Annotated in this window: 121 protein-coding genes, 2 pseudogenes and 2 riboswitches (1 of these 125 running past the window's edge); of the genes and pseudogenes, 110 read left to right on the plus strand and 13 right to left on the minus strand. The window is 36.2% G+C overall.

The genetic code is table 11. The features are described 5' to 3' along the window. The 16 genes from ACSBRB_RS01160 to holA form a co-directional block, all read left to right on the plus strand. On the plus strand, window positions 1-1,182 hold the 3' portion of the coding sequence (locus ACSBRB_RS01160) for an acetyl-CoA carboxylase biotin carboxylase subunit (RefSeq protein WP_435031241.1). It extends 177 nt beyond the left edge of the window; only the last 1,182 of its 1,359 coding nucleotides appear in the window; the start codon falls outside the window, past its left edge; its stop codon occupies window positions 1,180-1,182. Then, entirely contained in the window at window positions 1,182-1,940 is a 759-nt protein-coding gene (gene pxpA / locus ACSBRB_RS01165; RefSeq protein ID WP_435031242.1) for a 5-oxoprolinase subunit PxpA, read from the plus strand. Before ACSBRB_RS01160 ends, pxpA begins: the two co-directional genes overlap by 1 nt. Before the next feature lie 3 nt (window positions 1,941-1,943). Beyond that, the gene (locus ACSBRB_RS01170) at window positions 1,944-3,170 is read left to right on the plus strand and encodes an NRAMP family divalent metal transporter (RefSeq protein ID WP_435031243.1); all 1,227 of its coding nucleotides are present in this window, start codon (window positions 1,944-1,946) and stop codon (window positions 3,168-3,170) included. Window positions 3,171-3,404: 234 nt separating this feature from the next. Continuing rightward, on the plus strand, window positions 3,405-4,097 hold the full coding sequence (locus ACSBRB_RS01175; RefSeq protein ID WP_435031244.1) for a 5'-methylthioadenosine/adenosylhomocysteine nucleosidase: 693 nt from the start codon (window positions 3,405-3,407) through the stop codon (window positions 4,095-4,097). An 11-nt stretch (window positions 4,098-4,108) separates the two neighbouring features. After that, window positions 4,109-4,624 carry a YqeG family HAD IIIA-type phosphatase gene (locus ACSBRB_RS01180; protein WP_435031245.1) on the plus strand — a complete coding sequence of 172 codons (516 nt, stop codon included), beginning with the start codon at window positions 4,109-4,111 and terminating at the stop codon, window positions 4,622-4,624. 12 nt (window positions 4,625-4,636) lie between these two features. After that, complete coding sequence (gene yqeH / locus ACSBRB_RS01185; protein WP_435031246.1) at window positions 4,637-5,743, plus strand: ribosome biogenesis GTPase YqeH; 1,107 nt, start codon at window positions 4,637-4,639, stop codon at window positions 5,741-5,743. 12 nt (window positions 5,744-5,755) lie between these two features. Next, window positions 5,756-6,553 carry a shikimate dehydrogenase gene (gene aroE, locus ACSBRB_RS01190; protein ID WP_435031247.1) on the plus strand — a complete coding sequence of 266 codons (798 nt, stop codon included), beginning with the start codon at window positions 5,756-5,758 and terminating at the stop codon, window positions 6,551-6,553. A gap of 18 nt (window positions 6,554-6,571) precedes the next feature. Next, on the plus strand, window positions 6,572-6,862 hold the full coding sequence (gene yhbY / locus ACSBRB_RS01195; RefSeq protein ID WP_435031248.1) for a ribosome assembly RNA-binding protein YhbY: 291 nt from the start codon (window positions 6,572-6,574) through the stop codon (window positions 6,860-6,862). Next, on the plus strand, window positions 6,862-7,431 hold the full coding sequence (nadD, locus tag ACSBRB_RS01200; RefSeq protein ID WP_435031249.1) for a nicotinate (nicotinamide) nucleotide adenylyltransferase: 570 nt from the start codon (window positions 6,862-6,864) through the stop codon (window positions 7,429-7,431). Before yhbY ends, nadD begins: the two co-directional genes overlap by 1 nt. Then, window positions 7,424-8,008 (plus strand): bis(5'-nucleosyl)-tetraphosphatase (symmetrical) YqeK, encoded by a 585-nt coding sequence (gene yqeK, locus ACSBRB_RS01205; RefSeq protein WP_435031250.1) that lies wholly within the window; start codon window positions 7,424-7,426, stop codon window positions 8,006-8,008. The genes nadD and yqeK overlap by 8 nt, the downstream gene beginning before the upstream one ends. Next, on the plus strand, window positions 8,009-8,362 hold the full coding sequence (rsfS, locus tag ACSBRB_RS01210) for a ribosome silencing factor (RefSeq protein ID WP_435031251.1): 354 nt from the start codon (window positions 8,009-8,011) through the stop codon (window positions 8,360-8,362). 1 nt (window position 8,363) lies between these two features. Further along, window positions 8,364-9,080, plus strand: coding sequence for a class I SAM-dependent DNA methyltransferase (locus ACSBRB_RS01215; RefSeq protein WP_435031252.1), 717 nt, complete (start codon window positions 8,364-8,366; stop codon window positions 9,078-9,080). A 53-nt stretch (window positions 9,081-9,133) separates the two neighbouring features. After that, window positions 9,134-9,832, plus strand: coding sequence for a helix-hairpin-helix domain-containing protein (locus ACSBRB_RS01220; RefSeq protein ID WP_435031253.1), 699 nt, complete (start codon window positions 9,134-9,136; stop codon window positions 9,830-9,832). Between the two features lie 131 nt (window positions 9,833-9,963). Further along, window positions 9,964-10,425, plus strand: a complete 462-nt coding sequence (locus ACSBRB_RS01225; RefSeq protein WP_059107253.1) for a ComE operon protein 2 — start codon at window positions 9,964-9,966, stop codon at window positions 10,423-10,425. Between the two features lie 155 nt (window positions 10,426-10,580). Continuing rightward, window positions 10,581-12,644, plus strand: coding sequence for a DNA internalization-related competence protein ComEC/Rec2 (locus ACSBRB_RS01230; RefSeq protein ID WP_435031254.1), 2,064 nt, complete (start codon window positions 10,581-10,583; stop codon window positions 12,642-12,644). Between the two features lie 75 nt (window positions 12,645-12,719). Continuing rightward, complete coding sequence (holA, locus tag ACSBRB_RS01235) at window positions 12,720-13,694, plus strand: DNA polymerase III subunit delta (protein WP_435031255.1); 975 nt, start codon at window positions 12,720-12,722, stop codon at window positions 13,692-13,694. A 69-nt stretch (window positions 13,695-13,763) separates the two neighbouring features. Here the strand turns inward: holA and rpsT are convergent, their stop codons facing one another. Next, a complete protein-coding gene (gene rpsT / locus ACSBRB_RS01240) occupies window positions 13,764-14,015 on the minus strand; it encodes a 30S ribosomal protein S20 (RefSeq protein WP_059107257.1) in 252 nt (83 codons plus the stop codon). 487 nt (window positions 14,016-14,502) lie between these two features. On the opposite strand from rpsT, the gene lepA reads away from it, so the two are divergent. The 18 genes from lepA (at window position 14,503) to recO (ending at window position 31,678) form a co-directional block, all read left to right on the plus strand. Further along, the gene (gene lepA, locus ACSBRB_RS01245) at window positions 14,503-16,329 is read left to right on the plus strand and encodes a translation elongation factor 4 (protein WP_435031256.1); all 1,827 of its coding nucleotides are present in this window, start codon (window positions 14,503-14,505) and stop codon (window positions 16,327-16,329) included. Between the two features lie 181 nt (window positions 16,330-16,510). Continuing rightward, window positions 16,511-17,635: a radical SAM family heme chaperone HemW gene (hemW, locus tag ACSBRB_RS01250; protein WP_435031257.1), complete on the plus strand. Its 1,125-nt coding sequence runs from the start codon at window positions 16,511-16,513 to the stop codon at window positions 17,633-17,635. 100 nt (window positions 17,636-17,735) lie between these two features. Further along, a complete protein-coding gene (gene hrcA, locus ACSBRB_RS01255) occupies window positions 17,736-18,716 on the plus strand; it encodes a heat-inducible transcriptional repressor HrcA (RefSeq protein ID WP_435031258.1) in 981 nt (326 codons plus the stop codon). 26 nt (window positions 18,717-18,742) lie between these two features. Next, window positions 18,743-19,414, plus strand: coding sequence for a nucleotide exchange factor GrpE (grpE, locus tag ACSBRB_RS01260; protein WP_435031259.1), 672 nt, complete (start codon window positions 18,743-18,745; stop codon window positions 19,412-19,414). A 58-nt stretch (window positions 19,415-19,472) separates the two neighbouring features. After that, window positions 19,473-21,329, plus strand: coding sequence for a molecular chaperone DnaK (dnaK, locus tag ACSBRB_RS01265; protein ID WP_435031260.1), 1,857 nt, complete (start codon window positions 19,473-19,475; stop codon window positions 21,327-21,329). 271 nt (window positions 21,330-21,600) lie between these two features. After that, the gene (gene dnaJ / locus ACSBRB_RS01270) at window positions 21,601-22,734 is read left to right on the plus strand and encodes a molecular chaperone DnaJ (protein ID WP_107392635.1); all 1,134 of its coding nucleotides are present in this window, start codon (window positions 21,601-21,603) and stop codon (window positions 22,732-22,734) included. A 5-nt stretch (window positions 22,735-22,739) separates the two neighbouring features. Next, entirely contained in the window at window positions 22,740-23,678 is a 939-nt protein-coding gene (gene prmA / locus ACSBRB_RS01275) for a 50S ribosomal protein L11 methyltransferase (RefSeq protein ID WP_435031261.1), read from the plus strand. Window positions 23,679-23,680: 2 nt separating this feature from the next. After that, complete coding sequence (locus ACSBRB_RS01280) at window positions 23,681-24,433, plus strand: 16S rRNA (uracil(1498)-N(3))-methyltransferase (protein WP_435031262.1); 753 nt, start codon at window positions 23,681-23,683, stop codon at window positions 24,431-24,433. Between the two features lie 167 nt (window positions 24,434-24,600). Beyond that, entirely contained in the window at window positions 24,601-24,777 is a 177-nt protein-coding gene (gene rpsU, locus ACSBRB_RS01285) for a 30S ribosomal protein S21 (RefSeq protein WP_002449867.1), read from the plus strand. Between the two features lie 374 nt (window positions 24,778-25,151). Continuing rightward, window positions 25,152-25,832 carry an NfeD family protein gene (locus ACSBRB_RS01290; protein ID WP_435031780.1) on the plus strand — a complete coding sequence of 227 codons (681 nt, stop codon included), beginning with the start codon at window positions 25,152-25,154 and terminating at the stop codon, window positions 25,830-25,832. A gap of 15 nt (window positions 25,833-25,847) precedes the next feature. Further along, window positions 25,848-26,840, plus strand: a complete 993-nt coding sequence (floA, locus tag ACSBRB_RS01295) for a flotillin-like protein FloA (protein WP_435031263.1) — start codon at window positions 25,848-25,850, stop codon at window positions 26,838-26,840. Between the two features lie 14 nt (window positions 26,841-26,854). Next, window positions 26,855-27,520, plus strand: coding sequence for a hypothetical protein (locus ACSBRB_RS01300; RefSeq protein ID WP_435031264.1), 666 nt, complete (start codon window positions 26,855-26,857; stop codon window positions 27,518-27,520). A gap of 264 nt (window positions 27,521-27,784) precedes the next feature. After that, the gene (locus ACSBRB_RS01305; RefSeq protein WP_107392631.1) at window positions 27,785-28,732 is read left to right on the plus strand and encodes a PhoH family protein; all 948 of its coding nucleotides are present in this window, start codon (window positions 27,785-27,787) and stop codon (window positions 28,730-28,732) included. Further along, window positions 28,733-29,194 carry an rRNA maturation RNase YbeY gene (ybeY, locus tag ACSBRB_RS01310; protein WP_435031265.1) on the plus strand — a complete coding sequence of 154 codons (462 nt, stop codon included), beginning with the start codon at window positions 28,733-28,735 and terminating at the stop codon, window positions 29,192-29,194. It abuts the gene before it with no gap. A gap of 4 nt (window positions 29,195-29,198) precedes the next feature. Next, on the plus strand, window positions 29,199-29,534 hold the full coding sequence (locus tag ACSBRB_RS01315; RefSeq protein WP_435031266.1) for a diacylglycerol kinase family protein: 336 nt from the start codon (window positions 29,199-29,201) through the stop codon (window positions 29,532-29,534). Window positions 29,535-29,583: 49 nt separating this feature from the next. After that, entirely contained in the window at window positions 29,584-29,991 is a 408-nt protein-coding gene (gene cdd / locus ACSBRB_RS01320) for a cytidine deaminase (RefSeq protein WP_435031267.1), read from the plus strand. Continuing rightward, the gene (era, locus tag ACSBRB_RS01325; protein WP_435031268.1) at window positions 29,988-30,887 is read left to right on the plus strand and encodes a GTPase Era; all 900 of its coding nucleotides are present in this window, start codon (window positions 29,988-29,990) and stop codon (window positions 30,885-30,887) included. Before cdd ends, era begins: the two co-directional genes overlap by 4 nt. A gap of 20 nt (window positions 30,888-30,907) precedes the next feature. Further along, complete coding sequence (gene recO / locus ACSBRB_RS01330; RefSeq protein WP_435031269.1) at window positions 30,908-31,678, plus strand: DNA repair protein RecO; 771 nt, start codon at window positions 30,908-30,910, stop codon at window positions 31,676-31,678. A 76-nt stretch (window positions 31,679-31,754) separates the two neighbouring features. Here recO and ACSBRB_RS01335 read toward each other — a convergent pair whose 3' ends face one another. Next, a complete protein-coding gene (locus tag ACSBRB_RS01335; RefSeq protein ID WP_435031270.1) occupies window positions 31,755-33,146 on the minus strand; it encodes a glycine--tRNA ligase in 1,392 nt (463 codons plus the stop codon). 329 nt (window positions 33,147-33,475) lie between these two features. Here ACSBRB_RS01335 and ccpN point away from each other — a divergent pair, with 329 nt between their 5' ends. The 29 genes from ccpN (at window position 33,476) to gcvPB (ending at window position 60,367) form a co-directional block, all read left to right on the plus strand. Then, a complete protein-coding gene (gene ccpN / locus ACSBRB_RS01340; RefSeq protein WP_435031781.1) occupies window positions 33,476-34,099 on the plus strand; it encodes a transcriptional regulator CcpN in 624 nt (207 codons plus the stop codon). Between the two features lie 15 nt (window positions 34,100-34,114). Next, entirely contained in the window at window positions 34,115-34,942 is an 828-nt protein-coding gene (locus ACSBRB_RS01345; protein ID WP_435031271.1) for a pyruvate, water dikinase regulatory protein, read from the plus strand. A gap of 44 nt (window positions 34,943-34,986) precedes the next feature. Then, a complete protein-coding gene (gene dnaG, locus ACSBRB_RS01350) occupies window positions 34,987-36,768 on the plus strand; it encodes a DNA primase (RefSeq protein ID WP_435031272.1) in 1,782 nt (593 codons plus the stop codon). Between the two features lie 141 nt (window positions 36,769-36,909). After that, window positions 36,910-38,016 carry an RNA polymerase sigma factor RpoD gene (gene rpoD / locus ACSBRB_RS01355; protein ID WP_435031273.1) on the plus strand — a complete coding sequence of 369 codons (1,107 nt, stop codon included), beginning with the start codon at window positions 36,910-36,912 and terminating at the stop codon, window positions 38,014-38,016. 202 nt (window positions 38,017-38,218) lie between these two features. Then, window positions 38,219-38,911: a tRNA (adenine(22)-N(1))-methyltransferase gene (locus tag ACSBRB_RS01360; protein ID WP_435031274.1), complete on the plus strand. Its 693-nt coding sequence runs from the start codon at window positions 38,219-38,221 to the stop codon at window positions 38,909-38,911. After that, window positions 38,898-40,001 carry a Nif3-like dinuclear metal center hexameric protein gene (locus ACSBRB_RS01365; protein WP_435031275.1) on the plus strand — a complete coding sequence of 368 codons (1,104 nt, stop codon included), beginning with the start codon at window positions 38,898-38,900 and terminating at the stop codon, window positions 39,999-40,001. Before ACSBRB_RS01360 ends, ACSBRB_RS01365 begins: the two co-directional genes overlap by 14 nt. A gap of 61 nt (window positions 40,002-40,062) precedes the next feature. After that, on the plus strand, window positions 40,063-41,397 hold the full coding sequence (locus tag ACSBRB_RS01370) for a DEAD/DEAH box helicase (RefSeq protein ID WP_435031276.1): 1,335 nt from the start codon (window positions 40,063-40,065) through the stop codon (window positions 41,395-41,397). 9 nt (window positions 41,398-41,406) lie between these two features. Next, a complete protein-coding gene (locus ACSBRB_RS01375) occupies window positions 41,407-42,297 on the plus strand; it encodes a deoxyribonuclease IV (protein ID WP_435031277.1) in 891 nt (296 codons plus the stop codon). Between the two features lie 206 nt (window positions 42,298-42,503). Beyond that, window positions 42,504-43,277 carry a metal ABC transporter ATP-binding protein gene (locus ACSBRB_RS01380; protein ID WP_435031278.1) on the plus strand — a complete coding sequence of 258 codons (774 nt, stop codon included), beginning with the start codon at window positions 42,504-42,506 and terminating at the stop codon, window positions 43,275-43,277. Then, a complete protein-coding gene (locus ACSBRB_RS01385; protein WP_435031279.1) occupies window positions 43,274-44,137 on the plus strand; it encodes a metal ABC transporter permease in 864 nt (287 codons plus the stop codon). Before ACSBRB_RS01380 ends, ACSBRB_RS01385 begins: the two co-directional genes overlap by 4 nt. Further along, complete coding sequence (locus tag ACSBRB_RS01390) at window positions 44,124-44,549, plus strand: Fur family transcriptional regulator (protein ID WP_059107284.1); 426 nt, start codon at window positions 44,124-44,126, stop codon at window positions 44,547-44,549. The genes ACSBRB_RS01385 and ACSBRB_RS01390 overlap by 14 nt, the downstream gene beginning before the upstream one ends. A gap of 274 nt (window positions 44,550-44,823) precedes the next feature. After that, on the plus strand, window positions 44,824-45,426 hold the full coding sequence (locus ACSBRB_RS01395) for a superoxide dismutase (protein ID WP_059107285.1): 603 nt from the start codon (window positions 44,824-44,826) through the stop codon (window positions 45,424-45,426). 121 nt (window positions 45,427-45,547) lie between these two features. Then, a complete protein-coding gene (locus tag ACSBRB_RS01400; RefSeq protein WP_435031280.1) occupies window positions 45,548-47,596 on the plus strand; it encodes a peptidoglycan D,D-transpeptidase FtsI family protein in 2,049 nt (682 codons plus the stop codon). 224 nt (window positions 47,597-47,820) lie between these two features. Further along, a complete protein-coding gene (locus ACSBRB_RS01405) occupies window positions 47,821-48,357 on the plus strand; it encodes a 5-formyltetrahydrofolate cyclo-ligase (RefSeq protein ID WP_435031281.1) in 537 nt (178 codons plus the stop codon). Between the two features lie 12 nt (window positions 48,358-48,369). Beyond that, complete coding sequence (locus tag ACSBRB_RS01410) at window positions 48,370-49,815, plus strand: rhomboid family intramembrane serine protease (protein WP_435031282.1); 1,446 nt, start codon at window positions 48,370-48,372, stop codon at window positions 49,813-49,815. After that, on the plus strand, window positions 49,812-50,012 hold the full coding sequence (locus tag ACSBRB_RS01415; protein ID WP_059107288.1) for a YqgQ family protein: 201 nt from the start codon (window positions 49,812-49,814) through the stop codon (window positions 50,010-50,012). The genes ACSBRB_RS01410 and ACSBRB_RS01415 overlap by 4 nt, the downstream gene beginning before the upstream one ends. Further along, on the plus strand, window positions 50,013-50,999 hold the full coding sequence (locus ACSBRB_RS01420) for an ROK family glucokinase (RefSeq protein WP_435031283.1): 987 nt from the start codon (window positions 50,013-50,015) through the stop codon (window positions 50,997-50,999). After that, entirely contained in the window at window positions 50,999-51,310 is a 312-nt protein-coding gene (locus ACSBRB_RS01425; RefSeq protein WP_059107290.1) for an MTH1187 family thiamine-binding protein, read from the plus strand. Before ACSBRB_RS01420 ends, ACSBRB_RS01425 begins: the two co-directional genes overlap by 1 nt. A 15-nt stretch (window positions 51,311-51,325) precedes the next feature. Continuing rightward, window positions 51,326-51,946, plus strand: a complete 621-nt coding sequence (locus ACSBRB_RS01430) for an MBL fold metallo-hydrolase (RefSeq protein ID WP_435031284.1) — start codon at window positions 51,326-51,328, stop codon at window positions 51,944-51,946. Between the two features lie 101 nt (window positions 51,947-52,047). Then, a complete protein-coding gene (comGA, locus tag ACSBRB_RS01435) occupies window positions 52,048-53,022 on the plus strand; it encodes a competence type IV pilus ATPase ComGA (RefSeq protein ID WP_435031285.1) in 975 nt (324 codons plus the stop codon). Beyond that, window positions 52,994-53,941, plus strand: coding sequence for a competence type IV pilus assembly protein ComGB (gene comGB, locus ACSBRB_RS01440; RefSeq protein WP_435031286.1), 948 nt, complete (start codon window positions 52,994-52,996; stop codon window positions 53,939-53,941). Before comGA ends, comGB begins: the two co-directional genes overlap by 29 nt. Before the next feature lie 203 nt (window positions 53,942-54,144). Continuing rightward, window positions 54,145-54,456: a competence type IV pilus major pilin ComGC gene (comGC, locus tag ACSBRB_RS01445; protein WP_435031287.1), complete on the plus strand. Its 312-nt coding sequence runs from the start codon at window positions 54,145-54,147 to the stop codon at window positions 54,454-54,456. After that, the gene (gene comGD, locus ACSBRB_RS01450) at window positions 54,446-54,883 is read left to right on the plus strand and encodes a competence type IV pilus minor pilin ComGD (protein ID WP_435031288.1); all 438 of its coding nucleotides are present in this window, start codon (window positions 54,446-54,448) and stop codon (window positions 54,881-54,883) included. Before comGC ends, comGD begins: the two co-directional genes overlap by 11 nt. Beyond that, complete coding sequence (locus ACSBRB_RS01455) at window positions 54,870-55,163, plus strand: hypothetical protein (RefSeq protein ID WP_435031289.1); 294 nt, start codon at window positions 54,870-54,872, stop codon at window positions 55,161-55,163. The genes comGD and ACSBRB_RS01455 overlap by 14 nt, the downstream gene beginning before the upstream one ends. 108 nt (window positions 55,164-55,271) lie before the next feature. After that, entirely contained in the window at window positions 55,272-55,580 is a 309-nt protein-coding gene (locus ACSBRB_RS01460; RefSeq protein WP_435031290.1) for a competence type IV pilus minor pilin ComGF, read from the plus strand. Window positions 55,581-55,786: 206 nt separating this feature from the next. After that, a complete protein-coding gene (locus tag ACSBRB_RS01465; RefSeq protein ID WP_435031291.1) occupies window positions 55,787-56,260 on the plus strand; it encodes a shikimate kinase in 474 nt (157 codons plus the stop codon). Then, window positions 56,257-56,366: riboswitch (glycine riboswitch) on the plus strand. It overlaps the preceding gene by 4 nt. A 75-nt stretch (window positions 56,367-56,441) precedes the next feature. Beyond that, the gene (gcvT, locus tag ACSBRB_RS01470) at window positions 56,442-57,533 is read left to right on the plus strand and encodes a glycine cleavage system aminomethyltransferase GcvT (RefSeq protein ID WP_435031292.1); all 1,092 of its coding nucleotides are present in this window, start codon (window positions 56,442-56,444) and stop codon (window positions 57,531-57,533) included. Window positions 57,534-57,552: 19 nt separating this feature from the next. Beyond that, complete coding sequence (gene gcvPA, locus ACSBRB_RS01475; RefSeq protein WP_435031293.1) at window positions 57,553-58,905, plus strand: aminomethyl-transferring glycine dehydrogenase subunit GcvPA; 1,353 nt, start codon at window positions 57,553-57,555, stop codon at window positions 58,903-58,905. Next, window positions 58,892-60,367: an aminomethyl-transferring glycine dehydrogenase subunit GcvPB gene (gcvPB, locus tag ACSBRB_RS01480; RefSeq protein ID WP_435031294.1), complete on the plus strand. Its 1,476-nt coding sequence runs from the start codon at window positions 58,892-58,894 to the stop codon at window positions 60,365-60,367. Before gcvPA ends, gcvPB begins: the two co-directional genes overlap by 14 nt. 208 nt (window positions 60,368-60,575) lie before the next feature. Here gcvPB and ACSBRB_RS01485 read toward each other — a convergent pair whose 3' ends face one another. Next, window positions 60,576-60,959 carry a rhodanese-like domain-containing protein gene (locus ACSBRB_RS01485; protein ID WP_059107300.1) on the minus strand — a complete coding sequence of 128 codons (384 nt, stop codon included), beginning with the start codon at window positions 60,957-60,959 and terminating at the stop codon, window positions 60,576-60,578. A 161-nt stretch (window positions 60,960-61,120) separates the two neighbouring features. Here ACSBRB_RS01485 and ACSBRB_RS01490 point away from each other — a divergent pair, with 161 nt between their 5' ends. Continuing rightward, window positions 61,121-61,951: a lipoate--protein ligase family protein gene (locus tag ACSBRB_RS01490; protein ID WP_435031295.1), complete on the plus strand. Its 831-nt coding sequence runs from the start codon at window positions 61,121-61,123 to the stop codon at window positions 61,949-61,951. A gap of 58 nt (window positions 61,952-62,009) precedes the next feature. Here ACSBRB_RS01490 and ACSBRB_RS01495 read toward each other — a convergent pair whose 3' ends face one another. Together ACSBRB_RS01495 and ACSBRB_RS01500 are read right to left on the minus strand one after the other, a co-directional pair. Further along, window positions 62,010-62,231 carry an SA1362 family protein gene (locus tag ACSBRB_RS01495; protein ID WP_435031296.1) on the minus strand — a complete coding sequence of 74 codons (222 nt, stop codon included), beginning with the start codon at window positions 62,229-62,231 and terminating at the stop codon, window positions 62,010-62,012. 30 nt (window positions 62,232-62,261) lie between these two features. After that, complete coding sequence (locus ACSBRB_RS01500) at window positions 62,262-62,843, minus strand: hypothetical protein (RefSeq protein ID WP_435031297.1); 582 nt, start codon at window positions 62,841-62,843, stop codon at window positions 62,262-62,264. A gap of 105 nt (window positions 62,844-62,948) precedes the next feature. Here ACSBRB_RS01500 and ACSBRB_RS01505 point away from each other — a divergent pair, with 105 nt between their 5' ends. The 18 genes and pseudogenes from ACSBRB_RS01505 to ACSBRB_RS01590 form a co-directional block, all read left to right on the plus strand. Next, entirely contained in the window at window positions 62,949-64,007 is a 1,059-nt protein-coding gene (locus ACSBRB_RS01505; protein ID WP_435031298.1) for a M24 family metallopeptidase, read from the plus strand. 29 nt (window positions 64,008-64,036) lie between these two features. Then, window positions 64,037-64,594 carry an elongation factor P gene (efp, locus tag ACSBRB_RS01510; protein WP_435031299.1) on the plus strand — a complete coding sequence of 186 codons (558 nt, stop codon included), beginning with the start codon at window positions 64,037-64,039 and terminating at the stop codon, window positions 64,592-64,594. 442 nt (window positions 64,595-65,036) lie between these two features. Further along, window positions 65,037-65,510 (plus strand): acetyl-CoA carboxylase biotin carboxyl carrier protein, encoded by a 474-nt coding sequence (accB, locus tag ACSBRB_RS01515; RefSeq protein ID WP_435031300.1) that lies wholly within the window; start codon window positions 65,037-65,039, stop codon window positions 65,508-65,510. After that, a complete protein-coding gene (accC, locus tag ACSBRB_RS01520; RefSeq protein WP_435031301.1) occupies window positions 65,510-66,868 on the plus strand; it encodes an acetyl-CoA carboxylase biotin carboxylase subunit in 1,359 nt (452 codons plus the stop codon). Before accB ends, accC begins: the two co-directional genes overlap by 1 nt. Window positions 66,869-66,879: 11 nt before the next feature. Further along, window positions 66,880-67,233, plus strand: coding sequence for an Asp23/Gls24 family envelope stress response protein (locus ACSBRB_RS01525; RefSeq protein WP_435031302.1), 354 nt, complete (start codon window positions 66,880-66,882; stop codon window positions 67,231-67,233). A 43-nt stretch (window positions 67,234-67,276) separates the two neighbouring features. Further along, a complete protein-coding gene (nusB, locus tag ACSBRB_RS01530) occupies window positions 67,277-67,663 on the plus strand; it encodes a transcription antitermination factor NusB (RefSeq protein ID WP_059107309.1) in 387 nt (128 codons plus the stop codon). 14 nt (window positions 67,664-67,677) lie between these two features. Beyond that, window positions 67,678-69,018 (plus strand): exodeoxyribonuclease VII large subunit, encoded by a 1,341-nt coding sequence (xseA, locus tag ACSBRB_RS01535; RefSeq protein WP_435031303.1) that lies wholly within the window; start codon window positions 67,678-67,680, stop codon window positions 69,016-69,018. After that, window positions 69,008-69,250, plus strand: a complete 243-nt coding sequence (locus tag ACSBRB_RS01540) for an exodeoxyribonuclease VII small subunit (RefSeq protein ID WP_435031304.1) — start codon at window positions 69,008-69,010, stop codon at window positions 69,248-69,250. The genes xseA and ACSBRB_RS01540 overlap by 11 nt, the downstream gene beginning before the upstream one ends. Continuing rightward, complete coding sequence (locus tag ACSBRB_RS01545; RefSeq protein ID WP_435031305.1) at window positions 69,228-70,109, plus strand: polyprenyl synthetase family protein; 882 nt, start codon at window positions 69,228-69,230, stop codon at window positions 70,107-70,109. Before ACSBRB_RS01540 ends, ACSBRB_RS01545 begins: the two co-directional genes overlap by 23 nt. Before the next feature lie 260 nt (window positions 70,110-70,369). Then, on the plus strand, window positions 70,370-70,822 hold the full coding sequence (gene ahrC, locus ACSBRB_RS01550; RefSeq protein ID WP_059107313.1) for a transcriptional regulator AhrC/ArgR: 453 nt from the start codon (window positions 70,370-70,372) through the stop codon (window positions 70,820-70,822). A gap of 19 nt (window positions 70,823-70,841) precedes the next feature. Further along, on the plus strand, window positions 70,842-72,515 hold the full coding sequence (recN, locus tag ACSBRB_RS01555; RefSeq protein ID WP_435031306.1) for a DNA repair protein RecN: 1,674 nt from the start codon (window positions 70,842-70,844) through the stop codon (window positions 72,513-72,515). A 206-nt stretch (window positions 72,516-72,721) separates the two neighbouring features. Further along, the gene (gene lpdA / locus ACSBRB_RS01560; RefSeq protein WP_435031307.1) at window positions 72,722-74,143 is read left to right on the plus strand and encodes a dihydrolipoyl dehydrogenase; all 1,422 of its coding nucleotides are present in this window, start codon (window positions 72,722-72,724) and stop codon (window positions 74,141-74,143) included. Window positions 74,144-74,155: 12 nt separating this feature from the next. Next, window positions 74,156-75,148 (plus strand): thiamine pyrophosphate-dependent dehydrogenase E1 component subunit alpha, encoded by a 993-nt coding sequence (locus ACSBRB_RS01565; protein ID WP_435031308.1) that lies wholly within the window; start codon window positions 74,156-74,158, stop codon window positions 75,146-75,148. Further along, the gene (locus ACSBRB_RS01570) at window positions 75,148-76,131 is read left to right on the plus strand and encodes an alpha-ketoacid dehydrogenase subunit beta (RefSeq protein ID WP_435031309.1); all 984 of its coding nucleotides are present in this window, start codon (window positions 75,148-75,150) and stop codon (window positions 76,129-76,131) included. The genes ACSBRB_RS01565 and ACSBRB_RS01570 overlap by 1 nt, the downstream gene beginning before the upstream one ends. Window positions 76,132-76,142: 11 nt before the next feature. Further along, on the plus strand, window positions 76,143-77,426 hold the full coding sequence (locus ACSBRB_RS01575) for a dihydrolipoamide acetyltransferase family protein (RefSeq protein WP_435031310.1): 1,284 nt from the start codon (window positions 76,143-76,145) through the stop codon (window positions 77,424-77,426). A 199-nt stretch (window positions 77,427-77,625) separates the two neighbouring features. Beyond that, window positions 77,626-78,063 carry a bacilliredoxin BrxB gene (brxB, locus tag ACSBRB_RS01580; protein ID WP_059107319.1) on the plus strand — a complete coding sequence of 146 codons (438 nt, stop codon included), beginning with the start codon at window positions 77,626-77,628 and terminating at the stop codon, window positions 78,061-78,063. Between the two features lie 11 nt (window positions 78,064-78,074). Beyond that, window positions 78,075-78,582 (plus strand): annotated as a pseudogene (locus ACSBRB_RS01585) (aromatic acid exporter family protein); the annotation flags it as partial. A gap of 8 nt (window positions 78,583-78,590) precedes the next feature. Then, window positions 78,591-79,067 (plus strand): annotated as a pseudogene (locus ACSBRB_RS01590) (aromatic acid exporter family protein); the annotation flags it as partial. 86 nt (window positions 79,068-79,153) lie between these two features. Here the strand turns inward: ACSBRB_RS01590 and prli42 are convergent. Further along, a complete protein-coding gene (prli42, locus tag ACSBRB_RS01595) occupies window positions 79,154-79,252 on the minus strand; it encodes a stressosome-associated protein Prli42 (RefSeq protein ID WP_150887477.1) in 99 nt (32 codons plus the stop codon). Between the two features lie 184 nt (window positions 79,253-79,436). On the opposite strand from prli42, the gene ACSBRB_RS01600 reads away from it, so the two are divergent. From ACSBRB_RS01600 to ACSBRB_RS01610, 3 genes are all read left to right on the plus strand, one after another. After that, a complete protein-coding gene (locus ACSBRB_RS01600) occupies window positions 79,437-80,573 on the plus strand; it encodes a M20/M25/M40 family metallo-hydrolase (protein ID WP_435031311.1) in 1,137 nt (378 codons plus the stop codon). A gap of 63 nt (window positions 80,574-80,636) precedes the next feature. Beyond that, window positions 80,637-82,046 (plus strand): NADP-dependent phosphogluconate dehydrogenase, encoded by a 1,410-nt coding sequence (gene gndA, locus ACSBRB_RS01605; RefSeq protein WP_435031312.1) that lies wholly within the window; start codon window positions 80,637-80,639, stop codon window positions 82,044-82,046. A gap of 191 nt (window positions 82,047-82,237) precedes the next feature. Continuing rightward, window positions 82,238-83,890 carry a glycoside hydrolase family 13 protein gene (locus ACSBRB_RS01610; RefSeq protein WP_435031313.1) on the plus strand — a complete coding sequence of 551 codons (1,653 nt, stop codon included), beginning with the start codon at window positions 82,238-82,240 and terminating at the stop codon, window positions 83,888-83,890. Between the two features lie 92 nt (window positions 83,891-83,982). On the opposite strand, the gene ACSBRB_RS01615 is transcribed toward ACSBRB_RS01610, so the two are convergent. Both ACSBRB_RS01615 and zwf read right to left on the minus strand, forming a co-directional pair. Continuing rightward, window positions 83,983-84,846 carry an effector binding domain-containing protein gene (locus tag ACSBRB_RS01615; protein ID WP_435031314.1) on the minus strand — a complete coding sequence of 288 codons (864 nt, stop codon included), beginning with the start codon at window positions 84,844-84,846 and terminating at the stop codon, window positions 83,983-83,985. A 256-nt stretch (window positions 84,847-85,102) separates the two neighbouring features. Continuing rightward, window positions 85,103-86,587, minus strand: a complete 1,485-nt coding sequence (gene zwf / locus ACSBRB_RS01620; protein WP_435031315.1) for a glucose-6-phosphate dehydrogenase — start codon at window positions 86,585-86,587, stop codon at window positions 85,103-85,105. 145 nt (window positions 86,588-86,732) lie between these two features. Between zwf and rnz the strand changes: the two genes are divergently transcribed. After that, window positions 86,733-87,653, plus strand: coding sequence for a ribonuclease Z (rnz, locus tag ACSBRB_RS01625; RefSeq protein WP_435031782.1), 921 nt, complete (start codon window positions 86,733-86,735; stop codon window positions 87,651-87,653). A 71-nt stretch (window positions 87,654-87,724) separates the two neighbouring features. Here rnz and proC read toward each other — a convergent pair whose 3' ends face one another. Further along, window positions 87,725-88,555, minus strand: a complete 831-nt coding sequence (proC, locus tag ACSBRB_RS01630; RefSeq protein ID WP_435031316.1) for a pyrroline-5-carboxylate reductase — start codon at window positions 88,553-88,555, stop codon at window positions 87,725-87,727. Between the two features lie 165 nt (window positions 88,556-88,720). Here proC and ACSBRB_RS01635 point away from each other — a divergent pair, with 165 nt between their 5' ends. Further along, entirely contained in the window at window positions 88,721-89,479 is a 759-nt protein-coding gene (locus ACSBRB_RS01635) for an SDR family NAD(P)-dependent oxidoreductase (RefSeq protein WP_435031317.1), read from the plus strand. A gap of 107 nt (window positions 89,480-89,586) precedes the next feature. Here the strand turns inward: ACSBRB_RS01635 and ACSBRB_RS01640 are convergent, their stop codons facing one another. After that, complete coding sequence (locus tag ACSBRB_RS01640) at window positions 89,587-90,501, minus strand: aldo/keto reductase (RefSeq protein ID WP_435031318.1); 915 nt, start codon at window positions 90,499-90,501, stop codon at window positions 89,587-89,589. Between the two features lie 185 nt (window positions 90,502-90,686). Here ACSBRB_RS01640 and ACSBRB_RS01645 point away from each other — a divergent pair, with 185 nt between their 5' ends. The 3 genes from ACSBRB_RS01645 to xerD all read left to right on the plus strand — a co-directional run bounded on the left by ACSBRB_RS01645 (window position 90,687) and on the right by xerD (window position 92,701). Next, window positions 90,687-91,229: an NUDIX hydrolase gene (locus tag ACSBRB_RS01645; RefSeq protein ID WP_435031319.1), complete on the plus strand. Its 543-nt coding sequence runs from the start codon at window positions 90,687-90,689 to the stop codon at window positions 91,227-91,229. Window positions 91,230-91,333: 104 nt separating this feature from the next. After that, the gene (gene fur, locus ACSBRB_RS01650; RefSeq protein WP_435031320.1) at window positions 91,334-91,783 is read left to right on the plus strand and encodes a ferric iron uptake transcriptional regulator; all 450 of its coding nucleotides are present in this window, start codon (window positions 91,334-91,336) and stop codon (window positions 91,781-91,783) included. 30 nt (window positions 91,784-91,813) lie between these two features. Continuing rightward, complete coding sequence (gene xerD, locus ACSBRB_RS01655; protein WP_435031321.1) at window positions 91,814-92,701, plus strand: site-specific tyrosine recombinase XerD; 888 nt, start codon at window positions 91,814-91,816, stop codon at window positions 92,699-92,701. Window positions 92,702-92,726: 25 nt separating this feature from the next. Here the strand turns inward: xerD and ACSBRB_RS01660 are convergent, their stop codons facing one another. Beyond that, the gene (locus ACSBRB_RS01660; RefSeq protein WP_435031322.1) at window positions 92,727-93,230 is read right to left on the minus strand and encodes a DUF309 domain-containing protein; all 504 of its coding nucleotides are present in this window, start codon (window positions 93,228-93,230) and stop codon (window positions 92,727-92,729) included. A 91-nt stretch (window positions 93,231-93,321) separates the two neighbouring features. Between ACSBRB_RS01660 and ACSBRB_RS01665 the strand changes: the two genes are divergently transcribed. The 6 genes from ACSBRB_RS01665 to ACSBRB_RS01690 all read left to right on the plus strand — a co-directional run bounded on the left by ACSBRB_RS01665 (window position 93,322) and on the right by ACSBRB_RS01690 (window position 98,759). After that, a complete protein-coding gene (locus ACSBRB_RS01665) occupies window positions 93,322-94,059 on the plus strand; it encodes a segregation and condensation protein A (protein ID WP_435031323.1) in 738 nt (245 codons plus the stop codon). Continuing rightward, on the plus strand, window positions 94,040-94,591 hold the full coding sequence (gene scpB / locus ACSBRB_RS01670; RefSeq protein WP_435031324.1) for an SMC-Scp complex subunit ScpB: 552 nt from the start codon (window positions 94,040-94,042) through the stop codon (window positions 94,589-94,591). Before ACSBRB_RS01665 ends, scpB begins: the two co-directional genes overlap by 20 nt. Further along, on the plus strand, window positions 94,584-95,321 hold the full coding sequence (locus ACSBRB_RS01675; RefSeq protein WP_203071117.1) for a pseudouridine synthase: 738 nt from the start codon (window positions 94,584-94,586) through the stop codon (window positions 95,319-95,321). Before scpB ends, ACSBRB_RS01675 begins: the two co-directional genes overlap by 8 nt. A gap of 128 nt (window positions 95,322-95,449) precedes the next feature. Beyond that, window positions 95,450-96,163, plus strand: coding sequence for a response regulator (locus ACSBRB_RS01680; protein WP_435031325.1), 714 nt, complete (start codon window positions 95,450-95,452; stop codon window positions 96,161-96,163). After that, a complete protein-coding gene (locus ACSBRB_RS01685; RefSeq protein ID WP_435031326.1) occupies window positions 96,156-97,913 on the plus strand; it encodes an ATP-binding protein in 1,758 nt (585 codons plus the stop codon). Before ACSBRB_RS01680 ends, ACSBRB_RS01685 begins: the two co-directional genes overlap by 8 nt. A gap of 86 nt (window positions 97,914-97,999) precedes the next feature. After that, window positions 98,000-98,135, plus strand: a riboswitch (FMN riboswitch). Between the two features lie 72 nt (window positions 98,136-98,207). Then, a complete protein-coding gene (locus ACSBRB_RS01690; protein ID WP_435031327.1) occupies window positions 98,208-98,759 on the plus strand; it encodes an ECF transporter S component in 552 nt (183 codons plus the stop codon). Window positions 98,760-98,940: 181 nt separating this feature from the next. Here ACSBRB_RS01690 and ACSBRB_RS01695 read toward each other — a convergent pair whose 3' ends face one another. Beyond that, window positions 98,941-99,189, minus strand: a complete 249-nt coding sequence (locus ACSBRB_RS01695) for a ferredoxin (RefSeq protein ID WP_059106740.1) — start codon at window positions 99,187-99,189, stop codon at window positions 98,941-98,943. Window positions 99,190-99,295: 106 nt separating this feature from the next. On the opposite strand from ACSBRB_RS01695, the gene ACSBRB_RS01700 reads away from it, so the two are divergent. The 4 genes from ACSBRB_RS01700 (at window position 99,296) to ypdA (ending at window position 104,379) form a co-directional block, all read left to right on the plus strand. Beyond that, the gene (locus tag ACSBRB_RS01700; RefSeq protein ID WP_435031328.1) at window positions 99,296-100,273 is read left to right on the plus strand and encodes a YpbB family protein; all 978 of its coding nucleotides are present in this window, start codon (window positions 99,296-99,298) and stop codon (window positions 100,271-100,273) included. Further along, window positions 100,251-101,636: a RecQ family ATP-dependent DNA helicase gene (locus tag ACSBRB_RS01705; RefSeq protein WP_435031329.1), complete on the plus strand. Its 1,386-nt coding sequence runs from the start codon at window positions 100,251-100,253 to the stop codon at window positions 101,634-101,636. The genes ACSBRB_RS01700 and ACSBRB_RS01705 overlap by 23 nt, the downstream gene beginning before the upstream one ends. A gap of 151 nt (window positions 101,637-101,787) precedes the next feature. Further along, window positions 101,788-103,200, plus strand: coding sequence for a LysM peptidoglycan-binding domain-containing protein (locus ACSBRB_RS01710; RefSeq protein WP_435031330.1), 1,413 nt, complete (start codon window positions 101,788-101,790; stop codon window positions 103,198-103,200). A gap of 192 nt (window positions 103,201-103,392) precedes the next feature. After that, window positions 103,393-104,379: a bacillithiol disulfide reductase YpdA gene (ypdA, locus tag ACSBRB_RS01715; RefSeq protein ID WP_435031331.1), complete on the plus strand. Its 987-nt coding sequence runs from the start codon at window positions 103,393-103,395 to the stop codon at window positions 104,377-104,379. Between the two features lie 94 nt (window positions 104,380-104,473). Here ypdA and ACSBRB_RS01720 read toward each other — a convergent pair whose 3' ends face one another. Continuing rightward, complete coding sequence (locus ACSBRB_RS01720; protein ID WP_435031332.1) at window positions 104,474-105,448, minus strand: asparaginase; 975 nt, start codon at window positions 105,446-105,448, stop codon at window positions 104,474-104,476. Window positions 105,449-105,527: 79 nt separating this feature from the next. Between ACSBRB_RS01720 and cmk the strand changes: the two genes are divergently transcribed. The 10 genes from cmk to ACSBRB_RS01770 all read left to right on the plus strand — a co-directional run bounded on the left by cmk (window position 105,528) and on the right by ACSBRB_RS01770 (window position 115,272). Then, entirely contained in the window at window positions 105,528-106,187 is a 660-nt protein-coding gene (cmk, locus tag ACSBRB_RS01725; protein WP_435031333.1) for a (d)CMP kinase, read from the plus strand. Between the two features lie 403 nt (window positions 106,188-106,590). After that, window positions 106,591-107,769, plus strand: a complete 1,179-nt coding sequence (gene rpsA, locus ACSBRB_RS01730; RefSeq protein ID WP_203071104.1) for a 30S ribosomal protein S1 — start codon at window positions 106,591-106,593, stop codon at window positions 107,767-107,769. Between the two features lie 355 nt (window positions 107,770-108,124). After that, the gene (gene der, locus ACSBRB_RS01735; RefSeq protein WP_435031334.1) at window positions 108,125-109,435 is read left to right on the plus strand and encodes a ribosome biogenesis GTPase Der; all 1,311 of its coding nucleotides are present in this window, start codon (window positions 108,125-108,127) and stop codon (window positions 109,433-109,435) included. A gap of 21 nt (window positions 109,436-109,456) precedes the next feature. Next, on the plus strand, window positions 109,457-110,455 hold the full coding sequence (locus ACSBRB_RS01740; RefSeq protein WP_435031335.1) for an NAD(P)H-dependent glycerol-3-phosphate dehydrogenase: 999 nt from the start codon (window positions 109,457-109,459) through the stop codon (window positions 110,453-110,455). Between the two features lie 169 nt (window positions 110,456-110,624). Continuing rightward, window positions 110,625-110,897 (plus strand): HU family DNA-binding protein, encoded by a 273-nt coding sequence (locus ACSBRB_RS01745; RefSeq protein ID WP_059106752.1) that lies wholly within the window; start codon window positions 110,625-110,627, stop codon window positions 110,895-110,897. Window positions 110,898-111,134: 237 nt separating this feature from the next. Next, window positions 111,135-111,680 (plus strand): heptaprenyl pyrophosphate synthase subunit A, encoded by a 546-nt coding sequence (locus ACSBRB_RS01750; protein WP_435031336.1) that lies wholly within the window; start codon window positions 111,135-111,137, stop codon window positions 111,678-111,680. Window positions 111,681-111,704: 24 nt separating this feature from the next. Then, the gene (locus ACSBRB_RS01755) at window positions 111,705-112,406 is read left to right on the plus strand and encodes a demethylmenaquinone methyltransferase (RefSeq protein WP_435031337.1); all 702 of its coding nucleotides are present in this window, start codon (window positions 111,705-111,707) and stop codon (window positions 112,404-112,406) included. A gap of 29 nt (window positions 112,407-112,435) precedes the next feature. Then, window positions 112,436-113,389, plus strand: a complete 954-nt coding sequence (locus ACSBRB_RS01760; RefSeq protein ID WP_435031338.1) for a polyprenyl synthetase family protein — start codon at window positions 112,436-112,438, stop codon at window positions 113,387-113,389. A 141-nt stretch (window positions 113,390-113,530) separates the two neighbouring features. Then, on the plus strand, window positions 113,531-113,980 hold the full coding sequence (gene ndk, locus ACSBRB_RS01765; protein WP_435031339.1) for a nucleoside-diphosphate kinase: 450 nt from the start codon (window positions 113,531-113,533) through the stop codon (window positions 113,978-113,980). A gap of 353 nt (window positions 113,981-114,333) precedes the next feature. Next, window positions 114,334-115,272: a hypothetical protein gene (locus tag ACSBRB_RS01770; RefSeq protein WP_435031340.1), complete on the plus strand. Its 939-nt coding sequence runs from the start codon at window positions 114,334-114,336 to the stop codon at window positions 115,270-115,272. Window positions 115,273-115,343: the final 71 nt, after the last annotated feature.

Raw genomic sequence — 115,343 nt, forward strand, 5'->3', positions numbered from 1 at the left:
TTGAATGAAGATCGCATCATTTCAGCAGCCATGATCACTGGTGCAAACGCGATTCACCCAGGCTATGGCTTTTTATCTGAGAGCCCGTCATTTGCTAAAAAAGTAGAAGAGAATGATATCTATTTTATTGGACCTACGCAACAAACGATGAAAATGATGGGAGATAAAATTACTGCTAGACAAACGGTAGATGCAGCAGGTGTACCGATTATACCTGGTTCAACTGACGCAGTGAGCACCGTTGAAGAGGTGGAAGAAATCGCTAAAGACATCGATTTCCCAGTCGTGCTCAAAGCAGCTAGCGGAGGCGGCGGTAAAGGTATCCGTATCGTAAAAACTGCAGAAGAGTTACCGAAGGCTTTGAAAGAAGCTAAAAGTGAAGGTAAAAAGTACTTTAATGATGACCGTGTTTATGTTGAAGCGTTCATCCCGGTAGCCAAACACGTAGAGGTTCAAGTGTTAGGTGATGGCATATCTGAATACATACATTTAGGAGAACGTGATTGTTCTGTCCAACGTAAAAATCAGAAACTCATCGAAGAATCACCTTGTGCTGCACTTTCAGATGAAAAGCGACAAAACATGTGCGAAGACGCAGTGAAAGTTGCGAAAGCTTCAGACTATCGTAGCGCAGGGACCATCGAATTTCTCGTGACAGAAGATGCATATTATTTCATTGAAATGAACGCACGGATTCAAGTTGAACATACCGTGACTGAAATGAGAGCAAACAGAGATTTATTACAAGCGCAATTATATTTAATGGTACATGGCTCTTTGCCATTTTCACAAGAAGATATTCAATTTGATGGACATGTGATTGAAGCACGAATTAATGCAGAAAATCCACAGAAAAATTTCCAACCGACACCGGGGCGTGTCGATGCATTGCATCTGCCACAAGGATTTAACGTACGTGTGGATTCACTCTTATACCAAGGTTATCGTGTTTCACCATACTATGACTCTCTAGTGGCGAAGGTTATTGTTAAATCGACGACACGTGCTGGGGCGATTCACAAATTGAAAAAGACACTAGATGAAATGGTGATTGATGGTTTCACAACGACAGCTGATTTCTTATATGCTGTACTTACACATCCAGTTTATGTGGAAAACGATGCGAAAGATGTCGATATCAAGTTCTTAGATCGTTATCAAATCGCGAAGGAGGAATCATGATGAAAGTGGATTTGAATTGTGACTTAGGTGAAGCGTTTGGTAATTATGGGTTCGGAGGAGATCAACAGATTATTCCGCTGATCACATCAGCAAATGTCGCTTGCGGTTTCCATGCGGGGGATTGGAACGTGCTAAACGAAACAGTTAAACTCGCAAAACAACACGACGTTGGCATTGGAGCGCACCCTGGTTTACCAGATCTCCAAGGCTTTGGACGTCATAATATGGATATACCAGCAACAGAAATCTATAACATCGTTGCATATCAATTAGGTGCCTTACAAGGTTTTTGCAGTATTCATGATGTTAAAATGAATCACGTTAAACCTCATGGTGCATTGTATCAAATGGGCGCGCGTAACAAAGACATTGCGCATGCGATTGCCCAAGCCGTGTATGATTTTGATCCATCACTTATTTTTGTGGGGTTATCCAATACTTTATTAATTTCTGAAGCGGAAGCAGTGGGCTTAACGACAGCTTCAGAAGTCTTCGCTGACCGTCGCTATGAAGAAGATGGACAGCTTGTGAGCCGTAAAGAAAGTGATGCGGTAATTGGAGATAGTGATGAAGCCATCCATCAAGTATTAAAAATGGTGACTGAAAACAAAGTCATCAGTCGAACTGGTAAAGAAATTGATTTACAAGCAGATACGATCTGTGTACACGGTGATGGCGCACATGCTTTAGAATTCGTCACACAAATAAGAAAAGCGTTATCGAAAGAAGGTATTTCGATTACACAATTAGGGGGTTAAACTATGAGAGAAAAGAAACCTCAAACAGAGGCGTTTAAAATCACAAAAAATCACAGGAGGCTATTGCTAGGATCAGTCTTTCTGATGGCAACGTCAGCCATTGGTCCTGCGTTCTTAACGCAAACTGCGGTTTTTACAGCTCAATTTGCAGCAAGCTTTGCATTTGCGATATTATTATCAATCCTGATTGATATTGGTGCACAGATCAATATTTGGCGTGTGCTTGTTGTCACAGGTGAACGCGGTCAAGAGATTGCAAATGATGTATTTAAGGGATTAGGGACCTTCATTTCTATTTTAATCGGTATTGGTGGTCTTGCTTTCAATATTGGTAATATAGCAGGTGCAGGGCTCGGTTTAAATGCGATCTTTGGCTTAGATGTGAAGTGGGGTGCTGCGATTACAGCAGTTCTAGCAATCCTTATCTTCGTGAGTAAGAGCGGCCAAAAAATTATGGACGTTGTCACAATGTTTTTAGGTGTGCTCATGATCGTTATCGTAGCGTTTGTTATGTTTAAAGCAAGTCCACCTTATGGTGAGGCACTGACGCATATGGTATTACCTGAACAACCGTTTGCGCTTGTATTACCTATTATCACATTAGTTGGTGGGACTGTTGGTGGATACATCACTTTTGCTGGTGCCCACAGAATTTTAGATTCAGGTATTAAAGGTCAAGATTTCCTTCCTTTTGTAAATAAAGCAGCGATTACCGGTATTTTAACGACGGGTGTTTTACGTGCATTGCTATTCTTAGCTGTACTAGGTGTGGTTGTTACAGGTGTCACACTCAGTTCTGAGAATCCACCTGCATCTGTTTTTGAACATGTTCTTGGTCCTATAGGAAAAAATATATTTGGCGTTGTATTATTCGCAGCAGCCATGTCTTCAGTGATTGGTTCTGCTTATACGAGTGCAACATTTATTAAGACGATGCATAAATCATTATTTAATAAAAATAACTTAATCGTTATTACTTTCATCGTTATTTCAACCATTATTTTCTTATCTGTAGGTAGACCGGTGACATTATTAATTATTGCAGGGGCTTTAAATGGTTTAATCTTACCAATTACATTAGGTACGATTTTAATTGCAAGTAAACGTCGCTCAATCGTAGGTGATTATCGTCATCCAACTTGGATGCTCGTTTTCGGTATTGTAGCCGTCGTCATCACAATTTTTGCCGGTGTTTTCTCATTACAAGGATTATTTGATCTTTTTAAATAAAGTAATGAAACTTGTAGCATTATATCAGAACTTAAAGTGGAACGTCACGTTTCATTTTGAGTTCTTTTTTCGTGCGCTTATGGCACTAAAAATGATTGAACGGCGTTACGTGTTTCAATGTTTGTTCATTTTCCTAAACAGGTAAAATAAGATAGAACAACGATCTTATATCGAGCTCACATCATAAATATGATAAAATAGCTAAAGTAAATATATATAGTAGAGGTGACAGTCATGATAGGTATTATTGGTGCGATGGAAGAGGAAGTCGCGATATTAAAAGGTGAATTACAATCACTTGAAGAGATTAACATCGCTCACGTTAAATTTTATAAAGGAACGTTAAAAGGAAAATCTGTAGTCTTGACGCAAAGTGGTATTGGGAAAGTCAACGTAGCTATCTCAACTGCACTACTCATCAATGAATTTAAACCTTCAATCATCATCAATACGGGGTCAGCAGGTGCTTTAGATGAAAAATTGAATATTGGTGACGTCGTTGTGAGTGAAATAGTGGGTTATCATGATGCGGATGCCCGCGCGTTTGGTTATGTTTTAGGACAGTTACCAGATATGCCTGCTGTCTATAATGCAGATCAACAATTACTCGCTAAAGCTATTGATGCGATCGAAGCACAACAACTTGTAGCGCACACAGGTTTAATTGTATCAGGTGATAGCTTTATCGGTTCAAATGAACAACGCTTAACAATCAAACGTCATTTTAATCAAGCACTTGCAGTAGAAATGGAAGCTGGTGCGATCGCGCAAACTTGTTATCAATTTGATGTACCATTTATCATTACAAGAGCGATATCTGATAAATCGAATGGTGAAGCCAATGTGACATTTGATGAATTTTTAGGTGAAGCGGCTAAATCATCAAGTGACATGGTGAGATACTTAATTGAAAGTTTAGATGAATAAGGTGACAAGAAATGGGATTATTGAAAAGTAATTTTATGCCCAACCAGTATGTACAATCTGTGTTTGAAATTGATATTCAACAATTGGCGGAAACTGGCGTCAAAGGCATTATAACAGATTTAGATAATACCTTAGTTGGCTGGGATGTTGCAGAACCAACCGAAGAGATTAAACGCTGGTTTCAAACTCTACAAGAAGCTGGCATCACGGTAACGATTGTTTCAAACAATCACGAATCACGTGTAGCAAGTTTTGCACGTTCACTTAATGTGGATTATATTTTCAAAGCACGTAAGCCAATGGGTAAATCATTTAAAAAAGCAGTCCATCAAATGGGATTAAAACCGGAAGAAGTCGTTGTCATCGGAGACCAAATGTTAACGGATGTATTTGGTGGTAATCGTAATCACCTGTATACCATCATGGTTGTGCCTATTAAATCTACAGATGGTATGATGACGAAATGTAATCGTATCATTGAAAGACGATTGTTACATCACTTTAAAAATCGAGGATATATTAAGTAGGAGGAATAGTATTTGTCTGATACAGAAGTATTAAAATGTATAGGCTGTGGTGCACCGCTACAATCAGAAGATCCAAGTGCACCAGGTTATGTCCCTGAACATAACTTATTCAAAGAAGATGTTGTTTGTCAGCGTTGTTTTCGTTTGGAAAATTATAACGAGATTCAAGATGTCGGTTTAGATAGCGATGACTTTCTAGACTTATTAAACAGTTTAGCAGATCAAAAAGGGATCGTCGTTAATGTCGTCGATGTCTTTGATTTCGAAGGGTCATTTATCAATGCACTGAAACGTATTGTGGGTAATAAAAAAATTATCTTGGCTGCAAACAAAATTGATTTATTACCTAAACAAATCAATAAACGTCGGCTAAAAGAATGGTTGAAGAAAACATCTCGTAAATATGGTCTGATTGCAGAGGATGTGGTCTTACTTTCTTCTAAAAAAGGGAAAGGCATTGAAGACTTACTCGATGCAATTAATCGTATTCGCAAAGATGAAGATATCTATATTGTTGGTACGACTAATGTAGGAAAATCGACTCTCATCAACAAATTAATTGAACGTACGATGGGTGAAAAAGACGTGATTACTACGTCTCGTTTTCCTGGTACAACACTCGATATGATTGATATTCCACTCGATGAAACACACTTTATGTTTGATACGCCAGGCATCATCCAAGCTCACCAAATGACACACTATGTCACTGATAAAGAGCTCAAAACGATCATGCCTAAATCAGAAATCAAACAACGTGTGTATCAACTGAATGAAGGACAGACTTTATTCTTTGGTGGCTTAGCTAGAATTGATTACGTTAGCGGTGGTAAACGTCCTTTAATATGTTACTTCTCTAACGAGTTAAATATTCACCGAACTAAGACAGAAAAAGCGAATGATTTGTGGAGAAATCAACTGGGTTCGGTACTCGCACCACCGAGTGACCCCGATCAGTTTGATCTCGAACAAGTGAAAGCCGTTCGTCTTGAGACAGGTAAAGAGAAAAAAGATGTCATGATTGCTGGATTAGGCTTTATTACGATTGAAGCAGGTGCAAAAGTGATTGTACGTGTACCAAAAGTAGTCGATGTTATCTTGAGAAAATCAATTATGTAAGGGGGGGTCAGCGTGAAATTCGCAGTCATTGGTCATCCGATTCAACATTCCTTATCACCAGTGATGCACAATGCTAATTTTAGTGCATTAGGAGAAGATCACACTTATGAAGCTTTAGACATTCCAGAACAACATTTTCGCCACATCAAAGATATTATTGCTGAAAAGGATTTAAACGGCTTTAACGTCACTATTCCTCATAAGGAACACATCATTCCATATTTAGATGATATTGATCCGAAAGCGCGTGACATTGGCGCTGTAAATACAGTTCATATTAAAGACGGTCGTTGGATTGGTTATAATACTGATGGTATAGGTTATGTGAAAGGTCTTCACGCAGTGTACCCGAACTTGAATGAGGCACGTATTTTAATTTTAGGTGCTGGCGGTGCGAGTAAGGGTATCGCACATGCATTAGATGACGTTGTCTCAAAACCCATTTCAGTTGCGAATAGAACGATGCGCCGTTTTGAAAATTGGAATCTTGAGGTACAACAGTTATCTCTCGATGAAGCGGAAAACACACTCGAACAGTTTGACATCATCATTAACACGACACCAGCCGGAATGAATGGCGATACAGGACAAGTGATTTCGCTCGAAAATATAGCGCCAAAAACACTCGTGAGTGACATTGTTTACATTCCAGCGAAGACCCCGATATTGTTAGATGCCGAACAAAAAGGGAATCCTATATATAACGGTTTAGATATGTTTGTATATCAAGGCGCAGAAAGCTATCAAATATGGACGGGTCATCAGGCAAATATTGATATTATGAAAGACATTGTCTTACAACATTTATAAAGAAAAGGAGATAAATAGATGTTATCTGGGAAACAAAAAAGATTTTTAAGAAGTAAAGCACATCATATCGAACCCACTTTCCAAGTCGGTAAAAGTGGAGTGAATGAAAATATGGTCGCGCAACTCAACGATATTTTAGAAAAACGTGAATTGATTAAAATTCATGTACTACAAAATAATTTTGATGATAAAGATGATTTAGCTCAAACCATCAGTGAAGCAACAGAGAGTGAAATTGTCCAAGTGATTGGATCTATGATCGTGCTTTATAAAGAATCTACTGAAAATAAAAAGATTGAATTGCCATAATGACACATTCAATTGTTATTTACGGTGGACAATTTAATCCGATCCACACTGCGCATATGGTCGTCGCTAGCGAAGTTTATCATCAAATTCAACCAGACGAGTTTATATTTTTGCCTAGTTACATGTCACCGTTAAAAACTCACGATGCGTTCTTAGATTCAAAATACCGAGTACATATGATTGAATCAGTTATTGATATTTTACAATTTGGGGAAATTAATCATACGGAATTAGAGCGTGGTGGACAAAGCTATACATTTGATACGATTAAAGAAATCATAGATAATTATGGTGACGTCAACGTTTACGTCGTGATTGGTACTGACCAATATGATCAGTTAGACCAATGGTATCGAATCGAAGAATTGAAGGAAATGGTGACATTTGTTGTCGTTAACCGAAATCAATCTTCCCAAGACGTTGAAGCGGGGATGTTAGCTGTGAATATACCTCGAATCGACATCAGTTCAAGTATGATTAGAAAACGAATAAAAAACGGACAAAATATTCAAGTGCTTGTTCCTCCAACCGTTGAACAATATATTAGAGAGGAAGGTTTATATGAATAGTGAAGAAGCTAAAGCAGCTGTCAAAGATAAATTACCGAAAAAAAGATATGAACACTCTTTAAGAGTTGCGGATACTGCCGTTAAACTCGCCGAAATATATGAAGGGGACGCCGATAAAGCTGAACTTGCAGGTATTGTACATGATTATTGCAAATATGATGATTTAAGCTCCATGTATCAAATCGTAAGACAATACGATTTAGATCAAAACTTATTAAGCTATGGGGCAGAAATTTTACATGGACCTGTAGCATCTGTGATCATGAGAGAACAATTCGGTATTACAGATGAAGAAATATTGTTAGCGATCCATTATCATACAACCGGACGCGCACAAATGACAAAAACAGAAAAACTAGTATTTATTGCGGATTATATTGAACCAGGTAGAAAAACCCCAGGCGTTGAAGAAATCCGCAATATGGCATACAATCAAGGTAGCTTAGATAAAACAATTTATGAAATTTCTAAGCGTACTGTGTTACACTTGATTAGTAAAGACATTAACGTTTATGACGATACCCTTGCATGTTTGAATTATTATAATTATAGTGATGAAAGAGTAAAGGATGATTAAATGAATTCAGAACAATTATTAGATATTGCTGTGAAAGCAACAGAAAATAAAAAAGCAGAAGATGTAATTTCTTTGGATATGAAAGGCATCAGTGATATGACAGATTACTTCGTAGTCAGTCATGGTAATAACGAACGTCAAGTTCAATCCATCGCGAGAGCAGTGAAAGATGCGGCTCACGAAGCAGGCATTGAAGTGAAATGCATGGAAGGTTATAACGAAGCACGTTGGATTTTGATTGACCTTGCTGATGTTGTCGTTCATATTTTCCACAAAGATGAACGTAGTTATTATAATCTAGAGAAATTATATCAAGATGCTCCATTAGGTTCTTACGGACAGGCTGTTTATTAAAATGGTCCAGTACGAAGAAATGAGTTCATTTTATGATCAGTTAACGATGGATCAGCCCTATGAAACGTGGTTGGACATCGTTAAACGATTTAGTAATCAAACACATTCAATCCTAGATATAGGGTGTGGGACAGGTTCATTTACCACGTTACTCGATCAATTTGATCATGTCACTGGTATGGATTTAAGTGTAGATATGTTAGCAGTTGCCAGAGAGAAATCCAATACAGTTCAGTGGTTCGAAGGCGACATGACTGATTTTGACTTGCAACAACAGTTTGATGTAATCACAATATTTTGTGATTCGTTAAACTATTTGGGTGATACAGAAGATGTGCAACAAACGTTTGAGCGCGTTTATCATCATTTAAACGATGATGGTGTATTTATGTTTGATGTTCATACACTGTATAAAATGTCGACACTGTTTAACGACCAATGCTATATCGACGAAACAGATCAAGTCTTTTTAGCTTGGGAAGCGGTTAAAGGAGAAGAACCTGATAGTGTATGGCACGATATGTCATTTTTTGTAGCACAAGCAGACGGTACGTATCATCGTTTTGACGAATCACATTATCAACGTACATTTGCAGAAGATGACTATAAACAAATGTTGTTACAAGCTGGGTTTAAACATATTGAAACGTTTGTAGATTTTGATGTTCAAAATCATAGTGACAAAGGAAATCGTTTATTCTTCATCGTAACTAAATAAAAGTAAAATCACTTCTTTCTACGTGTATAAAGAGAAAGGAGTGATTTTTTATAATGACAAACTGGGAAACAATCCAACAGTGGTTGAACAAGTGGAAGTTGTTTATTCTAATAGGACTTGGCTTCGTAATATTATTTCTTGGATTGACTTGGACGCATCAGGAAGATGAAGACCCACCGTTTGAATCGACGTCGCTGTTACAAGCTGAAAGTGGCGCAAAACAAAAGGCTTCACCAACACAAATGCAGATAAAGAGTGAAGGATATGCCAAACAAACAAATAAGATAGAAGATATTTATGTGGACATCAAAGGTGCAGTTGAACATCCAAACATTTATCAAATGAAGAGCAGTGATCGTGTGAAACAGTTACTTGATAAAGCAAAAGTTGCTAAAGATGCTGATTTATCTTCTATTAATCTATCCGAAAAATTAGTAGATCAGAAATTGATTTATATTCCTAAAAAGGGCGAAGTAGCGCAAGCAACAAATACTGCTACGGCACCTGCATCAGTAGGTGGAACTGCTCCAAGTACAACACAGACTGGCACCAGCGACAAGCCACAAGTTAACCTTAATCAAGCGACTGAAACAGATTTACAGACCATTCCTGGTATCGGACCATCAAAAGCAAAAGCAATTATTGAATTTCGAGAAACACAAGGATCATTTACTTCTATTGATCAGCTTAAAGAAGTTAAAGGCATTGGGGATAAGACGTTTGAGAACCTCGCACCTTATCTCACCGTTTAAATTTTGTTGCATAAGCGTCATTGAACGATTAATCTAAAAGATAGGATAAATAGACAATAGAAAGGAGTAACTATATTCATTATCGATTGCACAAGCGATTTTGATAATGAGATATAGTGTGTATGTCAGTTATGGAACGCATCAAATGGGAAGAATATTTTATGGCACAAAGTCATTTACTATCATTACGGTCTACATGTCAACGTTTATCTGTGGGTGCAACGATTGTTAAAGATCATCGCATCATTGCAGGTGGCTATAATGGATCTGTTGCTGGAGAAGTGCATTGTATCGATGAAGGGTGTCTCATTGAAGATGGGCATTGTATCAGAACAATACATGCTGAAATGAACGCAATTTTACAATGTGCAAAGCAAGGTGTATCTACAGAAGGGGCAGCCATTTATGTGACACATTTTCCATGTTTAAACTGCACGAAATCCATTATTCAAGCAGGCATTAAAGAAATTTATTATGCACAAGATTATCACAACCACGAATATGCTATAAAATTACTAGAACAATCTGGAGTAAAATATAAAAGAATTCCGTTTGATAAAGCACATGTAGCACAATATTTATTGGATCAATAAAACTTATTGTTTTATTTAGCATTAAGTTTTTTATTGGTATTTTAGGGTTACATGTCAAACCACTAGCACTTTGCTTAGGTGCTGTATTAATTTTTATAGCGATTCAAAAACGTTTTACTACAATTTATGTCTTATTATGTATGGGTGCTGTATTGTTGAGTCATTTTTATTTTCGACATCATGAAAAAGTGCAAACCGAGCACTTTAACGAAATGCAGCAACTGAGTGAATATCACGGCATAGCGACATTTACGCAACAACCGCTTAAAAAAGGGACGCAGTTAAAGGGTATTGTAACGGTACGAGATGAAAGTTATAAGTATAGCTATTATCCAAAAAAAGAGCACGATAGTCTGGGTCAAAAAAATACGATATTTCCATTAACATGTAAAATTCACGGGAAGTTTAAGCCAATCAACGATCACATTCATAGTCCATTTCACTTATTTATCAAGTCTGTGGATGTTGACAGTTGTGCTGTGACGACTGAACCCCAACATGACTATATCAAGCAGCATCAACAATTTATTAATGAACAGTTACAAGCGACAGCAATACAATTTCCTGGACGTATCGTGGCGTTAATTTCAGGCGATGTATCTCAATTAGATGAAAAAGAGCTTACAGATGTAAAAGCCATAGGTATCTATCATCTGCTAGCTGTCAGCGGTTCTCATGTCACCGCTCTAAGTGCCATTATTTTTACGATTTTAATAGGATTACGCGTACCTACCGTGATTAATAAAATCATATTATGTATCGTTTTGATTGTTTTTGGACTATATACCGATTTGGCACCAAGTGCTGTAAGATCTATTATTACAGTACTATTCATCCTCTTCTTGCCTCGCAAATGGTTCAATCAAGGTGTCGATACATTGGGTTTATGCTTTGTATTTATCTCACTTGTTTTTCCTCATTTTATTTATGACATTGGCTTCCAATTTTCTTTTTTAATCACTTTATTTATCTTATTATCGAAACCGCTATTTGAGCATAATCAAAAAGGTTGGCTCAATTTACTCTATCTTACTTTTATAGCGCAATTAGGTTCTTTTATGATCAGTGCTTACCACTTTAATGAGATTCAGTGGATGGGGCTGATTTCAAACTTACTATTTGTTCCTTTCTATACCTTTTTATTATTTCCACTCGCTTTACTCCGCTTTGTTTTACTTCATGTACCGCTTCCTTTTTATTTGTTAGATCATCTACTTAACTTTTTATTTTTTATACATGATCGGTGTGTTGAAATTTGTTTATATTTTGTGAGATTTAAATGGTTTATTCCGCAACTCAGTCACGTGTGGCTTTGTTTCGTACTCTTCGTCTTGCTTTTAGTACTTTATTATTTTGTAAAACGACAGTTTGTGATCGCCGTCATTATATTCACGTTATTTGCTGTTATTATTACAAAGATGCCGCTTCAACATACAAACCAACTCACAATGTTAGATGTAGGTCAGGGCGACGCATTTTTGTTTCAAAATCACACAGGGGAAACGGTCATGATAGATACAGGAGGCAAAGCAAAGCGTGAGAACGAACTCAATAATCACTCAATAAGTAAATACCAAATTTTACCCACGTTTAAAAAGCGCGGAATCACAAAAATCGACTATTTAATCATCACTCATCCTCATGCTGACCATATTGGAGAGCTAGATTATATCATGACCCAAATCCACGTTAAGCAACTCATTATCAATAAGGACAGTTTTAATCCTGAACAATTCACTTATCTTAAACATTATGCAGACAAACTGGATACGCGCGTCAATGATTTTAGAGATATATCCAATATCGTTTTAACTTCTGGAACTTTTTACCTATTGGATGCGACCGTCCCTACGAGTGATGATGCTAATTTACATTCGATTATTACACTTTTAGAAGTGGGTCATTACCATGTGCTATTTATGGGAGATGCGACAAAGGAAAATGAAGCGATTCTACTCAAAAAATATGACTTGCCTAAAATAGATATTTTAAAAGTTGGACACCATGGGAGTAAAACAAGTTCAAGTGAAGCATTTATACGTATGACCCAACCTGATATTAGTCTTATCTCTTCTGGCAATCAAAATCGTTATAAGTTCCCAAATAAAGAGGTAGAGGCTTTATTACTCGAACATCAATCTACTATAATCAATACTGCTGAGGTTGGGGAAGTGACGATTACTCTAGAACAACCGATGCGCATTCAAACAGCGCGGTAAGCAAATGCTTTACACTGTATTTTTGGTTAACGATGATATAGTATTTTACTGTGAATAGTAGAAAGGGTGCTGACGTTGAGTGGTAATATTGTAACGGTTTATGGTGAAGTGCCTGAACTGGTCGAAAAGGAATCTAATCAATTAATTGAAAAATACTTAGGTGAAGAAAAAGATGATTTCAACTTTGTAAAATATAATTTATATGATCATGATATCAATCAAATTATCGAGGAAAGTTTAACTCTCCCTTTTTTCTCAGATAAAAAAGCGATTTTAGTGAAGAATGCCTTTGTTTTTACTGGGGAAAAGGTTGCCAAAGATCAACAACCTAATACTTCAGCTTTGATGGAATTTCTTGAAAAGTACGATGGTCAAAATTTGATCGTGTTTGAAGTGTATCAGGCGAAGCTGGATGAAAGAAAAAAAGTGGTTAAAACATTAAAAAAACATACGCGTCTCAGTAAAATAGAACAAATGTCTGAACAAGAGATGAAACAGTGGATTAAGCAATATCTGAATCATGAGTATAAAGATATTAAAGAAGATGCGCTGAACTTGTTTATTGAATTAACGGGTATTAATTATAATATCGTTAAACAAGAATTAGAGAAGTTAATTTTGTTCTTAGGGGATCATAATACGGTTAATAAAGATGACGTCAAACAAATTGTCAATCGAAGCTTAGAACAGAATGTTTTCTTACTAACGGATTATATACAACAGAATAAAAAAGCAAAAGCGGTAGGGTTAGTGAAAGATTTAATAGCGATGAAAGAAGAACCGATCAAATTGCTTGCGCTCATTACTAGTAATTATCGATTGTATTATCAGTCCAAGATTTTACAACAAAAGGGTTATAGTAATCAACAAATCTCTAAGACCGTGAATGCACATCCTTATCGTGTGAAATTAGCAGGTAATCAAGCTCGACGCTATTCGTTACCGTCACTACTTAATATTATCGATAGCTGTGCAGAAACCGACTATAAATTGAAATCTTCTTACATGGATAAAAACTTAATCTTAGAACTCTTTATTTTATCCTTATAAAAAAATGACAAACTGCTAAGTCTTTAAGACCGCGCAGTTTGTCATTTCTTTTATTTAACTCAATCATTCTTATTTGTTAGCTGTCATTAATGAAGATTTAATACGATCAGCTTTATTTGAATGGATTAAGTTGTTTTTCGCAGCTTTATCTACTTTTTTAGTAGCAAAGTTTACTAATTCAGTTTTATTGTCTGCGTTAGTTTCGATAGCTGATTTCGCTCTTTTTACTGCTGTACGCATTTGATTTTTTTGAGAGTTATTGCGTTGTTCAGCTGTTTCAGTACGTCTAACGCGTTTGACTGCAGATTTAATATTTGGCATATCTGTCACCTCCTAAAAGTGCACTATGGCATCAAATTCAAATTTGATTACAACAAGAAATATTTTACCAAAACAGTGGTGTTTCTGCAATCATTTTTGAGTATATCATCTGTGCGTTTCCGATATGAACCACGTGCTTCATAAGGTAAAATAAGAAGTACCATGAAATATACATCGTGCAACGTATCCAGTTGGAAACATTACATATTAGCTATATAATTGACGTTGTAGGTTAAATTATTATGAGTAGATAAAGTATAGAATTTTTGGAGTCACATGCAATACCATTCATAAATGATAGACACGATAACCTTTAAGTTATCATAGCACATTTTACGATGGATTAAGGTTGAATGGCTCAAGCATAGGCTCTGTTTAATGATAGAATTAAAAAAGTGAGTTGCATTCAAGTAGTAAAAACGTTAACATTACTACGATATTGAAGATTTTTAATCGGTTAGAATAACGAAAGTGAGAATGATTGAATATGGATAAACAAGAACGTTTAAAGCGACGTGAAAATATAAGAAACTTTTCTATAATTGCTCACATCGATCATGGTAAATCAACCTTAGCTGATCGTATTCTCGAAAATACTAAATCTGTAGAAGAACGAGATATGCAAGATCAATTGTTAGACTCAATGGATTTAGAACGAGAACGTGGGATAACAATCAAATTAAATGCGGTGCGTTTAAAATATGAAGCGAAAGATGGAGAGACCTATACATTTCATCTTATCGACACACCAGGACATGTCGACTTTACATACGAGGTTTCACGTTCATTAGCTGCATGTGAAGGGGCAATCCTAGTGGTAGATGCTGCACAAGGGATTGAAGCACAAACATTAGCGAACGTTTATTTAGCTTTAGATAACGATTTAGAATTACTTCCTGTAGTTAATAAAATTGATTTACCTGCAGCTGAACCTGAAAGAGTAAAACAAGAAATAGAAGACGTTATCGGATTAGATCAAGACGATGTGGTTCTCGCAAGTGCAAAATCTAATATTGGTATCGAAGAAATCTTAGAAAAATTAGTTGACGTTGTACCACCACCTGAGGGCGATCCTGAAGCGCCATTAAAAGCACTTATTTTTGACTCAGAATACGATTCTTACCGCGGTGTTATTTCTTCTATTCGTGTCGTAGAAGGTGTGGTAAAAGCAGGAGATCGTATTAAAATGATGGCGACGGGCAAAGAATTCGAAGTTACTGAAGTAGGAATTAATACACCTAAACAATTACCGATTGAAGAACTTACAGTTGGTGATGTGGGTTATATCATCGCAAGTATCAAGAATGTAGATGATTCCCGCGTTGGGGATACCATCACACATGCTGAACGTCCAGCTGATAAACCATTATCAGGATATAAAAAAATGAATCCGATGGTCTATTGCGGACTTTTCCCAATTGATAATAAAGATTATAACGATTTACGTGAAGCGTTAGAAAAATTACAATTAAACGATTCCTCACTCGAATTCGAACCAGAATCCTCACAAGCGCTTGGTTTTGGTTTCAGAACTGGTTTCTTAGGTATGTTGCATATGGAAATCATTCAAGAACGTATTGAACGTGAGTTTGGCATTGAATTGATTGCGACGGCACCTTCTGTTATTTACCAATGTTTCTTAAAAACTGGAGAAGAAGTAACGGTAGATAATCCTGCACAAATGCCTGAACGTGACAGAATCGAAACGATTTATGAACCTTATGTTAGAGCGACAATGATGGTGCCGAATGACTATGTGGGTGCTGTTATGGAACTATGTCAACGACGTCGCGGCCAATTTATCAATATGGATTATCTCGATGATATCCGCGTCAATATCATCTATGAAATGCCATTATCAGAAGTCGTGTTTGATTTCTTTGATCAGTTGAAATCTAATACCAAAGGATATGCATCATTTGATTATGAGTTCATTGAAAATAAAGAAAGTGATCTCGTGAAAATGGATATCTTATTAAATGGAGATAAAGTAGACGCTTTAAGTTTCATTGTCCATAAAACATTTGCTTATGAACGTGGAAAAGCACTTGTTGAAAAACTGAAAACACTTATTCCAAGACAGCAATTCGAAGTGCCTGTCCAAGCTGCAGTAGGTCAAAAAATTGTAGCTCGTACAAATATTAAATCTATGGGTAAAAATGTACTATCTAAATGTTACGGCGGTGACATTACTCGTAAACGTAAATTATTAGAAAAACAAAAAGCCGGTAAAGCGAAAATGAAAGCAGTCGGTAATGTTGAAATACCACAAGATGCTTTCTTAGCCGTACTTAAAATGGATGACGATTCGTAATTTTAAGTTCTTTTAATTTGCAAGTTCTAATTTAGTTAATCTATATGAAAATACATCGAATACCGTATAATTTTAGCTAGGAACAGTTCTCATGGGGCGGAAGTTAGAAATCTTATAGCGATTTCCATTCCGCTCCTTATTTTTGTGAGCGAGTACAATCAATTTGAAGAGAGGTGAGTCTATGCAAGTGAGAAGTGCTTATATACATATTCCATTCTGCGTGCGTATCTGTACGTATTGTGATTTTAATAAGTATTTCATTCATAATCAGCCTGTAGATGAATACTTAGACTGTTTAATCAAAGAAATGGAACAAAGTGAGGTTAGAACGTTAGAAACACTGTTTGTAGGCGGAGGAACACCGACTGCTTTAAGTTATGAGCAGTTAGAAAAGTTACTCAAAGCGATTACTCGCATCTTTACGATTGAAGGTGAATTCAGCTTCGAAGCAAACCCTGATGAACTTACTTTAGAAAAAGTACAACTCCTTCATCAATATGGTGTGAACCGATTATCGATGGGTGTGCAAACCTTTAAACAAGAACTATTAGATATTTTGGGTCGTACCCATCAAACTTCTGATATTTATCAAGCTGTTGATAATGCTCGTCAAGTGGGTATCCCTTCTATTAGTTTGGACTTGATGTATGATCTTCCCAAACAATCTTTGGATGATTTTAAAGAGAGTTTAGAGCTTGCGTTATCTATGGATATTGATCACATCTCTAGTTATGGCCTCATTCTTGAACCGAAAACACAATTCTATAACTTGTATCGTAAAGGTAAACTTAAACTGCCTTCAGAGGATTTAGGGGAAGCAATGTACACATACTTAATGCACCGTATGGAACAAAGTGAGATGCATCAATATGAAATCTCTAACTTTGCGAAAGCAGGTCATGAATCAGAACATAATAAAGTGTACTGGAAAAATGAAGGCTATTATGGCTTTGGTGCAGGTGCGAGTGGCTATGTCGATGGAGAACGGTATACAAATGTAAATCCTGTTAATCATTACATTAAAAAAATAGAACAGAATGAACGTCCACTTTTACATTCCACATTTCCGACAAGAGAAGAACAAATGGAAGAAGAAATGTTTTTAGGTTTGAGAATGAACCGCGGCGTTAGCATTCAACGATTCAATGAAAAATTTAATGAGCCGATTGAAAATATTTATGGTGAAACGATTCAAGATCTCATCAATCGAGGATTGTTAGTGAAGCACGGTGATTTTCTCTCTATGACAGAACGTGGAAAAGTAATAGGGAACGAAGTGTTTGAAGCGTTTTTACTCAGTGTATAAAAACTTAAAAAAAACAGAGGCTTTAACATTGACTTACTTTGACCAACTTGTTATATTATAATTAGCACTTGAAACAAGAGAGTGCTAATGAGGTGAAAACATGATTACCGATAGACAATTACGCATATTAAATGCGATTGTTGAAGATTATGTGGATTTAGACCAACCAGTAGGATCAAAGACTTTGATACAACGTCATCATCTTGGAGTAAGTACAGCGACGATTCGAAATGAAATGAAAGTGTTAGAAGATCAACAACTCATTTCAAAAGCGCATACTTCTTCAGGACGCATGCCCTCGGAACTAGGGTTCAGATACTATGTAGATAACCTATTGGAAGAAACATCTCATCATCAACAAAGCAAAACACAACGCTTAAAATCATTGTTAGTTGAAAATAACTTCAACATTGCATCAGCGTTAAGTGAGTTTGCACGAGAATTATCCGTCGCATCTCAATATACAACATTGGTTATGCGTCCAGATCATAGTGAAGATATCATTGATAATATCCACTTGGTCCGTGCAAGTGCTTACTTAGTGATTATGATTGCCGTATTTAAATCTGGTCATGTTGAACATTTGCATTTAACTTCGAAAATGGAGTTAACCTCTGAGCAGTTGACTAAAATAGCTAATTTTGTCACTGCAAAATGTAGCGAATGGAATCATAGTCAGTTTGAATTTGACTTGAATTCTTTTGCAGATTCACTCACTGAAAAAGAGTTCATTAAAGAAATGATCAACACTATTCAAATTCATATCGATGATCAAAGTAATGGCATTTATATGGGCGGAAAGGTTAAGCTGATCAACGTGTTAAATGAGTCTAACGTTTCTTCGATACAACCGATTTTACAGTATATCGAATCTAATCGTGTGACTCAGTTGTTAGATACAGCAAATTCATCACCTATTAACGTAAAAATAGGTCATGAAATCGACCCGATTATGAGTGATATTGCAATTGTGACGAGTGAATATCACATCAATAGCCAACTCAAAGGTAAGATTGCAGTTATCGGACCAACAGCAATGCACTATCAGAATGTAATTCAATTACTAAACGCAATTTGGTGATTGAAATGAGTATTGGAGGGCAGAACATGGCAGAAACAAACGAATCAGTAAACAATCAAACTGATGAACAACAAACAGAAGCTGAATCAGTTGAAGAAACTGAGCAGACTGCTAATGCAGAGGAAGCAACTGCTTCTGAGCAGACTGAAGAAACACAAGACACTGAAGATACAGCTTCTGAAACAAATGATGATAATCAAAATGACGATTTACAAGATGAAAGTGAACAGCAAGATGTAGATCCGAAAGATGAAGAAATTCAACAATTAAAAGACGAAGTTAAAGAAAATGAAGAAAAATATTTAAGACTCTATGCAGAGTTTGATAATTATAAACGAAGAATTCAAAAAGAAAACCAAACAATGAAAACGTATCAAGCACAAAGTGTGCTAACAGATATTTTACCAACTATCGACAACATTGAACGCGCATTACAAATCGAAGGTGACACTGAAAAATTTAATTCACTTCAAAAAGGCGTTCAAATGGTTTACGATAGTCTATTGAAAGCGTTGAAAGATAATGGCTTAGAAGTCATTGAAACAGAAGGTCAACAATTTGATCCAAACTTCCATCAAGCAGTGATGCAAGATGACAATTCAGATTATGAAAGTGGTCAAATCACTCAAGAATTACAAAAAGGATACAAATTGAAAGAACGCGTGTTGAGACCTTCCATGGTTAAGGTAAACCAATAGATTTTCATAACAACATTAAATATTAATCAACAACATTTTATTTAGGAGGAAATTAGTTATGAGTAAAGTAATAGGTATTGACTTAGGTACAACAAATTCTTGTGTTGCAGTATTAGAAGGTGACGATCCAAAAGTCATTCAAAACCCTGAAGGCGCAAGAACAACACCATCTGTTGTTGCTTTCAAAAATGATGAAACACAAGTAGGTGAGGTTGCAAAACGTCAAGCAATCACAAACCCTAACACTGTACAATCAATCAAACGTCATATGGGTACAGATTATAAAGTTGATATCGAAGGTAAAAAATATGCACCTCAAGAAATCTCAGCAATGATTTTACAAAATCTTAAAAAAACTGCTGAAGATTATTTAGGTGAAAAAGTAGAAAAAGCAGTTATCACTGTTCCAGCTTACTTCAACGATGGTGAACGTCAAGCAACTAAAGATGCTGGTAAAATCGCTGGATTAGAAGTTGAACGTATTATCAACGAACCAACAGCTGCAGCATTAGCTTATGGTTTAGATAAAACTGAACAAGACCAAAAAGTACTTGTATTTGACTTAGGTGGCGGTACTTTCGACGTATCAATCCTTGAATTAGGTGACGGTGTATTCGAAGTACTTTCAACAGCAGGTGACAATAAACTTGGTGGTGACGACTTTGACCAAGTTATCATCGACTACCTTGTTTCAGAATTCCAAAAAGAAAATGGCGTAGATTTATCACAAGATAAAATGGCATTACAACGTCTTAAAGATGCTGCTGAAAAAGCTAAAAAAGACTTATCAGGTGTATCTCAAACTCAAGTTTCATTACCATTCATCTCAGCTGGAGAAAATGGTCCATTACACTTAGAAGTAAACTTAACTCGTTCTAAATTCGAAGAGTTATCAGATTCATTAATCCAAAAAACAATGGAACCAACTCGCCAAGCGCTTAAAGATGCTGGTCTTTCAAGCTCAGACATTGACGAAGTGATCTTAGTTGGTGGTTCTACAAGAATTCCAGCAGTACAAGATGCAGTTAAAAAAGAAACTGGTAAAGACCCTCATAAAGGTGTAAATCCAGACGAAGTTGTTGCAATGGGTGCAGCAATCCAAGGTGGGGTTATCACAGGTGACGTTAAAGACGTTGTATTACTTGACGTAACACCACTTTCATTAGGTATCGAAATCATGGGTGGTCGTATGAATACGTTAATCGAACGTAATACAACAATCCCAACATCTAAATCACAAGTTTACTCAACAGCAGCAGATAACCAACCAGCCGTAGATATTCACGTATTACAAGGTGAACGTCCAATGGCTAACGACAACAAAACACTTGGTAGATTCCAATTAACTGATATTCCACCAGCTCCACGTGGTGTACCACAAATTGAAGTCACTTTCGACATCGATAAAAACGGTATCGTAAACGTTACTGCTAAAGATTTAGGTACAAATAAAGAACAAAACATCACTATCCAATCAAGTTCTTCATTATCAGATGATGAAATTGATCGTATGGTTAAAGACGCAGAAGAAAATGCGGAAGCCGATGAAAAACGTCGTCAAGAAAGTGACTTACGTAACGAAGCTGATAGCTTAGTATTCCAAGTTGAAAAAACGATCAACGATTTAGGCGACAACATCAGTGATGATGATAAATCTAACGCTGAAGAGAAAAAAGATGCGCTTAAATCAGCACTTGAAGGTCAAGACTTAGACGACATCAAAGCTAAAAAAGAAGATCTTGAAAAAGTAGTTCAAGACTTATCTGCTAAAGTTTACCAACAAGCACAACAAGCGCAACAACAAGCACAACAAGCGCAACAATCACAAGGTGACGACAGCAGCCAAAGCAACGACAGCAACGTTGAAGATGCTGACTTCACTGAAGTGAACGATGACGACAAAGATAACAAATAATTTTAGATGAGAGATAAACTCGTCATATCAATTGAAACATTTGCTTAGCCATATAGAGTGTGAGCGTAAGACCACTGTTTATGAATGAACAGTAATGCGCTCACGCTAGGCATAATGATGTGGAATGCAATACATGTATATGTAATGATTCCAGTATTCAACTGTCCGAATAAGGCTGAAAGATTTTAAGGGGCTAGGACTATCACATGTCCCAGCCTCTTTTTCCTTTTTAAGTAGTGTTTATTCTAAAAATGGAAAGGAGAGATAGACAGTGGCCAACAAACGAGATTACTATGAAGTCTTAGGTGTAAGTAAAGACGCATCCAAAGATGAAATTAAAAAGGCTTATCGTAAATTATCTAAAAAATACCACCCAGATATAAATAAAGAAGAAGGCGCCGACGAAAAATTCAAAGAAATATCCGAAGCTTATGAAGTCTTAAGTGATCCGGATAAACGTGCTAACTACGACCAATTTGGTCACGATGGTCCACAAGGTGGTTTTGGTGGACAAGGATTCGGAGGCCAAGACTTTAGCGGATTTGGTGGCGGCTTTGAAGACATCTTTAGTTCATTCTTCGGTGGCGGTCGCTCAAGTGATCCTAATGCACCACGTAAAGGTGACGACTTACAATACAATATGACAATTACGTTTGATGAGGCGGTATTTGGTGCGAAAAAAGATATCACAATCCGTAAAGATGTGAAATGTCATACATGTAATGGTAACGGTGCTAAACCGGGTACTAAGAAAAAAACATGTCATTATTGTAATGGCTCAGGCCATACAACGGTCGAACAAAATACCATCTTAGGTCGGGTGAGAACTCAAAAAGTATGTCCAGTATGTGATGGTACAGGTGAAGAATTTGAAGAACCATGTCCAACATGTCATGGTAAAGGTACAGAAAACAAAAACGTTAAAATCAATGTCAAAGTACCTGAAGGTATAGACAATGATCAACAAATCAGATTAGCCGGTGAAGGTGCACCTGGTGAAAATGGTGGTCCTCAAGGTGACTTATATGTTGTATTCAGAGTTAAACCTTCTGATAAATTCGAACGTGATGGCGATGATTTATTCTATGACTTAAATGTGAGCTTTGCACAAGCTGCTTTAGGTGATGAAGTTAAAGTCCCTACACTTAAAGGTAGCGTCATGTTAACGATTCCAGCAGGTACACAAACTGCTAAACAATTTAGATTGAAAGAAAAAGGTGTTAAAAATGTACATGGCTACGGCTATGGTGACATCTTTGTTAATATTAAAGTGAACACACCTACGAAACTCAACGACCGTCAAAAAGAATTATTACGAGAATTCGCAGATATTAGCGGTGAGTCAATTAAAGAACAATCCTCTAATTTCAAAGACAAAGCGAAACGCTTCTTTAAAGGAGAATAAAATAAATGAACTGGGTCGAACTTTCAATTACAGTAAATCATGAAGTGTCTGCGATTGTTGCAGATATGTTAGAAGAACTAGGATCTAATGGTGTAGTCATCGAAGACACTAAAGATTTGGAACAAGATTTTGAAGATCGGTACGGGGAAGTTTTTGAACTTAATCGTAACGACTACCCTGATGAAGGGGTTCGAATCAAAGCGTATTTCAATGAAATGAAATACACAGCAACGTTCAAACAACAATTGTTAGATCGTTTAGATGCCATTGAGCAATTGAATCAAGATATGCTTAAAGTAGAGGAACAAACACTTGAAGAACAAGATTGGGAGAACGAATGGAAGAATTATTTCCATCCATTTCGTGCCTCTAAGCGCTTTACGATTGTTCCTAGCTGGGAAAGTTATCAGAAAGAGGATGATAATGAACTTTGTATCGAACTCGATCCTGGGATGGCGTTTGGCACAGGAGATCATCCGACGACAAGCATGTGTTTAGAAGCTATAGAACGATATGTAAAACCAACAGATGCTGTAATTGATGTCGGCACAGGTTCAGGTATTTTGAGTATTGCTTGTCATTTGCTAGGTGTAGAACGCATCAAAGCGTTAGACCTAGATGAAATGGCTGTGAAAGTAGCACAAGATAATTTCAGAAAAAACCATTGTGTGGATCACATTGAAGCAGTACCAAGCAATTTACTCACGGAGGAAACCGGTCATTTTGATGTCGTAATCGCGAACATTTTAGCGCATATTATTGATGAAATGATTGAGAATGCTTACGAAGTTTTAAATGAAGCAGGTTATTTTATTACTTCAGGTATTATTGAATCTAAATATGAATCTATTATCGAACATATGGAACGTGTAGGATTTAAAATCATTGCAACGGAACATCAAAATGATTGGGTATGTATCGTTGGACAGAAAGTGAGCGACTGAATGTGCAAAGATATTTTATAGATCAAAACGCTGATCCAAGTCAGCGTTTTTTTATCACAAGCAAAGATGATATACATCATATCGTTAATGTTATGCGCAACGACGTAGGTAACGAAGTTATCGTAACCTTTAAAGATCAACAAGTGTATCGTTGCAAGATTACAGAGATTCATCAAGACGTGATTGAAGTCACGTTAACTGAAGCTATGTCCACGGATAGCGAATTACCTCAACACATTACTATATGCAGTGGCCTCATTAAAGCGGATAAGTACGAATGGTTAATTCAAAAAGCGACAGAACTTGGTGCGTCTCATTTTATCGCTACTCAAATGTCCCGTTCTGTTGTGAAACTGACTCAAAATAAGGTGAGTAAAAAGCTTGAACGATGGCAAAAAATAATCAAAGAAGCAGCTGAACAAAGTTATCGCCTAAAAATACCTGAAGTCACATATAAAGAGAGTTTAAAGGCTGTACATGAAGACATCGAGACATATGATCATGTATTACTCGCCTATGAAGATGCCGCAAAAGAAGGCGAAACACAACAATTTCGTTCACTTGTCGCCCAGTTTCAACCCGAAGATCGTGTCCTCATTATTTTTGGTCCAGAAGGTGGATTAACTGAAGAAGAAGTTCAACTCTTTGAAAATGATGGCGCGACCATTGGTTTAGGACCTCGCATTTTAAGAGCAGAAACGGCACCGCTTTATGCACTGAGTGCGATCAGCTATGAACAAGAACTATCTCATTAAAATGAGAAGTAGTTTAAGCACTCATATTGATGCTGTTTGCAAATATTAAAAATGTAAATTTTACTGATTGACCGCAATAGGCAATTATATTATACTAACAGATACATAGTTTAATACTATGTAATGATTATAAAGTTTCGTTGATATTTGGAGGGAGGGAAATACAGATGTCTAAAACAGTAGTCCGTAAAAACGAATCACTTGAAGATGCGTTACGTCGCTTCAAACGTTCAGTTTCTAAAAGCGGTACAATTCAAGAAGTCCGTAAACGCGAATTTTACGAAAAACCAAGTGTAAGACGTAAAAAGAAATCAGAAGCTGCACGTAAACGTAAATTCAAATAATTATTGTTCGTTGACTCCCTCAACCCAACATTAATTATAAATGAGAGAAAAGTCTTAGCTAGAAAGCTAGGGCTTTTTTATTTTATGTAAGCATATTTACTAACTATAATAAATTCGCTTTCTCTTAATTTACTTTCTTCATAAATACGTGTTATAAACAAACGTGTTTACAGACTTTACGTCTAACTATGTGTTAGAGTATGTAGATAGATTGCAACGTTATTTTTAAAACTTTTTAACTAAAATAACTCAACTATGGTTATCTTTTCAATTAATATTTTTATATTAAAAAACCTATAATCCTAAAGGGGTTTCATGTATAATTAAGGAGAGAGCGAGGTGAGAGTGTGAATTTGCTGAGTAGTATACAAAACATCTTATTACTTAACTTTGCTGATGGAATCGAATGGTATCAACGCATAGCTGATTTTATCGTAAATCCTATCGTTTCTTTAGTCTTTACCATCATTATATTTTTAGGTTTCCTATATCAATTATATTCGCGTCGTATTAATATGGCCGGTATTATTGCTGCATTATTATTACTGATATTCTTTTTAGGATTCCTTATTAAAGGTGAGGTTAACTTAGTCTCCGTTATATTATTTGTCATCGGTGTTATATTTATTATCATAGAACTCTTCGTAGTTGGAGCAGTTATGGGCATCATCGGAATGGGACTTGTCGTCTTAAGTATCATGATGCTAGGTGATAGTTTATTAGTGATGATTGTTAATGTTGTTATTGCATTAATTTTGGCAATCATAGAATGGGTGATTCTAGTGAAAATATTTAATCGTTCAATTCCATTTTTAGATAAAGTAATATTAAAAGATTCAACCAATGCAGAAGCTGGATATACTTCTCATGATAATCGCTCTGATTTAGTGAATAAAACGGCAAAAACTTTAACTGATTTGCGACCAGCCGGCATCATCAGTATAGATGGTGAACGCATCGATGCTGTATCAGACGGTGAATTTATTTTACGCAATAAAACAGTAACTGTATTACAGGTTGAAGGTACACGGGTCGTAGTCAGAGAAAAGGAATAACAAAGGAGTAACGATATGTCTGGATTAATTTCAATCGGTATTTTAGTTGTAATAGTCATTATAGCTTTAATTATTTTATTCTCATTTGTACCTATTGGCTTATGGATTTCAGCAATAGCTGCTGGTGTTAAAGTCGGTATTGGTACATTAATTGGTATGAGATTACGTAGAGTCTCTCCACGTAAAGTGATTGCGCCATTAATTAAAGCGCATAAAGCAGGACTCAACTTAACTACGAATCAATTAGAATCTCACTACCTAGCTGGTGGTAATGTAGATCGCGTTGTTGATGCAAATATCGCAGCACAACGTGCAGATATTAACTTGCCATTTGAACGTGGTGCAGCAATCGACTTAGCAGGTCGTGATGTGTTAGAAGCGGTTCAAATGTCAGTAAATCCAAAAGTCATCGAAACACCATTTATCGCTGGTGTAGCTATGAACGGTATCGAAGTGAAAGCGAAAGCACGTATTACAGTTCGTGCGAATATCGCGCGCTTAGTTGGTGGTTCCGGTGAAGAAACAATCATCGCTCGTGTCGGTGAAGGTATCGTTTCAACGATCGGTTCAAGTGAACATCATACGCAAGTATTAGAAAATCCTGATAACATTTCTAAAACAGTATTGAGTAAAGGTTTAGACTCAGGTACAGCATTCGAAATTCTTTCAATTGATATAGCCGATGTCGACATCAGTAAAAACATCGGTGCCGATCTTCAAACTGAACAAGCAATTGCTGATAAAAATATTGCACAAGCTAAAGCCGAAGAACGTAGAGCAATGGCTGTTGCTAGCGAACAAGAAATGAAAGCACGTGTACAAGAAATGCGTGCCAAAGTAGTCGAAGCTGAAGCAGAAGTGCCACTTGCAATGTCAGAAGCATTACGTTCAGGAAATATCGGTGTGAAAGATTACTATAATCTTAAAAACGTAGAAGCTGATACAGGAATGAGAAACGCAATCAACGATAAAACAAAACAAGAAGACGACGAATCACCAGAACAATAATTAGGGGTGATTAAATGAATATTGGTCTAATAATCTTTATCATCGCGATTGTTGGATCTCTGATCAGTACGTTTACAAATAACGATCATAAAAAAAGAGATCCGAGTAAACCGAAAGAACAACCTAAAGCTGAATCAAGCAAACCGAAAAAATCCTTTATGGAACGTGTAGAAGAAACATTTAAAGAATTAGAAGATTGGGTGGATGAAGACGATGATGAAGAAACAACCACACGTCAAGAACCTACACCTTCACAAACAAGACAATTTGAACCTAAACGTGTACAAGCGGAAAAAGTAAGACGTATTGAAGAAGCGGCGCAACCGACCACGAGTGAACAGCCACAAGACGCCGAACAACAGCAAGAGTCGCAAGAAGCTAAAGATCAAGCATTAAGAGAAGAATTAAAAAATACGATTTCTGCTGATATTAGTAACGTGCGTACAGAATATGACAGAGCTCGAGAAAAACAAGTACAACAACTGCAAAAACGTGCAGAACACATCATTAATGATAAGTATTTGTCTGAAAGAGCGAAGCGCATGCGTTTGAAAAATCTCTTTGCCAGTCAGGCTCAAAAACCGATTACTGTGGATAATGAATTAAGATTCAGCGATGATGAAGTCATCAATGGTGTCATCTGGTCAGAAATTCTAGACAAGCGGAAACAATTGTCGTAATCTACATGTTTTATCTTTTTTAAATTTAAAGGAATAAACTGAAAGTGGAAATGACGATGCATTTGATTTAAGTGTATTCGTCTTTCCACTTTTTTTATGAAAATATACAAACTTATTAAGAATGGAATTGTTTTTCTCTGAGGTATGACTTACATTTTCCTGTAAAGCCCGACGGTCCTCCGTCTGTGGAGTTTTTATTTTGTAAGTTCAATTCTAATAAGATAAAATATAGATGAACGAATCTATTAGCAAAGGAGCGCCTATATGCCTGGAATTATTCAAATCGATGACATCAATGAAGCCCAAGCTTTAATTGGTAACAATGATGAACATATTAAAGCAATTGAAGAAGAATTTGATGTTATAGTACATGCTCGCGGCCAGGAAATTGCCGTTAAAGGTCAACAAGTAGAGCAAGTCGAAAAAGCTGAATCAGTATTAAAAAATCTCTTAAAAGTGATTGAACAAGGCGTAACGATAACGTTGAAAGATGTTGAAGCTGCCATCAAAATGGCACAGAACAATACCATTCAACATCTTTTAGATTTATACGAAGAAGAAATCACGAAAGATGCGTTTGGTAAGACGATTCGTGCGAAAACGATGGGACAACGTCTGTATATTAACGCTATGAAACGCAACGATTTAGTGTTCGGACTTGGACCCGCTGGAACGGGTAAAACCTTCTTAGCCGTGGTCTACGCAGCCAAACAACTGCGTAAAGGGAACGTCAAACGGATTGTACTGACACGACCAGCTGTTGAAGCGGGTGAATCACTTGGGTTCCTTCCAGGGGATTTAAAAGAAAAAGTCGATCCTTATTTAAGACCTTTATATGATGGTTTAAATACTGTATTAGGCCGTGAACAAACAGAACGGTTTATAGAGCGTGGAATTATAGAAATTGCACCGCTAGCTTACATGAGAGGTCGAACATTAGATGATGCGTTTGTCATTTTAGATGAAGCGCAAAATACCACTCATGCGCAAATGAAAATGTTTTTAACACGTCTTGGATTTGGATCAAAAATGGTCGTAACCGGTGACCAAACCCAAATTGATTTACCTAAAGGTGTTAAAAGTGGACTTAAGGAAGCGGTTAAAAAACTTCACTCCGTAAAAGGCATTAGTGTTATTAAATTAGACCAAACTGATGTTGTAAGACACCCACTAGTTAGTAAAATCATAGAAAGATATGAGGGAGTGGAATAAATGTTTACCATAGATTTTAGCGACCAAACAGAACGTGTCGATCAAAGTTGGTGTGACCAAATCGAAGACTTACTCACTTTTGCTAAAAAGCAAGAGTCAATTGAGGAAGATACAGAACTTTCAATTACGTTTGTGGATAAGGATGAAATTCAACAGATTAATCACATGTATCGCGATAAAGATAAAGTGACAGATGTGATTTCTTTTGCGTTAGAAGAAGATGAACCTGAGATTAGTGGTTTAGATATGCCACGTGTGTTAGGTGATATTATTATTTGTACTGATGTTGCAGAAGAACAGGCGAGTGAATACGGACACTCATTTGAACGGGAACTTGGATTTTTAGCACTGCATGGTTTTTTACATTTGTTAGGCTATGATCATATGAATGAAGCTGATGAGAAAGAAATGTTCGGCCGTCAAGATGATATCTTGAATGCGTATGGCCTTACACGTGATTAGTCTTATGAAACGGTTTAAATATGCGTTTGAAGGATTGTATGCATTATTTAAGAAAGATCATAAGTTTCTGATTCATGTGCTAATTGCTCTGATCGTTGTGATATGCGGATTTATATTCCAATTGTCAGCAATAGAGTGGATACTCATTATCATTGCAATTGGCTTAGTTGGTGCATTCGAAGCGATGAATACCGCGTTAGAATATGTGGTGGATCTCGTAACTTCGGATTACCATGCTTTAGCTAAACGCGCGAAAGACGTAGCTGCGGCAAGTGTGCTTATCGCAGCATTGATTGCGTTTGTGATTGGTTTAATCATATTTATACCCCATATTTTTTAATTGAACTATAGTGAATTGAATGTGAAATGAATAAAGTGAGGATAAGAACATGAGCTATCAAAAAGAATATTTTGAAGCGGTGAGAGAGGCACAATCCCGTGCGTATGCACCGTATAGTCATTTTAAAGTGGGTGCTTATTTACGGACGAAAGATGGACGTAGTTATTATGGTGCGAATGTGGAAAACGCAGCCTACCCTATGGCGATTTGCGCAGAACGCTCTAGTTTAGTCGCCGCAATATCAGATGGTTATCGACCAGGAGATTTCGAATCTATTACCATCACGGTAGATGCAGAGGAACCTTCTTCGCCTTGTGGTGCATGTAGACAAGTGTTAAAAGAACTTTGTGATGACGACATGCCCGTTTATATGACGAATCAAGAAGGTAAAATGATAGAAATGACAGTAGCAGAATTATTACCATTAGGATTTTCAGGAAAGGATTTAAATGAATGAGTGAATATAAATCAGGATTTGTCTCAATTATAGGGAGACCCAATGTAGGAAAATCAACATTTGTAAACAGAGTGATTGGACATAAAATAGCGATCATGTCCGATAAAGCCCAAACCACTCGTAATAAAATTCAAGGTGTCATGACACAAGATGATGCTCAAATTATCTTTCTTGATACACCTGGAATTCATAAACCTAAACATAAACTCGGCCACTACATGATGCGTGTTGCTAAAAACACGTTGTCCGAAATCGACGCGATTATGTTTATGGTCAATGTCAATGAAGAAATTGGCCGTGGCGATGAGTACATTATGGACATGTTAAAAGATGTGAAGACACCAGTATTTCTCGTATTAAATAAAATTGACTTAGTACATCCAGACGAATTGATGCCTAGAATTGAACAATATCAGTCTTACATGTCATTTACTGAAATGGTACCTATGTCTGCCTTAGAAGGACATAATGTGGATCATTTTATTGAGGTACTTAAATCTTATCTACCTGAAGGCCCTCAATATTATCCAGAAGATCAAGTCTCTGACCACCCAGAACAGTTTGTCGTCAGTGAATTGATTAGAGAAAAAATCTTACATTTAACTAGTGAAGAAATCCCACATGCGATTGGTGTCAATGTCGATCGTATGATTAAAAAAGAGGAAGATCACGTACGTATTGAAGCGACAATCTTTGTCGAACGAGATTCTCAAAAAGGTATCGTCATTGGAAAAGGCGGTAAAAAATTGAAAGAAGTAGGTAAACGTGCACGACATGATATTGAGCATCTCTTAGGTTCTAAAGTTTATTTAGAACTGTGGGTTAAAGTTCAAAAAGATTGGCGCAACAAAGTAAACTTTATTCGACAAATGGGTTATATTGAAGACCAAGATTGATGAGAAAGCGGTGAGCTACAGTGTTAATGAAACAAAAAGGGATTATAATTAAATCTGTAGATTACGGCGAGTCGGATAAAATCATTACTATTTTAAATGAACACGGCGCAAAGGTGCCTTTAATGGTGAGAAGGGCGAAAAAAAGTAGAAGTGGATTACAAGCCAGTACACAGATGTTTGTATATGGCTTGTTTATTTATAATAAGTGGAAAGGCATGGGGACATTAAATTCTATTGATGTCATTCACTTGAATTATGAACTCCGTTTGGATATTTACGAAAATAGCTATGCGAGTTTATGTGTTGAAGTAGTGGATAAAGCACTTGAAGGAGATGCGGTATCACAATATTGTTATGATCTCGTTTCTTTTGCGTTGGATAAGATTAATCAAGGTACATCTGCACAACTCATGTCTGTAGTGATTTTACTCAAATGTATGATGCGTTTTGGTTTTAATGCACAGTTTGATCATTGCAGCGTGACAGGGAGTACCGATCAATCTCAACTTTGTGGCTACAGTTTCAGATACGATGGGGCAATCTCATTTGAAGCGCTTGATCAAGATCCACACGCTTTACGTATTTCAAATAAAACATTGTATTTATTAAATGTACTACAAAATTTGCCAATCGATAAGATGAACTCATTGAATATCCATCAATCGATAGTGGAAGAAATGTCAGAACTACTCATTATGTTATATCGAGAATATGCGGGTGTTTACTTTAGAAGTCAAAAATTGATTAATCAACTCCGCAGAATTGAACAAAACTCAAAAGATGAGGATTGAATGGTCATATATAATATAAAAAAGCAGCAGTTAGCATGGGAGCTAACTGCTGCTTTTGATTGTCCACTTAAACTGGTTAGAATTTAACTCTTTCAGCTAAGAAATCTTCTAAATCTGAGATTGGCATACGTGTTTGTTCCATAGTGTCTCTGTCACGTACTGTCACTTGATTATCATCTAATGAATCAAAGTCAAATGTAATACAGTATGGTGTACCGATTTCATCTTGACGACGGTAACGTTTACCGATAGATTGTGATTCGTCGAAGTCGATTGAGAATTTAGGACTCAATTGTTCGAACACTTTGATTGCTTCACTAGAAAGTTTTTTACTTAATGGGAGCACGGCTGCTTTATAAGGTGCTAAAGCAGGGTGGAAGTGTAATACAGTACGTGCTTCTTTACTGCCTTCAACGCCTTCTTCGTCATATGCATCGCATAAGAAAGCAAGTGTTACACGATCAGCACCAAGAGAAGGTTCGATACAATATGGTAGGTATTTTTCATTTGTTTCTGGATCGTGATAGTTGAAGTCTTCACCAGAGTGTTCCATGTGTTGTTTTAAGTCATAGTCTGTACGACTTGCGATACCCCAAAGTTCGCCCCAGCCGAATGGGAAGCGATATTCGATATCTGTTGTCGCATTTGAATAGTGAGAAAGTTCTTCTTCATCGTGATCACGTAAGCGAGTATTGTCTTCTTGTAAGCCTAAATCTTTCAACCATTGGCTTGCATAATTTTTCCAGTAATTTTGCCATTCGATTTCATCACCAGGTTTACAGAAGAATTCAAGTTCCATTTGTTCGAATTCGCGTGTTCTGAAGATGAAGTTACCTGGTGTGATTTCGTTACGGAATGATTTACCGATTTGACCAATACCGAATGGTAATTTTTTACGCATTGTACGTTGGACGTTTTTATAGTTTACGAAGATACCTTGAGCTGTTTCAGGACGTAAGAAGAGTTCGTTAGTAGAGTCTTCAGTAACCCCTTGGAAAGTTTTGAACATGAGGTTAAATTGACGAATATCTGTCCAATTTGCAGTACCACTTACTGGACAAACAATACCTTCTTCGTCGATAATACGTTTCATTTCATCAAAGCTAAGACCATCAGCAACAAAGTTTTCATCGCCTTTTTCTTTTGCCATGTAATCTTCAATTAATTTGTCTGCACGGTAACGAATTTTACTGTCTTTATTGTCGATCATTGGGTCGTTAAAGTTACCGATATGACCAGATGCTTCCCAAGTTTTAGGGTTCATTAAGATCGCAGCATCAATACCTACATTGTAAGGTGATTGTGTAATAAATTTTTGCCACCATGCTTTTTTAATATTATTTTTTAATTCAACACCTAGTGGACCGTAGTCCCATGTATTTGAAAGACCACCATAGATGTCACTACCTGGAAAGACGAAACCTCTATGTTTGGCAAGTTGTACAATTGTATCCATATCTTTTTCCATGATTAAAGCACTCCTTTTCACATAAAAATACGCCCCAAGTTATCGAAACATGTGTATGATTCAACAGCTTGGGACGAGTTAATTTATAAATCGTATGTAATACGTTTATATGTTTTTTTAACCCGCGGTTCCACCCAATTTAGTGTAGACACTCGCTTTAATATTTCATTCATTGATTGCCAATTTAAGTTGTTAAGCTCTCACTGTCCTTAACTCGCTGCATAACTCATTGTAATTTAATTGAATGATAATCGCAAGTAATTGTATGTATTTGTAGCTAATTAGAAATCAATGTATAATAATTTTGAAAGGTAAAGGGGTGAAGACCTATCGAACTCAGTCAAAGACAACAGCGCATTATCGAAATTGTAAAATCAAACGGGCCAATTACTGGGGAACATATTGCAGATCAATTGAGCCTGACACGCGCGACATTAAGACCGGATCTCGCTATTTTAACGATGTCAGGGATATTAGAGGCGAGACCTCGTGTAGGTTATTATTATACTGGTCAAACGCGTCATAAGTTATTCGCTGATGAACTCAAACAATACATAGTTAAAGATTATGCGTCACATCCAGTTGTTGTAAAGAGTGATATGAGTGTTTATGATGCAATTTGTACATTGTTCTTAGAAGATGTGAGTACACTGTTTGTCATTAATCATGATGGAGATTTTGTGGGCGTATGTTCTAGAAAAGATTTACTTCGCTCATCCATGGTAGGAGAAGATATACATACAATGCCTGTCTCTGTCATCATGAGTCGAATGCCGAATATTAATTATGTATTCGCTGAAGATCGTGTCATTTATGCAGCTAATTTAATGATTGAAAAAGAAAATGATTCTCTTCCTATTGTTCAAGAAAAGGATAATGGTCAATTTGAAGTTAAAGGCAGAATTTCAAAAACGACAATCACCAAAATTTTTGTCTCACTATTTAAAGAATAACTGGAGGGTAAATTCATGAAAAAAGTTAAAATTATCGTCGCGTCCGATTCCGTCGGCGAAACCGCTGAATTAGTGGCACGTGCAGGTATCTCACAATTTAATCCGAATCATTGTGAGCCAGATATCAGTCGCTATCCTTACATTGAATCTCTCGAAAATGTCGATGAAGTGGTTCAAATTGCCGAAGATAATCATGCCGTGATTGTTTATACACTCGTTAAACCTGAAATTAGAAAATATATGGAAGCAAAAATAAAAGAAAAACAAATTAAATCTGTGGATATTATGGGGCCTTTGATGAATATTTTCCGCGAAGAGATTAACGAAGAACCTTATTATGAACCAGGGCTTGTTCATCGTTTAGATGAAACCTATTTCAAAAAAATTGAAGCGATAGAGTTTGCCGTTAAATATGATGACGGGAAAGATCCTAAAGGCTTAAGCAAAGCAGATATCGTATTATTAGGGGTATCACGTACTTCTAAAACACCACTTTCTCAATACTTAGCACATAAAGAAAGCTATAAAGTGATGAACATTCCGATTGTGCCAGAAGTGACACCACCGGATAAATTATTTTCGACGGATCCGCGTAAAATCATCGCATTACGTATCAGTGATGAAAAGCTTAATCGCATTAGAAGGGAACGCTTAAAACAACTTGGACTTGGTGATAATGCACGCTATGCAACTGAACAGCGCATTAAAGAAGAAATCGAGTATTTCCAAGCACTTGTGGACAAGCTTGACTGTCCTGTCATCGATGTTTCAGATAAAGCAATCGAAGAAACTGCAAACGATATCATTCGAATTATTGAGCAGAACTATTCTCAAAACGTTTAAAAAATATTATAATAATAAAACTAAGGTTTAACAGGTGATATACTTTGCGAATAGAACAATCTGTGATCAATGAGATAAAAGATAAGACGGATATCCTGGATTTAGTAAGTGAATATGTGAAATTAGAAAAAAGAGGGCGCAATTACATTGGGTTGTGTCCTTTTCATGATGAAAAGACACCTTCTTTTACTGTGTCTGAAGACAAACAAATTTGTCACTGTTTCGGTTGTAAGAGAGGAGGTAATGTCTTTCAATTTTTACAAGAAATTGAAGGCATTTCCTTTACAGAAGCTGTGCGAAACCTTGGTGAAAGAGTCAATATCGAAGTGAACGTACCGACACAACAGTCATCAGATGGTTCGACAAAAATTGCTTCTGAAGATTTACAGATGATTGAAATGCATGAATTGATGCAATCTTATTATCATTATGCGTTGTTAAAAACAGTAGAAGGTGAAGACGCATTAGCATATCTAAAAGATAGAGGTTTTTCAACTGAGACCATTGAAACTCGTAAAATCGGGTATGCACCTAATAATGCACAATTTTGTCATGATTTTTTGCAGAAAAAAGGTTACGATATCGAACTTGCTTATGAAGCAGGTTTGCTTTCACGCAATGAAGAGAATTTTAGTTACTATGATCGATTTAGAGATCGCATTATATTTCCACTTACAAATGCGCAAGGTCGGACAGTAGGATATTCGGGTAGGACATATACAGATCAAGAGCCCAAATATTTGAACAGTCCAGAATCACCCATTTTCCAAAAACGACGGCTATTATATAATGTGGATCGTGCACGTAAATCAATTCGTCAAGCAGATGAAGTGATTATTCTTGAAGGCTTTATGGATGTGATTAAAGCTGACGAAGCGGGTCTTAAACAAGTCATCGCAAGTATGGGTACACAATTATCCCAAGAGCATATGACGTTTTTAAAAAAATTAACATCGAACGTCACATTGATGTTCGACGGGGACTATGCAGGTAGAGAAGCGACGCTCAAAACAGGTCAAGCGTTATTGCAACAAGGACTCAATGTCTTTGTTGTGGAACTACCCCAAGGCATGGATCCAGATGAGTATATCATGAAGCATGGACAAGAAGCGTTTCAACATTTTGTCGAGCATGAAAAGCGTGCATTTGTATTGTATAAAGTGAAGTTACATCAAGATGAAATTGATCATAATGACCTAGCATATGAAAAATATTTGAAAGAAATCACACAAGATATTTCCTATATGCAGTCGCCGATTCTACGCAAAAAAGTATTGCAAGAAGTCGCTGAATTGTTTAAAGTTAGCTTTGATAGTCTAAATAATAGTGTGGGGAGTACATCAAATTATCAAGCTGAATATAGTAATATGAATGATACTCCTACGATATTTAGTCATTTATCAACTGCTGAAAAGGCTGAGAGAGCCTTGCTTAAACATTTTATGAACGATAAAGATCTTTTCTTAGATTATTATCGCTCGATTGAAGCAGAAGACTTTACAAATGAACATTTTAAAAGTATGTTTAATCTTTTACACCGTTTTTATGGAGAAAATGATGATTTCAACATCAGTGACGGTTTACAATATGTAGAGTCTAATGAATTGAAAGAAACTTTAATTGCATTGGATAACTATACAATCAATGCAGAACCTTATGAAAATGAAATTGATGATTATATTAACACGTTATCCAAGCAACGCAAAGAAGAATCAATAGAATCGCTCAATCATAAATTAAGAGAAGCCACTCGATTAGGTGATGTAGAACTTCAAAAATATTACTTGGAACAAATTGTTAATCGAAATAAAAGTAGGAACAATTGAGTTTTACATTGTATAGATTGGGAGACATCAGAGAATAACGGGATTATTAACAGTTATGTTACTTTTTTAAATGGAGAATGAGATGCATTCTGTACATTTAAAGTTGATATAAAAGTGATATTAAACGCGGGAGGCCTATTCATGTCTGAAAGTAAAGTCAAAGTAAAAAAACAAACCATAGATCCAAGTTTAACAATGGAAGATGTTAAAAAACAATTATTGGAAAAAGGTAAAAAAGAAGGTCAATTAAGTCACGAAGAAATTTCTGAGAAACTGCAACATTTTGAAATGGACAGTGACCAAATGGATGAATTCTTCGATCAACTTAATGATAATGAGATTAAGTTGGTGAACCAAAAAGATAATAACGATACAGACGAGTCGTTAAATCCAAACGATTTGAGTGCACCTCCAGGCGTCAAAATTAATGACCCTGTCCGCATGTATCTTAAAGAAATTGGACGTGTCAACTTATTGAGCGCCCAAGAAGAAATTGATCTTGCGAAACGCATAGAACAAGGTGATGAAATCGCTAAATCACGTTTAGCTGAAGCCAACCTTCGTTTAGTCGTTAGTATCGCAAAAAGATATGTGGGTCGCGGCATGTTATTCTTAGACTTAATTCAAGAAGGTAATATGGGCTTAATTAAAGCAGTAGAAAAATTCGACTTCAGTAAAGGTTTCAAATTTTCTACTTATGCTACCTGGTGGATTCGTCAAGCGATTACAAGAGCAATTGCAGACCAAGCCAGAACGATTCGTATTCCTGTACACATGGTTGAAACAATCAACAAATTAATTCATATTCAAAGACAATTACTTCAAGATTTAGGTCGTGATCCAGCACCAGAAGAAATTGGTGAAGAAATGGATTTACCACCTGAAAAAGTACGCGAAATCTTAAAAATAGCGCAAGAACCTGTTTCATTAGAAACGCCAATTGGGGAAGAAGACGACAGCCACCTTGGTGACTTTATCGAGGACCAAGAAGCACAAAGTCCTTCAGACCATGCAGCATATGAATTATTAAAAGAACAATTAGAAGATGTATTAGATACGTTAACCGACCGTGAAGAAAACGTCTTACGCCTGCGTTTTGGTTTAGACGATGGTCGTACACGCACATTAGAAGAAGTGGGTAAAGTATTCGGTGTGACTAGAGAACGTATTCGTCAAATCGAAGCAAAAGCACTTAGAAAACTAAGACACCCTAGTAGAAGTAAACGTCTAAAAGACTTTATGGATTAACCCTATAGAGATTGGGGCATTTATCGTTTGTGTCATATGGAGTTGAAAGATTATTCCTTATGATATGCGATTCACTCATCACTACAGAAGATAGGACAAAGCAAGCTTATCGAACTGGAGTATCGAGTGGATTAAAAACGCCATTGTCCCAGTCTCTTTTTTTGTGACATATCATTAAATTTATTCGGAAAGGTGTACACCTATGATACCGTTAAATCAACGTTTAAAGCAGGTGAGTCAATATATCAAAGGAGATACCCTTGCTGATATTGGCTCTGATCATGCTTATCTTCCACTTTATGCCTTAGAACAAAATCTCATCCAGCGCGCGATAGCCGGAGAAGTGATAGAAGGTCCATACAAATCATCACAGCGGAATGTCGCAAACTATCATGCGACTCATGAAATTGATGTTAGACTAGGAGATGGATTAACTGTCGTTCAACCTGAGGACCAAGTATCTACAATTACGATTTGTGGCATGGGTGGGCCGTTAATTGCTAAAATATTAACCGAAGGCCAAGCGAAATTAGCCAGTCAACCGAGATTAGTGTTACAGAGTAACATTCAAACGAAGACGTTACGGCAGTGTTTACAACAGTTAAATTATCGTATTGTCAGTGAAGATATCTTAGAAGAAAAGGGACACATCTATGAAATTGTAGTGGCAGATTATGCGACGACACCGATGACATTGTCGGAAACAGAAGCGATGTTTGGACCTTATTTAATGAAAGATAAAACGGATTTATTTTATAAAAAATGGGAACATGAACAACAAGCTTTACTTAAGATTAAACAAAATTTAGATCCAACTAGACATAAAGAAAGACTACAACAAATAAACCATCAGTTAACGTTAATCGATGAGGTGATTAGAAATGAAAATCAGTGAACTTATGAAAGTGATTGATCAACACGTGCCTTTAGCGACTGCAGAAGATTGGGATAATGTGGGGCTCATTATCGGGGATGAAAATGCTGAAATCAATGGCATATTAACAGCTCTAGATTGTACTAAAGAGATCGTTGAAGAAGCCATTTCAGCTGGGGTTAATACAATTATTTGCCATCACCCACTTATTTTCAAAGGTATTAAAAATATTACTCAAAATGATGGTTATGGCGCAATCATTCGTCAACTTATTCAAAATGATATCAATGTCATCGCATTACATACGAATTTAGATGTGTACCCACACGGTGTAAATGCAATGCTTGCAGATCGTTTAGGATTACAGGATCAACAGATACTCGATCCCGAAGATACGCATTATTATAAAGTGTATGTATATATTCCTAAAGATGATGTAGAGACATTCAAAAATCAACTAGACCAAGCAGGCTTAGCGAGAACAGGCAATTATCACTACTGCTTTTTTGAAGGCGAAGGACAAGGTCAATTCAAACCTGTAGATGATGCGAATCCAACAATCGGTCAACACGACGAAATTGAATATGTCAACGAAGTTAAATTAGAATTTATGATTGATCAAGGCCAACGTACACAGGTACAGCAACTCATTCTTCAACATCATCCTTACGAAGAACCGGTATTTGACTTCATTCCAGTAGTTCAGACTGCAAATTTAGGTTTAGGCATGATTGGAGAATTGGAAAAAGCACTTGATGTAGAGCCATTTATCAAACACGTGAAGACGCAATTAGATATGCCAAGTGTCAGATTTATTGGCGATACATCTACGAAGATTAAAAAAGTTGCGTTAATTGGTGGTGCAGGTATTGGCAATGAGTATATGGCTGCAGCACAAGGTGCGGATATCTTCTTAACAGGTGATATTAAACATCATGAAGCACTAGATGCAAAAACAGCAGGCGTCAATTTGTTAGATATCAATCATTACAGTGAACATGTGATGAGAGAAGGGCTTGTCGCGTTATTAAAACAATGGTTATCTGATGAAAAAATATCATTCGATATCCAAGTTTCCGAACAAAATACAGATCCATTTAATTACTACTAAAAAACACACAAATATTGTGTAGTGTTCATCAGAACCAATTAAAATTTATAGGAGGACAAAGATGGCTAAACATCCTTTTGAAAACTTTAACTTAGAGCCAAGTTTAATAGAAGCAGTCAAAGATCTTAATTTTTCTAAACCTACAGAGATTCAGTCACGTGTGATTCCTAAAATGCTTAAACAAGTCAATTTAATCGGTCAATCTCAAACAGGAACGGGCAAGTCTCATGCTTTCTTATTACCGCTCATCCATCACATTGATACGGGTATCAATGAGCCTCAAGCGATTGTAGTTGCCCCTACACGTGAGTTGGCACAACAATTATTTAATACAGCCAGTCATCTTGCACAGTTCAAATCAAATGTCAGCGTCAAATTATTTATTGGCGGTACAGATATTGAAAAAGATAAACAACGCGCCAAAAATCAACCGCATTTAATTATTGGTACACCGACACGAATCAATGATTTAGCTAAGCACGGAGACCTACATGTACACCTTGCATCGTATCTTGTTATTGATGAAGCGGATTTAATGATTGATCTCGGCTTAATAGAGGATGTTGATTATATTGCAGCTAGACTCGATAGTGAAGCACGAATCGCAGTGTTTAGTGCAACGATACCTAAATCCTTGCATCCATTTTTAAATAAATATTTAGAACAACCTGAGTATGTGAAGATCGACAGTCAGTCTCAAAACAAGAAAAATATAGAGTTTTATTTAATTCCTACAAAAGGTGAGGATAAAGTCAGAAAAACGCTTAAACTCATCGATATATTAAATCCATATTTATGTATCATCTTTTGTAATAGTAGAGATAATGCTGATGCCTTAGCAGAGGAACTAGATGGTTATGGAATTAAATACGGAATGATACATGGTGGTTTAACACCACGAGAACGTAAACAACAGATGAAACGTATTCGAAATCTCGATTTCCAATATGTCATTGCAAGTGACCTAGCTTCTCGTGGTATAGATATAGAGGGCGTCAGTCACGTGATTAACTTTGATGTTCCTAAAGATATTGATTTCTTCACACATCGGGTCGGCCGAACTGGACGTGGTCAGTATCATGGTGTTGCGATTACACTTTATAGTCCGGATGAAGAGGAACCTGTTTCAATGATTGAAGATAGAGGCTATCATTTCGAAACAGTAGATATTAAGAATGGGGAACTCAAACCAGTCAAAGCACATAACACAAGAAACAAACGGCAGAAAAAAGATGATGTTGTGACAAATCAGGTGAAATACAAAGTAAAACGTAACAATAAAAAAGTTAAACCTGGTTACAAGAAGAAATTCAAACGTCAACTAGAAGAAGCAAAACGCCAAGAACGTAGACAATATAGTAAACGTACAAAAAGAAATAACAAAAATAAAGGATAGGTGAATCTCATGTTAATAGGCTCACACGTGTCAATGAATGGTAAGAAAATGTTAGCTGGTTCAGCTGAAGAAGCGCATAAATTTGGCGAATCTACATTTATGATTTATACAGGTGCGCCTCAAAATACGAGACGTAAAGCGATTGAAGATTTAAATATTGAAAAAGGTCATGAACTCATGGAATCTTATGGCTTATCAAACATCATCGTTCACGCACCTTACATTATCAATATCGCAAACACACAAAAACCGCATGTGTTTGACTTAGGCGTTGAATTTTTACAAAACGAAATCGAAAGAACACAAGCACTTGGTGCGAAAGACATCGTTTTACATCCTGGATCTCATGTTGGTGCAGGAGCAGATGAAGGAATTAAAAAAATCATCGAAGGTCTGAATGAAGTATTAACTCAAAAAAATGATGTGAGAATTGCACTTGAAACGATGGCAGGGAAAGGTTCAGAAGTAGGTCGCAACTTCGAAGAACTCGCACGCATCATAGATGGTGTCGAACATAATGAACGTTTATCTATTTGTTTCGATACGTGTCATACACATGATGCGGGTTATCAAATTAGAGACGACTTTGACGGCGTGCTTAATGAATTTGATAAAATTATCGGCATCGATCGCATCAAAGTGGTCCACGTTAATGATAGTAAAAATGATATCGGCGCGCATAAAGACCGTCATGAAAATATTGGTTTTGGTCATATTGGTTTTGATGCATTAAATTATGTCGTGCATCACGATGCGTTTAAAGATATTCCTAAAATCTTAGAAACACCTTATGTAGGTGAAGACAAGAAAAATAAAAAACCCCCTTATCAATTTGAAATTGAGATGCTTAAATCAGAAACATTCGATCCAGATTTAAAAACAAAAATTTTAAATCAATAAGATGAGGTCATGTACAGAAGCAGTTATATTGAGCTTCTGTACTTTTTTATCTCAATTTTATCTAAGGGAATGTGCTCAATGGATATTCCAACATAATAGATGAACATGCAATCAAGTAGACTACGTTTATGAATACAACTCGCATCGTAAACATTACTATTTACAATCATTTCGATGCATATTATAGTTATTAGCGAGGTGAAAAAATGTCAACGCCAGTCTTTGAATTAAAAAATATAGATTATTTTTTCGACAATAAGCAAGTGTTGGAAAATATAAACATTAAAATTAATAGAGGAGAATTTTTGGCTATCGTTGGACCTAACGGAGCTGGAAAGTCTACATTGTTAAAAATCATTTTAGGTCTACTACCCATGCAAAGTGGAGAAATGTATGTCGACGGGAAACGTTATAATGGCAAACAAACGATGTTAAAAATAAGCTATGTTTCACAAAAAGCACTTTCTTTTAAAGCAGGATTCCCTGCAAGTGTTAAAGAGATTGTGTTGAGTGGTTTAACTAAAAGAAAGCGGCTATTCCAATGGTTTAATAAAAATGATGTTCAAAAAGTTAAAGATGTGTTGCATCGTCTAAATATTGAACATCTCATTGACCGAAATATCGCTGAACTGTCTGGTGGACAACAACAACGTGTGTTAATAGCGCGGGCGTTAGTTAGTGAACCGACCGTGCTGATCTTAGATGAACCAACGAGCGGTATTGATGCGAAACATGTGAATGAATTTTATGAAACGCTAGAGCGATTAAAACGTGAAGGGGTAACGATTATCCTTGTTACACATGATATCGGTGTCGTCGCAGATACAGCTACTGAAGTTGCTTGTTTAAACCGTCATTTACACTTCCACGGCACGACAGATGAGTTTAAATCACTAGATGAAGTTGAAATTTCTAAGATTTATGGTCATCCAATTCAATTTGTTGATCATCAACATCATAGGGAGTGTTGTTCTGAATGATTGATGCATTATTAAATTTCGACTTCATGAGGTATTCACTGATTAGCGGGATACTGATTGGTTTCATCGCGCCATTTATCGGTGCTTTTATCGTTGTGCGACGGTTATCCCTAATCGCTGATGCATTAAGTCACGTCACACTGGGTGGTATTTCATTTGGTATGTTTCTAATTACCATTATACCAACAGCAGCACTCATTAACCCGATGTGGTTTGGGGTGTTATTTGCGATTGTTGGGGCGTTACTTATTGAAAAGTTACGTACTACATTTAGCAATTATCAAGAAATTGCAATTCCTATTATTATGAGTTCCGGTGTAGCTTTAAGTGCGATCTTTATATCACTCGCAGATGGTTTTAACCAAGAGATTGTTGGATTACTTTTTGGTTCAATCAGTGCAGTAAGTTTGAGTGATATGATTACAATCATTATTATAGTAATTATAGTAACGATTTTTATCTTATCATTATACAAAGAATTGTTCGTCCTTTCTTTCGATGATGAATATAGCAAAGTCATTGGATTACCGAAATGGATTCAATTTCTTTTCATTGCAATCGTCGCTATGGTCGTCTCAGCATCTATGCGAGTCATAGGTATCTTATTAGTGAGTGCATTAATCACGTTACCTATTGCGATTGCGATGCGTGTCACAAAAGGATTTAAGCAATTGATTATACTGAGTATCATACTTGGTGAAGTATCCGTGATTTCAGGGCTATTCTTAGCCTTCTATCTAGATATTTCTCCTGGTGGTGTCATCGTCATGATACTCGTATTTATGTTAATTTTAACGATGGTACTTCAGAAACTGAAGGTTAAAGTTAAAAAAGGGGCTGTTAATAATGAAAACAGATAATGCAATACAAATACTTAAAGAACACGGTCATAAATATACAAATAAACGCCGTGATATGATAGATATCTTTGTTTCAGAAGATAAATATATTAACGCAAAATATATTCAACAAAAAATGGATAAAAACTATCCTGGTATCTCTTTTGATACAATTTATCGCAATCTACATTTGTTTAAAGATTTAGGCATTATAGAAAGTACTGAACTTGATGGGGAAATGAAATTTAGAATTGCTTGCTCAGAGCATCACCATCATCACTTCATTTGCGAAGTCTGTGGAGATACTAAAGTCATTGAGTTTTGTCCAATTGATGAAATACAGTCTAATTTACCGAATGTTTCTATCCATACGCATAAATTAGAAGTCTATGGTGTATGTGAAAAATGTCAAAAAGAAAAACAAACAGTCTAACATTCGTTCTAATAGTCAAGTGAAGGATAGATTATGATAAAGAAGGTCGTAGTATCATATATTTAAAAAGTATATCTAACTAAACATAGTTTTTAAGTAAGAATTATTAAATTTCTAAGTGTTCTATGTTTAAAACCCTTATATTTGAGATATACTTAGAATGTATCAAAGATGATGATCTTTGATATATGATTGATACAGTAAGCATTAAGATTGTTGATAAATGAATTTATTGCTATGCTTAGTGTAATTACACTTAGGAGGATGATTATTTATGGCTTTTGAATTACCAAACTTACCTTATGATTTCGATGCGTTAGAACCGTATATTGATAAAGAAACTATGGAAATCCACCATGACAAACACCACAACACATATGTAACTAAATTAAATTCAGCAGTTGAAGGTACAGATTTAGAAAATAAATCTATCGAAGAAATTGTTGCTAATTTAGATAGCGTGCCTGAAGATATTCAAACAGCTGTACGTAATAATGGTGGTGGACACTTAAATCACTCATTATTCTGGGAATTATTAACTCCTAACTCTGAAGAAAAAGGTACAGTCGTAGATAAAATTAAAGAACAATGGGGTTCTTTAGACGATTTCAAAAAAGAATTTGCTGACGCAGCTGCAGCTCGCTTTGGTTCAGGCTGGGGTTGGCTCGTTGTAAATGCTGAAGGTAAATTAGAAATCACTACTACACCTAACCAAGATAACCCAATTACAGAAGGTAAAACTCCTATTTTAGGTATAGACGTTTGGGAACACGCTTATTACCTTAAATATCAAAACAAACGTCCAGAATACATCGAAAACTTCTGGAACGTTGTAAACTGGGAAAAAGTTGACGAATTATATCAAGCAGCTCAATAATTCGAACACGATTGGCGGCCTATTGATATAGGCCGTCTTTTTTTTGAATTAAAATAATAGAAAAATCACCGATTTTCGTATATCATTTGTAGATAGAACGTTTGAATAGAGGTAAGTTGTGTTGTTAAAAAGACTTAAGGAAAAAACAAATGATGAAAAACTAAGAAATACAATGAATAAGAGGATCAGTTTTGTCTTCGGCATTGTAGTATTGATCTTTGCAATTGTTATCCTTAGATTAGGTTATTTACAAATTGCACAAGGGTCTCATTACAAACAAGAAATTAAAAACAGTGAAAATATTACTGTAAACGAATCCGTTCCACGAGGAAGAATTCTAGACCGAAACGGCAAAATACTAGTAGATAACGCATCTAAAAAAGCGATTACGTATACGAGAGGTAAAAAAACGTCTCAAGATGAAATACTCGATACTGCAGAGAAATTATCCAAATTAATTTCAATGGATACAGATAAAATCACTGAACGTGATAAACAAGACTTTTGGATTCAAAAACATCCGACTCAAGCTCAAAAAATGATGTCAAAAGAGCGTAATTTATTAGAAGAAGGTAGTATTTCACAAGAACAATACGATGAAGCGCAACGTAAAAAAATAACCGACAAACAACTCAATTCTTTTTCAGATCATGATTTAGAAGTGCTAGCCATTTATAGAGAGATGATGGCAGGTTCTACTTTAAATCCTCAAATGATAAAAAATGAAGATGTGAGCGATGAAGAATACGCTGCAGTTTCACAAAAATTATCTAGTCTACCAGGCGTGAATACAACGATGGATTGGGATAGAAAATATCCTTATGGCGATAGCTTAAGAGGTATCTTTGGTGACGTATCGACATCGAATGAAGGCCTACCTAAAGAATTAACACAAAAATATTTATCTGAAGGTTATTCAAGAAATGACCGTGTCGGAAAATCTTACCTAGAATATCAATATGAAAGCATTCTTAAAGGTAAGAAAAAAGAAATGAGATATACGACAGATAAATCAGGTGATGTCATTGATTCAGAAGTTGTGAATAAAGGTTCACGAGGTAATGACTTAGTCCTTACTATCGATATGGACCTCCAACAAAAAACAGAAGAATATCTCGAAAAACAAATTAAAAAATTACGTAGCGAAGGCGCTAGAGACATGGATAATGCGCTCATCGTCGTCACAGATCCACGTAACGGTGACATACTTGCTATTGCTGGTAAACAAATCGATAAAGACGGCAGCATGACTGATAATGATATCGGTACGTTTACGCAACAATTCGCTGCAGGCTCATCTGTCAAAGGTGGTACACTATTAGCTGGCTACCAAAACAACGCCATTCAAGTTGGAGAAACGATGGTCGATTCACCACTTCACTTCAATGGAGGTTTGACTAAACGTTCTTACTTCAACCAACATGGTAGAGTAACGATCAATGATAAAGAAGCGCTCATGCATTCTTCTAACGTTTATATGTTCAAGACCGCATTAAATATCGCAGGTCAACCGTATACTTCAAATATGAACTTGCCAACAGATGTCGTGGAAGCTGGTCAAAAATTACGTAAAGGTTTAAATCAAGTTGGATTAGGTGTTAAAACAGGTATCGATCTTCCAAATGAAACCATTGGTCAAATTGAACCATTAACAACAAATGGTGGTAATTACCTAGACTTGGCTATTGGTCAATATGATACCTACACTACAATGCAACTTGCTCAATACATTTCAACTATTGCGAATGATGGTACACGAATTCAACCACACATTGGTTCAGAAATCAGAAAAGCAACCAATGAAGATGGCCTTGGACCGATCAAGCAAAACATTAAAGGTACGGTCTTGAATAAAGTAAATAATTCTGAAGAAGAAATTAATCAAGTTCAACAAGGTTTTGACATGGTATTTAACGAAAAAGATGGTACAGGTTATCAAAGTTTCCATAACACGAAAGTACCTTCAGCAGGTAAAACAGGTACTGCGGAAGTTTTCCAAGATGGTAAACCACGTGTTAATTCAACTTATATCGGTTATGCACCACAAGATAATCCACAGCTGGCATTTTCAATCGTGTATAGTAACCAACCTGTCCCTGAACCGTGGTTAAACGGTGGTGACTTAGGTAGAGACGTCATTAATTATTACTTCGGCAAAGACCGTAAATAAGCACATCATTGAAATAAATTTTGTTGATATTTAAGCTGGTAACTCCATACGAGTTGCCGGCTTTTTAATTTATTCAATTTTAAACTTTTAAAGCATTAGATAGTTATATATATCAACAATTTGATAGAAACATGATTTAAGGAAATAAAGTAAATGATAGTTTAATGACAATGGTTTTTAATAACGTTATAATGAGTTAAGTACACAGATAAGGGATGAGGATATTGGATAAAAAAACATTGCGCAAAAATACAATTGCAAAAATGAAATCATTCAATGACAACGACAAACAAAAAGCAGATCAATATTTAGCGAACAAATTATATGAAACAAATCAATATCAACAAGCAAAACGGATAGGTATCGTACTCTCAATGTCTCAAGAAGTAGATACATATCGCATCATTTCACATATGTTAGATGATTATAAAACAGTGTTTGTACCTGAAACAGATTATGATAAAAAAGAAATGAATTTCAAACAAGTTGAAGATATCGCTCAGATTGGTAAAGATGCTAAAGGTATCAATCATTCCACAGCAGATTTACCGATTTCTAATGACCTTGATCTCGTCATTGTACCTGGCGTCGCGTTTAATCAAGAAGGTTACCGTATCGGTTATGGTGGGGGATTTTATGATAAATTTTTAGCTCAATATCAAACTGATACCATCAGCTTACTATATGATTTTCAATTGGCAGATTTTGACGTAGAACCTCACGATCAGCCTGTTGATCAGTTAATAATAGCAACAACATAATTGGAGGCCAACATGATTACTGAAAAGCAATACTGGAAATGTATATACTTATGGGTTAGTTACAACGATTATCAAGTTGTATATCTCAGCCAAGAACAACAAGAAGTTTGGCTGGCGAATAAGTTGAAAAAAGATGTGGCCATTTTTAAATATGGTGTCAATACAAGCCAAGAAACACGCTTTCTAAAAAGTCGGCTTATCGAACATCAAGAGGAAATAGAAAACAAATTAGGATTTTCACCCAAGACCTATCAATACTATCTTTTTACAGAATACGAACTCAGTAATGACAACTTAAACGAAAAACGACCTATTGATTTAAAATTCCACATGATACACGATGAAGATGCTATGGCTGAACACATGCCAAACTTTTTCACTCGCCAAATCAATAAATTAAATGATGATAAAAAAACAACACATCATTATAAGAAACGGGTGCTTAATAACAATCCTGTAGAAAAGCACTTGTTAAAATTTGCGCCTGTCACGTACGCCCTGATTGCGATTAACGTATTGATATGGTTAGGCATGGTGTTGTTTTTAAATCATTTTTCAGATATTAAATTATTGGATGTAGGTGGCTTAGTTCATTTTAACTTTGTACACGGAGAATGGTATCGACTAATTTCATCCATGTTTCTACATTTTGGTTTTGAACATCTCTTGATGAACATGTTGAGCTTATTCTTATTCGGTAAAATTGTAGAATCCCTCATAGGTCACTGGCGTATGTTAGTACTATATCTCATATCTGGTATCGTAGGGAACTTTGCGTCGTTAACGTTCAATCTCTCAACAGTTTCAGCAGGTGCTAGTGGCGCGATTTTTGGTTTAATTGGTGCGATTGTAACGATTATTTTTCTTAGTAAACAGTTTAATAGAAAAGCGATTGGAGAATTACTCATCGCATTAGTAGTGCTGATCGGCTTATCATTATTCATGCCTAATATTAATATTGTGGCACATGTAGGCGGATTTATCGGCGGTATCTTTACAGTAGTTATTCCATATTTTTTCAACAAGAATAGAAATATCTTCTGGATTAGTATCATTGTAGCTGCGTTACTGTTAATTTTAGCGATTGTAAGAATTTATACGATTGATGAAGAAAATATTTATAATACAATAATTAAAAATGAGCTTTATGATACAGATTATAAAGAAGCCCAAGATATGGTTGATCATACAATCAATAAAGGCTACGCTGATGACGAGACATACTACTTAGCCGGGATGATAACGGCAACGAAAAGTTCCAAAGCAGAAGCGATGGCACAGTGGGAACGCGGACTTAAAAACTTTCCTAATAGTGGATTGTTAAATTACCAATTAGCGATTGCGAACCGCTCACTTGCTGATGAAAAAAAGGCGAAAAAATATATAAACAAAGCAGTAGAGATTAATCCAAATAACGAAGCGTATAAAAATTTGAAAAACGAGCTGGATGATCAGTGAGACAACAAATTGAAACGTTATATGATGTACAACAACTCCTCAAACAATTTGGATTTATTATATATTTTAAAGATGAGCAAGATCGGCTCGAAATGATGGAACAAGAAATAAATAATTTATATGAGTATGAGTTAATTACGAAAGATCAATATTTGAAAAGTAAAATGATAATTAAACGAAGAAGGATGAATGGATGAATGAAGCAGATAATTCTAGCAGCCGATATCGGCGGTACAACCTGTAAATTAGGTATCTTTGATCAAGCATTAGAGCGAATTGAAAAATGGTCTATCGATACAAATGTTACAGATCCAACTGGTGTCAAATTATTGAAAGATATCTATGAAGCTTTTAAAAGTAAATTGAATACATTAAACTATACCTTAGAAGATGTCATAGGCGTCGGTATTGGCGTCCCAGGCCCTGTCGATTTTGATACAGGTGTTGTGCATGGTGCTGTCAATTTATATTGGAATGACAAAGTCAATGTTAGAGACATTTTCAAACAATTTATTGATTGTCCCGTTTATGTTGATAATGATGCGAATGTCGCAGCATTAGGAGAAAAACATAAAGGCGCTGGCCAAGGTGCAGATGATGTCGTTGCGATTACACTTGGTACAGGATTAGGTGGCGGTATCATTTCTAATGGTGAAATTGTCCACGGACACAACGGTGTAGGCGCTGAACTCGGACATATATTGGTTGATATCGACCAACGTTTCCAATGTAACTGTGGCAAATCAGGATGTATTGAAACGGTCGCATCTGCTACAGGTGTCGTTAATTTAGTTCATTTCTATTACCCTAAATTAACATTCAGATCTTCCATCCTTCATTTAATTAAAAATAATCAGGTCACAGCAAAAGCAGTGTTCGATGCAGCAAAAGAAGGCGATCCATTTTGTATCTTTATCACTGAACGTGTAGCGAATTACATAGCCTATCTCTGTAGTATCGTGAGTGTGACAAGTAATCCAAAATACATTGTACTCGGAGGCGGCATGTCTACGGCGGGCTTGATATTGATTGAAAATATTAAAACGGCATACCGTCATTACACGTTTAAACCTGCTCAAGAAGGTACAGAAATTGTGCAAGCTGAACTCGGTAATGATGCAGGTATCACGGGAGCGGCAGGACTTATTTATACTTATATTATAGAAAAGGAAGGCGTTAAATAATGGCAATTGTCGATGTAGTCGTAATACCAGTAGGAACAGAAGGACCAAGTGTGAGCAAATATATCGCAGAAATTCAAACGAAATTAGAATCATTTAAACAAGAAGGTAAAATTGATTATCAACTCACACCTATGAATACATTAATTGAAGGAGACTTGAAAGATTTATTCGAAGTCATCCAAGCGATTCATGAACTTCCATTCAACAAAGGTTTAGATCGCGTATGTACTAATATTAGAATTGATGATAGACGCGACAAAACACGTAAAATGAACGATAAATTGGCTTCTGTACAAAAACACTTAGATTAAAGTGAGAGATGAGTTATGCAAATATCACATTTAACTTTAGGGTTAGTCGCAACAAATACTTATTTTGTAGAAAATGATGAAGCTGTGATCTTGATTGATCCATCAGATGAAAGTGAGCGTATTATTGAACGGCTTAACGAAATCAATAAGCCGTTGAAAGCCGTCTTATTGACTCATGCGCACTTTGACCATATCGGAGCTCTAGATGATATTGTAAACACCTATGATGTGCCAGTGTATATGTCTCCGATTGAATTTGATTTCTTAACGGATGCAGAAAAAAATGGCTCTGAAAAATTTAAACAATATGGTTTACCACTTGTAACGAGTCAGGTGACTCCTCAATCGCTCGAAGAAGGACAGTTATCCATTGATGATTTCAACATTGATGTGTTACATACACCAGGTCATTCACCAGGTAGTTTAACATTTGTGTTCGATGATTTTGCTGTCGTAGGGGATACACTTTTTAATGGCGGTATTGGTCGAACAGATCTCTATCAAGGTGATTTCGAAACACTGATAGATTCAATCATGGATAAATTATTCAATTTAGAAGAAACCAAACCGTTGTATCCAGGACACGGTCCAAGTACAACGATTGAAAACGAACACGATAATCCATTTTTATTTTAGCTGGTTCAGTTTATAAATGAATCTTAGTTTTGTACAAAATATTTAACTAAATAAGAGTAAAAAGGTCACCTCCCACGTGTATACATGTAGGAGGTGATTTTTTGAAGATATTATTCGAACAACTGATGAAAAAAGCAATCACACAAAAGGTTTCGTACATTCACTTTATTCCAGCAGGCGCAGAGACCCATATTAAGTTTCGTGTCAAAGGAGACCTTGTAGACTATGACGTCATTCAAAAGCAAAATTATGTCAAATTACTCACGTATATGAAATATCTTCCTGGGTTAGATGTATCTACACATAACAAAGCTCAGAGTGGTCGCTATTTGTTTAAACATCAAACGTTATATTATTTGCGTGTTTCGACTTTACCGTTAGCGCTTGGAATTGAGAGTTGTGTTATTCGAGTGATTCCACAATATTTTCAATCACAAACGCACAGTGAGGATATGACTGATCTGTATCAACATATGAATAAGAAACAAGGTCTCATTCTATTCAGCGGCCCTACAGGTTCAGGTAAAAGTACTTTGATGTATCAAATGGTCGCTTATGCAAAAGATAAATTGAACTTAAATATCATCGCGATTGAAGACCCTGTAGAACGACTTTTACAAGGCATTACACAAATATCCGTGAACACGAAAGCAGGCATTGACTATGCATCCTCATTAAAGGCTATTCTCCGTGGTGATCCAGATATTATTCTTGTGGGAGAAATCAGAGATGCATCTATAGCGAAACAAGTATTACAAGCAAGTTTAAGTGGCCATCTAGTGCTCTCTACAATACATGCTGAAGATTGTAAGGGTGTCATTTTAAGACTGCAAGAAATGGGTGTCACAGAACAAGAAATGAAACAAGCCATCCTATGTATCAGTAATCAACGTTTAATCAAAGATAATGACGATGAATTAAGACTTGTATGTGAAATTATGAAGAAGGATGACATTAATTATTTCTTTGATCATGAAAAGCATTTACCAAAACAATATCAAACATTGTCTTATATGATTCAAGAACTAACTAAAGCAGGTTTGATTTGTGAAGAAGTTGCGAATAAATACACTTAGTATCAGTTTTAAAAGAAAACGTGTCCTCTCAAGTGCTTCACAAATTGCGTTGTTACGCCGTTTAAGCGACTTACTCGCTCATGGTTTTACGTTAACAGAAGCATTCTCTTTTTTACTTACGCAAATTGATTTACGACATGCTTCACAAAACCAGACCATTATTGATGCACTTAAAAGTGGTGCGAGCTGTCATCAAGTACTTAAACTCCTCAACTATCCTCGTACTGTGATTATGTTAATCTATTTTGCTGAACTGTTTAGCCAGTTACAAGAAAGCATCCCCCACGCTATTAATTTTATGACGAGACATCTTAAAGCAAAGCGCTCCCTCATTAAAACGATACAGTATCCAATAGTCCTCATCACAATATTTTTGGTGATGCTCATTGTCCTCAATCAAACGATTATCCCCGAATTTCAAAATCTCTATGAGACGATGGATGTTAAATTATCTCCGCTTCAACACTACCTCACACAATTTATAGTACATCTTCCTTCAGCGATTTTCTTTATACTTCTTTTTCTCCTTCTAATTATTTATGTACTCCGATGGCATTATAAGAAATTGCCTCCATCGCAGAAAATTACTTTTGCGAAACGGCTCCCCCTTATCGCTAGTTACTATAAGTTTTTTAAAACCTATCGACACGCTTCAGAATTTGCATTGTTTTATAACAATGGTGTCACGCTGAGTCATATTGTGCACATATATGGGTCACAAACAGAGGACAGTTATTTAACTTATTTAGCATCTCAGATTAAGTTTGGTACTGAACAAGGATTACAGTTGTCAGATATTTTAAAAGAAGTGGGTTGTTTTCAACCCGAATTGCTCTCTTTTATTGAACAGGGAGAGAAAAAGAGGAAATTGGATGTGGAGTTACAGTTATATAGCGCTATTGTTATCGAACAAATTTAACGCAAGCTGTTAAAGCAAATCAAGTTGATACAACCAATTATATTTTTAGTTCTAGCATTTTTAATTAGCTCACTTTATCTCGTAATCATGCTACCTATGTTTGACTTGATGCAAACCATTAAGTAACGAAAATTTTAATCACAATCATTTCATTGAATTAGAAAGGAAGCGTACTGGGTTACCGGTACGCATAGGTGACTAACTTGAATATAAAAAAACTCAGACAAAAAGCATTTACATTAATCGAAATGTTACTCGTCTTATTGATTATTAGCATTTTGCTCATTCTTATTATTCCAAACATCGCCAAGCAATCTGAAAACATCCAAGCTAAAGGTTGTGATGCACAATTGAAAATGGTGAACAGTCAAATTGAAGCATACACACTCAAACACGATAGAAAACCAAATACGATTGACGATTTAGTTCAAGATGGTTTTATAAAAGAAAATCAAAAAAGATGTAAATCAGGGGATGTAATCGCAATTCAAAACGGAGAAGCACATGCTACTTAAACAAGTTTCCGCATTTACTTATATTGAAATGCTCTTTGTATTATCTATTATAAGTGTGCTCCTCATTATACAAATGTCAGCGCCATGGCATAAAGAAGTCTATGCTTCTGACGAATATACACTGAATCGATTGATTTCACAATTTAATTATTATAAAGCAAAAGCGATTAAAGAAGAACAGACGATTATTTTACTGTTCCTAAAAGGGAAAGAACATATTCAAATTAAGCAACAGAATGGACAAAAGGTAGCACCTATCTCATTAAATAAAGGGCTTATCGATTCTAAGACCAATGTACGTTATATCAGCTTCGATAAAATGGGACATATCAATCAGTTTGGTTCTTTGTACTTATCGTTTCATGACCGTCAGTACCGAATCATTTTCCATATTGAAAAAGGGAGACTCCGCTATGAAAAAGTTTGAACCAGCAGGATCCTTTCTCATTGATGCGCTGATTTCCTTTAGTATGATTGCTTTGATATGTATCGTGCTACTACCATTTATTTTACAGTTGAATGAAACATTTCAATCTAAAACAACGGATATAGAGATGAAACGTATTTTATTAGCTTCATTAGATCGATATTCAGAAAAAGAGTTACAGAAAGGTATCCACTATGATTTGTACGACGTTTATAAAAGTAATCAGCGTTATTGCATCAAACATCTATCACAAAATCGGAAGTATTGTACCAAATCTTAAGTATCGAGGTTTTACTTATATTGAATTACTCTTGGCCTTTTTGTTACGAGCTTGATTCTTACGATCATACCACCATTAATTCAGAGTACAGCTTTTTTCAATACCCGAATGAATAGTCATGCAGAGGTCGATTTAGCATTTTTTGATCGAGATGTAACAGCTGATTTACTTGAAGCGGATGATAAAACGGTAGAAATAAAAGACAAGGGTCGTACACTTGTTTTCACAAAACAAAAAGATACTGTAAAGTACACTTTTAAAAACAAGAAGCTCATTAAAATGATCAACAATGATGGGAACATTACGTTACTCAATCGAATCAGTGCATTTCACGTATCGCGAAAAGGTAAATTAATCGTCATCAAAGTGACACTTCAAGAAAAAGGTGGTTCATATAAAAAAACGATTTATTTATAAGTTAGATGCGTTTATATCTCCTTTTATCGCCTCTATACTTATGTTGTATTTTTCATTGATTTCATTTTATACTTTACAATATACGTTGAAATTAACAACATTACATCATATTGAATCTTATTATGACAAACAAATTGAAACGCACATCAAAAAAGGAGATAGAAATAATCAAAATGAGTAATCCCTCACTTATTCTAGTAGGTTTTATGGGTACTGGTAAAAGCACCCTTGGAAAATATATTGCTAATCAAAAATCCCTAACATTTATTGATTTAGACGATTATATCGTTGGAAAGACGTCACAGAATATTCCCGAAATATTCGAAACCAGAGGGGAAGAAGCATTTCGTAAATTAGAATACGAAGCGCTGCAAGAAACGATGTCAAAATATGACATTATTGCAACTGGTGGGGGCATCGTTGAATATGCGCCTTCCTTTGCTTTATTAGACAACGCAAAAAGCGTCATTTGGGTTGATTGTGATTTCGATACAATTTTTTCAAGAATTAAAAATGATAAAAATAGACCTAATGCCAAGAATAAATCTTTTGTCGAATTAAAAAACTTGTATTCGAAACGGGTTTCAAGATATAATGAAATCGCATTCAAAAAGGTGAATAGTATTCAAACAGTTGAAGTTTTAAGTGATGAAATTTTTCAATTGTTAGATTGCGAATGATCGATATCGGAGAGCATAGTTGAGTGATCCATTGATTACTCAAACTATCGCCGAAGGTGCAAGGCAAAGCGTCGAAACTCTCAGGCAGAAGGACGATGTCGTAACGCTCCTTGGAGTGAATGAAACTGGGAAGCAATACTATCCTCTCTTTTGATTTTAAACAAAATTAGGGGGTTTCTAAATGTCTAGTGAATTAAAGCAAACACCACTTTATCAAAAATATGTAGATAGTGGCGCTAAAATTGTAGAATTTGGTGGATGGGCAATGCCTGTTCAATTTACAAGTATTAAAGACGAACACAATGCAGTTCGTAACAACATTGGACTTTTTGATGTAAGCCATATGGGTGAAGTACAAATTAAAGGACCAGAAGCAAGTAAATTAGTACAGTACTTACTTTCTAACGATACAAGTAAAGTTGCTGTAGGCAAAGCTCAATATACCGCTCTATGTAATGAAAAAGGTGGTGTTATTGATGATTTAATCACTTACCAACTTGATGACGAAACCTATGTACTCGTTGTAAACGCTGCAAACACTGACAAAGACTTTGATTGGATGAAATCTCATTCAGATGATTTCGATGCAGAAGTAACAAATGTATCAGATCAATATGGTCAACTTGCAGTACAAGGCCCTAAAGCACGTGATTTAGTAGCTGAACTCGTTGATGTAGATGTATCAGAAATGCAACCATTTGATTTTAAATTAGATGTGACAATTTTCGATAAAAAAGTCATTCTTTCTCAATCAGGTTACACTGGCGAAGATGGTTTCGAAATTTACTGCGATTCAAACGATACTGTAGCGATTTGGGACGGTCTTTTAGAACATGACGTTACACCATGTGGTCTTGGTGCACGTGATACATTGCGTTTAGAAGCAGGTTTACCATTACATGGACAAGATTTAAGCGAATCAATTACACCATATGAAGGTGGCATTGCATTTGCTGCTAAACCATTAATTGATGATGACTTCATCGGTAAATCAGTGTTAAAAGATCAAAAAGAAAATGGTTCTGAATACAGAACTGTAGGTCTAGAAATGATTGATAAAGGTATTCCTCGTACTGGTTATAAAGTATTAGATTTAGACGGTAATGAAATTGGTGAAGTGACTTCTGGTACTCAATCACCATTAACTGGTAAATCTATCGCTTTAGCAATCATTAAACGCAGTGAATTTGAATTAGATAAAGAAATTCTAGTTCAAGTTAGAAAAAGACAAGTTAAAGGGAAAATTGTTAAGAAAAACCAAATTAGCAAATAATTGAAAAGGGGTGTACATTTTGATTCATCGTTATATTCCATTAACTGATAAAGACAGAGAAGAAATGTTACAAACAATTGGTGCAGATTCTATAGATGAACTGTATGAAGATGTACCCAAAGATATTTTACTTAACAGAGAATTAGATATTGCAGATGGTGAAGCAGAAAACACTTTATTCAGACGCTTATCACAAGTTGCTAGTAAAAACGTAACAAAAGAAACACACGCTTCTTTCTTGGGTGCTGGTGTTTATGATCATTATGCACCTGCGTTAGTAGATTCATTGATTTCTCGTTCTGAATTTTATACTGCTTATACACCATATCAACCAGAAATCTCACAAGGGGAATTACAAGCAATCTTTGAATTCCAAACACTTATTTGTGAGTTAACAGAAATGGATATAGCAAATTCATCTATGTACGATGGTATGACAAGTTTTGCTGAAGCTTGTATCTTAGCATTTGCTCAAACTAAGAAAAATAAAATTGTTGTATCTAAAGGGGTACATTACCAAGCACTTCAAGTACTCGACACTTACTCAAAAGTAAGAGACAACTATGAAGTAGTAGAAGTAGACTTAGATGGTACAATTACAGACCTTGAAAAATTAGAACAAGCTGTCGATGATGATACAGCTGCAGTAGCAGTTCAATATCCTAACTTCTACGGCTCAATTGAAGATCTTGAAAAAATCCATTCATTTATTGAGGATAAAAAAGCATTATTCATCGTGTATGCTAACCCATTAGCACTTGGATTATTAACACCTCCAGGTAGCTTTGGTGCAGATATTGTTGTTGGCGATACTCAACCATTTGGTATTCCAACACAATTTGGTGGTCCACACTGTGGTTTCTTTGCTACAACTAAAAAATTAATGCGTAAAGTACCAGGTAGATTAGTTGGACAAACTGAAGATGACGATGGAAATCGTGGTTTCGTATTAACATTACAAGCTCGTGAACAACATATTCGTCGTGAAAAAGCGACTTCTAATATTTGTTCTAACCAAGCACTCAACGCTTTAGCATCTTCAATTTGTATGTCTGCATTAGGTAAACAAGGTGTTTACGAAAGTGCAGTTCAAAACTTTGAAAATGCAAACTATGCAAAATCACAATTCAAAGAAGCTGGTTTTGAAGTTGATAACGGTACTTCATTTAATGAATTCGTTGTTAAATTTGATAAACCAGTTAAAGAAGTCAACGATGCGTTGATTAATGAAGGTATGATTGGTGGCTTTGATTTGAGCGAAGTGTCAGAACAATTTGATAATCATATGTTAGTTGCAGTTACAGAATTGAGAACTAAAGATGAAATTGATACATTTGTTGAGAAAGCAGGTGAGCTTAATGGTAGTAAGTAAATCTAGTCCATTAATTTTCGAACGCTCAAAAGAAGGCAGATTTGCGTATTCTTTATCGAAAAGAGAAATCGACAATGGCGCAGTTGACAAATTATTAGATTCTAAATTTGTAAGAAGCAAAAAAGCTGAATTCCCAGAAGTTGCAGAATTAGATTTAGTACGTCACTATACTGAATTATCTAATAAAAACTTTGGTGTAGATTCTGGTTTCTATCCACTTGGTTCTTGTACGATGAAATACAACCCTAAAATCAACGAAAAAGTGGCACGTATTCCAGGATTTTCAGAAGCACATCCTTTACAAGATGAATCACAAGTTCAAGGTTCTCTTGAAATTATTTATAGCTTACAAGAAGAACTAAAAGAAATTACTGGTATGGATGAAATCACATTACAACCAGCTGCTGGTGCTCATGGTGAATGGACTTCATTAATGATTTTCAAAGCTTACCATCAACATAATGGTGAAGGACACCGTGACGAAGTTATCGTACCTGACTCTGCACACGGTACTAACCCAGCTTCAGCTGCATTCTCAGGCTTTAAAGCTGTCACTGTTAAATCAAATGAACGCGGTGAAGTTGATATCGAAGACTTGAAACGCGTGGTCAATGAAAATACTGCAGCTATCATGTTAACAAACCCTAATACATTAGGTATCTTCGAGAAAAATATCATGGACATTCGTGAAATCGTCCATGAAGCAGGTGGTTTACTTTACTACGATGGTGCAAACTTAAACGCCATTATGGATAAAGTGCGCCCTGGTGACATGGGATTCGATGCCGTACACTTAAACTTGCATAAAACATTCACTGGCCCTCACGGTGGCGGTGGCCCAGGTGCTGGTCCAGTAGGTGTTAAAAAAGAACTTGCTAGCTTCTTACCAAAACCAATGGTCGTTAAAGAAAACGATACTTATAAATATGATAATGACATCGAAAACTCTATCGGTCGTGTGAAACCATTCTACGGTAACTTTGGTATTTACCTACGTGCTTATACGTATATCCGCTCTATGGGTAACGTTGGTTTACGCGAAGTTTCTGAATCAGCAGTACTTAATGCAAACTATATCAAAGCACGCTTGAAAGATCGTTTCGAAATTCCATATGACCAATATTGTAAACACGAATTTGTATTAAGTGGTTCTAAACAAAAAGAACATGGTGTACGTACAATGGATATTGCGAAACGCTTATTAGACTTTGGTATTCATCCGCCAACTAACTACTTCCCACTTATCGTGGATGAAGCAATGATGATTGAACCAACAGAAACTGAATCTAAAGAAACATTAGATTACTTCTGTGACACAATGCTTCAAATTGCGGATGAAGCTGAAAACGATCCTGATAAAGTATTAGAAGCACCACATACAACTATCATTGATCGTTTAGATGAAACAAAAGCAGCACGTAAACCTGTATTAAAATTTGAAGGTTTAAAATCTGAAAAATAATATACAGTTCAAACAATACATCTGATACGTATTTATACGCTTGTTCAAACGTTGAATACCTTAAAGATGAGAAACATTGTTTTATCTACTATCGGGTTAGTAGAGGCATTCGTGCCTTTGCCAGCCCGATTTTCTTTGATACAAAAGGGAATAATGGCACAAAAAAGGCTGGAACACTACGGTGCTCCAGCCTTTAAAGATCATCATATTATTTTTTAGATTTAATTTTACCAGTCCATTTTTTATATCCGCCTTTTAACATGTAGATATCTTTATATCCGTTTTTCTTCAAAATACGGGCAGCACGGTAACTGGCTATACCATTTGCATCACAAAGATATACGGGTTGGTCTTTTCTTAAACCTTGATATCTTTGTTTAAACATCGTAATTGGGATATTTCTTGCACCATTGATATGTCCATAGTCATAATCAACTTTTTCTCTGACATCTATTACTTGGGCTTTTCTCATCCCTTGATGGAATTCATATTGATTTAATTCTTCAACTGATCTTTTGTTTATAATGGCGTTGAAAATCATATACCCAACGACGATGACTAATAATATAACAATTATCCACAAACTACTCATCTTGCATCCTCCCTAATTAAACGATATTATATATTATAAGGCTGATAGCGTAATTTATCAAAGTATATCTGTCATTCTTCTAGGGGTATGCAACTATTTGTGATTAAATTCGCTTAACTTGTTTTTGATTTGTAGAGACAAAAGTGTGGGGAGATTTTAAAATGACTGAAACTTGGAATTTTATCAATACGTGGAGTAATGATCCATATTATAACATGGCGATGGATGAAGCGTTACTCAATTTTGTTTCAAGAGGAGAAATAGCGCCTGTGATTCGGTTTTATACATGGGATCCAGCGACCTTATCTATTGGCTACTTCCAACGCATCCATCGAGATATTGATGTGGATAAAGTAAGAGAAAAAGGATATGGATTAGTGAGACGTCAGACAGGTGGTAGAGGCGTCTTACATGATAAAGAACTAACTTACAGTGTGATTGTACCTGAATCACATCCGCGTATGCCATCCACGGTTACAGAGGCTTATCGCGTGATTTCCGAAGGGCTTTTAGAAGGGTTCAAAAACTTAGGATTCGATGCTTATTTTGCGATTCCACAGACGAAAGCAGAACGAGATTTGTTGAAACAACCGCATAGTGCCGTTTGTTTTGATGCACCGAGTTGGTATGAACTCGTTGTAGAAGGTCGAAAGATTGCAGGTAGTGCGCAAGTGAGACAAAAAGGCGTGATCCTTCAACACGGTTCACTGTTACAAGATGTAGATGTCGATGACCTTTTCGATATGTTCAAATTTAAACATGATCGCTTACGAGATAAAATGAAGGCTTCATTTAGGGATAAAGCAGTCGCAATCAATGATATAGCTGATAGACATGTCACAATCAGCGAGATGGAAGAAGCGTTTGCAGCTGGGTTCCAAAAAGCACTTAACCTCGATTTTAAACCTCTAGAACTCACAGCAGCACAGGAAAACGAAGTAAACACCTATATCGAAAAATTTAAATCTGATGAGTGGAATTATAGAAAATAACAGCAAAAATAAGCCGGAAGACGATAAATCGTCAATTCCGGCTCTTTTTATATTCATATTAACGGCGACGATGTTGTTTTCTATATTTACGTTTCGCCTTTTTATACTTACGTTGATCTTCTGTAAGGAAAAAGAAATAGTAGATGAGATATAAAATAACCCCAATGACTACTAAACTAATAAACACATTGAGTAAGCCAAAAATAAAATGGTCTAAATTCACGATTAAACCGATGGCTGCTACGATCAATATGAAGTAGAACAAACCTTTTTTTAACATGTTAACCCTCCCAAGTTTGGTTGAAACGTGCTATTGATTTAAATTAATAGACACTAAATCACTTTGTCCATCTTTGATTTTATCTTCATCTTTTGAAGCGTATCCTTCACTGATATCTTTGAGTGATGAACTTAATTTTTTATTTATTTTTTTAATGCTTTTCGCTTTGTCTTTAACTTCGCTTGATGTTTTACCTGACGTATCGATGTCTTCTGTATATTGATCATAAGCTTGATCGATATCGCGTTGAATATCATCTAATTTCTTCTTAATGTTTTCTTTTCCTTTATTTTGAGAAATCTCTTCCTCGATATGATTATACTTATTTATCGCTTTGTTGATGTCACTGTAGTAGTTTGAAGTTGCCTCTAGATTCTTCGCTTTTTTATTATTACTTTTCGCTTTAGACATATTTGCTTTATCTTTTTTCAGACTGTTTATTTTACTTTTTTCATTATTGATTGAGTGATTGAGTTCTTGAATGTCTATTTTTAGCTGATGATTGTCATCACGTAACTTTGTCGTTTTATCTTCGAGCGGTCCGAGATCTTGACTTCCACAGCCTGCGAGTAAAACGGACAAGGATACGATCGTCACTAATTTCTTTTTCATTTCCTAACTCCTAATTTTTTAACTATTCATGTATATGTTAATTATGCTATCATTTTAATGTATATATAAAGATTGTACAAATTTATTGAATAGGAGGATGAGGGGATGACTCGTTTAGAAACACTCAAAAATAAACTGCAGGATGAACAATTGGACGCTATTGTGGTGTTATCAGATTATAATCGTCGTTATTTATCAAAATTTTCAGGAACTAGCGGTGCATTAGTGATTACAACATCTGATCAATACTTACTCACAGATTTCAGATACATAGAGCAAGCAACGAATGAGGCAACAGAATTTGAAATCGTAAATCAACAAGGTAATCTGATCGACGCTATTGTGAAGCAACTTGAATCTGTCAACGCTGAAAATGTAGGATTCGAAGGGGATTTAATCAGTTATGACCAATTTACACAACTCGATAAAGGTCAGTATTCACTTCAAAGTATTTCTGGATTAATTGAAAAAATTAGAGAAGTGAAAGACGAAGATGAAATAAAACTCATCCAACAAGCAGCTGATATTGCAGACGAAGCTTATGAGTATATTTTGACGGTTGTCAAAGCAGGTATGACGGAACAACAAGTGAAAGCGAAATTAGAAAGTAAAATGCTTGAACTCGGAGCAGAAGGAACTTCTTTCACTACGATTGTTGCTTCAGGCCAACGTGGCGCGCTCCCACATGGTGTCGCAAGTGATAAAGCAATCGAAAATGGCGACTTAGTTACACTTGATTTCGGAGCATATTATAAAGGATATGCTTCAGATATGACGCGTACATTTGCTGTTGGTCAACCTGACCAAAAACTAGTCGATATTTATAATATTGTATTAGAAGCGAATCAAAAAGGGATTGAAGCAGCTAAACCAGGCATTACGGGTAAAGCATTAGATGCTGTAGCACGTGACTATATTGCAGAAAAAGTATATGGCGATGCGTTTGGTCATTCATTAGGTCACGGTATTGGACTTGACGTTCATGAAGGACCAGCCATTTCAAAAAATAGTGATGCTACATTAAATGTCAATCAATGTGTTACAATTGAACCTGGCATTTATGTTGAAGGTTTAGGCGGCGTTCGCATTGAAGATGATATTCTCATCACAGAAAATGGGTGTCAGCGCTTTACTAAATCTACAAGAGACCTTATTATTTTATAATATAGCGTAAAATTGAGGAGGAAAACTGAATGATTTCGGTTAATGATTTTAAAACAGGTTTAACAATTTCTGTAGACAATGGTATTTGGAAAGTCATTGATTTCCAACACGTAAAACCAGGAAAAGGTTCTGCCTTTGTGCGTTCTAAATTAAAAAACTTAAGAACAGGGGCTATCCAAGAAAAAACATTCAGAGCTGGTGAAAAAGTAGAACAAGCGATGATTGAAAATCGTCGTATGCAATACTTATATGCCGATGGTGATACACATGTGTTCATGGATAATGAAACATTCGAACAAACTGAATTACCAGCTGATCAATTAACTGACGAATTGAAATTCCTTAAAGCAAACATGGAAGTTCAAATTCAAAGTTATGAAGGCGAAACAATCGGTATTGAATTACCTAAAACAGTTGAGTTAGAAGTGACTGAAACTGAACCAGGTATCAAAGGTAACACAGCTACAGGTGCGACTAAATCTGCGACAGTTGAAACTGGATATGAACTCAACGTACCTCTATTCGTCAATGAAGGCGATGTACTTGTCATTAACACAAGTGATGGTAGCTATATCTCAAGATCTTAATTCACTCAAATTATAAAATGAAGGCACATGAATTGATTTAGCATTAGTTATCGAATCTGAGGCGAGTCATTTGGACGTCGCAATAGGAACGAACAAGTTAGAGCGAATCATTTCATGGAGCGGGAATATGGAATCTAAATGCTTACATTAAATAAATTAATGTAAGAGCATAAGGCAACATTAATAGCTTGTTAGGCGTGAGTAGTAGGACCTCTCCAATGCTCCAAACACTGCACCGTTCGCTTGCTAGCTGATTCAATAAGCATACGTACAAACTTGTTGAACTGGTCACGTTGTCACTTACACATTTATGATTTCTTTCCCGCTTTTTTCATTACTACGCTCAACGACTGAAAGACGCGTATATGGATACTTGAATTGAATATTATAGTCAAGTAAAATAAAATAGATAGATGAAATTATTCTGAAGGAGTCTGGATTTATGAATTTTAAAGAAATAAAAGAATTGATAGATATCTTAGATCAATCAAATTTAACTGAAATCAACATTGATGATAAAGGCGGCAGTGTTGTTCTTAAGAAAGAAAAAGAAACTGAAATCATCACGCCACAAGTTTCAGGACAAGTCGCACAAGCGCAAGCACCTCAAGCTGAAGCTCCTGCACAAAATCCTGCACCTGAAGCGCAATCAAACACATCAGAATCAGAAACAAGCGATGATTTACAAACAATCAATGCTCCTATGGTAGGTACATTTTATAAATCTCCTTCCCCTGAAGAAAGCGCGTACGTACAAGTCGGTGACACGGTTTCCAAAGATTCAACGGTATGTATTCTAGAAGCGATGAAATTATTTAACGAAATCCAAGCTGAAGTCTCAGGCGAAATTACAGAAATTCTAGTAGAAGACGGTCAAATGGTTGAGTATGGCCAACCGTTATTTAAGGTGAAATAATGAATAAAATATTAATTGCTAACCGCGGAGAAATTGCTGTTCGCATTATTCGCGCATGTCATGAATTGGGATTACAAACCGTTGCAATATATTCTGAAGGAGACAAAGACGCATTACATACTCAAATTGCTGATGAAGCATATTGCGTAGGTCCTACTCAGTCTAAAGATTCTTATTTAAATATCCCAAATATCCTTTCAATTGCTACTTCTACAGGCTGCGATGCCGTACACCCAGGTTATGGTTTCCTCGCTGAAAATGGTGATTTTGCAGAACTGTGTGAAGCATGCCAATTACAATTTATTGGACCTAGTTATGAGTCTATCCAAAAAATGGGTATCAAAGACGTAGCTAAAGAGGAAATGAAAAAAGCAGACGTCCCTGTTGTACCAGGTAGTGATGGTTTAATGGAATCAATTGATGATGCCAAAGCCATTGCAGAACGCATTGGCTATCCAGTGATCATTAAAGCAACTGCTGGTGGTGGCGGTAAAGGAATCCGTGTTGCGAGAGATGAAAAAGAGTTAGAAAATGGCTTCAAAATGACGCAAAAAGAAGCAGAAACTGCATTTGGCAACGGCGGCCTTTATTTGGAAAAATATATAGAGAACTTTAGACACATTGAAATTCAAATTATGGGTGACAAATTTGGTAATGTGGTGCATTTAGGTGAACGTGATTGTACAATCCAACGACGTATGCAAAAACTTGTTGAAGAATCACCTTCTCAAATATTGACGGACGACAAGCGTGAAGAAATGGGTCAAGCTGCAGTCAGAGCTGCACAAGCTGTAAACTATGAAAATGCCGGTACGGTAGAATTCATATACGACCTTGAAACAAATGACTTTTATTTCATGGAAATGAATACGCGAATTCAAGTTGAACATCCAGTAACAGAGATGGTTACGGGTGTGGATCTTGTGCGTCTACAATTAAAAATAGCTGCTGGAGAACCACTTCCTTTCAAACAAGAAGATATCAACATGAACGGACATGCGATTGAATTCCGTATCAATGCAGAAAATCCTTACAAAAACTTTATGCCTTCACCTGGTAAGATTACGCAATATTTAGCACCTGGTGGATTTGGCGTCCGTGTGGAATCAGCATGTTATACTAATTATACAATCCCTCCTTATTATGACTCTATGGTCGGTAAATTAATCGTACATGAACCAACACGAGAACAAGCGATTAAGACAGGTATTCGCGCTTTAGGTGAATACTTAGTATTAGGTATTGATACAACGATTCCGTTCCACTTACGTTTACTTAACCATGAAGTCTTTAATCGAGGCGATTACAACACGAAATTCTTGGAAAAATACAACATAATGGATGAAGATATGGAATAGGAGGCTTGCCCATGGTGAAAGTATCACAACCTTCACATACCCACTTAGGTAAAGTAGAAATTGCGCCTGAAGTCATCACAGTCATAGCGAGTATCGCAACTGCAGAAGTCAAAGGTTTACAGGGACGTTTTAAAGAGCTGAAACAATCTCATTTCGAGCGTGTGAATCCTAAGCAGCTCAGTAAGGATGTCAAAGTATATAGTAAAGATGACGGCATCTACATTGATGTTTATTGTGTGTTAGAGCATGAGGTGAATATTTCAAAAACAGCCAAAGCGATACAAAGTTCTATTTTCAACTCACTCACAACGATGATTGCTGTAGAGCCTGCACAAATTAATATTCATATTACACATATTGCTTAATCTAAAATTTTAACTTAGAAATTCAAATTTGAAGGGGTTTATCATGAGTCGAAAAGAATCAAGAAAACAAGCATTTCAAACGCTGTTTCAATTGGAAATCAAAGACAATGATTTAACAATTGAAGAGGCCATTAGTTTTATAAAAGATGATGATCCAGATTTAGAATTTGATTTTATTCATTGGTTAGTGACCGGTGTGAAAGATCATGAACCTGTTTTAGATCAAAAAATCCAACCCTACTTAAAAGATTGGACACTAGAAAGATTATTGAAATCAGATCGCATTATCTTGCGTATGGCAACATTTGAATTATTAAACAGTGAGACACCTGATAAAGTGATTATTAATGAAGCGGTAGAGCTCGCTAAACAATTCAGTGATGAAGATCATTATAAATTTATCAACGGTGTGCTCAGTAATATTAAATAAAAGAGTGATAAACGATGGCAGATTATTTAAATGTTTCAGCTTTAACTAAATATATCAAATATAAATTTGATCAAGATCCCCATCTTCAGTCCGTTTTACTTAAAGGCGAGATTTCAAATTTCAAGAAACACTCTAGTGGTCATTTATATTTTAACGTGAAAGATAATCAGAGCGTCATTAATGCGATGATGTTTAAAGGTAACGCTGCTAAATTAGATTTTGAACCCAAAGAGGGAGACGAAGTACTAATTGAGGCACGTGTTTCTGTTTATGAGCGACGCGGGAATTATCAAATTTACGTGAATAAGATGCATATAGACGGTGTTGGTAATTTGTATCAACGTCTTGAAGCGTTGAAAAAGAAACTGAACCAAGAGGGTTATTTCGATCAACGATATAAAAAACCTATCCCTAAGTATCCTAATAAAATCGCTGTCCTCACTGCATCAACAGGTGCAGCAATCAGAGATATTGAATCTACCATTCGTAGCCGTTATCCTCTCGTAGAAATTGAAAAAATAAGTACGCTTGTCCAAGAAAAGCAAGCGAAAGATGATATTATTGAAAAACTTGCTTATGCCGATACACTAGACGCAGATACAATCATCTTAGGTCGTGGTGGGGGTTCCATAGAAGACTTGTGGAATTTCAACGAGGAAACCGTTGTACATGCTATTTTTAACTGTCAAACACCCGTCATCTCCTCTGTAGGACACGAGACTGATTTTACGTTAAGTGATTTTGTTGCGGATTATCGTGCGGCAACACCTACACAAGCCGCTGTCATTGCGACACCTGACCAAGCTGAGTTAAGACAGCAATTGAAGCAGGTTCAGTTAGTGTTAATGCGTAATATTAAGCAGCAACTTCAACAACATCGTAAACATCTCGAACATCTGACTTCCTATTACAAATTCAAGAGTCCTTCGTTGTTGTATGATCAGCATATACAACGTAGAGATGATCTAGAGAAACAACTTCAGTTAAAAATCAAAATGATCATCAACGAAAATCATCAACAGTTGAAACTGCTCAAACAACAATTCAGTTTGAAAAAAATAAGTGCAGAAATAGAACGTAAACAACAACAAACCCAACAATCTGTGCATTTTCTAGTCAAAACATTAACCCAAAATGTGACGCAGCATAGACAGCGTCTGAAAAATAACATCGAAAATTTGGATCGACTCAGTCCAACCCAAACGATGTTACGCGGTTATACTATCGTTAATAAGGCAGACCAGGTTATCACGAGCACTCACGACCTAAAAGCACAAGATCAAATTCAGTTAACGATGAAAGATGGTCAAGTAGATGCAGAAGTTAAGAAAGTAAGGTGTAATGATGACGAATAAAGAAAATCAAAGTTTTGAAGAAATGATGTCAGAATTAGAAAATATTGTTCAAAAACTTGATAACGAAACTGTTTCCTTAGAGGAATCTTTGGAACTTTATCAACGCGGAATGAAATTGTCTGCATCTTGTGAAGATACATTGAAAAACGCTGAGAAAAAAGTAAACGAAATGATTAAGAATGAAGATGAAGATGAAGAGGAAGTTTCTGATGATGAATCAGCAGATGAATGAGTTTGTCCGTAAGATTGAAGAAGAATTAGCAATCGCTATACCTTCTTCCCAACTGAATACAAATCTCGAAGAAAGTATGCGCTATTCGCTAGAAGCGGGTAGTAAACGTATGCGTCCGCTATTGCTTCTCGTCACGTTAGATATGTTGACTTCTAACATTGCACAAGGCATGCGAACAGCAGTCGCTTTAGAGATGATTCATACATATTCACTAATACATGATGATTTACCTGCGATGGATAATGACGATTATCGTAGAGGTAAATTAACCAATCATAAAGTTTACGGTGATTGGAAAGCGATTCTTGCAGGTGATGCGTTACTTACAAAAGCATTCGAAATGATTAGCTTTGATGATCAATTAACGAGTGATGTTAAAGTGCGATTGATACAACGTTTATCCCAAGCGAGTGGACATCTTGGAATGGTTGGCGGCCAAGTCCTTGATATGGAAAGCGAGAACAAACAAATCGATTTAGAGACGTTGCAACAAATTCATCGTGCAAAAACAGGGGCATTACTTGAATTTGCGATTATGGCTGCAGTCGATATTGCTCAGCCAGATAAAGAGACAGCACAAGTACTTGAAAAGTACGGTCAACATCTCGGATTGATGTTCCAAATTAAAGATGACTTGTTAGATGTATTTGGTGACGAAGCAAAACTAGGTAAAAAAGTCGGTAGTGACGTAGAGAATAATAAAAGTACGTATGTTTCTTTATTAGGTGAACAGGGCGCCAAAGACAAACTTAATGAAGAAGTGGAACGAGCTTATGACTCACTGCATCAAATCAATTCACAATACGATACATCTCATTTAGAAACAATCATTGAAATATTTAATCATAGAAATCATTAACAAGATGGGTGGATGATGCGTTGGGTGTCGTTCACCCTCATTTAGTTAACTATTCAATGTATGTATTTATTTTAAATTAATGAATTAAATGATGTATAGATATAAATCTTAAAATTATGCATTTATAGAGATTTAAACGTTCTTTGTCGTTGTGATGCTGCTCATGATTCGTAATTATATCGAGCAGCTTTAGTAGTGGAATTGTGATTGATATGCTAAAATCATTGTATAAATATTCGCTTGTTTTGGGAGGGGTTAATATGGCAAAAAAATCAGTAAGGCACATTAAAATTAGAGAAATTATCTCCAACGAAAAAATAGAAACGCAAGATGAATTGGTTAAGCGCTTAAATGATTATGAGTTGAATGTCACTCAGGCGACGGTCTCACGAGATATTAAAGAGTTACAACTCATCAAAGTGCCTACACCAACAGGTCAATATGTGTATAGTTTACCTAATGATAGAAAATATCATCCCTTAGAAAAATTAGGTCGTTATCTCATGGACTCATTTGTGAATATTGACGGCACTGATAATTTATTAGTTTTAAAAACATTGCCAGGAAATGCGCAATCTATTGGAGCAATCTTGGATCAAATCGATTGGGAAGAAGTCTTAGGTACGATCTGTGGTGATGATACATGCCTTATTATTTGTCGAGATAAAGAATCTGGAGAGCAAATTAAAGCACGTATATTTAATTTATTATAGCCATTAGGAAGTGATACTGATGTTACAAACTTTATCTATTAGACAGTTTGCGATTATAGCAGAATTAGAAATTCATTTTGGTGATGGATTAACTGTTTTAAGTGGTGAAACAGGTGCGGGTAAATCTATTATTATCGATGCGATTGGTCAATTAATCGGCGTACGCGCTTCTTCAGATTATGTCCGCCATGGGGAGAAAAAAGCTGTCATTGAAGGCGTCTTTGATATAGATGATAGTAAAGACGCGATTGAAATACTTCAGGATCTTTCTATCGATATTGATGAAGACTTCTTACTCGTAAAACGTGAAATCTTCAGTTCAGGTAAAAGCATTTGTCGTATTAACAATCAAATTGTGACATTGCAAGATCTACGTCGAGTGATGCAAGAACTGTTAGATATCCATGGTCAACATGAAACTCAAACGTTATTAAAGCAAAAATATCATTTACAACTATTAGATAATTATGCTGAGGGGCAGTATCAATCACTTTTAGATGACTATAAAACGACATTTGAGCAATATCAAAGTAAGAAAACAGAGCTTGCCGAACTCGAAAATGCGGATCAAGCCCTGTTACAACGTTTAGACTTATTGAAATTTCAATATGAAGAAATTAATGAAGCCCAGTTAAAAGAAGGCGAAGTTGAACAACTGGAAACAGATATCAAACGCATTCAGAATTCAGAAAATCTCAATCAAGCGTTGAATAATGCACATCTAACTTTAACAGATGAACATGCAATAACAGATAGATTATATGAATTGAGTAAAGAATTACAAACCATCAATGAAATACTTCCAGAAAAATATCAAGGTTTGATGGAACAAGTCGACCAATTCTATTACACATTAGAAGATGCGAAACATCAATTATACGATGAGCTTACAAATACAGAATTTGACGAGCAATACCTTAATGAACTCGAGTCTAGAATGAATCTACTTAATAATCTCAAGCGAAAATACGGTAAAGATATCTCTGACTTGATTAGCTATCAAAGTAAATTAGAAAATGAAATCAATAAAATTGAAAATTACGAAGAAAGTACAGCTGAATTACGCCAGGATATCGATCGATTGCACAAAGCAGTATTAGAAAAGGGACAAGCATTATCGAAAGCACGTCGCAAAGTCGCACATACGTTGCGTGATCATATCGTGGATGAAATACAGAACTTACAAATGAAAGATGCGAATCTAGAAATAGCTTTTACCGCATTAAACGAACCTACTCGAGAAGGTATTGAGTCTGTAGAATTCTTAATTAGTCCTAATAAAGGTGAACCTTTAAAAAGCTTGAATAAAATTGCTTCAGGTGGGGAATTATCTCGTATCATGCTTGCGTTGAAAACTATTTTTGTAAGATCAAGAGGTCAAACTGCGATCTTATTTGACGAAGTGGATTCAGGTGTTTCAGGTAAAGCAGCCCAAAAAATGGCTGAGAAAATGCGTGATTTAGCATCATACATCCAAGTGATATGTATTTCACACTTGCCTCAAGTTGCAACGATGAGTGACCATCACATGTTGATTAGTAAATCTACAACAGAAGATCGGACCACTACACAAGTACAAGAATTAACTGGTGATGACCGTATAGACGAAGTGGCACGAATGATTTCAGGCGCGACGGTAACTGATCTCACACGACAAAATGCAAAAGAAATGATAGAGCAAAACCAAAAATAATTTAAAATCTTCGACATAGGAGTGAGCGTCTTCTACGTTCCTATTGTGTTGTTAACGATAAAATATAACTTCACACGAAATTATTTTTATTTGTTTAGGTAGAGGTAATAAAAGTATAATTGATTTATTGATGATGAGAAGAATCTAGAGAGACTTTCCTCATCCAATCATCGAGGTTGATATATAGAAAGATAGGAGTATATGTCATGGCAGAACAACAGTATGACTTAGTCATTTTAGGTGGTGGAACAGCAGGATACGTCGCTGCAATCAGAGCATCACAACTAGGTAAAAAAGTAGCCATTGTGGAACGTGCACTGCTTGGTGGCACATGTCTGCATCAAGGGTGTATCCCTACTAAATCACTACTGAAATCCGCTGAAATTTTACGCACAGTTAATAATAGCAAGGGGTTTGGCGTTCATGTCAGCGGTGTAGATATTGATTTTAGCCAGATGCAATCTCGCAAGACAGAAATCGTTAATCAAATGTATCAAGGTGTACAAGGTTTAATGAAACAGCATCATATCGATGTTTATAACGGTACTGGCCGCATATTAGGTACATCGATCTTTTCACCACAAAGTGGAACGATTTCCGTTGAATATGAAGATGGTGAATCAGAATTGTTAACGAATCAGTATGTTTTAATCACAACAGGTTCAAGACCGAGTGAGTTGCCATTTTTAACTATCGACCACCAACACGTATTGTCCAGTGCTGATATATTAAATCTAGACACGTTACCGCATTCAATTGCGATCATTGGCGGTGGCGTGATTGGCTTAGAATTTGCTTCGATGCTTACTGATTTAGGAGTCGAAGTTTCAGTCATCGAAAGCAACAAACGCATTTTAAGTACTGAAAGTCAAAGTATGGCACGTACATTGAAAAAAGAATTAACAGCTAGAGGTGTAGCATTTTATGAAAATGAGACGCTCACTGCTGAAAGTGTGACTCGTGATGCATCTTCGCTTACATTTAAATTAAGCACTCAAAATATTTCAGTCGATATTTGTTTAATGGCAGTGGGTCGGAAACCTAACACGAATGATATTGGCCTTAATAATACGAATGTACAATTAACACCACAGGGACATATCGAAGTAAATCGTTATCAACAAACAAAAGACCAACACATTTATGCAGCGGGTGACTGTATTGGCCATCTACAACTTGCACATGCAGGAACGAATGAAGCAGTGACTGCAGTGGAACATATGTTTCAAGCGCAACCGATTGCTGTGGATTACACACGTATGCCTAGATGTATTTATACATATCCAGAAGTCGCATCAATCGGCATGGATAAAGCGACTGCTGATGCACAATCTATCGATACTACAACATATAAAGTTCCTTTTAAAGCAATTGGTAAAGCAATGATAGAAGCAGGTCCGTCACAACATGGATTTTGTGAAATTGTTATAGATCAACAAAAAGATGAAGTGATCGGTTTTAACATGATTGGTCCACATGTTACAGAACTGATTAATGAAGTTGCATTACTTCAATTCATGAATGGGTCCACTCTAGAGTTAGGGCGCACCACCCATGCACATCCATCCATATCCGAGATGCTGATGGAATTAGGATTAAAGGTTGAACAAAGAGCAATACATGTTTGAGGAGGATGAAATATGGAAGATTATAAAGCAGCCGGACTGACTGAAGAAGATTTAAAAACAATGTATAAGTGGATGGACTTTGGTAGAAAATTAGACGAACGCATGTGGTTATTAAACAGAGCAGGTAAGATTTCTTTTGTGATTAGTTGCCAAGGACAAGAAGCTGCTCAAATTGGCATGGGATACGCAATGGCTGAGGGAGATATCTCTTCTCCTTATTACCGTGATCTTGTGCTCGTTACATATTTAGGTATGACAGCAAAAGATATTTTGTTGTCAGCATTTGGTAAAAAAGAAGATATTAATTCAGGTGGAAAACAAATGCCTTCTCACTTTGGTCATAAAAAACTAGGTATTTTATCCCAAGGTTCTCCAGTGGGTACACAAATTTTACATGCGGTCGGCGCATCACTCGCGCTCAAAATGGACAAAAAATCAAATATTGCAATGACGACAGTCGGTGAAGGAAGCTCTAACCAAGGTGATTTCCACGAAGGCTTGAACTTTGCCGGCGTACATAAATTACCGTTTATCTGTGTCATTGAAAATAATAAATATGCGATTTCAGTCCCAGATTCTTTACAATATGCAGCTGAGAAATTATCTGATCGCGCGCTTGGTTATGGTATGCATGGGGAACGCGTAGATGGTAACGATCCAATAGCGATGTACAAAGCAATGAAAGATGCTAGAACACGCGCACTCAATGGTGAAGGGGCAACCTTATTAGAAGCGATGTGTACGCGTATGACCGCACATTCATCTGATGATGACGACCAATACCGTTCCCAAGAAATAAGAGACGCGCTCAAAGTAGAAGACTGTAATCAGCGTTTTAAACAATATTTACTAGATGAAAATATAGCAGATGAATCTTGGTTTGAGTCCGTTGAAAATGACAATAAAGAGATCATTAAAACCGCAACAAAAGAAGCAGAACAAGCACCTTACCCATCTGTCGAAGAAACATACAAACACGTATACGAAGAAGGGAGCTTTCAATAATGGCTAATCTAACCTATTTAGACGCAATACAACAAGCAATGGACATGGTCATGGATAAGGATGACGATGTTTTTGTATTAGGTGAAGATGTTGGTAAAAAAGGTGGCGTTTTTGGTGCAACTGCAGGATTACAAGCGAAATACGGTACTGAACGTGTCATCGATACGCCTTTAGCTGAATCAAATATTGTGGGAACTGCGATTGGTGCTGCAATGATTGGTAAAAGACCGATTGCTGAAATCCAATTTTCGGATTATATCTTACCTGCTACAAACCAAATTATGAGTGAAGCGGCTAAAATGCGTTATCGCTCTAACAATGATTGGCAATGTCCGATTACTGTGCGTGCGCCATTTGGTGGAGGCATTCACGGTGGCCTTTATCACTCACAAAGCAATGAAAGTGTCTTTGCTTCTACACCAGGTTTAACGATTGTCATTCCGTCAACACCTTATGATGCGAAAGGATTACTTCTTGCTTCAGTCGAATCAAATGATCCCGTGCTTTATTTTGAGCATAAACAAGCTTACCGATTACTTAAAGAAGAGGTCCCTGAAGATTATTATACGATTCCATTAGGTAAAGCAGATGTTAAAAGACAAGGTTCAGATATCACTGTATTTACTTATGGCTTGTGTGTGAATTTCTGTATACAGGCTGCGGACATGTTAGAAGATGAAGGGATTCACGTTGAAGTGGTCGACCTCAGAACAGTCTATCCACTTGATAAAGAAACAATCATCGACCGTGCGAAACAAAATGGGAAAATCTTATTGGTCACAGAAGATAATTTAGAAGGTAGCGTGATGTCAGAAGTCGCTGCAATCATTGCTGAAAACTGTCTCTTTGATCTAGATGCACCCATTATGCGTTTAGCTGCACCAGATGTACCTGCCATGCCTTTCTCTCCACAATTAGAAGACGAATTCATGATGAATCCTGAAAAAATAAAAGAAAAAATGCGAGAACTCGCAAGATATTAAGGAGGCTCACTATGGAAATAAAAATGCCTAAATTAGGAGAAAGTGTTCACGAAGGTACAATTGAACAATGGTTAGTATCTGAAGGCGATACAATCGATGAATATGATCCTATTTGTGAAGTCATTACGGATAAAGTGACTGCAGAAGTGCCTTCGACCTATGCAGGTACCATTTCTAAAATTGTTGTAGAAGAAGGCGAAACCATTGAAGTGGGAGAAGTTATTTGTCACTTGGAGACCGAAGAAGACGCTCAGAATACGTCAGAACAAGAGACTGCAGAAACTCAGACTACTGATGTACAAGAGACAACTGAAGCGAAAACAAGCACTGAAAGTATTCAAGCATCAGCTGAAAATCCTGCTGTAAACAAGGGCGCTAAAAATAATGGGCGCTATTCACCTGTTGTCATGCGTTTAGCGAGTGAACACGATTTGGATTTAACCCAAATTGAAGGTACAGGCTTCGAAGGTCGCGTGACGAAAAAAGACGTAGAACAAGCGATCAATCAAGATCAGCAACCAGCAGCATCTAAAGCAGTCCAAACGTCTACAGAACAATCAACTGCACAATCAACAACACCACAAAGTACTTCCGACTCCCAACAAAGCATTCCAATAGACGGCGTGCGTAAACAAATCGCGAAAAATATGGTGACAAGTGTCACTGAAATCCCACATGCGTGGATGATGATTGAAGCAGATGCAACTTCACTAGTTCAAACACGTAATCACTATAAAGCACAATTTAAAGCACAAGAAGGTTACAACTTAACTTATTTTGCGTTCTTTATCAAAGCAGTGGCAGAAGGCTTGAGAGCTTATCCATTACTTAATAGTAGTTGGAAAGGTTCTGAAATCGTTGTTCATGACGATATCAATATTTCTATCGCGGTCGCAGATGAAAATAAACTCTATGTCCCAGTGATCAAACATGCTGACGAAAAATCAATTAAAGGGATTGCTAGAGAAATCAATACACTTGCAACAAAAGCACGTCAACATAAATTAGAAACAGCAGATATGGAAGGTGGTACGTTTACTGTAAATAATACAGGCACCTTTGGTTCCGTTTCTTCGATGGGAATCATTAATCATCCACAAGCTGCTATTTTACAAGTTGAATCGATCGTGAAAAAACCTGTAGCAATCGATAATATGATCGCAATCAGAGATATGGTAAACTTATGTCTCTCTATCGATCATCGTATACTTGATGGCCTTCAAGCAGGTCGATTCATGCAGTTTGTGAAAGATAAAATAGAAAACTATGCGGTAGAACATACCAATATCTATTAAGATTGAAGATAAAAAGTATCATGGAATGATCTCAAAGATCAATATAGCTACAGCATATTGATCTTTGATTAATGTATATATTCCTTGTCAAAGTACTGAACTATAGCCACGAATGTGTTATGCTTTGATTATAAATGTTGAGTTAAACGATATTAATGAGTAGAATATAATAAAATATTAAGAATAAAGGTGATCACTCATGGATTTAAACTTTGATTTATATATGAATGACGTGGTAGACAAAGCACGTTCTGAAATTGAATCAGCAGGTTACGAACAATTAACTTCTCCGGAAGAAGTTGATCAAGTGTTATCTCAAGATGGTACAACACTTGTCATGATCAATTCAGTATGTGGTTGTGCGGGTGGCGTTGCACGGCCAGCAGCAACACATGCATTGCACTATGACAAACTACCTGATCGTCTTGTAACTGTATTTGCGGGTCAAGATAAAGAAGCGACACAACAAGCGCGTGACTATTTTGAAGGCTATGCGCCTTCAAGCCCATCCTTCGCATTAATGAAAGATGGAAAAATCGTTGAGATGATTGAACGTCATCAAATCGAAGGTCACGATATAATGGATGTTATTACACAGCTCCAAAACTTATTTGAAGCCAATTGTGCTGAAGTTTAGAGGTTGGTTGGATGCTACGTTTAAATCCCTACAGAATTGGATTTAGAACGATTAAAACTGCTGTGGGTATGGCACTAGGTGTAATTGTAGCTAAAGCATTAGGTTTAGATAATTTTGCATCTAGTGCTATTTTAGTGGTTTTATGTATCAAACATACAAAAGTGCACTCTGTACAAGCTATCATTTCAAGATTTGTATCATGTATTATGATATTAATCTTAGGATCAATTATTTTTCAACTTTTAGGACAACATGCGATCGTCCTCGGTTTAATTGTCTTACTCTTCATACCTTTAGCCGTTATGTTTAATGTTCAAGAAGGCGTTGTGACCAGTTGCGTCATCTTATTACATGTTTTCAATGCCAAAACGATTGATTTAGACTTGTTTATTAATGAAGTCTTATTATTAATCGTAGGCTTAGGTATCGCCTTCTTAATGAATATCATTATGCCAAGTTTGGATGGCAGTTTAGACGAATATAAAGAACAAGTTGAACGCCAAATTACACAAGTATTCAAAGCGTTCCATCATTACTGCCAAGAATACAATAAAGAGTTGAATTTAGATCCATTGTTTAAACGCATTGAATCCACAGTTAGTTCAGCAAAATCTCTCGCATTTAGAGATGTTAAAAATCATTTCGTACGGAATGAAAATGCGTACTATTATTACTTCGATATGCGAGAAACACAATTAGAATTACTGCAACGTATGCAAAATTTATTGCAACAAATCCAAACCAATGATGAAATCTTAGATCAAATTGCAGAGTTGTTTGAAGAAGTGAGCAACAATGTTAATAGTAATGATTATACGATTTTACGTCTTCATTCACTCTATGAAATAAGATTAGAACTTGATGAATTACCATTACCAGAAACACATGACGCATTACTTACACGTGCTAGCATTATCCAATTATTGAATGAGCTTGAGGAATACTTAAATATTAAATCACAATTCGGTTCATTGAAAATGCACCATGATGTGAAAGCGTCATAGAAAAAAGCCACAATAGATGAATCAACTCATACCCCCCTAAATGTGGGACGTTTGAGTGACTCCTCTATTGTGGCTTAACGTTTACTTTATTGCATTGTTAACGGTACGACACTTGTGAGAATAAGTGCAAGTACGATTGCGACTAACATGACGATAATAACAATACGAAATACTTTATTATTCAACCTGATTCCTCCAATTAGTGAATATGTATGGTGTTTCTCTAAACAATATCAACGTTCTGCATAGAGAACATTCTAGCATCATTTTTTAGTATACATTATAATCAAAGCATTTTAAATTGTACATTATTTAAGCACATTGGTTTGTAACGAATCGTTGGTTTCCAAATGATAGGGGTTGAGCGGGATGAATAAAGATAGATTATTACGCACATTTTTAGAACTCGTACAAATCAATTCAGAAACAGGGGATGAAAAAACGATCCACGGTGTATTGAAACACATATTTCAATCACTCGAACTCTCAGTCCAAGAAGATGATGCAGGTCAACAAACAGATGCCAATGTAAATAACTTAATTTGCAATCTACCTGCAACAACGGGTTATGAAGGTTGTGAGCCGATTTGTTTTACAGCTCATATGGATACTGTAACACCTGGCACTGAAATTAAACCACAAATATATAAAGACGGTTATATTTATTCTGACGGCACGACGATTTTAGGTGCTGATGACAAAGCAGGGTTAACCGCAATGATTGAACTCGTACGTATATTGAGAGAGGAACAAATTGAACATGGTGATATTCAGTTTATTATCACTGCACAGGAAGAAGCAGGATTACAAGGAGCGAAAGCGTTGGATGTGTCACTGATAGATGCACAGTATGGCTTTACGGTAGATGCGAGTGCAGCTATTGGAACGACCATCGTTGCTTCACCTTATCAAGCAGAAGTCGAAATCATGTTATACGGTTCAAGAGAAGAAGCAGAAAAGAGCTCAACACATATCAGTGCAATCACGCTGCTCACACAAGCGTTACGTCAATTGCGTTCAACCTATAAGGATGAACAAACGGTGTTACAAATCAGCCGTTTTGAGGGAGATTCAGGGATAGAAACACTGCAAGATCAAGTCATGCTAACACTCGTACTCCGTTCCTTTGACGAGAAAGTATATGAACAACAACTCGAACATATTGAAAAAGTATTTCAACAAATTACACATAATAATCAAACTAAAGTGGAAGTCAATGTGATTCAACAGTTGCCTGGTTTTAATATTCAATCTTCAAATAAAGTCATTACGCTCGCTAAAGCAAGTGCGACAGCTTTAAATTTATCCGCATCTACAACGACGAATCAAGACAGTTCGGATGGAAATATTTTAAATGAACTCGGTATTCCTACTGTGATATTAGGTGTAGGTTATGAAAACATCCATACAACCTCTGAACGCATCGCAATCAAATCACTTCATTTATTAACGCAACAACTGGTAGAAATTGTAAAATTATCTCGTCAATCTCATAATCTGATTTAATGATGTGATTGCCCCGTTATGGTACAATGTACGAGAACTAAAAGAATAGGAGAGATAAGTCATATGGCACAAGAAATCGGTGTAGTAGGTTTAGCCGTTATGGGTAAAAACCTAGCTTGGAATATAGAATCACGCGGTTACAGCGTATCTGTATTTAATCGTTCTTCCGAAAAAACAGAACTCATGATGGGTGAATCAGAAGGCAAAAATATCCATCCGACATATTCACTCGAAGAATTTGTAAACTCACTAGAAAAACCACGCAAAATCTTACTGATGGTTAAAGCAGGTGAAGCTACGGATGCGACAATCGATAGTTTATTACCATTATTAGATGACGATGACATTTTAATTGATGGTGGTAATACAAATTATCAAGATACAGTGAGAAGAAATAATGCCTTAGCTAAAAGTAATATCAACTTTATTGGTATGGGTGTTTCTGGCGGTGAAGTCGGTGCGCTTACTGGTCCATCATTAATGCCAGGTGGTCAAAAAGACGCCTTTGATAAAGTCAGTCATATTTTAGAGTCTATTTCAGCTAAAGCCAAAGATGGTGCACCTTGTGTTACTTACATTGGTCCATATGGTGCAGGACATTACGTAAAAATGGTGCACAATGGTATTGAATATGCCGATATGCAGCTCATTGCTGAAAGTTATGTGATGATGAAAGATTTACTTGGTATGTCTCATGAAGAGATTTCACAAACATTTAAAACGTGGAATGAAGGCGAACTTTCAAGCTATCTCATCGAAATTACAGGAGATATTTTCACTCGTATCGACGAAGAAACTGGAGAACCACTCGTTGAAAAAATCTTAGATACAGCGGGTCAAAAAGGAACAGGTAAATGGACTTCTATCAATGCGTTAAACGCAGGAGTACCACTTACTATTATTACTGAATCTGTATTTGCACGTTTCATCTCTTCACTTAAAGACGAACGTGTCGCAGCTTCTAAAGCGTTAAATGGTCCTAAAGCTCAATTTGATGGTGATAAAGAAGCCTTCTTAGAAAAAATCCGTAAAGCGTTATACATGAGTAAAATTTGCTCATATGCACAAGGTTTCACACAAATGCGTAAAGCAAGTGAAGAAAATGATTGGGATTTAAAACTGGGCGAACTTGCAATGATTTGGCGTGAAGGTTGTATTATTCGTGCACAATTCTTACAAAAAATTAAAGACGCTTATGACCAAGACCCTAAATTACAAAATCTCTTATTAGATCCATATTTCAAAGATATCGTGACAAATTATCAAGATGCTTTACGTGAAGTCGTAGGTACAGCTATTACCAACGGCATTCCTACACCAGGCTTTTCAGCAAGTATCAATTATTACGATAGTTATCGCACTGAAAACTTACCAGCCAACTTAATTCAAGCACAACGTGATTACTTCGGTGCACATACGTATGAAAGAAAAGACCGTGAAGGTGTCTTCCATACACAATGGACAGAAGCGTAACGTTCAATTCGTGATCTATAATTTAATAAACGATGATAAGGATGAAACCAATTGCGTTTCATCCTTTTTCTATGAGTTGACTTGTTTGAATCGTTTGTCTAAGCTTAATATAAGTTATGAAAGCGATTTATTCATGGATGCGAGTCATCAATTCATGTTTAAAAATGTATACAACATAGGGAGAGAAAACGATGCAAAGAAAATGGTGGAAAGAAGCGGTCGCTTATCAAGTTTATCCAAGAAGTTTTAATGATAGTAACGATGATGGTATCGGAGACTTGCCAGGTGTCATTGAAAAATTAGATTATTTAAAAACACTCGGTATTGATGTCATCTGGTTAAGTCCGATGTATCAATCACCTAACGACGATAACGGTTACGATATTAGTGATTATCAGTCAATTATGACTGAGTTTGGAACAATGGAAGATTTTGATGCATTGCTAAGCGATATTCATGAACGAGGCATGAAACTCATCTTAGACTTAGTGGTGAACCACACCTCCGATGAACATCCGTGGTTCATTGAATCGTGTTCTAGTAAAGACAATCCTAAACGAGATTGGTATATTTGGGCTGATCCGAAAGCGGACGGTTCCGAACCGAACAACTGGGAAAGTATTTTTAATGGTTCGACTTGGGAATTCGACCCTCAAACTGAACAATATTACTTCCACTTATTTAGTAAAAAACAACCTGATTTGAATTGGCATAACGATGAAGTTAGAGAAGCTATTTTTAACATGATGAATTGGTGGTTTGATAAAGGTATTGATGGTTTTCGTGTGGATGCCATCACGCATATTAAGAAAACATTCGAAGCAGGTGATTTACCAGTCCCTGAAGGAAAAGCATATGCACCTGCATTTGATGTTGATATGAATCAACCTGGTATTCAAGATTGGCTGCAAGAAATGAAAGATGAATCGCTTAGTAAATATGACATCATGACGGTGGGTGAAGCGAATGGTGTGAGTACAGATGACGCTGAAGCATGGGTGGGCGAATCTAAAGGAAAATTTAATATGATCTTCCAATTTGAACACCTCGATTTATGGCATATAGGAGAAAGTCAATTTAATGTGAAAGCCTATAAAGATGTGCTAAATCGCTGGCAACAACGTTTAGATGGTATAGGATGGAATGCATTATTTATTGAAAATCACGATCAACCTCGACGTGTATCAACATGGGGAGATGATACCAGTTATTGGTATGAGTCTGCGACAAGTCATGCAGTCATCTATTTCTTACAACAAGGCACACCGTTTATATATCAAGGCCAAGAGATAGGAATGACGAACTACCCATTCGAAAGTATAGAGACCTTTAACGATGTTGCAGTGGTAAATGAATACAACATGGTTAAAGAACAAGGGGGAGACGTTGAAGCCTTACTCGATAAACATAAGATGGAAAATCGTGATAATGCACGCACACCGATGCAGTGGGATACAACAGATTACGCCGGATTTTCTACAGTCGAACCTTGGTTCCCGGTCAATCCAAACTACACTGAAATTAACGTGGCGCAACAGTTAAACGATGCTCAATCTATACTTCATTTTTATATGGATTTAATTCAACTTAGAAAATCTGCAGACATTTATACGTATGGCCATCTCGAACTTGTTGACCCTGATAATGAACATATTTTTGCGTATACACGTTCATTAGATAACGAAAAAATACTTGTTGTGGGTAATTTAACTGATACAGAAACGGCATTAAAGACAGACATAGAACTTACAAATCAAACGGTTCCACTGCATAACTATCCGCAGCATGAAATTGATTTACAAGCCATCCAACCGTATGAAGCTTTTGTCGTCGTTTTATCTTAAAAAAACACAAAAACCTCTTACACTTCCATTTCTTAGGAAGGCTGTAAGAGGTTCTTATAATTTATTTATGCATAATAAACAATTCCAGCATCTTAATCTGAGAGTGCTTCTTTATCGACTGGTACCCATAATTGAACTTTCGTAAATGGATTATCAAATGAAATATCAAACGGATATATTTCAACGTAAAGACTATTATTTTCATAAGGTAATGTGAGTTGCAAGCTTGTTTCGATATAGTACCACGCTTCATTTACGACATAGTCGAGTTCACCTTGTAGATTGAATTTTGCATATTGTCGAGATGGAAGGAACCGACTTTCTAAGTGTGCAGGGTAGCGTTCACTTGCAACACCTACGAAGATTTCCATGCCTTCATCAAGTGGACAATTAATCACAAACAATTCATGTGGACTCACATCATTATATTTACGAAGCTCTTTAATCTTACCATCAAGCAATAAATCTTCTAAAAAATCCGGTACTTTGAACGGGTTTTCCAATTCCGAAGTCGGCACAAATCGAGCATAACCGACGAGCGCGGTATCCTCACTATTTTCTAGTTGATAAGGATAAGGTTCGCGTTCAGTAGTGTTTAATTTAATATACAATCTGGGTTGAATATTTAACATATCACGCTTTAAATTGGCCTGTAGTGGTGAAACTTTGTGTACCTCGCTAAACGCCTGTGCGAAACTATGTGCATCAGGGTAGTGGTACTTCTTAGCAATGTCGACTAAACGACCTGAGCCGGCGATCACATCCTGTGCAGCAAGCGTCATTTTGCGCGCTAGAGCGTAATCACTCGGTGATTGACCTACTATCATTTTAAAGGATTGATCTAAGTGGTAAGGTGAAAGACCAACGTAATCACTGAGGTCTTGCAAATGAAACGGCTCTAATAAATGGTCCTCTATATAAACAATTGCCTGTTGTATTTGCTTGATAACGTCCAATACTTTCACTCCTAAACATTTTCCAATCGTAATACTATTACGTTATATTCTACCTTATTTTTCATACTTTGACATCTCATATCAGATAATATTTACATGAACGAAATGATGAAAACGAACGGTCATCTAAAAAAACCGTCCGAATCCGTTTAATCTTAATCTAAAACAGTCTTAAATTCATTTCAAAAAAGCAACAAAACGTGAAGTAAGTCACTGTTTTGTTGCAAATCTGTCTTATTCATATGTGAAGAGATGATTAATGAATATCGTCCCACCAATGGAAACCATCGCGACTTAATAGTAAGTCACTATCTAGTGGGCCGTTAGTACCTGCTTCATAGTTAGGAAAGTCAGGTTCTGTTTTATCCCATTCATTTTGAATTGTATCAACGAATTTCCATGTAGATTTTAATTCTTCCCAATGTGTAAAGTTAGTTGGATCACCGTTTAAAATATCGAATAATAAGTTTTCATAAGCATCAACCGTGTTCATTTTATCTTGAGCACTCATAGCATAAGATAATTGAACGGGTTTAGTATCGATACTTTGCACATTTTTCTTCGCATTCAGATGTAGAGAAACACCTTCGTTGGGTTGTATATTGATGACTAGTAAATTAGATTCTAATTTATTGTCAGTTTCGTAATAAAGGTTTAATGGCACTTCTTTAAATTCTACGACAACTTGAATAGATTTATCTTTCATGCGTTTACCTGTTCTGATATAAAAAGGAACGCCAGCCCATCTAAAGTTATCAATGGTTAATTTACCTGAGACGAAGGTTGGTGTGTTAGACTGTGCGTCAACACGGTCTTCTTCCCGATAAGCGATGACATCTTGGTCATCTATTTTACCTTGATCATACTGACCACGGACAAAGTTTTGATTCACTTCACTTGGTTCAAGTTTTCGTAAAGATTTGAGCACTTTGACTTTTTCTGAACGAATGTCTTCACTTTTAAGACTAATGGGTGGTTCCATCGCTAACAGTGCGACCATTTGAAGCATGTGATTTTGTACCATATCTTTAAGTGCACCACTTGTTTCATAGTAGCCGCCGCGATCTTCCACACCTAATTTTTCAGAAGAAGTGACTTGAATATTTGAAATGAATTTATTGTTCCATAAAGGTTCAAACATTGCATTAGCAAAGCGTAGTACTTCGATGTTTTGTACCATATCTTTGCCTAAATAGTGATCGATACGATATATTTCTTTTTCTTCAAATGAACGACGAATTTGATTATTTAATTCTTCTGCAGATGCGAGGTCGTTGCCGAAAGGTTTTTCAATGACAAGACGTTTAAATCCTTCTACATCTGTTAAACCAGAAGATTTCAGATAATCTGAAATAATGCCGAAAAATTTCGGTGCCATTGCTAAATAGAATAATCTGTTACCTTCTAACTCGAATTTTTCATCTAACTGTTGGCTCGCTGCTAAGAGTGATTGATAACTTGCTTCGTCATTTACATCATGTTTGTGATAAAAAACATGATCCATAAATTCATCCAGATGTGTCGTGTCTTGTACATGTGCTTGAATTGATGATTTCACTTGAATACGGAAATCATCATTTTTTAAATCTCTTCTACCTATACCAATAATCGCAAAATGTTCGCTTAAATTTTGTTGTTGGTAAAGATGAAATAATGATGGGAATAATTTTCGGTGACTTAAATCACCTGTCGCCCCGAATATCGTTATTAAACAGGGAATATTCTTGTTTCTAGTACTCAAGCTAATAACCTCAATTCTTTTAGAAATCTGTATACATTATAGAACAATTCTAACCTGCATTCATACCTTTTTGCTTAAAGTCAATCCCACTATATGATTTAATCGAGAGTATGCTAAAATGACTAATGAAAGGGAGGTGCCTTTGTTGCAAATCACATTCTTCGGCACAAGTGCAGGGTTACCGACTAAAGAACGAAATACACAGGCGATTGCGTTAAACTTAGAGCCGTACTCAAATGCTATCTGGTTATTTGATGTAGGAGAGGCGACGCAACACCAAATATTAAATCATTCTATTAAATTAGGTAAGGTTGACCATATATTTATCACACATCTACACGGAGATCATATTTTTGGCTTACCAGGATTATTGACGAGTAGATCTTTTCAAGGTGGAGAACATAAACCTTTAACCATTGTTGGTCCTAAAGGTATACAACAGTTTGTAGAAACAACATTGCATTTATCAGAGTCTCATTTAAATTATCCAATTACATATATAGAAATAGAAAACGAACTATCTTATCATGCGGACGGCTTTACTGTCACTGCAGCATTGCTCAATCACGGTATCGTATCATTCGGCTATCGCATTGAGGCACCCAACACACCTGGTAAAATAGACGTTCAAGCGTTAAAACAAATCGGACTAGAACCAGGCCCTAAATATCAGGAAGTCAAAGATAATGATACCTTTGAATATAATGGACTCATTTATAATTCGCATGATTTTAAAGGTGAAACGAGACAAGGTCAGCGGGTAGCAATTTTTGGTGATACGATGCCTTGTAAAAATGAGTATGCCATCGCGCAAGATGTAGATGTGATGGTGCATGAAAGTACCTTTTTAGAAGGCGATAAAACACTTGCAAATAATTATCACCACAGTCATATTAATGATGTGTTTAAACTTGCGAGAGAAGCAAGCGTGAAACACAGTTTAATCACACATATTAGTAATCGCTATACATTAGAAGATATCGAAGCACTGTGTGAAACATTTGATGCACAAGACGAAACACCGTCGTATCAAATTGTAAATGACTTTGATAGTTACCAATTTTAACTAAGAAAGAGGGCAACGCCCTGTGGTCGTGTGAGATTCACACTGACTACAAGGTGTTGCCCTTATAAGGATTAGTCCTCATCGTCATCCTCGTTATCTTGTGCAGATAACTCGATACTGCGATTGACGGCTGCTTTTAAACTTTCTTCAAAAATGTGCTCGATGTCATACGTGGATAAGACATCTAAACCAGCTTGTGTAGTACCACCTTTAGAAGTGATATTTTTACGTAATTGTTCCATACTTAAATCAGAACGTTCGATCATCTTGCTCGTACCGATGATTAAGTTACGAATCGATTCTTCGACTTCAGATTTATCTAGTCCGAGTTTTGTACCTGCAGAAACATATTGTTCAAATACGTGATATAAGAATGCAGGACCACTGCCTGTAATTGCAGTGACTTGATGTAAATGATCTTCTGAAACTTCTAAGATGGAACCGAATGCGTGAATCAACTCATTCACTTCATCTTTCGCTTTCGGTCCAAAATTACTTGAGAAGCTGATGCCTGTCACTGAATGGCCAACTTGAGCATTAGTGTTCGGCATGATACGTGCAACAGGGTTGGTCGTATTTAATTTTTCCTTAATATAATCAATCGGTAAGCCTGCCATGATAGAGATGAAACGGTTATCATCTTTGATGTGCGGGGCGATTCTGTCTGCAAGCGCGTCAAAATCATAAGGCTTCGTACCTATAAACACATAATCTGCATTTTTCAATAATGCGTCATCATCGTAGCTATAATTGACGTTCAGTTCTTCAGCATATTTTTTTAATCTATCTTCATTAGAACGATTGGTCAAATAAATGTCTTCGGGTGCGGTCACTTTAGAATTGATAATTCCAGTAAAAATAGCATGAGCCATATTACCTGCACCATAAAATACAATTTTCATATCGCTTCACATCCTATTTTGAATATGGTTTTATCTTAACACAAATCCCGTTGAACTCCAGATTATAACTAAGGATAAAAAAAGAAAATGGCATTGAGACAGTTAGCTTTGATAAAAATATAAATTGAATGTAGCAATTTGAGATTAAATAGGGGGATGCGTTGAATGATCGGACAACATTTTATTTTAACAGGCGCAACAAGTGGCTTAGGACGCGCGTTGTTAACCCAATTATTACAAAAAAGGGTGACCGTCACCGCACTTGTCAGACATCCTGAATATTTAACTGCTTTTGATCATTATATAGAAAATAATCAGTTAAATCTCATTATGTGTGATCTACAAAACGAAACAGCCATCTTGGAGTTAGAATCACAGTTGAAAAATCATACGTACAATGGTTTGATTTATTGCGCAGGGATGGGTTATTTCAAAAGCATGTCACAACATGACTTTTCAGAAGTAAAACAAACCTACATGCTCAATGTCGTTCATTTTAATCTATTATTAAACGTGTTAGAACCTCATCTCGTTGAACATCCAACGATTGTAGGGATTGGTAGCCAGGCTGCGCATGTCACGCAAGCTCATGCTTCACATTATGGGGCAAGTAAGGCGGCATTCATTCAAACACTCAACGCATTAAGATTAGAACGTCCTTCATACCATGTATTGACCGTAAATACAGGACCCATTGCGACGCCATTTCATCAGAAAGCTGATCCGACGCTTGCTTATGCGAAAAGCGTGAAACCTATCATGTTAGATCCTGATGCTTTAGCTCAAAGTATTATTAAAGGGATGATTAATGGGAAAGAAGAGATTAATAAACCGAAATGGATGCATTTACTATTGAAAGGTTATCAACTTGCACCAAGATGGATTGAAAAATTATGTCCACAACTCTTCAATAATAAATCATGATTAAGTTAAACCCAATTTGTTATAGACAAAAGAAGCACCGTACGTTCAAGATACGGTGCTTAAATCATTTCATATTCATTTATATTGAGGAACAACTTGCATGATAGTTAATCGACGTGCGCTGTGTATTCTAAATCTTTCACTCGTTCACGCGCAGCTTTTGTCACATCCAAGCTGATGTCTTTTGCATAGTTAAAGTTTTTAACATTTTCATCTAATTGTTCAACTGAGCTTGCACCAACGATAATAGAACCAAGTGCATCATGTGACATTAAATAGTTAAATGTGAGCGCCGTTAAGTTATTGTCGATTTCTTTGATAGAAGCGATCGTTTCACCAAGTTCTTGATAGGAATAGTCGAAAATACCGTCTGAGAATTTTTGATCTAAAGCGTTGTTACTATTTGAAGTTAGTAAACCTTTAAATACAGGTCCTCTCGCAAGCATTTTAACGCCGTGTTGATGGACTTGATCGATGAGTGTTTCAGGACGATTATCGATTAAATTGAATTGAGACATCAGTGTTTCAATGTCGCTACGTTCTAAATAATAATTGATAACGTTAGGACGAATAGAAGAAATACCATAAGCACGAATGATACCTTCTTGTTTTAATTCGTCGAATGCACTGATGGTTTCGTCTAACGGATCATCTATCGTACCACCGTGTAATTGATACAAGTCTAAATGTTCTACGCCTAATTGTTGTAATGACGTTTTAACTTGTTCTTTAATGTATTTTTTAGATGGATCCCAAAATGTAGTGCCATCGTCTTTAAGATGATTACCGACTTTTGTGCCGATAACGATATCGCCTCTATCCTGATATTTTTTCAATGCTTTACCGACAATTTCTTCGTTTAGACCTTTGTCATACATATCTGCAGTATCAAAATAAGTAATGCCATGTTCAAGGGCGCGTTCAATAATGGATTCTGCATGGTCGTATTCTGTACCTAAACTCATACAGCCCAGTCCTAATTCAGATAATTCAATGCCACTTTTCAAGATATTCTTTTGCATGTCTTTTCTCCTTTCGATACACTAAAATTAATATATCGGTTAGTTTGCTTCATATTATATATCTTATATTTCCACGCTACTACACTCATTAAAACATAGATCACACGAGCTATCATCAACCTAAACTTATTTAAAAATAGATAGATTAGATAACTTTGTGTATTTAAAAGGAAGGAATGCATGTTATGAACTATAATGAACCAACTATTTCAAAAGAAACAATTTATAATGGAAAAATTATTGATGTTGAAGTACATGACGTTGAATTGCAAAACGGTGAAACTTCAAAACGTGAACTCGTTTTCCACAATGGTGCAGTTTGCGTTTGTGCACTCACACCTGATAAGAAAGTTCTTCTTGTCGAACAATTTAGAAAGCCCGCTGAAAAGAGCTTATTAGAAATTCCAGCTGGAAAATTAGAAGCCGGAGAAGAACGTGAGTCAGCCGCAAAACGAGAATTAGAAGAGGAGACATGTTATATTGCTAATCACTTAACATTGATTACAGAGATGTATGGCTCACCTGGGTTCTCAAGTGAAAAGACATCTATCTATTTTGCTGACGACCTTAAAGAAGGAAAAATGCATCTCGATGAGGATGAATTTTTAGAAGTTAAAAGCTACTCTATCGCTGAAATTAAGGACATGCTGCAAAATAATGAACTCGAAGACGCGAAAACGATTATCGCTCTTCAATATTTATTACTTAATTATAATGATTCTAATTAAGCGAGCGAATCTACTTGCCAATTTTATCAATTACTGTTATTTTAGAGATAAATCATTAAGACAAATTAAAATGATTATAATCCGATAAGAGGAGTGTGTCTTCCGTGGAAGAAAGATTAAATCGCGTCAAACAGCAATTACAACAGTATTCTTATAAATTGACTCCACAACGAGAAGCCACTTTGCGAGTACTCATTGAGAATGAAAAAGATCATCTTAGTGCTGAAGATGTCTACTTAAAAGTGAAAGATAAAGCGCCAGAAATAGGCTTGGCAACTGTCTATCGTACATTAGAATTATTATCAGAACTGAGAGTCGTTGACAAAATCAACTTTGGTGATGGCGTTTCTCGTTATGACTTACGTAAAGAGGGAGCAAAGCATTTCCATCATCATCTCGTATGTATGGAATGTGGAAAAGTAGAAGAAATTGAAGAAGACTTGTTACCACAAGTTGAAGAAAAAGTAGAAAATGATTTCAATTTTAGAATATCTGACCATCGTCTCACATTTCATGGTGTCTGCTCTGAATGTATCGCTAAAGGGAAATGGTGAAGTGAATAGCTTGTAGAAAGAGGCTCAGCTATGGATACAATTATCGATGAATATTTAAAATTCATTCAGTTAGAAAAAGGGTTAAGTGAGAATACCATTGGCGCGTATCGACGAGATTTGAATAAATACAAAACCTATTTAAACGATCATCATATTAACCATATCGATTTCGTTGATCGAACTACAATACAACAGTGTTTAGGGGAACTGCATGATCAAGGCGCCTCTGCCAAATCAATTGCCCGCTTCATCTCCACGATTCGTAGCTTCCACCAATTCGCATTACGTGAAAAATACGCTGCGAAGGATCCAACCGTGCTTATAGAAACACCGAAATATGAACGCCGACTTCCTGATGTGTTAGAAGTAGATGAAGTTGTTCAATTGTTAGAAACACCTGATACCCATAAAAAGAAAGGCTTTCGTGATCGCACGATGCTCGAGTTACTCTATGCAACAGGGATGCGTGTTACCGAACTAATCGATCTTGAAATAGAAGATGTCAATCTTATTATGGGCTTTGTGCGTGTTTATGGTAAAGGGGATAAAGAACGGATTATTCCACTTAGCGAAACTGTAATTGATTACTTACAAACTTATATCGATGACATTCGGCCACAAATTTTAAAACATACTGTGACCGACACACTGTTTTTAAATTTGCATGGGAAACCTTTATCACGACAAGGCATATGGAAGATGATTAAACAATATGGTATAGAAGCTCAAATTAATAAAAAGTTAACGCCACATACGTTGCGCCATTCATTTGCGACACATCTGTTAGAAAATGGGGCAGACTTACGTGCAGTCCAAGAAATGTTAGGTCATTCTGATATTTCGACGACTCAACTGTATACACACGTTTCCAAACAACAGATTAGAAAAATGTATCAAACCTATCATCCTCGTGCATAAAATCACCGTTAGGCATTTGCTCTGCTTAATGGTGATTTTTGTGTTTATCGGATAAAGCTTGATATCTTGCTTCTAACACTGCGCGGCGATCTCTAAGCAAGTGATGGTCAATGATATAACGATCCTCTATCATTACTTTTGTAAATTCATAATCAGGAAAGCGTTCGATGACGTGTTGTTTCATCTCATTCGTCATAGGAAGTTCAATTGGTGTAAAGGGACGACCTTGATTCGCAAGTTCGAGAAGTTGATCAATGAGATTGAGATAAAGATCAATGTGCAAGCCTAATTGGGGATCTTCATGTTGTTGAATGACATTTTTAGCCTTGTGGTAAGATTTGCAGGCGCCTTTAAAGCTGCTACGACGGTGGTGATAACAACCTGTCGCGAATAAAATGAGGCTGACGACTGCATCCGATTTCGAATAATGAGGATTTTCTTTCCAGGCTTCTTCTAAAATGTCATGACATAAAAAGTAATGCTGTTGTGTATTAAAATAATAGTAAAATTGTTGTAAAGCGTCTTGCATATTTAGCTCTCTCCAAATTTAAATGTATTCCATTACATGCTATAATACTTGAGTGAACGACGCACTTAACTTGTAAGTCGAGGTAGATAAAATGTACGAAGTAAAATTAGATGCGTTTAATGGACCGTTAGATTTATTATTACATCTCATTCAAGAATTTGAAATCGATATTTATGATATTCCGATGAAATCACTCACTGAACAATATATGCAATATATCCACACAATGAAACAGTTAGAGATTAATGTTGCGAGTGAATATTTAGTCATGGCTTCTGAATTATTGATGATTAAGAGTAAGATGTTGTTACCGCAAACAGAAGAAGATGAACCGGTGGAAGACGATCCTCGTGAAGACTTAGTCGGCCGTTTAATCGAATATCAAAACTATAAAGCTTATACAGAAATCTTAACAGACAAAAAAGAAGAAAGAGAACATTACTTTTCGAAACACCCGACGGATTTATCGCATCTAGAAAGCAATGAAACATGGGATGAAAATCAAACGATTGATTTGACGAAGCTTATCATTGCTTATCAAAAGGTAAAAAATAGAGTGGATTATCAAACACCTAAAGCGGTTGAGATACATAAAGAAACCTTTACCATACAACAAGCAACGCATGTTGTCACAGAACGTTTAGCTGACAAAGATGCATTCAACTTTTTCAGTCTGTTTCATTTTAATGAACCTGTTGAAATGGTTGTGACACATTTTCTAGCTATACTAGAAATGGCGAAATCAGGTCTGATCAATATTGAACAACCGAAAGATTTTGAAGACATTCAAATATATAGAGGAGTGAATTATGGCGTTGGAAACGGATGAGATACTAGAAGCGTTATTATATACAGCAGGAGATGAAGGGTTAGATCAAGCACAATTAACGGAAGTACTACAAATCTCCGAAGAAGAGCTACAACAATGCGTCGCGAACTATCAATCAAGCGGTTTAGTGATTCAACAATTTGGTTCGTTATACGTGTTAACTACTAAAAAAGACGCTGCGCCTTATATTGAACAGCTCGTTAAGTCTAATAGTAAAATGAAAGTATCTCAAGCAGCGATGGAATCTTTATCCATCATCGCTTATAATCAACCCGTAACGAGAAGTGATATAGAAATGATACGTGGTATTAATTCAGATGGGGCGGTGAAGACGCTTATTGCTCGAGGTCTGATAGAAGCAAAATCTGAAGCATCCTCCCGCAGTCAGCAATTGTATACCACAAGTCACTTTCTCAATGTATTCGGCATTTCACAGCTCGATGAATTACCGACGACAGATGAAGAAGATGAAGAGATTGAAGCGTTCTTTAATAATTTAGTGAACCAAAAAGGAGACAATGATAATGGCTAAAGAATTCGAAAGATTACAGAAGCGGATCGCAAATAGTGGTTATACGTCACGACGTAAAGCAGAAACGCTGATCAGTGAAGGTAAAGTAGAAGTGAATGGAGAACGCGTCACAGAACTCGGCACGAAAGTGAAGCCTTCTGATGAAGTGTCCGTAGAAGGTGTGAAGCTCGAACAAGAAGATAAACTCTATATCTTGTTTTACAAACCGGCACAAGTCATCACAAGTGTCTCTGATGACCGTGGTCGCAAAGTAGTACTAGATTATTTTGATGATTTAGAGACACGTATCTATCCAGTAGGGCGCTTAGACTATGATACGTCAGGTCTACTTTTACTCACTAACGATGGAGAATTTACGAATCTGATGACCCACCCACGTTATAAAATTAAGAAAAAATATGTAGCGAAGTTAAAGGGTTATCTCATGCGTGAAGAAGTGAAAGCATTAGAACAAGGAATCGAATTGGAAGATGGTTTCACGCAACCAGCACAAGTTAAAATTAAAAATCAAGATAAAGAAAAAAATACAACACTAGTGGAAATCACGATTTCTGAAGGTCGAAATCGACAAGTCAGACGGATGTTTGAATACTTTGGCCACCACGTGAACAAATTGCAACGTATCGAATTTGGTCCGCTTGATTTGACTGGATTAAATGCAGGTCAAGGAAGAGTACTTACACCACATGAGGTAAAAGTGTTACGTCACTTAGCAGAGAATGGTAAATAGCCTAGCACTATTTAAATTTAAAATACAATGTATATACAAACTATTTTTATACAATGTTTTAGTTTTTAATAAAATCCTATGATATAATAATGTTAAGTAGAATGTAACATAACTTGGAGGTATGCAGCATGCCAAATCAAATTTTAGTTGTCGATGATGAAGATCGCATCAGAAGATTATTAAAATTATATTTAGAACGAGAATCTTTTGAAATTCATGAAGCAAAAGATGGTAAAGAAGCGCTGGGCATGGCATTAGAACGAGATTATGATTGTATCTTACTTGATCTCATGCTACCTGAACTAGATGGTATTTCAGTAGCTTCAAAATTACGTGTACAAAAAGATACACCTATTATTATGCTCACAGCGAAAGGTGAAGAGACAAATCGTGTCGAAGGCTTTGAAACTGGCGCAGATGATTACATTGTTAAACCATTTTCACCTCGTGAGGTTGTGTTGAGAGTTAAAGCGTTGTTACGCAGAACACAAGTGGTTTCCACTGAACAAAGTGAACCACATGCACGTGATTTAATTGAATTTCCGCATCTTACAATCGATAATGATGCGCACCGTGTGCTCGCAGATGATGAGACGGTTAACTTAACACCTAAAGAGTATGAGTTGCTCATTTTCCTAGCTAAAACACCAAACAAAGTCTTTGATCGAGAACAACTATTAAAAGAAGTTTGGCACTATGAATTTTATGGTGATTTACGAACAGTTGATACACATGTCAAACGATTACGTGAAAAGCTCAATCGTGTGTCAGAAGATGCAGCGCAAATGATACAAACGGTGTGGGGCGTAGGTTATAAATTCGAGGTCCCAACGAATGATTAATCGACTTAATAATGTCGTAAATAAACTGTGGTTAACTATTATCTTAATAGTAACGACAGTTTTAATTTTATTAAGTGCTGCACTCATCACGTTCCTACAATCCTACCTGACGAAAGAAACGGAAGAAAATCTGTTAGAAGATGCGAAACGGGTCAATCAGGTCGTGGAACAAACGGATGATAAAGAAACTGCGATTCAACTTAGTCGCCAGTTAATTGAGGGTTCCGTAGGGCTCATTATCATGGATGGGAAAAATCAAGAAAGTGATGATGACCATACCAAAACGAAATCTAAAATGTTAGAGGCGCTGCAACACTCTGATAAATATGATGCTGTGTTCGATGATGGTAAACAACTTGTCGAGCACTTACAAGTTGAAAAAGACGGCAATTTACACACCTTTATTACCGTAGGATATCCGGGTAGTAAAACGTCAAATAGTGACCATCAAGCTGTGTTCATCTATCAAGACTTAAATCATATTCAACAGACGAACAATGTCATTACGATTATTATTCTGATCACAGCGGTTATCTTTTTAGCAATTACAACCGTGTTTGCCTTTTTCTTATCATCAAGAATTACGAAGCCATTAAGACAGTTAAGAACACAGGCCATCAATTTATCCCTCGGTAACTATAGTCAAATGACACCACTCAACACGAAAGACGAAATCGGCGAATTATCGCGTGCTTTTAATACGATGAGCGCTGGAATCCAGCGACATATCGAAGCGCTTTCTTCTTCGAAAAAAATTAGAGACTCACTTCTCGATTCAATGGTTGAAGGGGTCGTTGGTTTCAATGATGACAAAGAGGTTATTTTATCCAACGATATGGCACAACGTATTGTCAGAAGCATGGATGAATACACCTTTGAAAAAATGATTGAACAAAATGAACGTACCTTACAATTAAAACAAACGCAATTCCAAGAATATGAGATCAATACACGTTATTACGTAGTCATCATGAGTTATATTGAACAAATCCAACCTGATGGCCAAAGTGGTATTGTAGCCGTCATCCGTGATATGACGAGCGAACATAATGTCGATCAGATGAAAAAAGATTTCATCGCGAACGTCTCACACGACTTGCGTACACCGATTTCTCTTCTACAAGGTTACACTGAAGCGATTGTCGATGGGGTCGTTACTGAACCGGACGAAATTCACGATACGCTTTCTATCGTATTAGATGAGTCAAAACGACTTAATCGTCTTGTTAATGAGTTATTAAACGTCGCACGTATGGATGCTGAAGGACTATCGATAGAAAAAGAAACGCAACCGATCGATACGTTATTAGACAAAATGCAACATAAATATCAACAACAGGCAGATAGCTTAGAACTACAGCTCGAGTTAAATTCAGAAACGAACCACGAACTATGGGATTATGATACGGATCGTCTCGAACAAGTCCTTACAAATCTCATAGACAATGCGATGCGTTATACAGAGCCTGGTGATTCCATCACGATTAATACCGGAGAAAATCAAGAAGACCAAATCTTATATATTGAAGACACAGGTACTGGTATCGCACCTGAACACTTAGAACTCGTCTTTGATCGTTTCTATAAAGTAGAAGCGTCACGTAAACGTGGTAAACAAGGTACAGGATTAGGTCTTTTCATCTGTAAAATGATCATTGAAGGGCATGGCGGTACAATCGATGTTAAAAGTGAGCGAGGTAAAGGTACACAATTCATTATTAAATTGCCTAAACCTCAATCAGAATCATAAAATTAAGTTAAAACATTAAGATAAGCAATATTTTTGAGTTTATGTAAACTGTGCGCTATAATCTTTTTGGTTAAAAATTAATACAAATTCATCTTCGGGGTCGGGTGCAAGTCCCAACCGGCAGTAAATCAAGCCTGCGACCTGCAACTTATATTTATGAGTTGTGGCTGATCTAGTGAGAATCTAGAGCCGACAGTATAGTCTGGATGGGAGAAGATGGAGGATGTTTTGTTGTGCAATCAATTAGCGAATCCTCCTATTCTTTGTAAGATGAATGGAAGGAGATAATTGAATATGCAACAACAAACAAGAAAACTTATCCTCATCAGCTTGTTAAGTGCGATAGGGTTTATTTTGATGTTCATCAAATTCCCTATTCCATTTTTACCACCTTACTTAACATTGGATTTTAGTGATGTGCCGGCGCTTTTTGCGACCTTTACATTCGGACCATTCGTCGGTATCATCGTGGCGTTTATTAAAAATCTACTTAATTTTTTATTTAACGTCGGAGATCCGGTAGGGCCGTTTGCGAACTTCTTAGCCGCAACGAGCTTTATTGTGACATTTTATTATGCTACAAAATATAAAACACAAACGAAATCACTCATTATAGGTGCAATTGCGGGTACACTTGTGATGACCATCGTGCTCAGCGTCTTGAATTATTTCTTGCTGTTACCATTATATGGCATGATTATGAATTTAACTGATGTGGTGAAAAATATCAAAGTCATCATTGTATCAGGTGTCGTACCGTTTAACCTGATTAAAGGGTTACTTGTGTCACTCGTCTTTATTTTATTGTTTAAACGTTTGAAACATGTATTAATCAAAGATGCGTAATCTATAAAAAGATAAAGTATATAGAGATATTGAGGCTGGGACTTACGAGTTCCAGCTTTTTAATATGGGGATTCATTTTAAAAGAGGATTGGGCATACAAAAAGGCATAGTCATTAATCCTGCAATTAACGACTATGCCATCTATATAGAAATATGTGTTACAATAACTGTGAACACACGATTATTCAAATTTTAATGCATCACCATCAAATGGTTCTTCTGCAATTTTAATAGAATCTGTTGGGCAACCTTCAGAGGCATCTTCCAAATCTTCATATAGTTCTTCGGGTACTTCAGCTGTGCCTTCATTATCATCTAAGATAACATACGCAATACCTTCATCGTCATAATCATAAATATCTGGGGCTGCTGCGCCACAAGCACCGCAAGCGATACAAGTATCCATATCAACTATTGTATATTTAGCCAATTTCTTCGCCTCCTTTGATAAAAATGCTACACTAACGATACAAATAATATTGTACTTATACCGTTTAAAATTTTCAATGCTTTCGTTTTTAAGTGGGGAATAGAACATGGAATCAATTATTCATTATGCTCACGATCATGCACATACATATAAAACTGAAAAAAGTGTCTATAATATTTTGTATGGCAAAAAAAGCCATCAAACATTTTTTGATGCATGCAGTCAAAGACTCATGTCATTATATCATATTTTGCCAGAACTCAAATATACAACTTTTGAATCGATGATTTCAACTCAAAATGAAGATTCAATGGACGTTAGCGAGAAAATAAAGATCCATCCACGTTTTAGTTATGACAGTTTGTCATTAACGTTTAAAGCGTTGCAATTACTCATTCAAACTGTGTCTCATGTGGAAAGAAATAACAAAACATTTATGCCGTTAACAGAGCAAGCAGTCATACAAAAAGGTGTGAAGCAATTATTTTATTATATTCAAAACAATGCGTTAGTTTCTGCGTTTATCGATGAATTGTATCAGTTATTCAAGCATTTAGATGAACAACAAGAACAAAGTGTCTTGCACTATTATTTACAAGGCTATGAGGAAGCCATGTATACACGACAACAAATCAGTTTAATCGAAGGATTAGATGAAACCGAAGTCTTTCGATTAGAATATAACAGTTTAGTTGAAATGATGTATGAGTTAGAAGATGTCAGCCGCTATCCAATTTTAAATCAACTGATTGTGTATCCGCCGTTATCTTATAATACGAATGAAACATACATGCACTTGCAACAAGGTAAGACAATGGATCAGATTGCGCGATTAAAACACGTTAAAATCAACACCATTGAAGATCATATTTTAGAGTTGTTTATTAAGGGGTATATTTCTGATTACACACCATACGTTTCAAATGAGCAACTGACTCAATTTAAAAATTATTATTTTGAGCAGCCTACACTTCGGTTAAGAGAATATAAAGAAATGATGGACGAACTGGATTACTTTCAAATTAAATTACTGATCGTAGGTATAGAAAGAGGTGACCTTGGTGTTACAACAAGCGTTGAATAAATGGTTTGGCTTTGATTCATTCAAACCAGGACAAGAGGACGTCATAAACCATGTCCTTGCAGGCAAACCAACATTAGGCATCCTTCCTACAGGGAGTGGGAAAAGTCTATGTTATCAATTACCTACATATATTAAACAACAACCGACTTTGATTATTTCACCATTGATTTCACTCATGGACGACCAGGTCATGCAAATGAAAGCGCAAGGAGAACGCTCTGTGTGCCATGTGCATTCTGGCATGGATGAAAGTGAGAAAAAACATAACCTACAGCGGCTCAAGCGTAGTCGTTTTGTATTCTTAAGTCCAGAGTTTATTTTGCAGCCGCAAAACTTTGCACGCATCAAAGATATTCCGTTTGGGATGATTGTCTTAGATGAAGCACACTGTATTTCGGAATGGGGTTATGATTTTCGTCCGCATTATGCGTTGATGGGTAAGGTAACGCAACATTTTAAAGATGCGACATTGCTTGCGCTTACCGCTACAGCACCACCTCATTTAGCTGACGATTTATCACAGATGATGCGCTGTCAGTTTCAAGTGGTGAAAACCACGATGAATCGTCCTAATATCGCTTTGCAACATTTAAATTTTGAAGATGACGAAGCTAAAATAGCATGGTTGTTGTCATTTATTTCAGATTCAGGACCTACTATTATATATGTATCTTCGAAGAAAATGTGTCTTACTTTAGCAGAAGCCATTTATCAAGCTGGTTATTTAACTGGTATCTACCATAGTGATTTAACCTATCAAGAACGTTATACCGTTCAGCAACAATTCGTTCAGAACGAAATTCCAATTATTGTCGCGACGAGTGCTTTTGGTATGGGGATTAATAAAAAAGATGTCCGGACTGTCATTCATTTTCATCTCGCAACGAGTCCTTCAAACTATATGCAAGAAATAGGGCGCGCTGGAAGAGATGGCGCACAAAGTCAGGCGATTAGTCTCTATCAACCGGATGATCAATACTTACTTTCAACATTACTCTTTACTGATATGCTGACAGAAGAAGATGTTGATATCTTTGAATCTGGTCAATTTCTCGAGCCGGATAAAGAAGATATTATCAAAACGTTAAATAGTTATTATGACCTTGCTGATATTAAACGTATTTTTAAAATTTCATTTGAACGTAAGCAACAAGGTTATATCAAAATGATGGGTTACAAAAATTTAGAGCGTTGTCGACGAGAGTATTTGTTATCATTTTTCAATGAAACAATGGACACACAACCTGAATACTGTTGCGATTGTGATAGTGACTTACCTGAGATTGACGTCAAAAATCGTAAACAGGTTAAAAGAAAGATGGATTATACTGAGAAATTGGGAAATTTATTCCTTTCGCACTAAAATATTTTGATTCAACATTTCAAAAAAGCTATAATACGACGTATAGCATTATGTATCATCATTTAAAAAAATCATACATACGTCGTTTTTTTACGGGTATATACAAAACTGAAACGACATAAGTACAATTAAATATGGAGGAGGATATTTCATGTCTAATAATTATAAAGACGAATTTGAAAAAAGTCGTCAATCCATCGATCCTGATGCTCACAGAGATCAAGGAGATGAGCAACTGGATCAAAGTGAAGAAACAACCGAACAACAAGAAACGCAACAATTCCCGCCAAGAAATGCGCACCGTAGACAACGCAGAAGAGATACAGCAACGAACCAACATCATGAAGATCAAGCCTCAGAAGATCAACATCGTGTTGCAGAGCCAGTTTCTGAAGACGAAGAGGAATATGACTCAAATATAGATGCAGAAGACACTTCAGATTCGCGTGACGAAGACCATAATAGACGTGATGCTGAAATCTTCGCTAATGATCCAGAATCAGAAGCGGATGCAAATGTAGATGAGGATGTAAATCGCAATGAACGCGTGGATGAATCTGAAGTCTATGATCAAGATGAAGATGATGATTCACACAAAACTGGTGCTGCAATTGCTGGTGGTTCAGCTGCTGCAGGTGCTGGTGCTATGGCAGGAAAACATCATCTCGATAACGAAGAGGATGATGTTGAAGATGATGAGTTAAGCGAGCAAGATGAGGAACAAAATGATCATCAATCTACGAAAAAAGCAGGCGCCGCTGCTGCGACAGGGGCAACTGGTGCTGCTGCATCTCAATCAGCGCAAGCAGAAGGCTATCACAGTGAACATCATGATCCAGATGATGAAGATAGTTGGAATACCAACGAAAAAGGTATCATGAGCAAACTGTTACCTATTATTGCAGGTATTTTAATCTTAGCAGCATTAGCAATCTTTATTGGGTTAGCACTGACACATCAAGATGATAATCCAGCAAATGAAGATCAAGTCGCTCAACAAGACAAAGATAATTCAGGCAATGACGCTTCAGATAAAGATAAAAAATCAAACGATGACGGTGATAAAGCGAGCGACAAAGACAGCGATAAAGACAAATCTTCATCAGATAGTGATTCTAACAAAGATAACGACAGTGACAATGACAATAACGGTGCTGCAACTTCTGATGATAACCAAAATGATGAACAATCAGATAACAGCGCTGAGCAAAATAGCGACCAAAACCAAGCTGATCAAGCAAATCAAGGTCAACAACAAGATCAACAATACGCTCAAGATCAACAGCAAAACCAACAACAAAACAATGCATCTAATGATGTAAACAACAATCAAAATAATAACCAAAATCAACAACAAAATAATCAAGGACAAAACAACAATCAAGGTCAATCTTCTAATGGAGACAACCAAAAAGTCGTTGTATCTAATGGCCAAAACTTATACCGTATCGCAATTCAATATTATGGTGAAGGTACACCAGAAAATGTTGAAAAAATACGTAAAGCAAACAACTTGAATGGTAATAACATTCATAACGGTCAAGAATTAGTTATTCCTGAATAAGAAGTTAAACATGGTTATTCTATTGAACCCTGACAGGCTACCTTAAACTGAGGTTAGAACTGCCAGGGTTCTTTTTGATATGTCAATCATTGTTCACAAATTACGTGTGAACAGTATAGTGCTTGCAATAAAAATATTTGGATTTTAATCAATCACTGTTATAATATATGGGTGATAAAAGGAGGGCATCTTATGCAAACAGTAGAAAGTATTATTATCGGTGGGGGTCCTTGTGGATTAAGTGCTGCGATTGAGCAGAAGAAAAAAGGTATCGACACTTTAGTCATTGAAAAAGGGAATGTTGTAGATGCAATCTATCATTACCCGACACATCAAACATTCTTTTCATCTAGCGATAAATTAAGTATCGGTGATGTCCCATTTATAGTCGAAGATAGTAAACCGCGTAGAAATCAAGCATTGGTATATTACCGTGCCGTTGTAAAACATCATCAATTACGTGTCAACGCATTTGAAGAAGTATTAACTGTTAAAAAAATTAATAACCGTTTTACTATTACAACGACTAAAGATGTTTACCAATGTCGTTTTTTAACTGTTGCAACAGGCTATTATGGACAACATAATACATTAGAAGTTGAAGGTGCCGAATTAGATAAAGTCAATTACTATTTTAAAGAAGCACATCCTTATTTTGACCAAAATGTTGTCATTATTGGTGGCAAAAATTCCGCAGTGGACGCAGCATTAGAATTAGAAAAAGCAGGTGCACACGTCACTGTTTTATATCGTGGAGATCATTATTCAGAAGCGATCAAACCGTGGATTTTACCTAATTTTGAATCACTTGTTCGTCACGAAAAAATCGATATGGTATTTAACGCAAACGTCACACAAATTACTGAGGATACCGTGACTTATCAACACGAAGACGATACGATTGAGATTCTAAATGATTATGTCTTTGCGATGATTGGTTATCATCCAGACTACGACTTCTTAGAATCTATCGGTATCGACATCAACGAAAATGAATATGGTACTGCACCGGTGTACAATAAAGAAACGTACGAAACAAACATCGAAAACTGTTATATTGCTGGTGTCATTGCTGCTGGTAATGACGCAAATACAATCTTTATTGAAAATGGTAAATACCATGGTGGTATTATCACGCAAAGCATTCTTTCTAAAAAACAAACACCTTTAGAAAGCTAATATTTTTCGTACGGATATTAATCAACAACAAAACCCTTAACATTGACTTAAACGATAAGTCTCTGTTAAGGGTTTTCTTGATTCGTAAAGCGTTTTATAATGGCTTTTCAAAATAAGCTTTCAATTGGTTATCGTCTAATTGATTACTTAATCCAACGAGTAATTTCAAACGTGCTTTCGGACCATTCAAGCCATTTGAGAAGATCACACCTTCTTTGGAAAGCTGTACGCCGCCACCTTTATAATCGTATATTGGACCAACAATTCCATTAAATGAACGTGAGACTAAGCCAATAGGAATGCATAGATCTAGACATTTTTTAAGTCCTTCTATACATGTTGGAGGCAGGTTACCTTGCCCTAGCGCTTCAACAACGATGCCGTCGACTTGTTGTTCACTATAAAAATTAAAGATATCATTCGTCATTCCCATATACGCTTTTACGAGTGGGATATTCAATGCATCATCGACTTTCGGTAACACGAGATGTTCATAGGGTCTGTGGTGGAATTGCACATTCGTATTGGTTAATACACCAAGGGGTCCATGGTTTGGACTTTGAAATGTATTCGTATTTGAAGTATGCGTCTTTGTCACATTACGCGCTGTATGTATTTCATCGTTGAATACGACCATGACACCTTTATTTTGTGCTTCATCATTGATTGCGACTCTGATCGCAGAAATAAAATTATATAAACCGTCTGAACCGATTTCATTTGAAGAACGCATCGCACCTGTAATCGTAATGGGTTGTTTGATATCAATGATAAGATCAAGCAAGTAAGCCGTTTCTTCTAACGTATCTGTCCCATGTGTAATGACAAATCCTTCATAAACATCTTCTTCAACAGCTTGTGCAATGATGTCTCTTAATTGAGTTACATAACGTATCGTCATGTGTGGGGAAGGCACATTAAAAGGGGATATTTCTGTTACATCTGCATATTGATTAATCACATCTTGATGGGTTGAAATGGGATTAACGTCATTTGGTGTAACATTATTCGTCTCATCTTGGCTCATACTAATCGTACCACCCGTATGGATGACTAGAATTTTTTTCATCGTTGTACTCCTCCTATTCATTCACTCCTTATCTATGATAAAATATTATTTAACAATCAACAAGGAAGGTTTGCGGAAAATGGAACAAATTAATATCGCCTTAGACGGTCCAGCAGCAGCCGGTAAAAGTACGATTGCGAAACGTGTTGCAACGACCTTATCTATGATATATGTCGATACAGGGGCTATGTATCGCGCAATTACTTATAAATATTTAAAGCAGGGGAAACCTGAAGATTTAGATAATATGATGAAGGACACGACGTTGCAATTAACGTATGATGCATCTGCAGGACAGCGTGTGCTTTTAGATGGAGAAGATGTGACAGACTATCTGCGTGAAAATGATGTGACAGCAAATGTTTCTTATGTGGCTTCAAAACAAGTCGTGAGAAATTTTGCAGTTCAAAAGCAAAAAGAATTGGCAGATCAAAAAGGCATTGTTATGGATGGTAGAGATATCGGTACCGTGGTATTACCTGATGCAGAATTGAAAGTATATATGGTGGCTTCAGTAGACGAAAGAGCTGCTCGTAGACAAAAGGACAACGAAGAACGGGGTATTTCTTCTAATATTACGCAACTCAAGCAAGAAATTGCAGATCGAGATCACTATGATATGAACCGAGATATTTCACCCCTTAAAAAAGCAGAAGATGCTGCGACGCTTGATACCACTGGTAAATCCATCGAAGACGTGACAGATGAAATCATTACAATGGTACAAAATTTAAAATAAGACGAGTATCGATCAAGTGCTACACGAGTTAAGAAGAGAAATTGCTCTTCCTAGATGTAGCACTTTTTTTGTGTAACATATCGCTTGCGTTTTAATTAAATTTTTTCCAAATCCGATTCATCAGCTGTTGTTATGCACTTTTAGGGGTATTATCTTTTGAGTACTGACGTTTACATATAGGTGGTAATTGGGTAAAACGTATATATTAAAACAATTGAAATCGTTAATATTCGTAAAATGTAAGCGATACGTAAAGATTTTTACGATTTCGTTAATGACATCGCATGTATTTTACGTTTATGTCACAGTTTAATTGTAAAACTTTAGTAAAAGTAGAATATCTTGACAATCAAATGTAATTGTAAGATGTTATATTTACGTAGTGTATAAGGAGGCAGACAAGATGACTGAAGAATTTAATGAATCAATGATTAATGATATTAAAGAAGGTGACAAAGTTACTGGTGAAGTGCTCGAATTAGAGGACAAACAAGTAGTTGTTCACGTTAATGGTGGCAAATTTAATGGTATTATTCCAATTAGCCAACTTTCTACACACCACATTGATAATCCAAGTGAAGCGGTAAAAGTAGGCGACGAAATCGAAGCTTACGTTACCAAAATCGAAGTTGACGATGAAAATGAAACAGGTACTTACATTTTATCTAAACGTCAACTTGAAACAGAAAAATCTTATGAATATTTACAAGAAAAATTAGATAATAACGAAACAATTGAAGCTAAAGTCACTGAAGTGGTTAAAGGTGGCTTAGTGGTTGATGTAGGTCAACGTGGTTTCGTACCAGCTTCACTTATTTCAATCGACTTTATTGAAGACTTCTCAAATTATGAAGGTGAAGTCCTCAAACTTAAAGTTGAAGAATTAGATCCAGCGAATAATCGCGTAATCTTAAGTCATAAAGCGATTGAAGAAGTGGAAAATGCAGCTAAAAAAGACGAATTGCTAGAAAACCTTAATGAAGGTGACGTTGTAGAAGGTAAAATTGCACGTCTCACTGACTTTGGTGCATTCGTTGATTTAGGTGGCATTGACGGCTTAGTTCACATTTCTGAACTTTCACATGAACACGTTAAAACACCAGAAGATGTCGTAACTATTGGTGATACAGTAAATGTGAAAATCAAAGGTATTGATAAAGATAGTGAACGCATTTCACTTTCACTTAAAGACACATTACCAAGTCCTTTTGAATCTATTAAAGGTGAATTTAACGCTGGTGATGTGATCGAAGGTAAAGTCGTTCGTTTAGTTAACTTCGGTGCATTCGTAGAAATCAAACCAGGTGTACAAGGTTTAGTTCACATTTCTGAAATTAGCCATAAACACATTGGTACACCAAGTGAGGTATTAGAAGCAGGACAAGACGTCACTGTTAAAATCTTAGGCATTGATGAAGAAAACGAACGTATTTCACTATCTATCAAATCTACTATTCCTGATGAAGATGTTAAAGATGTAGAAAGTGAAGCACCTGACACTTATTCAAGTGGTGATGATGACGAAGATAACCCTACATTAGGTGACTTATTAGGCGATAAATTGAAAAATCTTAAATTCTAATAGATAAATTCAATTTTAACGTTGGTCAACGTCTTATATAAATATGATGGATGCTATTAAGAGGCTGGGACATAAGAAAGTCCTAGCCTCTTAAATTTATGTGAGCTATATTTTAATTTTTAATGAGAAGAAGATATTCACACCTTATTTTAAACTAAACTAGTTAAAGAGGCATCGTGATATATTTCATCTTGTGTTGTGCCGCTTGTAAACATGTTATGATGAATAATGAATACATAAAAAGTACGATGTGAATATACCATACAAGGTCATATGTGTGCATTATAATAATGCTTTAGCTTTAAATGTCCTTGTGATAAACTAATATAGATTAAATGAGAGAGGAAGTTCGTGTATGACTAAACCGATAGTGGCCATCGTAGGGCGTCCTAATGTTGGTAAATCTACCATATTCAACCGTATTGTTGGAGAGAGAATATCTATAGTTGAGGATACACCTGGTGTCACACGTGACAGAATATATTCTAGCGGTGAATGGTTGACTCATGATTTTAACATCATTGATACGGGAGGTATTGAAATCAGCGATGCCCCGTTTCAAACACAAATTAGAGCACAAGCAGAAGTGGCCATCGACGAAGCTGATGTCATCATCTTCATGGTGGATGTAAGAGAAGGCCTTACACAAGGTGATGAATTAATTGCACAAATCTTATACAAATCTAAAAAACCGGTAGTGCTAGCAGTAAATAAAGCTGATAATCCTGAAATGAGACACGATATTTATGACTTTTATGCGCTTGGTTTCGGAGATCCATATCCTATTTCTGGATCTCATGGTTTAGGATTAGGGGATTTATTAGATGCTGTGGTTGAACGCTTTAAAGACGTTGAAACCGTAGAATACGATGAAAGTAAAATCAAACTCTGTGTGATTGGTCGTCCTAACGTCGGTAAATCAAGCCTTGTCAATGCGATTCTTGGTGAAGATCGTGTCATCGTTTCTAATGTCGCTGGAACGACGCGAGATGCGATAGATACCGAATATAGTTATGAAGGGCAAGATTATGTACTCATCGATACAGCAGGTATGCGTAAACGTGGTAAAGTATATGAATCCACCGAGAAATATTCCGTACTACGAGCTCAAAAAGCAATTGAACGTGCAAATGTCGTGCTCATCGTAATCGATGCAGAAGAAGGTATCATAGAACAAGATAAACGTGTGGCAGGATATGCACACGAAGCAGGGAAAGCCATTGTCATTGTCGTTAATAAATGGGATACCGTTGAAAAAGAAAACAACACGATGAAAAAATTCAAAGATAAAATACGTCAGCAGTTCCAATTTTTAGATTATGCAGAAGTCGCGTTCGTCTCTGCGAAAGATCGTTCTAGATTGAGAACATTATTCCCATACATCGTCGAAGCGAACGATAATCATAAAAAACGTGTTCAAAGTTCAACACTTAACGAAGTCATTACTGATGCAATTTCAATGAATCCAACGCCTACAGATAAAGGGCGTCGTTTGAAAGTATTCTATACGACACAAGTAGCAATCGAACCACCGACATTTGTGGTATTCGTAAACGACGAAGAGCTTATGCATTTTTCATATAACCGTTACTTGGAAAACCAAATTAGAGCTGCGTTTGGCTTTGAAGGTACACCAGTACACATTATTCCAAGAAAACGTAATTAACAGAAAGGGGATTTTTAAGGTATGACTAACGTGACAGTCTTTGGTATGGGGAGTTTCGGGACAGCTTTAGCGAATGTCTTAGCAGAAAATGGTCATAACATATTAATGTGGGGAAAACGCGAAGATGCGGTACGCTCCATTAATGAGGACCATGTGAATTATAAATATTTAAATCACGCTCGATTAAACGATACGATCAAGGCTACAACTGATTTAGAAGAAGCCATTCACTTTGCGGATGACTTTCTTATTGCACTACCTACGAAAGCGATACGCGAAGTCGTTTCTGATATTAATCGACATTTATCTGAACCTAAAACATTTATCCATGTAGCAAAAGGAATTGAAAATGATACATTCAAACGTGTCTCAGAAATGATCGAAGATTCTATCGATGCATCAAACAACGGTGGTATCGGTGTCCTCTCAGGTCCTAGCCATGCTGAAGAAATCGCGATTAAACAACCTACGACGGTAGCAGCATCCTCTAAATCACCAAAAATCAGTCAGCACATCCAAGATTTATTTATGAATGAATACTTACGTGTTTATACGAATGATGATCTGGTCGGTGTGGAACTCGGCGGTGCATTGAAAAATATCATTGCTGTAGCGAGCGGGATTGTAGCAGGGCAAGGCTTTGGCGATAATGCTAAAGCTGCTTTGATGACACGTGGTCTTGCTGAAATCAGCCGATTAGGTGAAAAACTCGGTGCAGATCCGATGACCTTCCAAGGATTAGCTGGTATAGGAGATCTCATCGTTACATGTACCTCTACGCATTCTAGAAATTATACCCTAGGCTACAAGCTTGGCGAAGGGAAAGATTTAGAAACAGCTTTATCTGAAATGAATATGGTTGTAGAAGGTGTATATACTACAAATTCTGTCTATCATTTAGCACAACAACAAAACGTTGAAATGCCAATTGCGACCGCTTTATACGGTGTTTTGTTTGAAAACAATTCCGTGCCTGACACCATCCAACAACTGATGGAAAGAGGTAAAAAAGCTGAATAAAATGTATTATTACATTTTAACGCAAAAATAATACATGATTCTAATAAAAATCCTTTTAAATCAACGTTATTTTGCATATAAATCGTTGCGGTGTCAGTAATCCTTGTGTTAAAGTCATAGCATAATGATATAAAGATATCATTATCATCCTAGGGGAGGTGAATTTTAAATGAATAAAACAGATTTAATTAATGCTGTAGCAGAACAAGCAGATATTACTAAAAAAGAAGCAGGTTCAGCTGTTGATGCAGTATTTGAATCAATCGAATCATCACTTTCTAAAGGTGAAAAAGTTCAATTAATCGGTTTCGGTAACTTTGAAGTGCGCGAACGTGCTGCACGTAAAGGACGTAACCCTCAAACTGGTAAAGAAATTGATATTCCTGCAAGCAAAGTTCCAGCATTCAAAGCTGGTAAAGCCTTGAAAGATGCAGTTAAATAATTCTTTACTACTTAAGTAAGAAGCCCTTGTTTAAAGGGGCTTTTTTCTTTTTATACATACATTTCATACATATGCACCTTCAATGACTATTTCAAAGTGTGGTGTCATATGTGTTTACATATTTGCGTGATCACACATGATTTTCTAGTGTCATCTTCAAAAACAGAATACTAGGCGATTTTAATTTTCAGCATATAATGTTAATATGTATATTGATACTAACTTGAGGTGGAGAACATGGAAACGACAATCAATCTATTAGATGAACAAATCAAACAACGTTTATCGGGTATACATGATTATAAACCGATACATATTAACCATGTATTAAGCGAAGTGTTAGACGCTTATCATATGCCTCAAATAGCGAAATTAGCTTGTTTGACAATTGATACTGCGATGCGCCACTTAGAAAATGTTGAAATTGATCACACTTCTAAAAAATCTATCCTTGTAGGAGATTTACTCAGCGCTCACTTTTATACATTACTTGCTCAGTTAAATGAACCTACTTATCAGCGGAAAATTAGCAGAGCAGTCATAGAAATCAATGAACTTAAATCTGCAATACATACGAATAGTTTGCCTGAAGCATCTATGGGTGAAGCTATTATAAAAATTGAAAACAGCTTCCCGCTAATTACGATACAACATTTTTCAGAGATTAAAGACGTTAAACAATTAAATTGTCAGTTACTTACATATCTAGAAACACATCATCCGCCGTATCTTAAAAATTACTCTGAGGCGCAAGTTCGCCAATTTTTAGATCAAGAATCATGATATTAACAAAGAAGAGGTAATAAAATGACTCAAAATAATGCTAAAAAAGAACAAGTACATACGGTATTTCAAAATATATCAACACAATATGATCACCTTAATAACATCATTAGTTTTGAACAGCATAAGATATGGCGTAAACAAGTGATGAAACAAATGCAAGTTGAAAAAGGATCTAAAGCGTTAGATGTATGTTGCGGCACTGCCGATTGGACCATTTCCTTATCTAAAGCTGTTGGTAGCGAGGGTAAAGTAATCGGTTTAGATTTCAGTGAAAACATGCTTAAAGTTGGTGAAGAAAAAACGAAATATATGCCGAACATCGAATTGATACATGGTGATGCGATGAACTCACCATTCGAAGATAATCAATTTGACTATGTAACGATTGGTTTTGGCTTACGTAATGTGCCTGATTATGTCGCAACCTTAAAAGAATTGCATCGCGTACTTAAACCAGGTGGCATGGTTGTCTGCTTAGAAACAAGTCAACCTACAATGCCTGTATTTAAACAATTGTACAAATTCTACTTCAAATTTATCATGCCTATTTTCGGTAAAATTTTCGCAAAATCTAAAAAAGAGTATGAATGGTTACAACAATCTACGTTTAATTTTCCAGATAAGGAAACATTAAAACGTATGTTTAATACAGCTGGTTTTAAAAATGTAAAAGTACGTAGCTTTACAGGTGGCGTTGCAGCGATGCACCTTGGCTATAAATAATTTAGAAGAAACTCACAAAGGTGATGACTGTGGCAAAGTTAAACTTAAATCAAGAAATTAAAAAAGTAGAAAAAAGACTCAATGATATCATCGTGAGCAACGATCAAGTGATAGAAGAGGCTGCACAAGATTTATTAGCATCAGGTGGGAAACGTATTCGTCCAGCATTTGTTGTACTAAGCAGTCAGTTTGGTGAACATACGACTGAAGATACGTATCGTATTGCGGTCTCATTAGAATTGATACATATGGCGACCTTGGTGCACGATGATGTTATTGATAAAAGTGATAAACGACGTGGTAAACCGACGATTGCAAAACAATGGGATCAAGATATTGCAATCCTAACAGGTAACTTCTTGTTAGCACTTGCGTTAGAACACATCTCAACCGTGAAACACGAGCGCGTTCATCACGTGATTTCTCATGCCATCCTCGATGTGTGTAGAGGGGAATTATTCCAATTTCAAGATCAATTTAATGCAAATCAGAACGTAGTCAATTACTTACGCCGTATCAATCGTAAAACGGCGTTATTGATTCAATTATCTACTGAAGTAGGTGCAATCACTGCAGATGCAGATGATAAAACGGTACATAAACTGAAACGCATTGGGCATTACATCGGTATGAGTTTCCAAATCATGGATGATATCTTAGATTTCACTAGTACAGAAAAACAATTAGGTAAACCTGTAGGTAGTGATTTATTAAACGGTCATATCACTTTGCCAGTTCTGTTAGAAATGCGGAACAATCCAGAATTTAAACAACGGATTCAACAACTGAATGCCAATAGTTCGAAAGAAGAATTCCAGCATTGTATTAACATCATTAGAGAATCTTCAGTAATTGAAGAAGCACAACGCGTGAGTGATCATTATCTAGCTAAAACATTAGACCTCATCGATTCACTTGGTAATGAAGATGCGAAAAAACTGTTCAACAAAATCATCAATAAAATGGCTAAACGTAATAAATAAAGCACCTCAATTGATTGAAAGCGGTTATATTAATTGGTAATATAATAACGTATTCTTTATTTAATACATACGCATTGGGAGCGTTTTTAACTAGTTGTATAAAAAACGTGCTTCCATTCATTCTCAGGAGGTTAACACACGATGGAAAAAACATTTGTTATGATTAAACCAGATGCAGTTCAACGTAATTTAGTAGGTGAAATTATTTCACGCATTGAACGTAAAGGCTTAAAATTAGTAGCTGGCAAATTAATGTCAGTACCTCAATCACTTGCTGAAGAGCACTATGCTGAACATACTGACAAACCATTCTATAATGATTTAGTATCATTCATTACTTCTGCACCTGTATTTGCAATGGTCTTAGAAGGTGAAGATGCGGTTAAAGTTGCTAGACACATCATTGGTGAAACAAATCCTTCAGAAGCAACACCAGGTACAATCCGTGGTGACCTAGGTTTAACTGTAGGACGTAACATCATTCACGGTTCAGATTCAGTTGAATCAGCTGAAAAAGAAATTAACCTATGGTTCAATGAAGATGAAATCAGTGATTATGAATCTCCACAAGATGCTTGGTTATACGAATAAAACAATACAGCATCGTTTATAAAAAACATATAGATAGAGTATAAAACCGATTGGACAATTTAGTTTGTTCAGTCGGTTTTATTTTTGTGTCAGCAATTATTGAATGATCATATATTTAGTTTTAGAAATGAAATCGTTATCCATTTCTTACAAATCTTTATATTAAATCATATAGCATATTATATTTATAAGGATGCGCTAAATAAGTTTATAGATTATTCAAAAATCTATTGTAAACGTTTACGCATGATAATATAATAATTTTAACTACTAGTGTATTAAGCGCTTCATACTTTTATTAGATGCGGTATGAGCACTAATAGTTATATTCCCATTTTTAAAAGAGGTGAGATATGAAAATATTTAAACTAATATTAGATATTGTTACTTTGTTGATGATTGCATTACTTTTCTATGTTTATTCTATAAAAGAAGCTGAAGAATTTATTCCTGGTAGTGAAGATATTTTAATTATAAATGCGTGGGATAAAAAGGTAAATAAAGCAGAGGTATTTAAAAAAATTAAGGAAATTGGAGAGAAAGAAAATATTTCTATTTATAAAGTAATACATGAAAATACAAAAGATGATAAGAAATATCTTTATGCTTTCAATAAGGATAAAACAGATATATTTCATAATGAGTTTATAGAAAGTGTAAGTTATGATCATGCCTTATCTAAAGATGTAAGAGGGACTTACTTTATTATTGACAATCATAACGAAAATAATCTCCTAGTAGATATATTAAAAGAAAATGGTCTAGAATCAGAACTTTATCACCTTGATAAACCTCAAATTTTTATAGACATGTTAAATGAAGAGGGTTTGTTATTTCCAATTTTTTCTCTAATTATTATTTATATTTTCTATTATTTACATAATGCAAGTATGAATTATAAGTCTTTTGGTATAAAGAGATTACATGGTTACAGCTTCTTTGATATTATAGTTCAACGTTTGAAACAGGGTATAACTTACTATATTCTGCTTTTATTATTATTTTTCTTATTGGTTGTATCTGTGTTGTTCTTAGTTAACCCACATTTTAATAAACTATTTTATTTGGCAATTTTGTGTATAGGAATCCTAATTTATCTGATTATTAATTGTATAATTTACTTTTGTTCATATATTTTATATATCAAAACCAATATACCACTCATCATCAAAGGGAAAAGGCCTTTTGCGTTATTACGTTTTTTCACTTTATTAACTAAAGGTATAATTCTTATTGTCTTAAGTTTATTATTGATTCAAAATATGGGCTTAGCAAATGATATAAAAAAATAAAGTCTACCGAGAAATATTGGGATAAACTAGATGATTACTATATTCTAGAATTTGTTCCAGTTTATCTACCT

Source organism: Staphylococcus auricularis (genome assembly GCF_051172115.1).
In the GTDB taxonomy this organism is placed as follows: domain Bacteria; phylum Bacillota; class Bacilli; order Staphylococcales; family Staphylococcaceae; genus Staphylococcus; species Staphylococcus auricularis_A.

What these genes read in the sequence shown, in the direction of transcription:
- gndA (WP_435031312.1), top strand. Translation starts at nt 80,637, where the DNA reads ATGGCACAAGAAATCGGTGTAGTAGGTTTAGCCGTTATGGGTAAAAAC.
- lepA (WP_435031256.1), top strand. Translation starts at nt 14,503, where the DNA reads ATGGATAAACAAGAACGTTTAAAGCGACGTGAAAATATAAGAAACTTT.
- ACSBRB_RS01645 (WP_435031319.1), top strand. Translation starts at nt 90,687, where the DNA reads ATGAACTATAATGAACCAACTATTTCAAAAGAAACAATTTATAATGGA.
- yqeK (WP_435031250.1), top strand. Translation starts at nt 7,424, where the DNA reads ATGAATAGTGAAGAAGCTAAAGCAGCTGTCAAAGATAAATTACCGAAA.
- ACSBRB_RS01395 (WP_059107285.1), top strand. Translation starts at nt 44,824, where the DNA reads ATGGCTTTTGAATTACCAAACTTACCTTATGATTTCGATGCGTTAGAA.
- ACSBRB_RS01600 (WP_435031311.1), top strand. Translation starts at nt 79,437, where the DNA reads ATGAATAAAGATAGATTATTACGCACATTTTTAGAACTCGTACAAATC.
- ACSBRB_RS01755 (WP_435031337.1), top strand. Translation starts at nt 111,705, where the DNA reads ATGACTCAAAATAATGCTAAAAAAGAACAAGTACATACGGTATTTCAA.
- ACSBRB_RS01315 (WP_435031266.1), top strand. Translation starts at nt 29,199, where the DNA reads ATGAAACGGTTTAAATATGCGTTTGAAGGATTGTATGCATTATTTAAG.
- ACSBRB_RS01460 (WP_435031290.1), top strand. Translation starts at nt 55,272, where the DNA reads ATGAATAGTCATGCAGAGGTCGATTTAGCATTTTTTGATCGAGATGTA.
- xerD (WP_435031321.1), top strand. Translation starts at nt 91,814, where the DNA reads ATGGATACAATTATCGATGAATATTTAAAATTCATTCAGTTAGAAAAA.
- ACSBRB_RS01680 (WP_435031325.1), top strand. Translation starts at nt 95,450, where the DNA reads ATGCCAAATCAAATTTTAGTTGTCGATGATGAAGATCGCATCAGAAGA.
- brxB (WP_059107319.1), top strand. Translation starts at nt 77,626, where the DNA reads ATGGATTTAAACTTTGATTTATATATGAATGACGTGGTAGACAAAGCA.
- accB (WP_435031300.1), top strand. Translation starts at nt 65,037, where the DNA reads ATGAATTTTAAAGAAATAAAAGAATTGATAGATATCTTAGATCAATCA.
- pxpA (WP_435031242.1), top strand. Translation starts at nt 1,182, where the DNA reads ATGAAAGTGGATTTGAATTGTGACTTAGGTGAAGCGTTTGGTAATTAT.
- ACSBRB_RS01300 (WP_435031264.1), top strand. Translation starts at nt 26,855, where the DNA reads ATGAATATTGGTCTAATAATCTTTATCATCGCGATTGTTGGATCTCTG.
- ACSBRB_RS01215 (WP_435031252.1), top strand. Translation starts at nt 8,364, where the DNA reads ATGGTCCAGTACGAAGAAATGAGTTCATTTTATGATCAGTTAACGATG.
- ACSBRB_RS01770 (WP_435031340.1), top strand. Translation starts at nt 114,334, where the DNA reads ATGAAAATATTTAAACTAATATTAGATATTGTTACTTTGTTGATGATT.
- ACSBRB_RS01710 (WP_435031330.1), top strand. Translation starts at nt 101,788, where the DNA reads ATGTCTAATAATTATAAAGACGAATTTGAAAAAAGTCGTCAATCCATC.
- ACSBRB_RS01180 (WP_435031245.1), top strand. Translation starts at nt 4,109, where the DNA reads ATGGGATTATTGAAAAGTAATTTTATGCCCAACCAGTATGTACAATCT.
- ndk (WP_435031339.1), top strand. Translation starts at nt 113,531, where the DNA reads ATGGAAAAAACATTTGTTATGATTAAACCAGATGCAGTTCAACGTAAT.
- ACSBRB_RS01305 (WP_107392631.1), top strand. Translation starts at nt 27,785, where the DNA reads ATGCCTGGAATTATTCAAATCGATGACATCAATGAAGCCCAAGCTTTA.
- ACSBRB_RS01385 (WP_435031279.1), top strand. Translation starts at nt 43,274, where the DNA reads ATGATTGATGCATTATTAAATTTCGACTTCATGAGGTATTCACTGATT.
- ACSBRB_RS01380 (WP_435031278.1), top strand. Translation starts at nt 42,504, where the DNA reads ATGTCAACGCCAGTCTTTGAATTAAAAAATATAGATTATTTTTTCGAC.
- accC (WP_435031301.1), top strand. Translation starts at nt 65,510, where the DNA reads ATGAATAAAATATTAATTGCTAACCGCGGAGAAATTGCTGTTCGCATT.
- prmA (WP_435031261.1), top strand. Translation starts at nt 22,740, where the DNA reads ATGAACTGGGTCGAACTTTCAATTACAGTAAATCATGAAGTGTCTGCG.
- ACSBRB_RS01505 (WP_435031298.1), top strand. Translation starts at nt 62,949, where the DNA reads ATGACTCGTTTAGAAACACTCAAAAATAAACTGCAGGATGAACAATTG.
- floA (WP_435031263.1), top strand. Translation starts at nt 25,848, where the DNA reads ATGTCTGGATTAATTTCAATCGGTATTTTAGTTGTAATAGTCATTATA.
- cmk (WP_435031333.1), top strand. Translation starts at nt 105,528, where the DNA reads ATGGAACAAATTAATATCGCCTTAGACGGTCCAGCAGCAGCCGGTAAA.
- ACSBRB_RS01425 (WP_059107290.1), top strand. Translation starts at nt 50,999, where the DNA reads ATGGCAATTGTCGATGTAGTCGTAATACCAGTAGGAACAGAAGGACCA.
- ACSBRB_RS01430 (WP_435031284.1), top strand. Translation starts at nt 51,326, where the DNA reads ATGCAAATATCACATTTAACTTTAGGGTTAGTCGCAACAAATACTTAT.
- rsfS (WP_435031251.1), top strand. Translation starts at nt 8,009, where the DNA reads ATGAATTCAGAACAATTATTAGATATTGCTGTGAAAGCAACAGAAAAT.
- ACSBRB_RS01540 (WP_435031304.1), top strand. Translation starts at nt 69,008, where the DNA reads ATGACGAATAAAGAAAATCAAAGTTTTGAAGAAATGATGTCAGAATTA.
- ACSBRB_RS01410 (WP_435031282.1), top strand. Translation starts at nt 48,370, where the DNA reads ATGATTACTGAAAAGCAATACTGGAAATGTATATACTTATGGGTTAGT.
- ACSBRB_RS01525 (WP_435031302.1), top strand. Translation starts at nt 66,880, where the DNA reads ATGGTGAAAGTATCACAACCTTCACATACCCACTTAGGTAAAGTAGAA.
- scpB (WP_435031324.1), top strand. Translation starts at nt 94,040, where the DNA reads ATGGCGTTGGAAACGGATGAGATACTAGAAGCGTTATTATATACAGCA.
- xseA (WP_435031303.1), top strand. Translation starts at nt 67,678, where the DNA reads ATGGCAGATTATTTAAATGTTTCAGCTTTAACTAAATATATCAAATAT.
- ACSBRB_RS01500 (WP_435031297.1), bottom strand. Translation starts at nt 62,843, where the DNA reads ATGAAAAAGAAATTAGTGACGATCGTATCCTTGTCCGTTTTACTCGCA.
- ACSBRB_RS01495 (WP_435031296.1), bottom strand. Translation starts at nt 62,231, where the DNA reads ATGTTAAAAAAAGGTTTGTTCTACTTCATATTGATCGTAGCAGCCATC.
- ACSBRB_RS01375 (WP_435031277.1), top strand. Translation starts at nt 41,407, where the DNA reads ATGTTAATAGGCTCACACGTGTCAATGAATGGTAAGAAAATGTTAGCT.
- ACSBRB_RS01610 (WP_435031313.1), top strand. Translation starts at nt 82,238, where the DNA reads ATGCAAAGAAAATGGTGGAAAGAAGCGGTCGCTTATCAAGTTTATCCA.
- rpoD (WP_435031273.1), top strand. Translation starts at nt 36,910, where the DNA reads ATGTCTGAAAGTAAAGTCAAAGTAAAAAAACAAACCATAGATCCAAGT.
- ACSBRB_RS01720 (WP_435031332.1), bottom strand. Translation starts at nt 105,448, where the DNA reads ATGAAAAAAATTCTAGTCATCCATACGGGTGGTACGATTAGTATGAGC.
- ACSBRB_RS01690 (WP_435031327.1), top strand. Translation starts at nt 98,208, where the DNA reads ATGCAACAACAAACAAGAAAACTTATCCTCATCAGCTTGTTAAGTGCG.
- ACSBRB_RS01675 (WP_203071117.1), top strand. Translation starts at nt 94,584, where the DNA reads ATGGCTAAAGAATTCGAAAGATTACAGAAGCGGATCGCAAATAGTGGT.
- ACSBRB_RS01365 (WP_435031275.1), top strand. Translation starts at nt 38,898, where the DNA reads ATGAAAATCAGTGAACTTATGAAAGTGATTGATCAACACGTGCCTTTA.
- ACSBRB_RS01570 (WP_435031309.1), top strand. Translation starts at nt 75,148, where the DNA reads ATGGCTAATCTAACCTATTTAGACGCAATACAACAAGCAATGGACATG.
- ACSBRB_RS01660 (WP_435031322.1), bottom strand. Translation starts at nt 93,230, where the DNA reads ATGCAAGACGCTTTACAACAATTTTACTATTATTTTAATACACAACAG.
- ACSBRB_RS01700 (WP_435031328.1), top strand. Translation starts at nt 99,296, where the DNA reads ATGGAATCAATTATTCATTATGCTCACGATCATGCACATACATATAAA.
- efp (WP_435031299.1), top strand. Translation starts at nt 64,037, where the DNA reads ATGATTTCGGTTAATGATTTTAAAACAGGTTTAACAATTTCTGTAGAC.
- proC (WP_435031316.1), bottom strand. Translation starts at nt 88,555, where the DNA reads ATGAAAATTGTATTTTATGGTGCAGGTAATATGGCTCATGCTATTTTT.
- hemW (WP_435031257.1), top strand. Translation starts at nt 16,511, where the DNA reads ATGCAAGTGAGAAGTGCTTATATACATATTCCATTCTGCGTGCGTATC.
- ypdA (WP_435031331.1), top strand. Translation starts at nt 103,393, where the DNA reads ATGCAAACAGTAGAAAGTATTATTATCGGTGGGGGTCCTTGTGGATTA.
- hrcA (WP_435031258.1), top strand. Translation starts at nt 17,736, where the DNA reads ATGATTACCGATAGACAATTACGCATATTAAATGCGATTGTTGAAGAT.
- grpE (WP_435031259.1), top strand. Translation starts at nt 18,743, where the DNA reads ATGGCAGAAACAAACGAATCAGTAAACAATCAAACTGATGAACAACAA.
- ACSBRB_RS01745 (WP_059106752.1), top strand. Translation starts at nt 110,625, where the DNA reads ATGAATAAAACAGATTTAATTAATGCTGTAGCAGAACAAGCAGATATT.
- cdd (WP_435031267.1), top strand. Translation starts at nt 29,584, where the DNA reads ATGAGCTATCAAAAAGAATATTTTGAAGCGGTGAGAGAGGCACAATCC.
- gcvPB (WP_435031294.1), top strand. Translation starts at nt 58,892, where the DNA reads ATGGTAGTAAGTAAATCTAGTCCATTAATTTTCGAACGCTCAAAAGAA.
- nadD (WP_435031249.1), top strand. Translation starts at nt 6,862, where the DNA reads ATGACACATTCAATTGTTATTTACGGTGGACAATTTAATCCGATCCAC.
- ACSBRB_RS01335 (WP_435031270.1), bottom strand. Translation starts at nt 33,146, where the DNA reads ATGGAAAAAGATATGGATACAATTGTACAACTTGCCAAACATAGAGGT.
- nusB (WP_059107309.1), top strand. Translation starts at nt 67,277, where the DNA reads ATGAGTCGAAAAGAATCAAGAAAACAAGCATTTCAAACGCTGTTTCAA.
- ACSBRB_RS01390 (WP_059107284.1), top strand. Translation starts at nt 44,124, where the DNA reads ATGAAAACAGATAATGCAATACAAATACTTAAAGAACACGGTCATAAA.
- gcvT (WP_435031292.1), top strand. Translation starts at nt 56,442, where the DNA reads ATGTCTAGTGAATTAAAGCAAACACCACTTTATCAAAAATATGTAGAT.
- ACSBRB_RS01170 (WP_435031243.1), top strand. Translation starts at nt 1,944, where the DNA reads ATGAGAGAAAAGAAACCTCAAACAGAGGCGTTTAAAATCACAAAAAAT.
- rpsA (WP_203071104.1), top strand. Translation starts at nt 106,591, where the DNA reads ATGACTGAAGAATTTAATGAATCAATGATTAATGATATTAAAGAAGGT.
- ACSBRB_RS01685 (WP_435031326.1), top strand. Translation starts at nt 96,156, where the DNA reads ATGATTAATCGACTTAATAATGTCGTAAATAAACTGTGGTTAACTATT.
- yhbY (WP_435031248.1), top strand. Translation starts at nt 6,572, where the DNA reads ATGTTATCTGGGAAACAAAAAAGATTTTTAAGAAGTAAAGCACATCAT.
- ACSBRB_RS01665 (WP_435031323.1), top strand. Translation starts at nt 93,322, where the DNA reads ATGTACGAAGTAAAATTAGATGCGTTTAATGGACCGTTAGATTTATTA.
- era (WP_435031268.1), top strand. Translation starts at nt 29,988, where the DNA reads ATGAGTGAATATAAATCAGGATTTGTCTCAATTATAGGGAGACCCAAT.
- ACSBRB_RS01220 (WP_435031253.1), top strand. Translation starts at nt 9,134, where the DNA reads ATGACAAACTGGGAAACAATCCAACAGTGGTTGAACAAGTGGAAGTTG.
- ACSBRB_RS01360 (WP_435031274.1), top strand. Translation starts at nt 38,219, where the DNA reads ATGATACCGTTAAATCAACGTTTAAAGCAGGTGAGTCAATATATCAAA.
- ACSBRB_RS01640 (WP_435031318.1), bottom strand. Translation starts at nt 90,501, where the DNA reads ATGCAAAAGAATATCTTGAAAAGTGGCATTGAATTATCTGAATTAGGA.
- ACSBRB_RS01485 (WP_059107300.1), bottom strand. Translation starts at nt 60,959, where the DNA reads ATGAGTAGTTTGTGGATAATTGTTATATTATTAGTCATCGTCGTTGGG.
- ACSBRB_RS01490 (WP_435031295.1), top strand. Translation starts at nt 61,121, where the DNA reads ATGACTGAAACTTGGAATTTTATCAATACGTGGAGTAATGATCCATAT.
- recN (WP_435031306.1), top strand. Translation starts at nt 70,842, where the DNA reads ATGTTACAAACTTTATCTATTAGACAGTTTGCGATTATAGCAGAATTA.
- ACSBRB_RS01750 (WP_435031336.1), top strand. Translation starts at nt 111,135, where the DNA reads ATGGAAACGACAATCAATCTATTAGATGAACAAATCAAACAACGTTTA.
- lpdA (WP_435031307.1), top strand. Translation starts at nt 72,722, where the DNA reads ATGGCAGAACAACAGTATGACTTAGTCATTTTAGGTGGTGGAACAGCA.
- ACSBRB_RS01225 (WP_059107253.1), top strand. Translation starts at nt 9,964, where the DNA reads ATGGAACGCATCAAATGGGAAGAATATTTTATGGCACAAAGTCATTTA.
- ACSBRB_RS01420 (WP_435031283.1), top strand. Translation starts at nt 50,013, where the DNA reads ATGAAGCAGATAATTCTAGCAGCCGATATCGGCGGTACAACCTGTAAA.
- ybeY (WP_435031265.1), top strand. Translation starts at nt 28,733, where the DNA reads ATGTTTACCATAGATTTTAGCGACCAAACAGAACGTGTCGATCAAAGT.
- ACSBRB_RS01465 (WP_435031291.1), top strand. Translation starts at nt 55,787, where the DNA reads ATGGGTACTGGTAAAAGCACCCTTGGAAAATATATTGCTAATCAAAAA.
- der (WP_435031334.1), top strand. Translation starts at nt 108,125, where the DNA reads ATGACTAAACCGATAGTGGCCATCGTAGGGCGTCCTAATGTTGGTAAA.
- ahrC (WP_059107313.1), top strand. Translation starts at nt 70,370, where the DNA reads ATGGCAAAAAAATCAGTAAGGCACATTAAAATTAGAGAAATTATCTCC.
- ACSBRB_RS01370 (WP_435031276.1), top strand. Translation starts at nt 40,063, where the DNA reads ATGGCTAAACATCCTTTTGAAAACTTTAACTTAGAGCCAAGTTTAATA.
- ACSBRB_RS01545 (WP_435031305.1), top strand. Translation starts at nt 69,228, where the DNA reads ATGATGAATCAGCAGATGAATGAGTTTGTCCGTAAGATTGAAGAAGAA.
- comGD (WP_435031288.1), top strand. Translation starts at nt 54,446, where the DNA reads ATGCTACTTAAACAAGTTTCCGCATTTACTTATATTGAAATGCTCTTT.
- ACSBRB_RS01740 (WP_435031335.1), top strand. Translation starts at nt 109,457, where the DNA reads ATGACTAACGTGACAGTCTTTGGTATGGGGAGTTTCGGGACAGCTTTA.
- ACSBRB_RS01455 (WP_435031289.1), top strand. Translation starts at nt 54,870, where the DNA reads ATGAAAAAGTTTGAACCAGCAGGATCCTTTCTCATTGATGCGCTGATT.
- ACSBRB_RS01565 (WP_435031308.1), top strand. Translation starts at nt 74,156, where the DNA reads ATGGAAGATTATAAAGCAGCCGGACTGACTGAAGAAGATTTAAAAACA.
- ACSBRB_RS01575 (WP_435031310.1), top strand. Translation starts at nt 76,143, where the DNA reads ATGGAAATAAAAATGCCTAAATTAGGAGAAAGTGTTCACGAAGGTACA.
- dnaK (WP_435031260.1), top strand. Translation starts at nt 19,473, where the DNA reads ATGAGTAAAGTAATAGGTATTGACTTAGGTACAACAAATTCTTGTGTT.
- ACSBRB_RS01635 (WP_435031317.1), top strand. Translation starts at nt 88,721, where the DNA reads ATGATCGGACAACATTTTATTTTAACAGGCGCAACAAGTGGCTTAGGA.
- rpsT (WP_059107257.1), bottom strand. Translation starts at nt 14,015, where the DNA reads ATGCCAAATATTAAATCTGCAGTCAAACGCGTTAGACGTACTGAAACA.
- ACSBRB_RS01345 (WP_435031271.1), top strand. Translation starts at nt 34,115, where the DNA reads ATGAAAAAAGTTAAAATTATCGTCGCGTCCGATTCCGTCGGCGAAACC.
- ACSBRB_RS01175 (WP_435031244.1), top strand. Translation starts at nt 3,405, where the DNA reads ATGATAGGTATTATTGGTGCGATGGAAGAGGAAGTCGCGATATTAAAA.
- rpsU (WP_002449867.1), top strand. Translation starts at nt 24,601, where the DNA reads ATGTCTAAAACAGTAGTCCGTAAAAACGAATCACTTGAAGATGCGTTA.